Genomic DNA, 99,203 nt, shown 5'->3' with positions numbered 1-99,203 from the left:
CAACGGCCGCCAGACGCAGCAAATGCTGGTGCATCACTCGGACAGGGGCATCCAGTACTGCTCGAATGACTATCAGGAGATTCATCGGCGCCACGGCATTGCCTGTTCGATGACTGACGGCTACGACTGCTATCAGAACGCGCTGGCCGAGCGCGTCAACGGGATCTTGAAGATGGAGTTCCTGCTGCATCGGCCTGCCGATCTGGCCCAGGCCAGCCGGATGGTCCAGCAGGCCGTGCAGATCTACAACCAGGAAAGACCGCACCTGTCCCTAAAATTGAAAACGCCCGATGAGGTTCATCGGGCGTCTCTGGCCGGCTGGATTACGCCGGATCGGTGTCCTTCATAGGTGTCAACCTATGGCAGGACGGGTCAGTGTGCTATTGCGCCTTGGTACGGGTCAACGCAAGGCTGGCACGGCATTGCCCACCTTGAACACTGCCACCATGCCCGACAGGCGCTGCGCCTGGTCGCTGAGGGCGGCCGCAGCCGCTGCGGATTCCTCCACCAGTGCTGCGTTTTGCTGAGTCATCTGGTCCAGCTGGCTGACTGCCTGGTTGACCTGGCCAATGCCGTCGCGCTGCTCAGTGGAAGATGCCGTGATCTCGCCGATCATGTCCGAGACCTTGCGCACGCTGCCCACGATATCGTCCATGACCTGACCGGCCTGGGCCACCTGGGCCGAGCCTTCCTGCGCGGCGTCCACGGAGGTGCTGATCAGCACCTTGATCTCCTTGGCGGCCTCGGCACTGCGATGGGCCAGGGCCCGCACTTCACCGGCCACCACGGCAAAGCCGCGGCCCTGCTCACCTGCGCGGGCCGCTTCCACGGCAGCATTCAGCGCAAGGATATTGGTCTGGAAGGCAATGGAGTCGATGACACCGATGATGTCGGAGATGCGGCGTGCGCTGTCGCCGATGCGATCCATGCTGGCCACCACATGGCCCACCACGGCGCCGCCGCGCTCGGCGGCCTGGGCGGCGCTGCCGGCCAGATGATTGGCCTGGCGCGCGGTGTCGGCCGCCTGGCCCACGGTGGCGGTCAGTTGCTCCATGCTGGCGGCCGTTTCCTCCAGATTGGATGCCGTCTGCTCGGTGCGCGAAGACAGGTTGTGGTTGCCCGCGGCAATCTCGGTGGATGCGGTGGAGATGGAATGCACGCTGTCACGCACCTCCGTCACCAGCCCGCGCAGCCGCGCCGCCATGCCCGAGACCGAGCGCAGCAGGTGGCCGAACTCGTCCTTGCGACTGTCATCGGCCGACACCGTGAGGTCGCCCTGGGCGATGGCGTCCGTCAGCTGCACGGCACGTTCCAGGGGGCGGGTGATGGCCCGTGTCAGCACCAAGGCCAGCGCCAGGCCCGCCAGAAGGACCACGCCCTGGACGATCCAGGCCAGCACGCTGGCCTGCTGCCGGGCGGCCTGGGCCTGCTCGCGGGCTGCATCGCGCTGGCTGCGCTGCAGTTGCACGAAGACTTCCAGCGAGTCCACGTAGCGGCCAATGGCGCCCAGGTACTGCTGCTGGACGAACTCGCGGAATGCCGCTGCATCGCCGGTCAGCTTGATCTCGCGCGCCCGCTTGTTCAGTGCCAGCACCTCGGTGCGGATGGCGGCAATGCGCTCCAGCGCCGCCTTGTCGGCATCGCTGGCGCCCTTGACGATCTCGGCCTGCAGCTTGGTGATCAGTGCCGAGCCTTCCTTGACCCGGCCGTCGAGCAGGCGGGTCAGTTCCTCATCGGTGGAGGCATTGCTGGCCAGCACCCGCTCGCCCGTAGTCTCCGTTGCGCCCTTCCATTGAATGGCCAGGCTGATGCGGCTCTCGTACTCGGACAGCGTCTGCATGCCGTGGTCCATGGCGCGGGCCGCCGCAAACTGTGCCCACAGCGATACCGCAAGCATCATCGCCAGCAAGCCGCCCAGCGTGCCCCAAAGCTTGGCGGACACGCTCCATTGATCAAATTTCATTCGTAGCACTCTCGTCGGAAAAACCGAATACAGGAAAGGTGAAACAACAGGCCGCGCACATCAGCGGCGACCGTTTCCCGGCGCAACGCCTTGCCATATCGGCATAGGCCACCAATCCGGAAAAGATGACCTGCTCTTTCGTCACAAATGCCCGGGACTTGAGGCCACGGCATGGGCAGGCCCGATATCGCCAGCCGTGCACAACGCGGCACATGCGCACATGCAGCCGCCGGCACCGTGGCAACGGATGCAAAATGGACCGGCGCTCCGGAATGCAGCACCATTCAATGCCGCAATCGCGAAGCTGTCGCCACCCGCACCTGCAAGTGCATAACACGCTGTGGATGTGTCACTCGATACCGATCGCCTCTATGTATTGATTGCGCCGCTGAGCATCCTGCTGCTCGGTTGCACGCTGGCCGTGTGCTGGCTGGTGCAGCGGCGCCAGCGCTACCTGCTGTGGATGGCGGGCGGATACGCCCTGGTTTCCCTGGCACTGGCCTGGCAAAGCCTTGCACCCCGGGAAGAACTGCACCACTGGGCCGTATTCACGGGCGCCATGTACCTGTTCGGCACCTGGTGCTTCGCGCGCTGCATGGCGGGGCGCTATGGCGTCTCGGCCCATCCCGTGCTGGGGCTGCTCATAGGCGCCGTCGTATTGGCTGCGCTGTACTACTACAGCCGGGTCCAGGTCGATCTGTGGGTGCGCGTGCACTGGCTCAACACCGGCCTGGGCCTGCTGCAGATGCTGCCGGCGCCCGCGATGCTGCGGCGCCGGCCGCCGCAGGACTGGCTGGAGAGAATGCTCTATTGGTCCTACGTGGTGTTTGCCGGCTACACCGCTGCCCGGCCGCTGCTGGTGCTGGCCCTGGGCAGCACCGACCTCAACGAGATTGCACGCTCCACCTACTGGCTGGTGACCCTGGTCAGCACGCTGTCGTTTGCGCTGCTGTTCACCCTCATGCTGCTGGCCTGCACGGTGCGCGATGTCTTCACCGCGCTGCGCGAGGAGCGCAACCACGACTCGCTGACCAACCTGCTCAACCGCCGTGCCTTCCAGGAGGCTGCCGAGCTGCGCCTGGCCGATCCGCACATGGCCCCGATCTCCGTGCTGATAGGCGACATAGACCACTTCAAGCGCATCAATGACAGTTGGGGACATGACTGCGGAGACCGTGTATTGCAGGCCGTGGCCCAGACCCTGCAGCAACACGTGCGCAACGACGATCTGGTGTCACGCTTTGGCGGCGAGGAATTCGTGCTGCTGCTGATGCGCACCACGCCCCAGGAGGCAGAGCGCGTTGCCCAGCGCATACGCGCCCAGCTCAGCGCGGACGGCTATGTGCTGGCGGCCGGCCAGCGCGTCACCATCAGCTTCGGCATCGCGCCCGTGGCCGCCAACACCGCCTTGACCGACGCACTGACGCGCGCCGACGGCCTGCTCTACGCCGCAAAGCTGGCAGGCCGCGACCGCGTGCATGTGGCCACGGACCCCGGCCGCAGGATGCCGCAGACCGCCTGAAACAGACAGCGCGGTGCGCCTTCTTCGCGCGCCTATTCATCGAAATTCGTGGAAAAGAACAAGCCCGCCAGGGTATGGCGGGCTTGTTCTTGAAGGCACGGCGAATGCCTTATTTTTTCGCGTCCTTCAAGACTTCCTTCACATCGCCCAGCTTCTTCTGGGCCGTGCCTTCGACCTGCTTGGCAATGCCTTTGGCCTGTTGCTCCGGGCTGTCGATCAACTCGCCAGCCTTTTGCTGCACCTTGCCTGCGGCATCCTTGAGCGTGCCCTTGATCTGATCCGTGTTCATAGTTGCGTCCTTTGCTGCAAGAGCCTTCAAAAAGGGATAGGTTGTTCAAGACCCAACGCAACGATACGCGCGGCAAACCGGAGCGCGCGCCAGCGTGCTGCAACGATGAGCGTGGTCTGGGGCCTACAGCCTCGGGTCTTCCTGCTGGTGCGACGGGCCTGCGCGCCGCCCGTGGCCTGGGCGGAGCTGCAGCCTCACCCGCTTCGGTGCACAGGCGATCGAGCGCTTCGGTCTCAGGTCCGGGCCGGCCTGGGCCGTGTCGCCGGCTTCATCCAATTCGAAACTGCGCGATGCTCGTGCGTACGAGCACTGCACCCCAGACCTGTTGCGCAGGCACACAACCATGCCGGACACAGACATGCACGACTGCGCGCGCCTTGCGCAGGGCTGAGCGTGCTGCCACAGATGTAGGCCGACCTTCAGGCCTGCTGCAAATCATTGACCGCGTGAACGACGACGAGATGAATGGCCCATCCCCTATGCCGCGAGCTACCTGCTCAGGGCGGCCAAGAGATTCTCGGGTGCGGCGCCGCAGGCATAGCGGCCTGCGCATCGCCGCCTGACCTCACTCCTCGTGGGTCCACTCCACCCGCGCGCCCAGGCTGCGCAGGTTCTCGACAAAGTGCGGATGCGCACGGCGAATCGGCGTGGCGTTGCGGATCTCCGAGCGGCCTTCGATGCTGCTGGCGACCATGAACAGCGCAATCGCCACGCGGATGATGTAGGGGCTCTCCACCACGGCCGGCGTCAGCGGATTGCCGCCAAAGGTGACCACGCGGTGGGGGTCAGAAGAAAACACATGGGCACCGAACTTGGACAGCTCGCCCGTCCAGCCCAGCGCGCCATCGTAGATCTTGTTCCAGAACAGCGCATTGCCCTGCGCATGCACGCCCAGCGCAATGAAGATGGGCAGCAAATCTACCGGAAAGTATGGCCAGGGAGCAGCTTCCACCTTGGTGAGCACATTGCTGGTGAACGGCGTCTGCACCTTCAGCGGCCCCGAGCGCAGTGCGCGCGACCAGCCGTTCTTGTGCTCCACCTGCACGCCAAACTTGGCGAAGGTGCGGTCGATCAGCGGAAAGTTGTCCGGCGTGCTGTTGCGCACCTCCACATCGCCGCCCGTGATCGCGCCCAGCGCGAGAAAGGTGGTGATCTCGTGGAAGTCTTCCTCGAAGGTGAATTCGCCGCCGCCCAGCGGCGCACCGCCACGCACCGTCAGCCGCGAGGTACCGATGCCGTCGATGTGGGCGCCCATCATCACCATGAAGCGACAGAACTCCTGCACGTGCGGCTCGCATGCCGCATTGGTCAGCATGGACTCGCCCTGCGCAGCCACGGCGCACAGCACGAAGTTCTCCGTGGCCGTAACCGATGCGTAGTCCAGCCAGTGGCGCACGGCCTTGAGCGGCGCAGCACTGTGGATCAGCAGGGAGCCGCTGGCGCGCTCCACCTCACCGCCGAAGGAGCGGAAGATGTCCACGTGCGGATCGATCTCGCGCACGCCCAGCGTGCAGCCCTTGACGTTGTCCTCCAGCCGCGCCACGCCAAAGCGCGCCAGCAGCGGCGGCACCAGCATGATGGAAGAGCGCATTTCCTCGGGCAGGCGGTGCGAGGACGCGTCGAAGCGCGTGTCGCGGTGGTGCAGCTGCAGGGTGCGCGTGGCCTCGTCCAGTTGCACCTCGCTGCCCAGCGTGCGAAAGATGTCGAGGATCTTGCGCACATCCGTGATGTCCGGCACGCCATGCAGCCGCAGGGGCTGATCGGTCAGCAGCGTGGCGCACAGAATCGGCAGCACGGCATTCTTGTTGGCAGAGGGAACGACGCGGCCGCGCAAAGGCGTGCCGCCGTGGACGATGAGATTGGACATGGGGTGCAGCGCAAGCGGCGAAAGGACAACGCGTGATTCTAGGGTTGCCAGCCCGCTTGGCGGCTGCGCAGCGGCTGTGCGCACCCGCTGTTTCAACAGGTTTCGTCTTTGGGCCGCCAAGCCGACAACAAAGCGTCAGGCTCGGCCCTGGAGTTCGTGTCCGTAGACGATGAAACCACGGTGCTCGGCCACTTGGTCATACAGCGCACGGCCTGCCTCGTTGGAAGATTGCGTCTGCCAGTAGACTCGGCGCGCTCCCGCCTGGGAAGCCTGTTCGTAGACCGCGTGGATGAGCGACTTGCCTATGCCCTGCTTGCGCCGGCGTGCATCGGCAAACAGATCCTGCAAATAGCACACGGACTCCAGCCGCGTGGTACTGCGGTGGAACAGGTAGTGCGCCAGGCCCACCAGCTCACCCTCGCTCTCGGCCACCAGCGCAAACACCGGCTCCAGCGGGTTGAGAAAGCGCTCCCAGGTCGCCTGCGTGATGCCCTCTGGCAGCGCCGTCTCGCCAGCGCGCCCGTAGAAGGCGTTGTAGCCCAGCCAAAGAGGAAGCCATTGCTGATGGTCTGCCTGTGTAACGGGCCGGATCTGAAGCGTGGGAACGGACGACATGGAACTCCTGGCAAATGGGGTGAGGACCCCGGATTCTAGGGACTGCCAGCCGCCACCAAGCAGTTGCCGGCGCACTCCTCACACCTTCTGAAGATCTGCGGCCAGGCCGCACGGCACGTCCGCAAAACACATACGCGGTGTACAGACCCGGCCTACATGCGACCACAAACTTGACCCGCACCGAAACGCCGCGAAACCAATTGAAATAAACCCCGTCAGAGGCTGCGCTCCGGCAAGGCTTCAGAAACCACATGACGGAGATACAAGATGCATCGAGTCGTTCCCACAGAAAGCTTCAACCCGGATCCGGATGCCCGCTACCACCGCAGCCTGCTGGAAGCCTTTCCCGTGCGCGGCGGCCAGCAGCTATTGCTGCTGCGCATGGAGCCACGCCCCCTGCTGGAACGCCTTTCCATGCTCGGGCTGCGCATTCTGGACCGCCTCCGCAATTGAGCGGGCAAGAACCATAGCAACTGCCGAGAACTGCACGATGCGCCATCTCTTCCTCGTTTTCCTGTGGTCTGCGATCTGCGCCATCTCCTTTGCGGTGGCGATGCTGGCCAGCCCCATGTTCAGCCACGCCATCTGACAGCTGCGCCGCCCTGCGCTCGCCTGCGCCCCAGGTCCTTGCGCCGCAACCACAAGACCGCCAGATTTCCGAGCCGCCTTTTTCTCAAGATCCCAAGGCGGATTTTTCTGCCCTCCTTCTTCTGACTTTGAATGCAAATGGAGCACTACACTGGTGCACCAGTCCATTTGCCCGCAAAGGAGTTGCCGTGAAGAAACGCAGATTGCAGATTCATCCCGTAATGGGTGCATTGCTGATGGGATTTTCCGGCCTTACGGCCCTTTCCAGCACCTGGGCATGTACCCGCCTTGTCTTTCTCGGTGCGAGCGGCCAAGTCGTCACCGCGCGCTCCATGGATTGGAAAAGCGACATCGTCAGCAATCTCTGGGTGCTGCCGCGTGGAATGGAGCGTACAGGCAAGGCAGGCCCGAACTCCTTGCGCTGGACCTCCAGATACGGAAGCGTCATCACCTCGGGCTATGACGTATCCACCACCGACGGAGTCAATGAAGCCGGCCTGAACGCCAATCTGCTCTGGCTGGTGGAGTCCCAATACCCGGCCTTCGGGGCCGGCAGCAAGCCTGGCCTGACCATCGCAGCCTGGGCGCAATACGTGCTCGACAACTTCGCCACCGTCCAGGAAGCCGTTGCGGCGCTGGAGAAAGAACCTTTCACCATCGTCTCCGACAACGTTCCCGGAGAAAACCGGCTGACGACGCTGCATCTCTCGATGTCCGACGCCAGCGGCGACAGCGCCATCGTCGAGTACATCGACGGCCGGCAGGTGATACACCACGGCCGGCAATACCAGGTCATGACCAATTCGCCGACCTTTGATCAGCAACTGGCGCTGAACACCTATTGGCAGCAAGTGGGCGGCACCACCATGCTGCCCGGCACCAATCGCGCCGCTGACCGGTTTGCCCGCGCGTCGTTCTACGTCAACGCCATCCCCAAAAATCAGGACCCCAACAAGGCCCTTGCCAGCGTCTTCAGCGTGATCCGCAACGCTTCGGTGCCCTACGGCCTGAATACGCCCGAGGAACCCAACATCTCCTCGACCCGCTGGCGAACCGTGTTCGATCACCAGCGCAAGCTCTACTTCTTCGAATCAGCGTTGACACCAAACACCTTCTGGATAGACCTCAAGGCACTCGACTTCAGCCAGAAAACCGGCAAGGTGCTCAAGCTAGATCTGGGAACGGACCAGAACCACACCTTCTCGGGCGATGCCACGCGGCAGTTCCAGGAATCAGTGCCGTTTCAATTTCTGGGTCTCTGAGACGACGGCTCCATGCGGCGCTGTCGCAACAATCAATCGGCATGATTTTCCCATGGACCGGCATATCGCAATTGCTTCAGGTATTTTTTCATCCATGACGTCTTCAGCGAATATCATGAAAAATCCGTGCATGGAGAAAGAATATTCGAGACAGCTTTTCGTGCAAGCGAAACCACCCGATGGACAGGTATTCCCCGCGCAGCCTGCGGTCAAATCTTCCGTCGGTCCCGGTCTGCCACGGCTAGCCGGTCTCGTTGAGCATCGTGGCGGTCAACCTCCTCGATCGTCTGGTAGCCTGCATGCAAGCGAGGCGATCGGTGCCTCCTAGAAAGGACCAGCATGCTTTTCAGAATTTGCGCGGCCGCGTTTTTCGCTTCCATCACGCTTGTGCAAGTGCCAGCGATCGCCCAGGCGGATGTTCTCTCCACTGCGGTGAACTTCAAGAAAGGCACGTCGGACGCCACTGTTCAAGGCAAGCTCCAAGGCAACAAGGTACAGGCGCGCGACTACATAGTGCGTGCGGGTGCCGGGCAGAAGATGACCGTGCACATGGAGACGAAATCCACCTCCACCTACTTCAACGTGCTGCCACCCGGCAGCGAGGAAGCGCTGTACCGGGGCGAGGTGGCAGACGGACCCACATGGACCGGTGCATTGCCCGCCAGCGGGGACTACCGTGTGCGTGTCTTCCTCAACCGCGCAGCCGCCCGCCAGGGCAAGTCATCGGCGTACGTGCTCAAGATTTCGGTAGTGAATTGACGGAGCGTGGCGTCCAGCCAGCCCAGGATCTGTTCGTCCTGCAGAAACGCGCAAGGCATGCCCGTTCGCGCCCGGCATCTTGGCCACCTGGCGCAAGCCCTTTGCATCGAATAACCGGCGCACTCCGGGAACTTTGGGTCAGGAGCCATGGCCTGCAGCAGTAGTTCATCACTCCCTACAACCCGGAGCAAAACGGCATGCTCGAGCGCGTGATCAGAACGCTCAAAGACCAATGCGTGCATCGCCACCGGCTCGAAACCCTGCAGCACGCCCGCCGCGTGATCGCAGACTGGATCGGCTTGTACAACCACCGGCGCCCTCACCAGGCTGGCGACGAAGACCCCCGCCGAGGCATATGCTTTAGCCGCCTGACCTGTGCAGAAACCGCTGGGTCAATACACCCGAAGGTGGCCGGTAAGTACATGCATCGGCAACTGGTCAGCGTCTGGTGTACGCATCGGATATATTCAACTCGAAACGATTGACATACTTTTCAAGGCCACATGAAGCTTCAATACCTTGCTCTTCTTATCGCGACAACCTTGCTTGCCGGCTGCGCAACCACAGACCAAAGTCGCAACAGCACCAATCAGGCACAGCAACCCAAAAGAGAAAGAGATGCTTCCGATGCAATACCTATTTTCACTGGAAACTACACAGTGACGGATAGCCGCCGCAATCGCTTAAAAATCACATCGGCGAATCTTTCTGTAGAAGACAATATTCCTGTCATGCGTTTCAAAAATGCAGAAGGAAAGGCTGTCTTGGTGATGGATGCCAATGAATGTGCCGGCGATATCAAGAATAAATTTTCAGGCATGGCTTACTTGTACTGCGCTGGCAAAAAGCCATCCTATGGTGGCATGCCAAACATCTTCTCAGTCTCAGAGAGGAAAGCTGGCCACGCCCAAAAGACAGGTACCTCACTGTTCCCCGACGAGATGATCCTAAAAGATGGACTGTTGATCACTATCTTTCTTGAAGGAGAGAGTGCACTTCCTGGCTATCTGTCTGTCCGACGCGAGCCATAGCCTTTCTGGCACGCCAACACCTGGATTGACCAGAGCAAAAACACAAAAGCCCGCTGGCGAACCTGGCGGGCTTTTTTCCTTGGGCGCTAAATCCGCCAACTGACAAATGTCTTGAACCAATCAAAGCGAGTTAGGAACGAGGCAAACACCAAAGCGGCAAGTAGCCACCTCAGCCTGGGATAGCGCCACACGCTGGAAACCAGTATGAGCGCGGCTAGAAAGCAGAGCGCTACCAAGATGATGTCTGACATGAAGCAATTATCTCAGAGGATCGCTCCTCAAAAACCCTATGGTCGGCAGCCAGCCCGCCATGCGACGGGCATGAATGCTAATGGCTCCAAGAGACAAAGCCCGCAGTGACTCTCCGGTGATCAGTAGTCTCCACAACCTTGGGCTCGCTAATTGAACATTGGCACGTCTAAAGGGGGTAGGTCACCACCCGAGCTCACGCCAGCTCGGCCACCACGGCGCGGGTCTACGACCGCTCGAAGGTCTCGAAACGGCAGTCCCTGGGCTGACCTCTGTTCCCAAATTGGGAATAAAACAAAAGCCGCGCTACCTTTACGATAGCGCGGCTTCCGCGTGTTTGTTGGTGGGTCCTGCGAGATTCGAACTCGCGACCAACGGATTAAAAGCGGCGTGCTCGCTTCGCGCGATGTATTGTTTCCCTCTGTGCGCTGCGGCGCGCAGCCCGCGTAGAACCCATGGCTCGCAGCCATGATGGCAAAAATCCCCGCACACTTCGCCTGCTGAAACGACAAAAGCCCCCTCGGCGCTACCACGGCAGCCGAGGGGGCTTTTTTTGCGTTTGCGCTCGCTACACTGCGGCATGCTCGCAGCCACCCTCCTCTGCCTTGTCGGTGGCGTCTCAGACGGCGACACCATCACTGCCCGCTGCGGCCCGCCATAAGCGGCGGCGCTTGGAGCTTGTATCGATAAGGACACGCGGCGCGACATTGAGCGTGCCCACGGTGATGGGTTCGTGATCACGGAACTCTGTTCGAGGGCGAGCAGGCAGCCACAGACCCAAACCTTGTTCGCGTACGAAGCAGCGGTCTACGATGTATCAGACAACCGAAATTGGGTCTTTGCAGCGCAATGCTGCCGCCCAGCGCGGCATGGCCAGCAGTGTCAGCCTCACAAGCGTAAATGGCCAATTTTATTGATACACATAGTTTCACATTTGCATCAAAATACCGAGGTTGCTGCCGCATTTCCCATTTCCGGGACATCCGCGACTCTAGTGCATGCATCACAAGCACGGCCAACTCTCTTTTTTGATGAAACACACCACTATGCCATCCAGCACTCACTGTCGCTATGCTCGTTGGAGCCAGCCCTTGCTTTTACTCCTGGGCCTGGGGCGGGCCACGTTTATGGCGTTGTTGCTGGCTCTGGCTGCACCAGCATGGGCAGTGTCCGACAATGCCGATCTGTCAGACTTGACCCTGTCAAGCGGCGCGTTGCTCCCGAGTTTCAACTCGGGCCAGCTCAACTACACGGCGCAGGTCAGCAACCCGACCAGCACCATCACCATCACCCCTACGATGGCCGATGGCACTGCCACAGTGCTGGTGAACGGTTCACCCGTTGCCAATGGCGCGTCATCCGGACCACTTCCTCTTAACGTGGGCCCGAACACCATTTCGGTAGTGGTGACCGCGCAAGATGGCGTCACAGTCAAGACCTACACCGTAACAGTGACGCGCGCATCTCAGCTAGTGACCTCCACGGCCACGACCAACATTGCCTGCAATGGATCGCATACTGGCATAGCAGCGATCAGCCCTGGCGGCGGAACGTCCCCCTACACCTACGCGTGGTCCAACCTCGCCACCACGTCCATGCTCACAGGACTGGCCGCTGGCGTTTACAGCGTGAGAGTAACTGACAGCTTGGGAGACTACATCGACAGATCTATTACTGTTAGCCAGCCTACAGCCATCACCGCCTCCGCGGTGCATACCGACCCCAGCAGCGTCGGCGGCGCCAACGGTACGGCCACCGTCACTCCCTCCGGCGGCACACCGGGCTACACGTTCTCCTGGTCTCCTTCGGGTGCAACTGCGGCCACTGCCACCGGTCTGCGCGCGGGCACCCATACAGTCACCATCACAGACGCCAACAACTGCACGTACGATAAGATCGTGACCCTGGTGGACCCAGCACCCACCGTGCAGTCCGTCAACGTGCCTGCCAACGGCGCCTATAGCACGGGCAGTGTGTTGAGCTTCACGGTGAACTACTCAGCAGCCGTCACAGTGGTCGGCGTCCCCTCCATCCCCCTGACCATCGGCAGCACCATCCGCCAAGCTACTTATGCCAGCGGCTCTGGCAGCACGGCGCTGGTCTTTTCTTACACCGTGCAGGCGGGTGACATGGACGCAGACGGTATCACCGTTGGCAGCAACATCGCCTTGAACGGCGGCACTCTGACCGGCCCCGCAGCCACCAACCCGAGCCTCGTGTTGAACGGTGTGCCCAGCACCGCCTTGGTGCTGGTACCTCAACAAAGCGCCTCGGGCCAAGGCGTGGCGCTGACCATTTCCAACCCTGCCCCCGGCTGCACGCTTACAGGTCCGACGACTTTCGCCAACACAAGCAGTCTGCCCCTGGCGCAGCGACTGGCATTGCCCCAAGCCTACAGCTACCCATTCGCGGCCGTTGACTTTGCCGCCGATCAATGCCAGCCGGGCAGCAACCTGACGGTGACACTGACCTACCCTAGCCAGGTGCCACAAGGGGCGACGATGATGAAATGGGACGGTGCAGCTTGGCAGACGTTCGTGCCAGATTCGATCAACAACAACCAGGTGACCTATACAGTTGCTGACAACGGTCCGCTGGACACCAACAAGACTTCGGGCCTGTTTGCCGATCCAGCCATACTGGCCGCGCCCTTGGTTGCTCCGTCAGCCGCTTCGAAAGCCATCCCAACCCTGTCCGAATGGGGCCTGATCTTTATGTCCGCCATCCTGGCCATGCTCGGCCTCGCCAGAATACGGCGCCGCCAGCTTTGAAGCTGAAGCCACCCTCGGGTGGCTTTTTCATTCCCTCTGAATTCTCGGCCACGCATCCCTCATCAGCCATCGAGCAGCTGGATGCCACAACCGCCGAGCCATGGCGCGCTGCACTTCAGCGCGATACTTCTCAGGGTCAGGAGCAGAGTGAGATCTGTACGCATGCCGCTTAGAGTTGCACCAGTGGCATGCTGCAACGATATTTTTCTCACTGTCTGGACCACCCTCTTGCTTTGCAATAAGGTGCTCGGCCGTACAGCGCACATGGGGTAGCAAGCTTTCGGGCAGCTTGTAATCACTGAGGAATCGGCCATGAAACGTCGAATCCCACATTGGCAAGCCGCAGTAGAAGCAGCAGCAGTGCTGCGACCAGAAAGCACGAGTACGAAGTTTGCGAAGACTTTTCATAGGCAACCTGAATAGACATGAGCTATTCCTGTTGCCTCTTGGAGGCTAAATCAGGAGCCGGCACTTAGTGCGAGGCTGGCAGTCGCTTGACGACTGCGGCCGGGATGCGCTTTGGTCCCGACGCAGCGATACTATCAACCCACATTCAGACCGTCAACACTCGGCTTGCTCGGTTCAGTGCCCATAGGCCATGAGTCCACCAAGCCGATGATCTTGCTCATCGCCTCCTCGGGCGTACCGCCATTGGATGGCAGATAGGTCTGCACGACTTGCAGCACTTCGCCCAGAACCTACTCAGCCTTGCTGGAGTTGTCGATACCCGCCCCCGCCAACTTGTCGCGCAGCCGGAAGCCCAGCAGCGGCCAGATCTTCTGCACTGCGTTCTCACGCGCGATGCGGCGGCCGATCTCAGCGTCGAAGTTCTCGGGGCTGGCGCACGCGCTTTCGCCGGTCACCGTGAAGCCGTTGCGCAGGCGCAGCACGCAGAAGGTCAGCAGGCCCAGGTTCCCGGGGATGTCGCCGAAGTCCAGCGGGTTCTTCGCATCGGGATGGCGCGCGCCCTGCTCGGCTGTGAAGTAATGCTCGCCGACGATCTCCCGCTGAATGTCATCGGGGGTGACCCGCGCCGCTGTCTTGCCCTTGGCCTGGATCTCGGCTTCAACGGAGCAGTCGCAGGGGCCGGCCGGCATGGCGGGCTCGTTGTGCACTGCGCAGGACGATGCATGGCCGCAGCCGTTGCTGCCGCAGGTGTGTTGTGTCATGGGTGGCTCTCTGTGGTGGTGCCTGCGGCCGGCAGGCTCGGGATCACGGGCCAGGCGGCGCCGAGGGTTTGGACATCAGCTGCGTGCCCTGCAGCTTTTGCTGCCATGTCCCCATACGCTGCGCGGCAGTCTTCAAATACGACTCCAAGGGCAGTGGCGTACTCAAGGACGGCAGCAGGGGGAGCGCTGGCAAGTCGGCGGGCGGCATCTGCGGATTGCTCGCGCAGGCCGTCAGCAACAGCGAGCAGCTGGTCACGATCACGGCGCAGCAGCGCCTCACGGTCACGAGCGGCATTGAGGGCTCCTTGATATTTCGTGTTCATGGCCTGCTCGGCGCTGCGCACGCGGGCGTCGGCCGCGCGCTGCGCCGTGCTGGTGGCCAGCTGCTGGGTGATGGTCTCCAGCCGGGCCTCGGCCAGCTCGGCTCCCAGGCGCGCGCCCTGGAACTGCCATGCCAGCGCGGCGGCCACGGCGGCAGCGGCCACATGGGTGTAGAGCGCGGGGATCACCGCCCGCCCCTCCACCAGTACCACCACATGGCAATCCAGATCGGGCTCATGGCTGGGCCTCCATACACGCGGCGTGCCGCGCCTGTTGACGGGTCCAGACGCCGCGGCAGATGCGATTGCCGGGCGTGCTGCAGTCGTAGCGCCAGCGCTTCGGGCGGCCAGCTGCATCCCACTGGTATGCGCTGTAGCCCTGCAGTGGCTGGGAGCTGGTCATGTAGCGATAGGCCAGGTAGGCATTGCAGGCCTCGGCATAGTCCCCAGCCCGTGTGCGCGCCAGCATCGAGGAGCCGCGCCAGGCCCCGCAGCCGTACTGGCCCGCAAAGTCCACGGCCTGGGCGAACTCGGTCGCATGCACCGGCGTGTCGCCCAGCGAATCGCGCACGCAGGCCCCGTACTGCTGCTCCAGCAGGTTGATGGCCAGCTCGCGCGCCCGTTCGCGTGTGATGGGCGGGTCGGTCATGGTCACGCGCGTGCCGTCCTCGTAGCGCGTGGCGCCATGGCCGATGGTGGGCACATCGCCGCGCACAGGGACGATGGGGGCAGCGCTGAATCCCTCGGCTGCGATCCAGGATGCCAAGATGGCGGCGCCGATGCCCAGGCCTGCGGCAGAAACGCGGCCGGCGTTCATTCGTCCACCTCGAGCACGCCCAAATCTGTGTCGTAGTGCTGTGCCGGCGCGCCGGTAGCTCTCATCAGGTCCATGCGCAATTGCCGCTCGGCATCCCTGCGCAGAAACTCCCGTTCCCTGCGGGCGTCATCAGCGCGCCGGAGCTTGGCGGCCTCACGCTTGTAGAACCAGGTGATCAACAGGCCGATGATCGCAACCAGAGCCCCGACGTATGCCGCGAGGTCTGCCGCAGACATCTTGCCGGCCACGGCGACAGAGCCACCAAGGATGGTCGCCTTGTTTCCTGCTGCGCCAATGGCTTCGAGGGTTTCAGTTTTCATGGCCCCGATGATTCCGGGGCCGGGCCGCGCTGGCGAACCCTACACGGGGGCTACAGATGCGGCGCGAGGAATGCGTACAGTCCATCGGCCAGCGCTTGAGCCCCGGCTGGGCTGGGATGGTAGTTGTCGAATGCGTAGCCTTTGGCTGAAGCCACGGTGTAGGAGCGTCCAAGCACGGCCCGCGCATCGAAGTACGACCAGTTTGCATCGGCTGCAATGCTGCGCAGCGCCTGGGCGTAGGCGTCGTACCGACCGGATGTCACGGCGGCGGTGCTCGCTGGGAATCCAACGCACAGGCAGCCATCAGCCGTAGCGGCCAAGCTGCGCACCAGCGCTTCCGTATCAGCGTAATAGGCGGCAACATCGGTCGATGCGATGGCGTCGTTGATGGTGCAGTACAGCAGAGCGTAGTCTGGCGCGAGCGCTGTGGCGCCAGGGCGGCTGTTCCAGGGGTTGCTCGCAACGTTGAGATCTACCGCGCGCGCTGTGCAAAACCCGCCCTGCAGGAGCACGGGTGCTGCGGAGCCGTCCCAGCATTCGATGCCCGAGACAAAAGCACTGCCGCTTGCGCCGGCCCCTATGCTTATTGTGTGCATGCCAGGCGAGACGGTGTAGTCCCGGTGGGCAATGCTCGGGGAGCTGGACTGATTGATCGTATCGATGGTGGTGCCATCGACGGCCACGGACAGCGCAGTATTGAGCCCCGACAGCGTCGGATACCAGAGCCGGATTCCCGCAACGGATGAGACCGGGGAAAATGTCAGTTTGCCCGAGGAGCCTCCTGCAGCCACAAGGAAGCGCCCGCCCACGATTGAGGAAACCGATGCATCAGGCGCCCAACCCGATCCCAGCGACAGGCGTGGGTCGTAGGTGGACAGGGCAACTGCCGGGCTCACGGTGATGTTCTGATCGCCGAAGAAGCTTGCGTGCTGGAATCCCAGGAGCCCAGCAAGCCGGCGCGCGAACGATGCGGCCGCACCGCCGGTGAGCCCCCGGGGGCCGGAGCCAGCGCCCTCGCCGGCCACATTGCTGTCGCCGATCACGGCGAAGCGCGCCGGGCTGGATGCGCCACGGGCCTTGGCCGCCGCCCAGCGGGAGAACCCTCCGGGGAATCGGCTACCCGATGCGGCATCGAGCTGCAGCGTATCGCCCGGGGGCAACTGCTGAGTACGCCCGTCGATTCTTACAAGAGGCCAGCGTGCAGTCATTTCAGAGAATCACGTAGCCCAGGTCATCCGTGACCAATTCAGTCGCGCTTTTGGCTGTGCCCAGCTCCTGGCAGACCTTGTTTACGTTGGCCGTGTCAGTGGGGTCGAGCGCCGCCGTGATGACGCCGCCCGCCGTGCCCAGCCAGTACCGGCTGCCAGGCGTCAGGCCCGTGAGCGCGGAGTTCGTGGTGTCCAAGGGATAGACGGTGGCACTGCCGGCCGAAGCCACGGCATCCTTCACAAAGCCATCGGCTTGACGGCCGTTGCTGTTGTCGGCCAGTCGCACATTCAGCGCGCCAGCATTAGCATGGAAATTCACGAACTTGCCGGCGCCGATGGCCTCGCTCGCCGGAGTAATGATCGTGTTGGCGCCGATGCCGGCGGGTAGCAGCGTGGGGTCCAGCCGCCCGTCCGATCCAGTGGCCACGAGCTTGCCGGCATCCGCTGCTCCGGCTGAAACGACAAGGCCGAACATTTGGCGGGTCTTGCCCGCGACGCGGGCCAAAAAGCCCTGGGAGGGTTGAGTTGCCATAGTGCTTACTCCAGTGAAATAGGGTCTTGAAGATTCAGCGCAATGCGCGTGGGGGATGCGGCAGAGCCAATGAGCACGTCGAAGCCACTGGTGGGCGGTGTCTGGGTGAGCGCTCCATTGGCGCCGAGGTACACACGGCCCGGCACCCAGTTCCAGCCGGAGTCCTCAATGGCACCCAGCCGCTGCACGTTGACCGGATCGCCGGCTTGGGCCGCCGTCAGCGTGATGCCCAGCAGCAGGTCGATGTGCATGGCATCGTCAGCGCTCAGCGCGTGCACGGCTCCGTTCAGCTCGTACACAGCGACCAGGGCCGAGAGGTTGGCGCCAGCAGTTCGCTGCACCGAGGCGCCGCCAGCAGGACCAGGCTCGCCAGGGCGGCCCTGCGGCCCGGGAATGCCGCGCGCCACTACGATCTGGCGCGGCGCCGGCTGCTGCACCACCACGGTTGGCCCGCCCTCGCGCGTCACCACGACAGAGGCCTGCCGCTCAATGACAACGGAAGAGAGGTCGGACGAAACGACGGTGGTCACCGGGTGCCCTCCGGCAGAAGCACGAAGCTCAGCTCGTACTGGCGTTCGACATCGCCGCCCGGGCGCGTGACTTCGACCTGGCCGATGCATGAAGTCCAGGCCGGCGGCAGATCGCCAAACTCCAGGGCCGCCGTCTGGGTGGCCGTCATCACCAGGCGCAGCCAGGCGCCATCCAGTTCGATACCACCGTTCTCTGTGGTCAATTCGAGCAGCACTTGTGCGTCATCGATGTCGCGCCGCAGCTGCATGCGCGCAGTGCAGCCGGTGTAGTCCTCGCGGGTGATGTCCGCATCGGGCACGCGCAAGCCGGAGCAGGCGTCCACCAGTTGGCCGCAGTCCCAGCGCACCGGGTACGGCACGGTCAGCCGCTCCAGCGCCTCGCGGAACGTGGCGCCCTGGTAGATCTTCAGCTGGAGCCGGGCAGGAGTTGTCATGCCCCGCAGTGTCCCGGCAGGGCCACCCGGAGGCGAACCCTAGCCGGGGGCTGCTATGTGATGTCGGGCGCGGAGCCGCTGTAGTTCCAGCTGTAGGCGCCGGACGAACTCATGCTGGCGGACGTGTTGACAACGTTGAAGCTCGAGGAGATCAGCTGAGCATAGGTCTGCGCGCCCACCTTGGACTGGTCCGAGCGCAGCTGGTTGTTCGCTGCGATGGCATCATTGTTCGCTCGCGCGGTCTGCAGGGCCAGCGTCTGGGCGGCTTCGTACTGCCGCATGCTGCCCTGCCATTGTGTGTTGGCCATCTCGGCTTGCGCGATGACGCCGCGCAGCCGGGTGGAATAGGCGTCGTTTTGCAGGCTGAACTGCCGCGCCGTCATCTCGGCCACGGCGCTCGCGCCCTGCACCTGGGCCCTGTACCCATCCCATTCGCCGGTCTTGGCCTGAGCCAGCGCGGTCAGGCGCGCGGCCCGCGCTCGGGCGATTTCCGCCTGCGCTGTGATCTTGGTCGAGACCGCCTGCATCGTGGCCTTGAAGGCCTCGACACGGTTCGTGTCCGCGCTGACCTGTGCCTTGTAGCCTTCGACCTTGGCGATTTCGGCATTCATCGTTGCGGTGAATGCGCGTACGCGCTCGCTCGCCGCTCCGATCTTGGCCTGCTCCAGCTGCATGAGGGTCTGAGCGCCACCGAGCTGGGCGCGGTACAGCTCGACATGCGCCATCGAGGCCTCCACCTGCGTCTTGAACTGCTGCACCAGAGCGGTATTGATCTGGGCCTTGTTCTGCTCGGCCTGCAACTGGGCCTTGTAAATCTCCACCTTGGCCATCTCGGCTTCGATGATCGTCTTGTAGGCCTGCTGCAGGTTGGCGTATTGCGCGGACAGGGCCCGGAAGTTCTCCAGGTGGGCGTTGTGCAGCGCGATGGCGTTGTCCGCCGCTGCCTTGGCCGCTTCAAAGACCAGCTGCTCCGAACGGACCCAATGCTGCATGAGCTGGTCCTCCAGCTGCATGCCGGCGGTGATTGTGGCGCGCAGGTTGTCCACCTCCATCTCGGCCTGCTTGATGGCGATATCGCGCGAGAGGCCGGCCTGCTTGGCCAGGCGGTCCAGGCGGATGACGCGGATCTGGTCGGCCAGCACGCCAGGCGGCAGCGCAAATCCCAGCGCCTCGGATTTGCGCGTCACATCCTCTTCCTCGGCAAGGCTGGCGAGCAGCTCGCGTTCGCGGGCTCGACCCCAGATGGCCTGCTCAATCTGCACCGGCAGCCCCGTGCCGCCGGCCAGGCGTTGGACGATCAGCGCCTTCAGGCCATCCAGCACCCGCGATTCGTATTGTGCGGGCCGGGTATAGGTGAGCGGCTGCGGCTGGATGATGACCAGTTCGGGGGTGTCGTTCAGGCGCTCCACCAGGTCCTCGCGCAGGTTCACGCCCGCGAACGTGGGGGTGTGGAGCGTGAGGAATTGGGGCGCGTCCGGCAGGCTCACCATCGGGGCGTCCGGGATGGCGATGTCCTGCACCTGCGGAATCGCGGGCACCACCCCGAAGTTGAGCACCGGCGGCGCGCCCGTGGTGAGGCTGGGCGGCTGCAGCTGCGCGATGTCATCGAACACGACTTCGGGCAATTGCTCGTTGAGCGGAGCCGGCGTGGCCGGAACGCTCAGGCTGAGCTGGGGCGAGTTGGGTGCATCGGGCACCTGCGGCAGGGACGGCGCCGCGGGCGTGATCCACTCGTAGTTGATGGTCGGCGGCGCCGCCAGCGTGCTGGACAGCGCGCTGGTGAAGCTGGCCAGGTGCGTCTCGACGGAATTGCTCAGGGCCACGGAGCGCTCGTAGGCGTCCGTGACCAATTGATTGACGGTTTGCGGATCACTCATGCGACTCTCCGGCTCTTGGAATTGTTGACGACCACTTCAAGGCGATCGAGCGTGAAGGCCTGGCCCGCGGGCAGGCGCAGGCCGAACCCCAGGTAGACCTCGCGGATACCGCGCCCCGGGTCCGCTCGGACCATGCCCCTGTCGCCCCAGCGCAGCGGGTAGGCCCAGACCCTGCCGCGCGTGTGCACCTCGGCCAGCCCGCCGGCCAGGTTCTCGCCGCTGCCGTAGATGGCGCCCAGGTTCTTTTGCAAGGTGCTGGCGTGGTTGATGACGGGTGTGTGCAGTTCGCCGACGATGGGCTGGTCATGGTCGGTGTCGCCCTGCAGGACGAAGACGCCTTCGCGGTTTCCGCCGTGCCCGGCGGTGATGCTGTGCAACGGCCTGCGGTATTCGGTCACCGCGCCGCTGAGGGTGTTCACGACGATGGATTTCATGGTTTTCCTTTTCCTGCGGCGCGCAGGGCCAGCGTGACCAAGTGCTCGACTTGCTCCACCTGCGAGGATGGCTGGGGCAGCAGCGATCGCACGCGCGCCATGGTGCGGGCCCAGCCCGATGCATAGGAGGGATAGGTGAACTGGCCCATGCCGCCTTCCACGGGCCGCATGGTGCGCGCGTGGCCGGACAGCAGCACCACGGTGCTGGGCCAGGGGATGGCTGCGGCATTGGAGGCCAGCGCGTAGGCCTGAGGCACGGTATGGACCCTGCCGGGCTGCGCTGCACTCCAGGAGCCGTCACGCAGCCGGCGCTGCGTCGTGATGCCGCGCACGCGCACCGCCCGGGGCGGCTGGGCCGGGTTCAGAGCAGGCCCGATCCATGAGCCCAGGCTCTGCACCCAGAGCGGGTCCAACGCCTCCATGCCCAGCACCGGCAGCCACATCCAGGCATTGCAGAAGCGATCGAACACCTCATACTCGAAATGCACCATGGTCAGCACGGCGCCAGCCGGTAGAAAGCGATCGGTGCGCACCGGACTACCCGCAGGAGTGGGGTCCAGCGGCGCATCCAGCACTGCCTGATAAGCCGGGTGCACCAGCCACTGCAGCGGCTCCTTGATATAGACCCCGGCGAGCTCGCCGCCGTGGTAGTTCTGGTGGCGTTGCAACCGTGCCCAGCGGCCCGTCATGCGGCTGCCGAAGATGCATTGCGCGCTGCGCCAGTCCACCCCGAGCAGCCGGCTTTGCACGCCGTGAGGTGCATGGGAAGGATTGGGAGACCCCGGCACCTGCACGTCCGGCGTCGCCGCGCCGGCCTGGTAGTTCAGCGCCTCGGCCGGATAGCCCAGATAGACTTCGTGGACCACGCCCCCATGCGTCACAGACCCACCCTGCGGCAAGCTGGCGCGCGGCGCGCGGTCCACGAGCACCGGCAGGCTCAGGAACCGGGCGGCCAGATGCGGGTCGGCCACGCCGGCATCGAGGTGCTGGTGCAGCGCCGCCACCTGCGCATCGCGCGCCAGCTTGCGCGTGATGGTCAGGCCGTGGTTTTCGACGGCCGGGCCTTGCTGCCAGCCCGCCAGGATGCGATCCCGCAATAGGCTCCACGCTTGCCACGTCGTGCTGCGCCACTCCTGGTATGCCGCCTGTCTCGCCTCGGACCAGAGTTCCCAGGGCGTGGGAGGGAATTGGGCCTGGAGTGCGGCAGTTATCTGGTCGTAGACCTCCTCCATTTGCGCCATCGAGGCTATATATTCAGGTGTGTTTTTGCCAACTGCTGGCAAGCTGGAGTAATTCTTATCAGAGAAACTCTGCAATGATGGGCTTATATCAAAATCACCCTCTTCTGATAACTTCCCACCATACACTCGCCAGGTGACATTAGGAGAGAACTGCTGATAATTGGAAAAATAGAATTCGTAGTAGGGCCTCCCTGCAGTTCTGGCCTCGGGCCGTGTAAAAGGAGAGGAAATTGTTAAATGCTGATCATTGGAGCCTGCTACCTGGATGTTATGTAGGTACTTGTCGGCTGTATAGCGCATGGTCACGAAATTTGGGTCGGGATTGATATTCACCCCTACCAGGGTTCCTGTCACGGTTACCCCTCGCCAGGTAAAGCTCTGGCTATTGTCGAGGCTGGTTTCTGTGGAATTAATTGACCGCGTATAGGTTGCGGCATCCACCGTCATGTACTCAGGCTCAGGCACGTCGTAGCTGAAAACCGGCTCTGGCGGAATTTTGGGCGTGCTGCCGGGGGCAGACATATCGATGACCTCGCGGTCAAACAGGGGCAGATAGGCAGGATCCAGGTTGGCCGCATAGGCCACGAAGGCATCCTGCTGCCCCTGCCCCCCTGTGGTCGCAACGTGCACGCTGTAGTCCTCGCCGTAGCACCCCAGTTGCACCACAGTGCCATCGTTGAGCACATGGCGCTGCCGCACATGCCGCACGATAGATAAGCGCACCTGCTCGCGGAAGGCCAAGTACAAGGCCTGCACTTGCCGCGCCTGGGCCGGCGACAAAGGGGCGTCAGCCACGAAACGCGCAGGCCTTGACCCCTGCAGGGGCTGGCCACCCTGGCCGAAGAAATAGGGATCAAACGGCCGCGTGCTCATAGGCCAGCGCCTCATATTGCGGCACGCCATCCACCGTGCGGAATGCGGCCACCACCTCTGCGCCAATGTCCGCCCGGTAGATGCCCTCGCTCAGGGGCTCGAGCATGCCGTCGTCGTGGCCAGCCACCACCCAGCCGCCCGCAATGCACACCATGGCCCGGCCAAAGCCCGCGCCGTCGCCGCGGCGCACGCGCCGGCCGGGTGCCGCGGCGCCCGAGCCCAGAAGCACTGGCTCCTTCATCAGACTGGTGTAGACCAGCGTATCGAACTCCACGCCGGCCAGGAAGGCCAGCTCCTTTTGCGTACCCACGAAAATGCCCCCGCCCACGGGCTGCACCAGCGTGATGTCGGCACTGAACTGCTTGAAGTCGCGCCCCAGATCGAAGTGGCTCCAACCGTGCGGCCTGGAAGCCCACAGCACGCGGCCCTGGGCCACCAGCATGCGCGCGCCCCACAATGCATGCAGGCATCCCACCGGAGGCATGCTCAGGTGCAGCGTGCGGCAGGGCCGCGCAAGGTCCTGGCCGTCGCGCAGATAGCTGAAGGCCGGGCCCTGGGCCTGGCCCGCATGGAAGAACGCCTCTCCGCCCGCCGTGGTCAGATAGACCTGCAGGCTGTGGCCCGCACGCTGCGGCAGGTCCGTCAGCAGCAGCCCGCCCGCCTGCTGGACCTCGACCAGGCCGCCCACCGCCGCCTGGCTCTCCAGGCCATCGGCTTCGCGCCGGAACGTGATGGCCCACGCATAGCGGCCTGCCGGCATGGCCCCCGCCACCGCCGTGGCAGACCCGGCCTCGTCCGGCGGCGCCACGCCCCAATCCGAGCAGCCCGTGCCATCGGTCATGCCGTGCACCTGCCCGTTGGAGAAAATCACGCGCCCGTCTGGCAACTCGCAGCACCACAGCCGCGCCGTGCCCATGGCGGGGTGGATGGTCACATCCTCGCCATCCGGCACCACGCGCACCAACGCGCACCCGTTCAAGATGCCCAGCAGCATGGAGGCTCCCTCCCACAACTGGCGATAGCAGCCGGCCTTCAGCAGGGTCATGCCGCGCCGGCGGCGCAGTTCGGCATCCAGCCCCACATCCACATCGAGCGCGGCCGACAGGTAGGTTTCGCCCTTCTTCTTCTCATTGGAGATGTTGTTGATACCCCGGAATTTCTGGAACGTCAGCATGCATGCCCTCGGCGAAGTGATGGTTGCCCTGCCCGCGCCAGCCGCGAGCCGGGATAGACGCGTTGCACGAAGCACAGCCGCGGCATGCCCACCTGCGCGCCTGCGTACCAATCTGCGATGTCTCCCGACGAACGCAGATGCAGCGCCGGCTGGCCAATGCGCGTGCGCGCCAGCGGTGCGGGCCGGAAGATCTGTGCCAGCGACGCCACTCCCCAGCGGCCCAGCACCAGCGCCGCAGGATGGAAGCACAGCACCAGCGTAGGCTGCCCCGAGCGCGGCGCCAGCGCCGTGCCGGGCGCCCGCAGCACCTGCACCATGCCGGGCATGCCGATGCGCGTGCTGGCTACCGAGGCCACGTCCAGCGCGATGCGCAGCTGCAACTGCGCCGCGCCCAGGCGCGTGGCGCGCAGCCCGCCGGCCGTGAACACCTGCGGGCCGGCCGGCACGCCGCCGGCGTACACCAACCGCAGCGACGGCATCCCCGCCCTGGCCAGCGGCCCCAGGCCCTTGGCATCGAAGCGGCGGGTAGCGCCCAGCACCAGGGTGGGCACGCCGATGCGGGTGCTGGCGACCGAGGGCACCGCGAATGCCATGTGCACGAGCCACTGCGGCGCGCCGAACACCACGGCAGAAGCCAGGGCACGCGGCCGGAACAAGCCTTCCTCGGCCGCCTGCTCCCCGGCCGCGGCGCCCAGCAGGCCGGCATTCAGGGGCACGGCATTGAGCAGCACCGCTTACTCCTGCGTGTTGATGAACAGGCCCTTGGCGTAGAAGCGCCCGAGGAACTGCCCATTGGCTGCCGTGGCGAGCGTGAACCGCAACTGACCCTCCACGCCCTTGCCCGTGGTGACGGGCAGCCGATGGATGGCCTTGCCCGTCAGCGGTCCAGGCAGGGCAGTCGCAGGCAACAGAGCGGTATCCGACCCCATGTCACCCACAGAGACCGCAGGCGCGGTTGAGGCCGTGCCCTTGAACAGGATGAATCCCACTTCCGTCGGGAAGAACAGCACATGCAGCGGCAGGCTCAGGATGACCCGCAGCCCGGCCCCGCCCTCGTGCGCAACCCACATGGCCTCATTGCTGTTGGCGGCATCCATCGGCTGGTTCATCAGCCCCGACGAAGGCAAGGCCATGGCCGGCGCGTAGAAACTGTTGGTCGTGGCTCGCGGATCGTAGGGAATGAACGCTCGGTACCGCACGGCCCCGGTCGCCGGGCGGTAGACATCGCCATCCATGACGCTGCCGCCGGAGAACTCTGGCGAAACGCCCAGGTCATAGAAGCGCGATGCGACGATGCCCTCACTACCGGCATGCTCCCAGGCGTTCTCGCTGTTGCCGTCCAGGGCGCGCCACACGCGAGGCACCGTGGGCAACGCACCAAAGGCAATGCTTCGCTCTGCCGCCTGGTAGGCGCCATCGCCCAGGGCCACACTTCCATCGCCCAGGGCCAGGGCCCCGGCGCCGGCCGCAAGCGATCGTTCGCCCAACGCGGCGCAGTCGCGGCCCAGCGCCATGGCCTGACGCACGGCGGTGACGCCGTTGCCCAGGGCAAGCGATCCCTCGCCCGCCGCGGCCCGCAGGCCAGCAGCCACGCCACCTTCAGCGGCAGTCACCAGCGTGCCCAGCGCCATCCCCGTGCTGCTGTAGCTCGCGGCCACCTGCACCGCACGCGCATTGCCCCACAGGCCATTCACGTCGCCGCTCGACTCCCCGCTGGCCTTGCCCGACAGGAGGATCACCCCGAGCGCATGGCTGCCGCCCGAAGGCAGGCCCACCAGCTGGCCCGCGGCCCCCGTGACGAACTCGCTCATGCCGTCGGGCTTGTAGATGCCGGCCACATCCATGAACTGCGTGGAGCCCACGGCAAAGCCGCCCTGCATGCTCTCGTACTCGTTGCTGGGGCCCAGCACGAAGCGGTTCGCCGCCTCCGCTGTCAGATAGTTGGACACCTTGGCGCCGGCGGGCCAGGCGCGTACGGCCGTGGCCTCCAGACCACGGTAGACGGACAACACATCGCCCGTGCGCCCCCTTGCCTCGATGATCTCCCGCTCGTCCGGCGTATCCGGGTGGGTCAGCGTCAGCCGCAGCCGGCGCTCCTCGGTGGGACTGCCGAACAGGGCACCCGTCCCGGCCGCCAGCGTCAGCGAGACCGCGCTGAACGCACTGCCGGAGTCGTCAAGAGGCGCACCCAGCACCGATTCCGCATTGTTGAAATAGACCAGGGCTGGCACGGCACTCTCCCTGCGTTACAGCGCAAAAATGCGATTGGCGCCGTTGTCCCAGCGGATCTCCGCGTCGGAGCCATTGCCCGTGAACGGAAAGCCCGGGATCTCGTCCAGATACAGGACCAGCGGCGAAGTGCCGGCTACGCCCGTATCGACGTAGAGCACGATGGCCTTGTGGGTGTCGGCCCCCACCGCGGCGAAGGTCACGTCGTTGGCATCGAACACGCCACCCGTCACGGTGACGCCGGCCAGCGCCTGGGCCGTGTTCGCAATGTGGGCCTGAATGTCAGTCAGGAACTCATGACTTGCGATGACCGGGGCGTAGGTGTTCTTAACCAGCACCGCCTTGACGGGCTGGGTGGACAGGTCGATCTGCGCCTTGAGCAGGCGTTCCTTGAACTTGGTGTAGAGGGCATTGGACATGGCGGGACTCCTTTGGAAAGAGTGTTCCCGCCATCTCCATGGGGGTCGAACCCTAGCCGGGGACTACCGTGCATCGGCGGCCATCTCCCGCATCTGCTGTCGAAGGGCCTTGGGCGAGTTGTCCGCGATACGGTCGATGCGGTCCTTACCCATCTCGCGCACTTTTTTCCACACGTCGGGCATCTTGACGACGATGGGCTGCTCTGGATTGTTCTGGTTCCAATCGGCCAGCCGTTCGCGCACGCGTGCCAGGGCGCCCTCATCCTTTCGGAACAGCGCATCGGCCCACTGCGCCTTGATCTCGCTGCTGGTCTGGCTGTAGAAGCTCTTGGACCGCTGCATGAAGCTGTTAGCCTCCTGGATCTCGGCAACGCTCTTGGGCTGGAAGCCGACAGCCTTGGCCACCGCCTCGGCCAGCGTGGTATCGATCACCTTGTAGCCCTTGGTGTCCTTGTACATGCCGCTGGCGGCCATGTCCGCGCCCTTGAACGCATTGCGCACGGCCGTGGGCGACACCTCCAGCGCAGCGCGGCCCGCTGCGGACGGATCCAAATTCATCACCCCGCCCACCAGTTCGCGCCCTGCAGCGAAGCCACGGGAAACCAGATCGCCCGCGGGCCCCACCACCTCCAGCAGATCCCGCTCGCGGCTCTGCTTGGTCAGCAGCAGGCCGGTGCCGGGCAGCAGGTTGCCCATGCCCAGGCGCCCGGACACGTCGATAGGAGCACCTGGCAGACCCGAGACGCCCTGCTCCATGAACTCGGCCAGTTCCTTGCCCACGATGCCGGCCAGCGCTTCCTTGCGCCACTGCTTGGAACTGATGTTGTAGCCCAGCATCTGGCCCACGCCGTCGATCAGGTCCTCGGCGTCCTCCATGAAGGGCACGCCGCCGGCGCCGCCCATCAGCAGCAGCATGGCCAGGGCCCAGCCCACAGCGCGTTTGCCTTCAGGACCGCCCTGCGTCCACATGCGCTGCATCAGTTCCAGGTAGGAGACGCTATACGTTTTAAACGTAAAAAGAGTGCCGGCTACCGCGCCACGCGCCCACTGGGGCTTGTTGGCCTTGGAATAAACGAACTGGGTCTCCAGCACTGCTTTGCGCGCGAAGGCGCCGGGATCGGGCATGCCCTGGGCCTTGGCGATCCTGAAGGCGGCAATGAAGGTGGAGCGGCGGTTGAACTGCTCGGCCAGAGCGAAGGGCTGGCCCCAGGCCACCTTGGCGCGCTCCCAGGCATTGCCCGCCGCGGCGCGCGCATCCCCGGCCCGCGTGCCGTCGCCCGAGCGCAGGCCGCCCGCGCCGCGCGCCTGGGCCATGAGCTGGTGCACTTCCTGTGGCGAGACCACGCCGTCGTCCTCGGCGGACTTCAGCGCGTGGGCCAGGTCAGTCTCGTACTTCATGCCGCGCGTGCCCATGTCCTTCAGGGCCCGGGCCATCTGGCTGCCGGCCGCACGGATGCCGCCGAACTGGCTCAGCCACGGCAGCGTTACCGCAAAGGGCTGGGTCATGTTGACCACGGCCGAGGCCAGCGAGCCGCCCAGGTATTGTGCAAACAGCATGCCGCGCACGGCCTGGCCTTCTTCCTGAGGGTCGCGGATGTAGCTGCGCAGGCCCATGGCCAAGTCCTTCAGCTCGCCCTGCTCCTTCGGGATGTCGTTGATCGCGCGATCCATGGTGCCGGCATTCAGGCCCGCCGCGCCCTGCCGCGCATTGCTGTAGATGAAGTTGGCCACCACGCGGCCCACGTCCTGGCTGTAGCCTTCGATGCCCTTGCGCTGGATCAGCCGCTTGAGCGCGCTGTGGTTGTTCTTTGTCAGCTTCAGGTATTCATCGAAGACCTTGCGCGTGGCCGCATCGGCCTCTTTGCCCACAACCATGTCCTTGAAGATCTCGAGCGTCTCGGGCGTGATGCCCGCGAACAGCTTGAAGGACTGCTGGCTCATGGTGCCCTGCGTGATCACCGCGCCGGGGAAGGCCTGGGCCATCTGGATCTTGGCCAGGTTGGCATCCTTCATGGTCTCGTACATGCCGAAGTACTGGCGGTTGCCCTCCTGGTCAACCACGTCCAGCGTGTACCGGCCGAAGCGAGACAGCGGCGCATACCCGCCGTCCTGCAGATCCTTGGCCGTGGCCGCCCGGTCCACCACCATGTTGTTCAACTGCAGCAGCCGGTCGGCCAGGTCCGGCTTGGCCTTCGCATCCTGCTGCAACGTGGTGGTCAGCAGCTCCAGAGCATCGGCCAGCGTCGGCGCGTCCAGCACCAGGTCGCGCATCCCGGCGTACTCGTCGCCCAGCGCGCGCATCATGTCCGCCCGAGCGGTCATGTCGATGGAGCGGTCGATGGCCGCGCGGGCTTCGCGGTACAGGGCAATCTGGTTGGGCGTGGCGCCGAACATCGTCTGCAGCTCAGCATCCGTCCAGACCGCGCCTGCCTTGAGCATCTTGCTCTCGAAGCGCGAATTCACCAGCGCTTCGTACTGGGCCAGCGGCAGGCCGCGCCAGTCGCGCAGCACGCGGTCGTCCAGGCGACCGGCGCGCAGCAGCAGCTGGGCCTTGTCGTCGGCAGGCAGGTTGCCGTACTTCTTGGCCAGCTCGTCCACCAGCACGGCCTTGCCATCAACGTCGCGGCCCCACAGCAGCGTGGCCTCGAAGAGAGGCTTCGCCACGGCCTTGTTGTCGGCCGCCGAGACGGGGGTCTTGCGGTTCTTGCCCACCAGGTCGCTGATGGTGTCCACGCGTGGCAGCAGGCGCGGCGCCCGGTCGGCGGCATCGTTGGCCAGCATGGACACGTCATCGATGTTGCGCTGGGCGGTCTCGTAGACCGGCTTGAAAACTGGCGCACGCTCGGCCAGGTGCCTCATGGTGCCGATGGTCTTGTCCCAGACAGAGACCTTACCCGGGTGGGACATCGTCTTCTGGAGTTGGTCCAGAGCGCTGTCTTTGATCTCCGAAAGCCGCGAGCGGCTGAACATGAGGTCTTCCCCCCCATCCTCCCCGGCGGACTCCTGCGTATTGATCCGCAACAGCCCTCGCAGTACAGTTGCGACTTCCTCTGGGGAGACCTTGCCGGTGCGCCCGGATGCCGCGACAGCCGCATCGGTCCCGGAATCCCTGGCCCCCGGAGGATTCCCTTTTTTGGACTCTTGCGATACCATTGATTCGTCTCCTGACTCGTTTGAGCCAGATCGCTCGGATGCATCTGCATCGGCCCTGGAAACTCGACGGCTCAGGAGACTTTCTTTTGTGGCAACGCTGTGCAGGTACATGCGCTGCGTGTTGGTATCTCGGTGAACCAGCGCTGTGAGGATGTGATCCACCCCAGAGAGCCGGACTGGTGCACTCACGTAGAAGCTGTCGGTTTCGCCATGGTGGGCTGAAACAACTAGCACCCCCTTCTCCAGCGCACCCTTAACCGCCGCGAAGGCGGCTACCTTGTATGCGTTCGGGCGACCATGCGCAATGGAACTGCGCACGGCGCGTTCGTCCAGAAGCACATCACCCAGTTCCGGATTGGTCGCCTTGCCTCCCTGCTTCGCAAACAGGTCAGAGGCCCAAGCGCGGATGGCCGGTGCCCCCATGGGCGCGATGCTGGTGTCCACGGTCGCCACCGGCTCGCCCTGCAGCACGCGGGCCTTCTCCACGAGCGACATCTCGGCCGCACCGCGGCTGAACACTGGCTCGATGCGGTCGGTAGCGGCGCGCTGCCCGCGCTCCACGAACCCGCGCGCCGGCAGGATAAACGCCTGGATGATGTCGGCATCGGACAGTTTCAGGCCCGCGAACCCGGGCACGTTGGCCCGCAGCCAGTTGCGGATGGCGGCCACGGCGCGCCGCACGAAATGCAGCTGCGGCGTCTTCTCAGCCATCTCGGCCAGCACTTCCTCGGCCGCGTGGCGCCGGCTCAGGTCGGTGACGCCGCGCAGACCGTATTCCTTGATCTTGGCCGCCACCTCTGCCTGGCGCATGGTGGCCACCTGGTTGAGGATCTTGTTCAGCTCCGGGCCGAACATGCCGCGCAGGCCGTGATGGCCCAGCACCTCATGGTGCAGCACGCGGGCCGCGTCGGCGGGCGTGTTCAGCTTGCTGGCCAGCAGGTAGGCCTTGCCGCGCCAGTAGAAGCCCTCGGGCGCCCCACTGGCGCCGCCGCTGCGCTGGCGCAAGTCCGCGCGTCGCGCCGCCTCGGGCACGGCTGGGTCGGACATATCGAAGGCCACCACTACCTCGGGCCCGTTGGTCCAGCCCTTGCGGATGGCGTCCACCGTCTCACGCACCTGGCCCACGGCCTGGGCCCGCGCCGCATCGGAGAAGGCCGCCGGCTCCGGCCGCATGATGCGCAGCAGATTCGCCATCTGATCATCGGTCAGGCCCTGGCCATCGGCTTCGCCGCGCCGGAATGGCAGATCCTCGGTGCGCTCCACAGGTCCGGCCTTCAGCTCGCGCGCGCTGGGCGGCGTGGCATGGGTGCGCTCGCGCACGCCCGGCACATCTTCCCAACCTGAACCCTGCTTCTCCACCTGGCGCACCGTCACGCTCCACACGCCATCGGCATTGGCCGGCGTGTACGAGACCACGCGGACATGGGTATCCCCGTAGCCCTTCACGATGTTGCCCGGGGTGAAGTAGTCGGCGCGGGCGGCCTCCTCGGCTTTGGCCTTCTTGGCCAGGACGCCGCGCGGCTTGGGCTTGGTTGCTGGAGCAGAGGCCGGAGCCGCAGCCTCGGCAGCCCCCTCGCTCGTCGTGGAGTTGGGGAACTCTCGCGCGGCGTCCAGCAGTTCGCGGATGGGCGCATCCAGTCGGATCACCTTCACGTCCTCGCCCGCTTCGCGCGCAGCCAGCCACTGGTGGTGGCCGTCGAGCACATGCCCATCGCGCGAGACGAGGATAGAGCGGTTGCCGCCCTCGAAGCCTCTGGCTCGCGTCACACGCTCGCGGCTGAATTCCGCCTGCGTGGGCTTGAGGCTGGAGGCCGGCACCCTCTCCTCCTGGTGAGCAATGCCGCGGGCATTCATGAAGTTGACCATGGCGCCGCGGTGCTCGGCTCGGATCTGCGGCATCTCCGCGCGCGGCACGCCGATGGAGCCCGAGTCGCGGGAGAACTCGGCCCAGCCGTCGCCCAGGTCACGACCTTCCACGGAACGTGCTGGCGCGCGGGCTGCAGGTGCTGCAGGTGCTGCAGGTGCTGCAGGTGCTGCAGCAGCATCGGGCATGGCGGCGGCCAGCTTCTCGCGCACCTTGGGCGCCAAGTCGGCCCAGGCCCTTGTGTGAGAGCTGGCCTTGGCCAGCGCATTCAGGCCCTTGGCCTTGCCTGCCACCGCCTGGCGCTCGGCCGCCGGCATGCTGGCCCAGCGCTCGCTGGCGGCCTGCAGCTGGGCGCGCCGTGCGTCGTTCCCTTCCTTGGCGATCGCCACGGCCTGCTGCTGGCCCACCGTGGGCGCTGGTGCAGCAGCAGGAGCTACACCGGCAGCCTGTTCGCTGGCGCCACTTCGGCCAGGTACAGCAGATTGCACGCCGGCAGCAGGCTGTCCGGCACTGCTACCTCCCGGCCCAGCAGGCTGCGCATCTGGCGCGCGTCCTGCCGGCTGACTGCCCCCAGCCTCCGCAGCAGCCGCAGGGCCTGGTGGGCGTTCATCTGCCAGCCGTACTGCAGGTGCGGTTGAATCATTGGTTGCTCCTTGCACTTGGATGGCGTCAGCAAGACGGAGCTGCAGCTCCGCATTCAGGTTCTCCCAGCGCGCGCCGTGAAGATTGTTCTTCAGGGCGGCATTTACGCCGCCCACACGCTTGGCCAGGGCCTTGCGCTCTGCGGTGGGCATGCTGGCCCAGGCCGCGCGCCCGGCGTCGATGCGCTGGGCAGGGGTTTGGACTGGCGCTTGAGTTTGCGGGCTTGGCGCTGCACCTGCTTGCGCGCCATCGTGCTGAGACGAGGTGGTGCCATAGGTCAGCTCCTGCGCAGCTGCAGGACCTGCAACCGGCGCTCCTTGCGCTCCTGCTGCCGGCGAAGATTCCGTGCGCGGCGGCTGGGCTTGATCGGCTTGTGTGCCATCGATGCTTCCTTGCTGGGTGGTGGTGGGTGTGGGAGCAGGTGCGGCGTCACGGGCTTGCTGCTCGCGCTCGGCACGGCGCCGCTGCAGCTCGTTGGCCAGCGGTATGCGGACTTCCTTGGCCTGGGCCGAGCGGAAGGCGTTCGACAGGTCCTCATCCGTCCAGGTGGCCAGGGCGCCGCCAGCGATCTCGCCTGTGGCAGGGTCTGCCGTGACCTGGCGCTCGGAAGCCTTCTTCTTGGCTGGCGCGCGTGCCGCCTGCTCTGCGGCCTGGGCCATGGCACTGGCCTGCTGCGTCTGGGCAGCCGCGCCGGAATCCACTGCCAGGGCAGCAGCTGCGGACAGGGAGCCAGCAGCAGGATCCAGGCCCATGACCTCAGAGGGGCGCGGCGCGCCGATGGCAGCATCAATGCGCGTGGTATCCAGTTGCGGGGCGGGCGTGATGCCCTGCTCGCGCAGCCGGGCCTCATCGATGACCGGCTCTTGCTGCGCGGCCAGCTGCCGCATGAATTCATCGCGCACCTTGGATAGGCCCGACGGCGCTTGGCCATCGGCCTGGTTCTCGCCGGCCTGCTGGAACAGATCCGGGTTGAACGCCTGGTGCAGCGAATCCGCCGCGGCCTTCCGGTCTTCGGGGGCCAGGGACTCGTCCTGGGCCCGCGCCAGAGCATCCCGGTACTGCTGCTGGCTCTCTGGCCGCACCATCTGGTCAATGGCGGCGCCGTAGGTTGCGACATCCGGCAGGCCCGCAGGCTCTGCGCCAGCGCCCGGGGGCTGGGCAGCAGCATCGCCCGGCTGTCCAGCAGGCACGCGCGGCTCGCGCGCCGCCCGATACCCCGCCGCGCCGCCGCCCATGGCCGCGCCCGACAGCGTGCCCAGCACCACCGCCGTGTCCACGTCCTGGGACCAGTCCTTGCCCAACGCCAGGTTCTGGAAGATCTGCTCGGCAACCGATTGGGGCAGTTCCTCGAGGAAACCTTCGGAGATGGCGCCTTCGATCACCTGGCGCGGAATGCTCTTGACCGCGCGCTGCTGCACCAGCGGATTCGCGGCCGCCGTGGCTGCGTCGTCGGCGAACTGCTTGGCAATGCCCTTGTTGCCCTGGGCCAGCATGGTCTCGGCATCACCGATGCCCAGGCGCTGCGCCATGCGCCCGCCGGCATACCCGAAGCCGGCCGTGGCCGCGCCCGTGGCTGCTGCCGCCGCGGCCTGGCCCGGAGAGAGCAGCCCGTCATCTGTTTCCTGGCGGATCTGCTCGGCAGCAGAGCCCGTGCCCACGATGCCCTCACCCATCGCACCAGCAGCTGCAGCGCTCTTGGCACCAGCCTGGCCCAGCCGCGTCGCCGCGCCCAGCCCGCGCGCCACCACGCCGCCCGCACCCATGGCCGGCAGCGATTCAACAACCGCGCCGACGATGTTGGAAGGATTCTCGATGGCGGCCTGGAACTTGCCGCCCAGGCCCTCGGCCTCCTGGAACTTGCGCTGCGCTTCCTTGGTGGCATCCGAGTGCCATTCATTGATGGCCTCGCGCGCCTGCTTGGGCCGGAAGCCGACAGCCCCACCCTCGTTCTCCAGGAGCTTGCCCGCGCGCCCGCCGGTGGCGATGTCGGCCAGGCCGACAACAGCTTCGGGCACGGCCACGGCGCCCTTGGCTGCCCAGGCTGCCGCGTCGCGGACGTAGTCGGTGGCGCTGCGGCCGGCTGGCTCGGCAGGCTTAAGACCGAAGGCATCCTCGTAACTTATCGGCGCCGCTGCCGCGCCCTTGGGCGACTGGGGCGCCGGTCCTTTGAACGCGTCTTCATAGGAGATGGTGTCGTTTGCCATCCCCCCACTCTCTCGGAGCAGGTGGGCAGGCGTCGAACCCTACAGGGGGTAGTAAAAAAGCCCGCTGCTGCGGGCCGGTGCTACCAAGGCTACCCGTCAGATCCCTTGCGCCGTGCGGCGGCCTCTGCCTCCAAGCGCGCCACACGCTCAGACAACTCTTTGTAGATGTCGTCCGGCGGACCTTCGGGTGCGGCACCGATTTTCGTCATTTCCGTCATCACCCAGTTAAGCAGGTCGTCCGGGGTTTTACCAATCCGCTCAGCAATCTCCCTGAACAGCCGCCCCGTCTCCTCGTCTGGCCGGAATGTCACTTCAACCATCCCCTTCCCATCCGGCCGCATCGTCATCTCGGGCTCGTGAGGGTGCGCAGACCCGTCAGCAAGCCATTGCGTGTTGACCTGAAGTGCAACGGCCAAACGCTCGATCACCTTACGCCTGGGGGTCGCGCGCCCTCCTTCGTACCGGGCCAGTTGCGTGGGCTTCATATCCACCCTGCGCGCCAACTCCGATTGAGAAAGCCCCAACCCTTCGCGCGCGGCGATCAGCCGATCTTTGAACTCTTTTTCGTTCATATTAGTTCATGTGGTACAAATACAACTTGCAAACAGTTCAATCAGTACACTACATTCGATCCGTACACAACAGTACAAAGGAGTGAATTCTATGTGCATAGACGATACACGTTTCGCTGGTAGGCCCGTCCAGCCGGCCCGCGTTCCAAAGGAGTTCTCACATGAACGGTAACGAGGCCCTCGCAAAGCGCCTGATCATGGCGCGCGCCTGGGCGGGCATGTCTCAAAACGATCTTGCGCGACGCGCTGGCATCGCGCAGACGCAACTCAGCAGGTACGAAACCGCAAGGAGTCAGCCGCGACGCGCCGCCTTGGACCGCCTTGCTGCAGAGCTGGGGGTCTCCTCCGCCTGGCTTGCGCTTGGCGGCTGCGATGCGCATCGCGGCGGGACCGCTCGCCCCACCCAGCAATCGCCCATCGATCTGGCCATCGTTTCAACGCAAGCCCTTCTTGTCGAAGTCGCGCGCCGCTGTTCGTAATTCTTTCCCGCAGGAGCATCACCATGAGCAACATCGTCACCATCGCTGGCGTGCAGTCGGCCCGCATCACGTACAAGGGCCGCCCGGTCTGCACCACGCAGCAGCTCGCGCAGTTCTACGGCTGCGCCGAGAAGAACATAGGCGACAACCACGCGAACAATCGGGATCGATTCGAGGAGGGAAAGCACTTCGTGAAACTGGAAGGTGCGGCACTTCAGGCGTTCAAGAACTGCCCCGAAAATTTCGGGTCAGTCGCACCCAGAGCCCCTGCGCTCATCCTGTGGACCGAGTTGGGTGCTGGCCGGCACGCCAAGATGCTGACTACCGACAAGGCCTGGGATGTGTTTGAGGAGATGGAGGAGGCCTATTTCTCGCGAGCGCTGGCCGGCGATGCGGCCGCTCTGTCGGCGCCGGTGGAAACGAAGCCTGCCCGTGTCCGTGGCCGCACGCCCCTGGATCAGGTGAAGGTCATCAACTTCGTCGGTGACGCACTAAAGGACGTGCCCGGCATCCGCCTCGATGTGGTTGCTGCCGCCAAGCTCCAGGCCTTCGAGCAGCACACCGGCATTGACTTCAGCGAGTTCCGCCGCGCACTGCCGCCCGTGACACTGGAGCGGATGGTCCGCCTCAACCCCACGCAAATCGGAGCCCGCATCGCGGAGCAGACGGGCCGCGCCAAGTGCAGCAGTCAGCTCGTCAACAAGGTGCTTCTGGAGCTCGGCCTGCAGCGCAAGGTCGAGGACGGCTACGTGCTGACTGAAGCCGGAACCAAGTACGGCGAGGTGCTGCCCTTCAAGGCCAAGAACGCACACCACGGAAATCAGATCGATTGGTGGGAATCTGTCGTTGATGTGGTGCGCGAGAACATCCCTGCAGCGGATGGCAAGCGCGGCAGCGGCGGCAGTGTGATCCCGCTGAAACCAAGGCAGGCCCCCGATGAACCGCAGGCAGCCCTGCTGTGAGCCCTGGGGCAAATGCCCCCAAAGACGAAAGCCCCGACGCTTGGACCCGTCGAGGCTTTCAAGGTGAACCCGAACCAACACAGAACGGAATTCAGCATGAATGCTACAGCAAAGCCTCGCGCGCGCAAAGCTCCTGCAGCCGCGCGCCCCACCTTCGAACAAATCTCGGCCCTGGCACTGGACAAGGCCGAGGAAGACATCAAGCGACTTGTCAGCATCCGGTGCGCCGATGAGCACTGGCTTGATGCTGACCACGATGTGGACTATGCCGTGGAGCTTGCACTGTCCCACATCCGCGCCATGCGAACGACAGCCTTCAAGGACGGTGCCGAGTTCAGCCTGTCGTGGCTTAAGGCGGGCGCGGCCATCAACCTTGCCAGCCGGGCATTCAGCAGGACAGGCTGCGCCTACGAACGCTGCCTCAAGGATGCCGGCCGTATGTTCGCGCAGCTCGCTGAACTGGTGGAGTTCGTAGGCTGAGCACGCCAACCCTTTTTTTTCGATCCCTCGGGCGCTGCGAAAAAGGGTTCCAGCCGACTGAACCCAGATTTAGTCTTGCGCATCATGGACTTGTGCGTGATACGCTCTAGTTCACTGCCGTGTAGGCAGCTCAGAAAAGCCCAATAGCTGGCATCCGTGTACACCACACGTTCACTGCCGTGTAGGCAGCTCAGAAACTGTACCGCCGCCCGTGCCACCACCCGTACCGCGTTCACTGCCGTGTAGGCAGCTCAGAAAGAGCGCGGCTAGGTCCTGCAGCGTGACCTCGGGTTCACTGCCGTGTAGGCAGCTCAGAAATTCCTGCATTTCCTGGGTGATAGCTACGCCATGTTCACTGCCGTGTAGGCAGCTCAGAAAAGACTGCGGGGGACAGTTGCCAATCTTCCTGCGTTCACTGCCGTGTAGGCAGCTCAGAAAAGATGCCGGCGGTCATGGCGCGCCCCCTGGCAGTTCACTGCCGTGTAGGCAGCTCAGAAAAGCATGTCTTCCGTGTAGCCGGCCGCCTTCCAGTTCACTGCCGTGTAGGCAGCTCAGAAAAGGAACGTGCCGACAGCCCGCAGGAAATTGAGGTTCACTGCCGTGTAGGCCGCTCAGAAAGTTGAGGGCCGTGGGCGTCGCCCCCGCAAAGCGTTCACTGCCGTGTAGGCAGCTCAGAAAATCATCTGCTCGAACGCGGGGCGCGCAGCTGCGTTCGCTGCCGCGCAGGTAATTCCGGGGATCACCGGAATTGGCCCGCCTCGCCGCGACCTGCGCGAACCGGCTCAGCCACATGGCTGGGCACCTCCCTGCCCCACGCCCCGCCTGAGAACTCTCTCCCCGCCCTCCCGGGACAGAGGGCGGGGTGAGTCAGTGAAGATTGCCTGGATTGGCGCCGGCATCGCCGTTATAGCTGTCGTGGTCACCGCCTTGATAGCCATCCTCTCCTGAACTACAGCCCTTGGCGAGGATCTGAATCCCTCGGGATACATGGTCTTGCAACCATTCGAGGGTTTCGCCGCGTGCGACCTGTTGCCGCTCCGACTCTTTGGCTGAAGCTTCAGCAAGCTCTACAGCGCGCCGTGCGGCAGCCGCAGCCCGAAGCGCCGCGAAAGCGGCGGCGAAGACCAAGCCCAGCGCCACGACCAACGCGCCAGCAAGAATGAGGGTATGAGGATGTGCCATCCCCCCACTCTCAAGGAGAGGTGCGGGGGCGGTCGAACCCTAGCCGGGGGCGTGTAAAAAAGCCCCGACATGCGGGGCTGATGGGTGAGGGATGGGCACTTCTGCTACTCGGCCGACAGCTCTGCCAGCGTGTCCTGGAGAGTCTTGATCAGCCGCTCCACATCCTCAGGACGCATATCAACCCAGGTGGTTGCAATATCAAGCCCTGAGGCAGTCTTGGCCGTGTGCTTGAGGCCGATGAGCGTCTTCCCGTTGAAGACGCGAGTGCGAACGTCGGTGAACTGAAGGAGGGGTGCAGGAATCATGGCGTGATAGTGGCACGGAAAGCCCGCGCTGGGACCATAGCCTCACACGGGCCGCGTCCGCACCTCAGCCGTCCAGGCAGACTGCCCTCGGGGCTGCAACGAGCCCTGATCCGTTGCAGCGATGTGGAGATATTCGCCCTCTCCCAACGCGCGAGCCTGCTGCGACAGCTGCTCGCGCACTTCATTGGATTCAGCGCGGAGCTTGCTGATCACCATCTTGTTCACCTTCAGCTCACGACAACAGCGGCAGGAAAAGTGCATCCACTTTCCATAGTCTTCGAGGTAGGCAGTGCACTGGAGATTGCATAAGGGGCACGGGGCGTGGATGGAATCTGGCATGGCTGCACCCTGAAGAAATACTGAGCGAAAGAAACTCTGAACCTGTTGTACCGCACCTGTGCGGTCCAAAACGTAATAACGAGGTAGGGGTTGGCCTAGGCGTGGCGGGCATGCTGATTGCCGCCTGTACAGCCTCACAGCCTGGGAGAAGCTACATATTGGTACAAGAACCAAAAAACATTAGCATGCGTTCACATTCAAACAATCGAAAGCTTAGTGACATGCGATTATCAATAACTCCTGCCGTTGCCAATTCGGCAGTGGAGCCACATGGATGAGTGCAAGCCGAGCCAAGACAGCGACCAACAACCCCAGTGGTCGCCTACGGGAGCACTGGCCCTGGTAATTCTGGGGGCGCTCGCGATCACTGCGGCGATTTGGCTCATGGCGAAGCAGCACCACACCCCGCCTTGGCAACTGCGAGCACCCACCATTGGCGCACCGGCGACAGAAGCTTCGCCGCCAGCCGCAGCCGCCCAAATGCAATGCCCAAATCAGAACTGGGCTGCAGGCGAACGCACATGATGAGCTTCTGGCGCAGGGCTGGGTTCAGAGACGACGAAGCCCGCCGAAGCGGGCCGTACAGAACTTGGCCAGACCTACTTGCGCCCACCCACGTAGCGCCCACCCTTCCCGCTCTTGCCAGAGCCACCAACACGCGTACTGCCCTTGCGACCCGCTGCCTCGAAGGACAGCGACGATGCAGCAGACTTGCCCGAAGCGAATGTGGAGCTGGAGCCCTTGCTGGGCACCAGATCACCGGCCTGAGCCGAAGTGGCAGCAGCCAGGGCAATTGCGATGAATGCGATTCTCATGGAGAGGTCTCCTTGTTGTGGTGAGACCATGCTATGCCTGACACGGCGCGGGGTATGGGAATCGCTTTCCCTAGTTGCATGAAAGGGTGCCGAGCTGCGATTGGGGCCTACCCCAAAAATGACAACGCCCCAACACAGGCTCATCCAGCGTCAAGCTTTGCCTCGTCCTCAAGCGTGTGCACGTAGAACATGAGGTGCTTCAGAGCTACAGCGTGCGGGTCACGGCCTCTCAACGGCGACTCCCTGGCAGAGTCGTCCGGCAGGAAGACCAGAAGCACGTCGCCACAGGCCTCGTAGTCTGCCTTGAACTCGACGCCGTTGCGGGTGAGGACGCATTCATGCATGCGGGACATTGTCACAGGTGCAGGGCGCGCGCCAGCATGGCCCAGAAACGACGAAGCCCGCCGAAGCGGGCTTGTGAGCTTTTTATATAACGCTATCGGTCACATAAAATTCTTCAACTCAAAATTTCTTAAAAAGAATACAAAGTTCAGCGCCTACCTGCCACTCTGCCTGGAGCTCGCAAAAACTCCAAGAATCTCTTCTCGAATATTTTGTATCGTCCTACATAGCTGTGCAAATCATTTGTAGTCCTACTTAGAGTGTAGTACGTTGTAAGCTCTTGAATCCCTTGTCTCTGTTCATCTCGCTGACCGCGCATATTATCCATGACCAACTCAGAAAATTCCAGAACAAAATCTCTCAGCTCATTTGTCTTATCCGGGAATTGCCTAGCGGCCCAATAATATATAGGAATCTCCCCTTGCTTAGACAAAAGTGGATCTTTATCAACGAACTCCTTGTTCAGTTTCTCCAAAACGTCATAGATCCTATTAGACGTTTCTCGATAAGGCCCCATGGGGTTTTCGTCAGTAGCGTGCTCAATACTCCAATCGTGAGCATCTTTAGCGAATTTATCCAGGTTCTTTGCCTTGGTATCAGAAAATCCCTTCAAATGCTCAAACATGAATATCTTTATAATAAGATTAAATTCCTGCATTCTACCTGTAGAAAATTTAATCTTCCGCATAAAGAAAGGATGGGCAGATAATTCTCTTACCAGTGTCGGGACCGGCCCTTGCATTGCATTTCTGCGCTCTGCACTATTAGCTGCCTCCCCCATATTTAGGCGAATAAACAACTCGGTAATTTTCTCCGTATCGTCCGTAACGACATCCATAACAGTTGGAGAAAAATTGTCTATCCTTCTCGAAACCTTAGGGTATCTAAGCCTTAAATCGCTGTAGAACAACCCCCCTAGATCCAAGGCAGGTTCATCATCGAACTTGAACGATGGGTTCAGAGGGAATTTATCTTCAAAAAAATCAAATATTGCGCCTAATCTTTGTTTCCCATCGATTATGGCGTACCCCTTCTTTTTTTCATTGAGCGAGGAATTTGTTCTCAGAAAATTTGAAATATAGAACTTAGGTATATCAAAATCATTCAGAATAGAGTCAATCAAATGCGCTCTTTTCCATTTACTCCATATTTCCCCTCTACGTTGGTAAGAGGGAGACATGTCAATACGTGAATCCAAGTGTTGTTCGTACCACCATTGGAGTGTCGTAGGCTGAAGCGGCTGTATTTTTAGCATAATCACACCCGAAAACCATGATAACGCTTAATCTCCATAGCCAACCCAGAAAGATCAGGGTAGGTTACAGAATCGGTGTACCCAAGCTTGAGCAACATCGCCAACATCTCGGCAATCTTCCCCGCTGGAATTATTATCTTTGTCAGAGAATCTTTTAAAAAATTACCGGCAACAAACTGCTGCTCCATAGATTCTACTCTTTGCCCAAAGATAGTAAAGACCCCGCGCTGAGCAAACATCCGAGCATTATTTGTAATACCGTATAGACATGCAGGATACTGCTGCAAACTTTTAATAGCGGCAGACCCGAACCCTCCACTTCTAAATGCCCTTGGCGCATATCCATCCAATGCATCCAAGTGCACAAGAGGCCCTGAGTTCCCATGACTCTGAGACTCCAAAGAAGTGCGATTCCATTTCACGGGGTCCAAAACCCACACTGCAGCATCTGCTTGATATACTCCATTGGTATCGATACTTGCTGAAGTCAAGGCAAAATACAGTGATATGAACGGATTTGGCGTCCAATCAAGCAACCTAGTTGGTATTCCATAGTGCTGCATGATGAAAAGTGTACGCATTCTTCCGTCTTCACTATCAGATGAGACTTTCTCTGAGTGGAGAATGCTACTTCTCTCAAAATCCTGAAGCATGGTTGCCTCAAGCTGCATTAGCCTTTCAATATTATTATTCTGTGGATGGCGAAATAATGATGGCGTCAGCGTATATTTAGCAGATCCAATACCTCGATACCAATTCCCTACTGCCGGGTGAGTATTTGCTTTTAATAGAATTTCAACAGATTTAGTGAATTCAGAAATGCTACTGCATACCTTTTCATTGGGCGCCTTTCTCCTTGTTGCCATCAGTCTCCTCCGATTTCAAAGACTCTTTAAGTATGAAGCCAGTTGCTGCGCAATAGCATGCCCCAAAACAGGAGGAACTGCATTGCCAATCTGCATGATGTTCGATGTAGCATCATGAGGAAATACAAAATCATCTGGGAACGTTTGCAACCTAGCTGACTCACGTATTGTTAGCCTTCTGTTAAGGCTGTAATGAAACTGCACACGGGACTTAGCATTTGCCCTGACCGTATAACCAGGCAAGTCTCTAGGACTTATCTCATCACCTTGCCCATTCCCATTTTTTGCCTTTGCCGCTTTAAAAAATTGATCCTGATTTGGGACTTCTTCAGATATATTAAGCAAATCCTCAATAGCCCATGACACAGATCTGTGATTATTTTCATGGCTTCTAGGCGGAATCATTGGATCTTTTTTTATATCTTTGCGCACAAATATTAGAATTACCCTAGATCTTGCCTGTGGAACGCCATAATCAGGAGCGTAAACTGGCCACATTAGCATTCTGTACCCAGCTAAAGCAAAAGATCTTTTTATAGTAGCAAGATCCCGACCTGAATTGATCTTTGGCAAGTGTGGCACGTTTTCAGCGACGACAATCTTAGGTTGCCAATACTTCGCATATCTAGACATTGCGCGAAAAAGACCGCCTCGCTCACCCTCAACACCAGCGCGAGGACCACATATTGAAAAATCTTGACAAGGAAATCCGCCTATCAAAACTTCTGCGCTTGGAAATTCTTCTGGTCTAGTTTTTGCAAGATCAACACTATGTAATATAGAATCCAAATTACTTTCGTATGTGATTTTGCATTTTTTATCTATCTCATAAGCGGCAAGAATATCAAATTCCGTGCGCTCATAATGAACCCCACGAAATTCGAAATCTCCTTTAAACCCCAAATCCAATCCACCGCAACCCGAAAAAAAAGAGACCACCTTTATAAGGCCAGCACCCTTTTCATGATGCCTTGTCTCAAAATCTTCGGAACCCGATTTATCGTTATACATAAATAATCCAATTAATCCCATGTACTTGAATAGCAGCCCTAGTCACTCCAAACAAGATTGCTGACTGGTAGGACATGAGAGTTAGCGTGATGGTACATGAGCTCACCAACATCAAAAAACTGTACAAATGCACAGTACTCCAATGTCTAAGGCTATCGTGGAGCACCAGCTTGTTTCGATGCCGAGCACAGTCTCGTAGCAACTACTGCCCGTTCGCGCGGAAGAGATTGTGTTTGTGCCCCATACCTCAGCTCGAGGAGAAGCTGGGCAGTGAGCCCTGCAGGCCCTGACGCTGGTCCTGCTACATTCCGCCTCCTGCGCCACACCCTCTTTCTCCCTGCCCTCCTCTTCTGTGGGCTCGCCCTAGCCGCGGCCCCGGCCACCTGAGCACGACTCAAACCTGAGCCGTGCTCAGGGCGCGAAAACTCAATGAAATCAAGGGGCTCAAGATTGAGCCGCGCTCAGTGGAACAGCGGAAGCGAAGGCTGGATCTCAGCCTCCAGGCGCTGGTGCTCCGACTCGAAGTGCGGGATATCGCGCTTGCGGTCGAGCATGAGCCGGGAGCCGAAGGATGCTCGGACCTTGGACTCCACCTCCTGTGCGATGAGGGCCTGCATCTGTTGCCATAGGCCAAGGGCCTGCTGGCTCAGGGCCGTGCGCATGCGGTAGAACTCCTCGACCACGCGTACCTTGCAATCCACCACGATGCCCGTGTTCTTCATCAAGGAGATCAGCAGGGTCGCTTGCTGCTCGTTGAGGAGCGCTATTTCCACCGGCCGGCCTCCCCGCTTTCCCACTCGGATTTCAAATCTGATTGGGCCGAAGCGCTCCAGGCTGGCCCTGTGCTTGCGCACCAGCTTGATGACGTCGGCACCAGGCTCTATCGAACGCCGCGATGGTGCGAGGAAGGGTCGGATTTCAGATCCCACCCTTTTGCAAGTTCCCGGGTTCAGTGGATCCACGGCAGTCGAGGCTGCGCCAGAGCCTCTAACACCGCGCGCTCCTCGGCGAACACCGGCTTTTCTTTGCGGCGCTCGTTCATGAGCTTGGAGCCAACCTGGCCCTTGATCTGGGACGGTAGTTCCCGGCGCTCCAAGTCGAAGAGGCGCTCTGCAATCGAACGCTCGGCGCGCGCGAGGCGCTCCGCCACCTGCTCAAAGGCGTTGATGAACCGGATGCGGATGATGCGTGACTCGTCTCCTGCGAAGCTCATGCCCAACTCGGATAAGCCCTTGGCGGTCATCTTGTACATGGGCTGCTCCTTGCCCTGCGCATTGAGGTACGAGGACGGCTGAAAATTCAGCCGTCCGTGCTCCGCGATCTCCGGATGCGTACTGCTGCGCATCTTGTCGATGGACTGGAGCACGTTCTTGTGCCGCTTGTTAAACGCCAGCGCCACAGCGCGCGAGTCGGTAATCAGGCCGCCGTGTTCGCGGGAGATGAAGGCGGTGAGGTCTTGAATTGCATCCATCGCTCAGCCCTCCACGCCCATGAGGCGCTTGATCTCGGGCACAGGCCAGGCCAGCCGGCCATTCACGCGCAGGGGCTTGATGGGGCCCTTGCCAGTGCAGGACCACCAGTTCAAGGTGCCAGGGCTGCGGTTCAGGTGGCGCGCGGCCTCGGCTGTTGGGAGTGCGCTGCGCATCTCCTGATTCAGCGGGGTTAGAGAAAGCTTGGCGGTCATGTTGACCTCGCAGGTTCGTTGAACATGACAAGGCATTCTTTGCATACGCCGCGCTTTGCCAAACCCTAGACGGGGGACGCCTGCTACAGTCCCGCCAACAGGAGGAGTTATGGGAGCTGTGAAGAGGTTGATGGTTGCCGCCGCGCTGGCCGCGCTCGGGACGCCTGCCCTGGCGGCGGACTACGCCACATGCTTGCTGGACAACCTGCCCGGGGTGAAGAACGGTCCTGCACACGCTGCGGCGCTAAACCTTTGCGGCTCGAAATACCCTGATCGCCTCTTTGATGTGCGCCGCGGCTCGGGCCGTGGTTTGCTGGGCCCGAAGTCTCCCGAGCAATGCACGCTGGACAAGGCGCGCGACACGTCCTGGCAGCCGGCGGCGGGGATGATCATGCGCGCGTGCGGCTGCCTGTACACGCCGAGCGCAGGCCCGACGGACATGTGCGAGCGGTATCCGCTGTCTGCCGAGATCCGCGCGCAGCACCCAGCCATCAAGACTGATGCTGATCTGCTGAAGCTGGAGACGCACTACAGGAAGATCTACGCCGCGCACCCGGATGCCGATGCGCTGTTTGCCCGGAAGGACTTCTGGGCCTGGGTGACGCAGGACAAGGGCCGGGAGAACGCGATCATCAAGGGCTCAACCGACACGGTGATCCGCACGATGAGCGAGTTCAAGAGCCTCCCATCACCAAGAACTATGACTTACGAGGAGGCCTACGGCCTCCCTCCGTCAGGCCCTGCCAAGTAAAGGCTATCCCATCCTCTCGAAGGCTTTTCCATTCCATCGGAGCTGCCCCGATGGCGTTGTGTAAACCTGCCCGGCCACCAAGCTTTCCTTGGCCGGAGGCTGTGCGCGCGCCCCTCCACCATCCACCTGCTGCACCTCGCCCGTTACGGCGTTGTGCCGGATGATGCTGCCCTGGGTTGTGGACCCGTCTGCATTCTTGATCGCGGGGGTGACCGTGACCTTCCAGGGCGACGGATCGGCATCGCCCCGGATTGCGCGCATCGACTGCTGAGCCTGCTGCTTCTGCTGAGGCGTTGCATTGGGATCGAGGAGCGCATCGCGCAGCTGTTCTTCCTGGAGCTGGGCCCGGGACTTGAAGCCGCGCGCTTCTGCCTCGCCCTGCAGGCGCTGCTGCTCGATGCCCACGCGCATGCCGGTGCGCCCGGTTTCCCCGGACTGCTGCATGGCTTCGCGCTGGAGCCCGCCAGCCTGCTGGATCTCCTCGCGCGCGAGGCCCGCGTTCTGGCGCATGGTTTCGGCGTCCAGACCTGGCTGGGCCTGGCGCAGCGCCGAGTCGGTCTGAAGGGCGGCCTGGTAGGCGGCCACGGCCGGCGGCGGGCCGGACTGAGCGCCACCGCCACGGAAGCGGGCCATGCCCGCCGAACTCCACTCGGGCCGGTTCATGATGCTGCTCGCGCCGGTCTCCAGGTTCTGGAGGTCTTTGCGGGCCTGCCAGTCGTTGCCGGAGTGGGCGAGGGTGGGCGTGCGGTAGCCAGGGAAGCCCAGGCGGGGCTGTTCTGGCTCGGTACGCTGGCCCGGGGTGAAGCCGCGCGCTGTCGATTGCGCGGCCAGGTTCTGAGCGGCCAGGTCGTTTTGCCGGGAGGGCAAGCCGCGCGGCTGGGTGCCGAGCGCCGCGCTCTGTGCGCTGTCGGCGAAGCTGTTGCCCTGGCGGAAGACGCCGGGCTGCACTTCCTGGGGGGCGGCCGAGCTGGGCGGGCCCATGGTGCTTCCAGCGGAAGGCGTGGCCTGCGGCGCTGGCGCACTGCCTGCAGGAGCTGTGGAAGGCGTGGAGATTGCACCTGCGGAAGCTGCGGAGGGCGTTGAAGCTGCAGCTGCGCCACCCCCGATGCCCGCGCCAACGGCAAGGCCGCGCGCTGCGGTCGAACCCGAGTTGATGGCACCGCTGATCGCCCCGCCCGTGCGCGTGATGGCACGGGCGCTACCACCCAGCGCGCCGGGCACGGCATTGGCCAGGTTCGACACATTGCGGCCCAGCTCTGTGTTCATGGGATTGGACTGGGAGCCGTCAGGAGCCGGAGCCTTGGGGTAGCCGTCCGTCGGGATCTGGTCTTCAGGCCGCCCGCCGTTCGCGAAGAACACCTTGGGCTTGAAGCCGCGCGGCACGAATGCCTCTTCAGGTGCCGGTGTGTGGGTGGCATCGACGGCGGCCTGCAGCGCGCCAGCCCCGCCCATGGCGTGCACGGTATCGGGTGGTAGAACGAACTCGCCCGGCTTGAACATGCCGGGGATGGAGTCGGGGGCTTGGTTCTGGGCCTGGGCCAACGCAGCCCGCTGACCGGGCGCAAAGCCGCGGGGCCCTGTGTATTCGGACGGTTGCTCCGTTGCGGAGGCTTTCCTGGGAGTGAATCCGCGCATTGCGAACCTTTCAGCACCTGCTAAGGCAGATGGATGACGTTGGTGTGTGGCTGGTCCTGCCGCGTGTCCCGGCGCAGGTCCGAGTCCGGGCGCCTGCCGAAGTAGCTTTCAAATACCGAGTACGACCGCTGCGACTTGCCTGGATCGAAGCCATCCGCATCGGGCTGCCCAAACGCGCGGTACAGAGCCCAATGCACGAGATAGGCGTGGTGGGCCTCATGGATCTCGGGCTTGTCGTAGCAATGGGTCAGCTGCTTGAGGGGCAGCCGATAGGCCTCGAGCCGCAGCATCCCGGCCTCGCGCGGCGTGGGCACCAGGCGAAGCCGCGTCTCGGTCTGGATGGCGAAGCGAGGCTCATCACAGCAGCGGTCACGCCAATAGGGATCCTTGCGATCCAGGTATTCCCGGGACACCACTGCCAACTCGCGACCTTCACTGGTCGATGCGCCGACAAATCGCAGATGGGCGATCTCGTAGACCTTGGGGTGCAACTGGTAGCTGGCCATGTCGGCCGCGACGGCAATCTCGCAGACAGCGGGCGTGGAGTCGTCCAGCAGCAGACGGCCGCGCACTGCAGCTTCCGACTGGGCTTCATTGAACCAGCCCACGACCTGGGTCTCGCCCCAAAGATACGGCTCTTCCACATCCTTGGCGTCGGATCGAAACAGGGCGATCAGGTCCTCAAGAGTCATGGCGCGCTGCCGTACTGATCAACCATGCCGCGAACCCGCTCCCGCATCTTGTCCAAGCCAAGGTTGCCCGGCAGATCCAGCTTGTAGGTCTGCTTGGTCCAGTCGCGCAGGGCCTGCTTGTCCATCTTCTCGATCTGCTGCAGCACGTTGAACCGGGCTTCCTCCTGCAGGCGCCGCTCCTCTTCAGCCTTCTGTGCCGCCTCCAGCAGCGCGGCGGTGTCGTCGGGCAGTTGAGCCGGCGCCTGCCCTGCTTCGGGAGCTTCGGGGACTGCGGCGGCTGTGGTCACGCCTTCAGCATCCGCCGCCCGGAAAATGTCCGAATGGCGCAGGAAGCGGGCCGCCAGCGCAAGGGGGACGGCGCGCGTCTGGCCTGGGTCGAAGGTCAGGCGCGAGCGGTAGATGCGGTCAATGAACGGCGTGTCATTGCCCGTATATGTGACGGCCTGTGTCTGTGCAACGGTCATGGTGATGTCCTCGGGTGCTGGATGAAAAGCGGCAGGGCCGCGGCCCCGCCCTTCACATCACGGGTGCTTACTGGTTGCCCATGCGCTCGCCGTGGACGATCACATCCAGGCGCGCGGCCTTGGCGTTGGCCGCGCCGGCGGTCGTGAGCACCAGATAGGCTTCCTTGGGGAGCTTCACGGGCGCTTTGGAACTGGTGGTGCGCAGGCGGCCGGTCGCGTTCAGCACCAGGCCAGCGCCGAAGTACTCTGGATCCTGGGGCACGGCGGTGTGGTCCACGCCGTCGATGTAGGTGAAGCCCAGCGAGCCCGTGACGGCCGCCGTCATGGCAGTGGACACGATGACCTGGGCATCCTCCAGCAGCATGCCGGCGGGGAGCTTCTCCAGCACCACCACATCGCCAGCAGCGATGGGGGCATTGGAATCAGCGCCGATGGCCGCGCCTGCAGCATTGGTCTGCAGCGTGGCACGCAAGGTGGTGAGGTTGCCGTAGGGAGTGAAGCCGCCGAACTGCAGCATGCCCAGGCCGGCCTTCTTGATGGTTGCCATGATGGCCTCCTTGAAGTTGGGGAAGTGACGAGGGGCTGGCCGCAGCCAGCCCCGGGGCATCAGCCGCGAGGCTTGATGATGGGCACGGCGGTATCGAGCACCGTCACACCGTGGTCGGTGAACTGCTTGGTGTCACCGTGGCTGACCGCAAAGCGGATCTTGGACATGCCCAGGATGGCGCCGATGGCGATTTCCATCTTGTCGTCGAAGTCGCCCGGGGCTTCCTTCCAGAAGAAGGGCACGCCGCTGTGGTCGGAGCGGCCGAAGGCCTGCCCCAGCGCCTGGCCGCCCAGCAGGATGGCGCGGTCCACTGCGTACTTGTCGGTGAACGATGCAGGCACCACCACCGACGACTCCTGCTCGCTGGTGTAGCTTGCGCAATAGCGCAGCTCGTCGCCAGCGTAGAAGCGGATCGCCTTGGGCATCTTGATGATCAGAATGCCGTTCCACAGACCTGCTTCACCCAGGAACAGAGGATGGTCCTTGGCCAGCCGTGCGCGCGCCATGGCGTTGCCCTGGAACGCGCGGAAGTTCGGGTCCGTGGCAAAGCCGCTGTACTGAGCCGGCGATGCCAGGAGCACGCGGATGGGGCTGTCGGTGGCGGCCAGGTCCTCATCGAACTCGACGGGCGGGGGCGGCAGCGGGATCTGGTCCATCCACGAGCGCACGGCATCCACCACATCCATGCTCAGCGTGTCCGAGCTGGCGATCACCAGCTCGCCCGCGTTGGCCTTGACTTCGCCCACGGCACCCGCACCGGCCACCAGGTGGCGATTGCGCGTCGGCGCCTTCACCCGGTTCACCATGATCTCGGAGAACTTGGGGTGCGATGCCAGAGGCACACGCCACTCGATCAGGTGGTCATTGAAGCCGCGCGCGCCGGCCAGGTGCACCAGCGTGGAGTGCTCGATGTAATCGTCCATCAGGCGCTGGGCCTTGGGACGGCCAAACTTGCGCAGGTCGTAGGGCGTACGGATGCGCGACATCTGGTCGCCCATGTCGATGGGAAATCGCGCCTGGTTCACGCGGAACCGCGCGTTCTCGTAGCTCATGCCCACGCCCTTGCCCTCGGCAAACTCGCTGCCCATGATGGGGTAGCTGCCAATGGGCTGGTCGAGTTGGAACTCGACCTCATCGCCCTTGCCCTTGCCCAGGTCCTCGGCACGCACGATGGGCATCGTGGGCTTGGTCTGGCGCTTGGTGCCGGCCACGGCATCCGCCTCGGTGGGCATCTTGCCGGTCAGGCGGTTGAGCGTGGTGCGGCGCTGCATGCAGGTGTGGAACACGCCCACGGCCTGCTGAATCATGGTCCCAGGGTGACCATAGGGAGTGCTGGTCTTGGTGTCGGACACGGTGGACCTCCTTTACATCTGTTTGTTCAGCCAGGCGGTGATCTGCTCGGGCGTCTTGCCCTCCATCGCGTAATGCAGATCCACGCCACTCAGTTCAGCCATCCGCTCATCCGGCGACAGACCATCCACGCGTCCGCCAGGAATACTGGAGAGACTCGAGGGCGGATCGGCCCGCACGGCTTCAGTGGCGGCCTTTGCTGCGGCTTTGGGGTCCGCAGCGGGTTGAGACGAGGGTTTCTCGGTCGCCGCCTTGTAGGCGTCGAACACCTCCACGATTTCAGCGGCCGTGCCGCCGGTCTTCGCGTCGAACAGGCCCCAATAGGCATTGCGGACCACGCTGGGCTGCGAGTCCACCCACGCCTTGAACTCAGCGCTCTCGACGATGGAATCCGCGTTGGGGTGCGCCGTATAGATGGCGTCCAAATGGGCGTCCGCTGCGGACTTGGACTGCTGCTCGCGCAGCGGCTGCAATTCCTTCTTCAGCTCCTCCTGCATTTCCGCGCGCAGCTCATTTCGAAGCTGCTCACGGGACTGCTGGTGAAGCTTGAGCAGCCCATCCCTCAGGCCGGCTTCGGAAAAGTCGCCGAACAGGTCCGCGTCCGCGCCCGCATCGATGGCCGCTTGCGCTTGGGCGGCCAGGTTGTCGGTCTTGGTCGGTGCCTGGCCGGCGTCCGCCCGCGCCTGGGCTTCAGCCTGCAGGACGGCCAGCTGCTGCTGGGCGCTATCTGCGGTGGCCACTGCCTCGTCGCGCTGCTTGCGGATCTTCAGCACCTCATCAAAGGGAATGGTGTGCTTGCCGTCCCGCGTCAGGACCACGGTGTTATCCGCGGTCTGCTGGCCCTCGGGAACAGCATTCGCACCATGGGTGCCATCCGCAGCAGGTGCAGCCTGCTGTTCGCTTGTGGTGCCGGCACCGGCGCCGCCCTTGTTGTCCGTCACAGGGGTGGTCGCGGGCGCGCCACCAGGTTCCGGCTTGGCGCCGGTATCGCCCGATTCCGCCATGGCCAATGCCTGGGCGGCCTGCTCCGGCGTCAGTGCGCCGTCGATGCTGCTGTAGAAACTCTCGTTTGATGTCGTCATGACTGGTCCGCCACATGTCGCCGTGGCCGCAAGGGGCCAGCAATCCGGTGCGGCACCTGGGCGCCGCGCCATCTGCTCTCAAATCCGCAGCGCCGAAGCGCCACGGTCATCGCCGCGACGGCATGCGCCACGGCTTGGATGCAGTGTCGAAAAGAGCGAGAAGAAAAACCAACCCTAGAGGGGGTAGAAAAGAAAAGCCGCCCGAAGGCGGCCTGGGCGCAGTGGAGGATCTCAGGTGGCGGATGGCAGGTTGTCGCCATCCGTGGCTGTCTCGATCCCCTGCATACCGCTCGCCGGCTCCTGGGGCACCGGCGGGAATCCCGGGCTGGTGTTCTCGCGCACCTGGTCAATGCCGCCGGCCACGCCCGGCCCGCCAGACTGCGGTGCTGGCCCCGCAGGCGCCGCGCCCGGCGCCGGGAAGTCAGGATCGTCGCCACCGGGATTGGGCTTTCGGTAGCCCGCGCCCTGCATGATGGCGTCGGCAATGGGCGCGATCAACGGGTTCATTGCCACCTGCGCCCCGCCCTGCATCGCGCTGAAGGCTGTCTGCACGCCGACCTGCACGGCCTCGCGCATCATCTTTTCGATCTGCGCATCGGTGAGGCGCTCCTTCATGCCCAGCTCGCGCGCTTTGAGGTCGTGGCCAGCCTTGACCAAAGCGGCCTGCACCTCCTGCTGGATGCGCTGCTCGACCTGCTCAGGAGACTCTTGGGCGGCGGCGGCCTTCAGAGCCTCCACCAGCTGCCGCTTGAACGGCACATCCATGAGGCTGGCCAGCATCGGCATGGTGACAGCCTGGAACTGCGGCGGCATGGACTTGACCACCTCGCTCATGGTGCTCAGTTGCTGCGCCCGGAATGTGCTGCTGCTGGGCACGTCCTCCAGGCCCACCAGAAGGCGAGTGCGCTGCAGGTCGTTGGACAGATAGGGGATGCCGGTCACCGGATCTTCCTCAGGCTTGTTGATGGTCACAGCCCGGTCTGCCGTGATGGCATCGCCCTCGATGATGATGGTCTGCTCATCCTGGCCCAGGTCCTGAACGATCATGCTCATCAGCAGCTCACCCACCATGGTGCGGCTGGTCTTGAAGTTGCCGATCATGTATGCCAGCGACTGGTTGGCCTGCTCCACCTGGGTCTGCTCCTGGACCCCACTGGTGGCCGTGCCGCGCCGCCCAGAGAATGCGCCAGCGGCAGCGGGGTTCACCCGCTCGATCGCGCGCCGGGCGTTCTCCAACTGCTCCAACTGCTGCGCCGTGGCCTGAAAGTCCCGCTCGACCTTGAACCGCGCGCCGTTTTGCTGCATGTGCGCGGCGTTCAGCACGATGTCGGCATCCGGGCGGCCAATGGTGCGCCGGAACTGGTCATCGGTCATGTCCACGGCGCCCTTGGTGCGCTCAGTCCGGAACGCACCCATGCCCCAGCGAAGCCGCGAGTTCCCGTTGTTCAACGTGTCCTGCATGTCCAGCAGGTTGCGGATGTAGCCATAGGGCACGTTGGTGCTGTCTTCCCTGAATCCCCAGAAAGGCACGTATGGGAAGTGGCGGTGGGCATAAGGCGTGGGCCCGTCGAACAGGACGTGTGGGCCCAGCCAGTAGCTGCGGCGGATCTTGGCCACTGTGGCGCGCATGGACTTCGCGGCCTTGTTGACCAGCGCATAGACATGGGCCGGGTTGTTCTCGTCGAACTCGACCACGCGCCCGTCCGGGCTCTTGAGCACCACCACGTCAGACCAGCGGCGATACCAAAGCTCGGTCATGCACACCTCCTTGCTGACCGGGTTGTACCAACGGTCCTCCATGGTGGTCCATTCACGCGCCACGTCCCAAGCCCGCGACAGGCCGGTGCTCGCGCCCGCGTCCATGGTGTCGTAGCCGTTCCACCAGTTGACGCCCGCGCGCCCGAACTGGCGAACCAGCTCCTTGTGCTCCGGGAAGACGCGCGCTATGCGTGACGGATGCATCCAGCGCTGGCGCCGCAGCCAACGCGCATCGCTGAGGTCGGGCTTGATGGAAGACCAGTCCCAATGGATCTCATTGCGGTGAATGGCCAGGCACTGGTATGGATAGCCAAAGGGATCATCGGATCGGCTGACCTCAGCCCACCCGATGCCCACGCCAATCTGCGGATAGAAGGCATCGCTGCAGGCGTCGTCCGCCTTGGCGTTGCGCTCGGCCTCATTCAGCTTGAAGTTGATGGCATCGGCCACATCCTGGCCGCCAGGCTGACCATTCGGGGTTACGCGCCAGTCCGTGCGCGTGGACTTCTCGTAGCCACGGATGCCTTCCAGGCTGCCCGCGATCAGGTTCTCGCGTACAACCGGGATGCCCTGGGACTTCATGTGCCGGATCAGTTCTGTCTCCAGCTGGTTGCCGTCGGCATAGTCCATCTCACGGTCGGCCGTGCGGCGCCAGGCCCTGGGCTGGGCATCGATCTCTTCGTGAATGGACCGGTACTCGGCCAGGGTGAGGGGCACATCGCCGTCGGGCGTGTCCACCGGGTCAATTTCTGCGTAGTTCTGGGCGGTGCTCATGGTGTCGTCCTCAGTAATAGACCGGGGCTGGCGCCTCTTGGTATTCGCCGATGGCGGCATTCGTCATCAGGTCCACTGCCTGGCCGATGTAGCGGAACATGTCCGCGCCGTGGCTGAACTCGTCATGCATGGGACCCATGGGCTCGTCCGTCTTCTGGTGGATGTCCCGCCGATACCGCCGCAGGCACTCGATCAGCCGCGCGGTCTTGATCTCATCGAAGTAGCAGCGGGGGAAGATCATTCGCGCGCCTTTGATGCCCTCCTCCACATTCATCGCGCTCAACACCACCACGCTTTGCCTGCCCATGGCCGTAAGCTGCTGCTGGGTGCTCTTGCCCGTCTGAAAGTTCTTGGTGCGGCCGTCATGCGGCAGGAAGTCGGTGCCCCAGCGGAACGGGCGCTTCTCGATCTGGGCCACATACCAATCCAGGGTCCGATGGCTGTCCTCGATGTAGTCGATGACACGCAGGTCCTGCGGCCCGCGCTGCACAAAGCCAATGGTCATGGCGTCATTCCAGCCCAGGTCCCAAATCGTGTGCACCGGCAAAGTCGGGTCGTACGGCACGGCGCAGATCCGCTTTTGCTCGTACAGGGCCTCGATCTCATGGCGGTAGATAGACCCCGCCGAGACGCGCCGTGGCTTCCCCTCCCAGATGTTGGGGTAGTCTTCGGGATTCGTGACCTTGAACTTGCGGCGCTCCTCATCGAGCACCGCCGGAAACCAGGGGTTGTCGCGCCAGTTGATCTGGCAGACCCAGGTGTCCGGGCTGGGCCTGTCGATGAACCGGACATAGGTCTCGTCCGTGTCCATGTCCGGGTTGAGGGTCATCCAGATCTCCGAGCCCTCCTTGCGGATGGTCGGGATCAGCACATCCCAGGACTTCTTGCTGACGCCGTGGGCTTCCTCCACCCACACCAGGTCCACCCCTTCAAAGGATTTGATCGAGGCCACGGTATGGCTCTGGAGACCCGTGAACAGGAACAGCGAGCCATTGGCGCCGCGGATCTCGGTGTCGAGCACCTCGAAGAAGGTCTCAAGGCCCATGCGGCCAATGGCGTCCTTCAGCAGACGATGCACCGAGTCCCGCATGGACTTCTGGATCTCGCGCGCGCACAGCACACGCAGCGGCCGATCAGCGGCCATAGCCAGCAACACCGACGCCACAGACCAGGACTTGGCGCCGCCCCGGCCGCCGTGCATCACCTTGTAGCGGCGAGGCAGCCAGATGTCCCGAAGCTTCTCGGGCAACTGCAGGAGCGCCTCATTCATCGCCATCCTCCTGGCGAACCGGCGGCTTCACGAACTCCACAGTGACACGAGGAGGAGCGCCATCGCCGCAGGGCCCTTGGCCAGGCCCCGTCTTGGGATCCATGCCGAATGCCTGCCGCTCCATGTCCACCAGGATGCGCAGGGACTCGGCCAAGGTCTTCATGGACTTGCCCCGCTCGGGCAGGCTGATGACCTTCATGTACAGGTCATTGAGCTTGTCCTGGCCGTTGTCATCGGGCTGGCGCATCAGATCGCCCAGCGCCTCCAGCAGCGCGACGTTCTCGGCACCGACCATCAGCTCCAATTCGTCCATCAGGGAGTTGGTGACCCGCCGTGCCCGATGAATGTCGCGGCGATGGGCCAGGCGGATGTCGGCGACGGCCTGGGCATTGGCATCAATGACGGCACGTTCGCGAAGCTTGGTATCCATGGATACCTGGCTGGATACCGCCTCCCTGGATACCAGGGCATCAGCCTTGGCCTGGATCTTCACACCCAGGTCACGCTCCCATCCATCACGCTTGGCGCGCTTGTTGATCGCACCATGGGTGATGCCGTTCTCGTCTCCGATCTGGCGGAGGGTCTTAATGCCGGCTCGGTAGTCCAGCTCGATGCGCTCCCAGTCGGCCGGGACGCTGGTCGCCACGCGGTTGGCAGGCAAGGCGCCGCCTGCGACCGATTTGGCCGCTGCAGACTTCTTGGGAGCAGGTTTCTTTTGAGGCTCGGACTTGCCGGCAGGACGTTGGACCATGGCCGGGAGTGTTTCGGCCATCCCTTTGCGTGTCGAACCCTAGACGGGGCAACCGAACCTCAACGAAGGCTCCACTCAAGAGTTAACTTTTCAAAAGGGGTTGCAACACCAAGCAATTTTTTGTTACAATGATGTTGGATCTATAGTCTAATTTGGCAAGACGTCGCCCCCAAAGGCGAAAATCCCGGTTCGATTCCGGGTAGATAAAGGGCATTTCTTTAGTGCCTTTTATCTACCGAGGAACACATGGAAGAGCAGCAGCGCATTGAAGTTTTTCGCGCACAAACGAAGAACGTCCAAGAATTGGAGCGGACTTGGAAGCAGGTCAATCGTCAATTAAACGCGCTGTTGTTAGGCAACAATAGAGTTGCTGTTGAAATAAACACAAAAATCCTTTCTCTTGTCTATTGCGCTTTCGCTGAGGCAATTTTCTCTAAAATCTTGCACACCCCAAAAGGTTTATCCCTCAGCGAGATTGATCAAGTCAAAGAGGTCGCGAGGTCTAGCGGTGTTAAGCAAGGATGGGTTAAATGCGTCGAGCTTGCTGTTAAAAGTGTTCAAGGGGCTAGAGGAAATCACGGGTCCAACGTTCGGCAGAGGCTTGCGCGTCTAATTGATCAGTTCATACTTGATCCTAGTCAATTGAGGAATAAACTCGCGCACGGGCAATGGTGTATTGCTTTAAATCGCAACAATGATGCAGTAAATGAACAACTGACATCAGAATTGAATTCCTTGAACGTAGTTGAGCTTTACCGAAAAATTTCGGCGCTTCAGTGCCTCGCGGCCATACTAGAAGACATCATAGAATCACCCAACAAAGCTCATCATCGTGACTACTGGGTTCATCTAGACAAAATAGAATCCGAGCAGCGGAAAATGGCAACGTGGACAATAGCTGGGAAAATTGCGCAACTCCAAGCAAAAGCGGCCCGCGCACCAGCAAAGCTGTGCATCTGCAGCGCCAAGTAAGAGAGAACGCGCGCGGAAGTGCGTCCGCGCAGTTCTTTTGAGCATCAGCTACGTAATTAAACGCATTACAAAGTAAACTGGCCACTGTATCCAGGATAAGGCTCCATGAGCAAGTCTGCCTGACGATGATCCTGGCTCTTTATGGCCTTCAGCGCCTTTACATATTTTTCCAAGGCACGGCGCTTCGCGGCCTCTTCCAGCAATTGGTCCTGCAGCTCCGTGACGCGTGTTAGCGCGGTGTGTTCCAATGCCACGCCCGCCAAGCCCTGACCAAGTCGCGCCGCCTCAGCCCGGACCAGGTGCAGTACATGGTCCCCAATTTCCACCATGGTCCTCCCATCGTTCAGATGAACGATGACCACATCCCGCGCTGGCCCGTGCTGGTGCACCGGGCGGTAGCACTGCTTCACGGCCGCAATCATCCCCTCGCCGCGCAGCACCTTGATGCGGTCGTCCACTGTGGTGAGGTTCAGCCCGGTCATCTTTTGGATGCGGTCGCGCGTCGGCTCTTCGCCGGCCTCATGCAACTGGCGGATCGCCTCGTAGACCTGCGTCAGTGTGGGCACGGCCTCGACCGCGCCAGTGTCCGGATTGCCGCCGGGCGTCTTGTGGATGGTGCTGGTGGTGGATTGGTTCATGCGGTTTCACTCCAGAGGGGCAGGCGTTGTGGCCATTGGCCTGATTCGAGGATGGTGTGGCGGGTGATGCGGCCCCATTCGAGGCCATAGGCGCGGTGCTGTTCGCGGCCGCCTTCCATGAGGCGGTACTGGTCGTATGCGACGTGGCAGCCCTCGATGTCGGGGCGCGTGCAGCACAGGGGGAAGCCTGTGCGGTCGTCGGTCTTCAGACCCATGCCCTTGCCGAGGTTCAGATGGGCGTGCTGGCTGTAGCCGCAGATGCCGCACCAGATGCACGGCAGCGCGGCGACGGCTCGGCGGTAGGCTTCGCATTCGAGGATCTCGGCCTTTGGCAGGACCAAGCCTGTACTGGCGGCGCCCATCACCACGATGCTGGTGCACGCCATGCCGGCCGTGGCGCGGGCACTGTCCATGGCCCGGGCCGCGCGCTGCGCCAGGCGCTCCTCTCGGTCTTGCGCTGGCGCGACGGCCGGCCGTCGGCCGAAGCCGCGGCTGGGCCAGATGCTCCGGTTCTGGATCATCGGATGTCGCCCTCCACATCCACCTGCACCAGGAAGCCGTGATCGCCCATCACGCACACGCGGATCGGACCGTACTGCTGCAGCATGCAGCAGCGGTTGTAGGCCCAGACGGAGAGGCGGTAGCGGCCGCGCGCGTCGGGCCCGTCAATGTGCTGCTCAACCGTGGCATCGCGCCACAGCGGTGGGTACTTCTGCTTTGGGCGCTCCTGGCCACGCATGCCGCGCCGGGGCAGATCTGGGCGGAAATCAAGCATGTGCACCACCCTCCCCTGCGCCGGCATCGAAGTCCTGCACCTCCATGCCCAGATCCAGGGCCAGGCCGTGCTCCACACGCGCGCCCTTGGAGCCGCGCCAGCCGGGCAGCATGTAGACCGCATCGCACTTGCACAGCTGTGGCAGCGCCAGGCGCATGTAGCCAGCCCAGCTCCCGCATGCTGGCGCGGGGTTCTCGGCCGGGTTTTCTACGTGGTGGCCCTGGGCGCGCAGGTATGCCGCCGCACGGTGGAAGGCCGGGTAGTTGAACTCGGGCAGCCCAGACATCGGGCCGGCGATGTAGATGCGCTTCATGGCCGAGCCCTCCGGAACGACCAAGCGATCATTGCGGCGTCGCGCTGGTGCTGATTGCTGCGGCCGGCCCAGCCGGTCAGACGGCTGAAGGTGGCCGCATCGATCTTTGCGCCGTGGGCGCCGCCGGCCTTCGCGCTGGGCGGCATGCCGTGGCAGGGGATGCCCAGCGCCGCACACAGGCCAACGATCAGCTTGCACCAAGCGTCGATCTCGCCGACGTTGCGTGCAATCTTCTTGCGGGCGCCGTCGCTGCCCTTGGCCGTCCAGGTGCGGCGCGCGGCACGGCTGTCCTCGAAGATCACCAGTGTGGGCCGGCGCTCCTGCAGCACCAGGGCGATCTGCGCTGGCTCGATCTCCTCCAGCGTCTGCAGCTGGCCATCCACGATCCAGGCCAGGCCCGTGTGCTTGCCCGGGTCCATGCCCAGCACCGTGATCGGGCCCTGGTGGCCAGCCGGCACCATCACGCGCGGGCCGGCGGGCGCCACGCGAGCGCCTGCAGCTGCTGTACCACCTGCTGCTCGATGTCCACAAACAGCCGGGACTCGTCCCTGTCCAGCTCCCTGGCCCTGGCCTTGACGAGGTGCGCCACGGCTGCCGCGCTGAGATTGTTTGGTTGTTGCTGCCATTGGTGTTCAGACGACGATGAATTCATGGGTGTCGCTGCCGCGGCTGTTGACCAGCAGCTCGCGCAGACGGCGTTCGGTCGCGCGGTGCGCGCGGATGAAGGTGCGGGCCGGGATCACCTCCAGCACCTGGCCGTAGGCCTCGCCGAACTCGACCAGGTGGCCCAGTTACACGGCGTTCAGGCGCATCTCCAGGCCGTTGCCGTGCTTGCGGCCCAGGTCCACGACAGCCGCAACAGCATCAGCAAACAGGCTCTGAGCCTCGGGCTCGGTGAAGACGCCCATGACCAGCAGCGTTTCGGAAAGGTTCGCGGCGTCGGCAAGGTCGCGCCAGTGCTGCACCGTCGGAGCGGCGTAGCCGACGGCATGCACGGCGGCAAGCACTGCAGAGGAAAGGGGCTCGCGCTTGCGCAGGTGCAGCGGCTGCCGCTCGCTGGCCGAAAGCTCCTGTGCCAGCGTGTAGGTGTAGGGCAGCGTCAGGTACTCCCGGGCCACGGAGGTGTGTATGTCGCTCATGCCTGGCTCCCCTGCTGGTGCTGTGCCACAGCGGCGGCAGTGCGGCGCTTGGCCTGGCCGAGGCGCATCCGGTCTGCACGGGCCTGGACTTGCGCGGGCGTGAAGCGCGAGGCCTTGAGCGCGAAGGCTTCACGCAGGGTGGCCAGCTGGGCCAGAACTTCGCGCTTCGGGCCGCTGGGCATGGACTCGGGCGCCGGCAGCGCCAGGGCGGCGCGCGGGGCCGGCAGCTGCAGCTGCTCGCGCAGGTCGTCCGTCAGGCCCTCCAGACCGCCCGGCAGCCGGCCTGCCGTGATAGCTTCCTGCACGGCGCGGCTGCGCGCTTCGGGGTCGTGGCCCAGGCTGACCTGCACCACAGGGCGGCGGCGCAGCGCGCGGGCCTCGCCCGTGATCCGGCCATAGGCCTCGATGAAGGCCTGCCGTGCCCCGAACTTGTCGCCAGCATCCAGCAGCGGCGCGGCCACTGCCCAGGCCTGGGCGATCTCGTCGGTCCACACCACTGTGGCCTGTTGGTCAGCACTGGTCAGCGCCAGGCCATAGGCTTCGGCTGGCAGCATGCGGCCCATGGCGTGGTCCACGTACTGCAGCACGGTGCCGGTCAGGATCGGGCCGCGATGCTCGGCGCGGATGCGGGCCAGGGCCAGGCGCAGCACAGGTTTGTCGATGTGGGTCAGGTCTTCCGCCAGCAGCAGTAGCGCAGTAGGCCGGACCTGCTGTCCGCTCAGCTCCATCGTGGCGCCCAGCTCCTCCAGCAGCCAGTCGGTGTCCAGGTCGTCACGCATTGCCGCCCTCCCCGTTGCCCCGACCGCCGCGCTGGCGCAGCAGCCGCTTGGCCTCCTCGATGGCGTCGAAGTTGGCGCTCGTCTTGTCCGCTGCCTGCGCAGCCGTGCCGGTCACCGCCTGTCCACGGGCCCACTGTGTGCGGAAGCTCTCGGCCTGGTTCACCAGCACGCCGACGCCGTGGGAGTTCTTCACCACGAATGCCTCGTTCACGCTGGCCACGTACCAAGCCGCCACCAGCGGTGCCTCCTCGAAGCCCAGGCGCTTGACCAGCGTCTTCACGTTGGCGTTCACCACCTGGTTGCGCACCGGCTTGACGCCATACCGCTGCTCGTACGCCAGGCTGTACGCTGCCCAGGTGAGCTTGCAGGCAGCCTGCAGGGCTGTCTCGCCGTCGTCTGGTTGGCCGCCAACCCCATCGCGGCCCGGCGGCGCAGCCGGCGGGGATGGTTCGTTGGCGGTTCCTTTACGGTTCCTATTACGGTTCAATGATGATTTGGGTGCGCCATTTGCACCCCCGGGGTGCGCCATCTGCGGGGGTTGAGGTGCGCCATTTGCACCCCCTGGTGCGCCTGCTGCGGGGGGTGGTGCGCCGTCTGCACCCGGTGCGCCATTTGCGGGGGGTGCGCCATTTGCACCCGGTGCGGCATCTGCACCCGTGCCTCGCTTACGCTTCGCGGGCGCTGCAGCCGGGTTGAAGTTGGCCGGCGTGATGGTGTAGCTGGTGCTCGAGTTGATGCGGTACTCACGGAACACCACGCCCACCGTCTGCAGCCAGGCGATGGCATCCTGCACCGCACGTTCGGACAGGCAGGTGCGCTTCGCAATCGTCGCAACGCCGGGCCAGCACACGCCGTCATCATTGGCCTGGTCAGCCAGGGAAATCAGCACAGCCTTCTGCGCCGGGGACATCGCCAGCGGCCAGCAGGCCGCCATGATCATCGTGCTCATTGCTGTGCGCCCCCCTGTGCCAGGCGGGCCTGGTGCTGGCCCCACAGGCCGGCAATCCACGTCACCCCCTTGCTGGTGAACTTGGCCTGGGTGAAAGCGTGGTCGCTGTGCTGGGCATGGCCAGCCTTCACCACGAAGCGGCCCGCGTCCATGTGCTGCGCCCGCGGCGTGAGCCGGCCACCCAGGTGGTACATCACCTCGTTGTCCAGCAGGAAGGCACGGAAGCGCTCCTCGTTCGCGCGCAGCAGTTTGCAGACCTGGCGGAAGCCCATGGCGCCGGTCTCGGCTGCGACGAAGCGATCCACGAACTCAGCCTTGGGCGCAGCCAGGGCCAGCGCCTCGGCCGTGCGCAGCTCGGATTCCTTGGCATCAGCCCAGGCGCGCGCGGCGGCCACAGGGTTGGAGAAGTCCGGCAGCGCCGGGGCAGCCTGGGCCTCCAGCTCCTGCCAGCGATCCACCAGCCGCGCGGTGAACTCGGGCGACAGCTGCGCCACCACGACATAGCTGTCGCGCTTGCACAGTTGGTAGACGCTCACGATCTGGCCGAGATGGTTCCGAACTTCCTGCAACGCAGGGAGTTGGATCACGCCGCGCGCGCCCAGGCGCTCGATGGAGGTCTTCACGTTGTCGTGGCGGGACTCCACCAGCGCGGCGATTTCTTCGCTGCTCATGGTCAGCACGGCGGCGGAAATTGCAGTGATCGCGTTCATCAGGCACGACCTCCGAATTCGAGGGCCGCGAATGGGCCTGTCAAGTTCGCACGGATGTCCATAGCATCAGCGTCATGCAAAGCCTTTTCAGCAACCATCACCGTGTAGGTCTTGCCGTGCACGATGAGATAGATGCCGTCGCGGTTGCATGCCGAGGCGTCCTGCTTGCGGGCTGCAGCGATGCGACGGAACAGTTCGGCTGTGCCCTCATCCAGCCATGTTTTCAGGCAGACGTTGAGCTTTCCGTTTGGACCAGCGATGCCACGGGCAAACATGGCCGTGCCCTCGGCAGCGTCCAGCTCTTCCTGGACGTGGGCCAGCACGCGCTCGGCCTGCTCGGGCTCCAGGCCGACCAGCGCCGCCTGGATAGCCTTCACGGCAGCCGCTTCAGCCCGGCTCAGCTTTTCGTGGGTGTCACGCATGCGGGACTACTCCTTGAGATAAATGGCGGCCGTGGGCACGTTCCTAGAATGGGTGTTCCACCAACCATCCATCCGAAAGGCCCAGGCCATGAACGAAAAAATCAACGATTCCGATGTGTTAGCTGCCGTGAACCTCATCGCCGCCCGCGTTCATCACGATGTGCGAGCGGGGAACTTGATGCAGTTGCCGGAGGAGGTTGCGAAGGCATATGCGGCGATCCAGCGCGCTCGCGTGCTGATTGCAGAGCAGCAGGCTCTCCAAGGCCCAGACGAGCACCGGTAAGACGGAAGTACTCGGCTGCGTACAAGCGCTCCAGCCGGCGGTTCTTGAGCCTCTGTGCTGCTGGCGGGACATCGGCGCCCCAGCGGTATGGCCTATGCATGGTCTTGATCCTTGGGAGGGGTGCCCGCCACCTCCCGGGGCAGAATGGAAGTTCCTACACAACCATTCCCGATAGGGGCGGACATGAAACAAGAACTGATCGGGCCCACAGCAACTCTTGCTGGAGCAATGCTCTCGAAGATCGAGTTGGAGTACAGCGACTTCACGCGGGGCATCGTTGCCAAGACGTTCGAAGACGCTTACTACGCACTGCTGGAAGGCATTCACCGCGTGGACACTGCAGAAGAAGCCCGGCGTGCGGGGCAGGTACAACACCCCGTCCAAGACGGAAGCTGACGGGCGCCGGCAACCTTCCCAGACGTGCGTCCTGCTGCGCTGCAGGGTTACAAAGAACGCCGCCCCTCGGCACCAACGCTTCCCCGAAAACCTATTGCTCGTCGGCTGGGCCTCGCCCAAGCGGCACGGCTCAGGCATGGCCCTGCTCCTGGGCGGCAGGCTGCGCAAGCTCGGGCCAGATGTCTTGCCAGTCGTTGGGACGAAGGTCTCGGCGTGAGACCGTCCCGCTGGACAGCGCTTCGATCCTGGGGCTAAGCGCCTTCGGAACCGGGCGCCGCCTCTTGATCCACTGGTTCACAGTGGGTGCAGATACCTGCAAGGCGCGAGCCAGGGCCGCTTGGCTGCCAACAAGATCGACAACCGCCTGCACCGCAAGTCCGGGGTGTGAGTACGTCATACCCCATGATAAGGCTCTGCCTAATTTTGATCAATAGGCATTGCCTACGCACCCTCACACATGGAACATTAGGCAATGCTTACTGGTGAAAAATTAGGCCAAGCCATCGCTGAAGCCATCGAACTGAAGGGCGTCTCCAAGAAGGAGGTGGCCGAGCACTTTGAGGTGAGGCCTCCATCCATCCAAGACTGGGTGAACCGTGGGACGATCAGCAAGGACAAGCTTCCAAAGCTCTGGAGCTACTTCGCAGACGTGGTCCAGCCATCGCACTGGGGGCTGCCCGATTACCCGCCAGGGACCACCGCCGAAACGTCCAAACACGGGGAGAACGTGATCCAGGTCATCGATGACACCCCGCCGCCTGGCTACGTTCGCCTCCAGCATCTCTCGGTCCGCCCGTCGATGGGCCCGGGCTCGCACATGGATGAGGCAGTGCAGATCGTCCGCCATCTCGATGTCTTGGAAAGCTGGGTACGCAAGAAGATCGGGACTGTCAACCCCGAGCGCATCAAGATCATGACGGGCAACGGCCACAGCATGAAACCAACAATTCAAGATGAAGACTTGGTGTTTGTGGATATGGGGCAGCGGACCATTGATGCACAGGGTATTTACGTCATCGATGTTTACAACCGTCTCTTGTTGAAGAAAGCCCTAATACTTTCTGACGGCACACTGGTCCTTCGCAGCGACAACATCGTGGACTATCCCGACGAAGAGCGAATTGATCTTCGTAAAGCATCTGAGTGCATCAACATCGCCGGCAAGGTGTTGGCCTGGTGGACTATGAAGCATTGAATCTAGATAACTAGCTTAAGACACATGAACACCACATGCCCTCTTTGCGACTCATCTGCTACATTTTGCAGGAACGGAAAATTTAAACTATACGCATGCCCAAAATGCACCACCTTCTACATTGACGAGTCTGCTGAGGATTGCCTCAGCGAACTTGTCGAGGTATTCAAGACGGAATTCCGAAGAAAGCTCTCTGATTTATCCAGTAGAAAGGTCGAAGGCACTCGTTTTGTCATCAGAGAAGCGCCCGCAGTTGACAAATCTCTCCCGCATATCGAAAACGTCACGCCTAGAATTAGTGCTTTGATTGAAGATGACTCAACCGACCTTGCCTGATAGCTCGTAAAGAGTTATGCATTTACTGGTTCCATCCCCCTCAGTAACAGCCATATTCAGCCCGGACGTATTCTGCTCGAATTGCTTGGTGCCAGATTTTGTTGCAGCGGCTATAGTCAGTACACCATCACCAAACCCTGTTGCGATCCCATTTGCGTAAACTCGGTACACACGTTGCGTTACAGCGTCTACCGCTACCCATATAGGTCGGCCATCGGCCCCATCTCCAACACTCAGAGTCCGCGGATCGATGGAGTTGATAAGAATCTCTGACCCCTCAGGGGCAGACTGCTCACTCTTGGTCATAGTCTTCCTTTGCCCGCCTTGAGCGGGCTTTTTCATGGCCGCCTGCTGGCGCGTAGCGAACCATGTAACAAATTACTGTGCACGCATACAGTCTTCATGCATACTGGAACTGTGTTTTTAACCAGCACCAAGGATGCACATGACCACTTCCGCCCTCACCTCGTTCCGAGTCACCCTTCAAGACTGCATCGGCATCGAGCACGACATCAAGGCCAAGGCCGAAGCCCGCTTCGCCAAGGTGATTGAACGAAGCTTCCCTAACCACGAGGCCATGACACGGGCCTACAAGCTCTTCAACGATGCGGCCGAGGGCGGCGTAATCGGGAAGGCCAACGAGCCAGTGGCGCTCTCCTGGCAGAAGGCCTATGAGGCAGCCCAGCAAGCCGGACTCCAAGGGATTGCCGTGGAGGAGGCCTACTTTGAAGTCCGTCTTCACTGAACGCATTGGCAGTGTATCGAAAAAATAAGGCAACGCCTATTGCAATAAATTAGGCATCGCCTTATCATCGCCTTCAACGTACCCAGCCACCGCACATGCGGGCCGGCCGGGAAGTTGGGCACCACGGCATCGACCGGGCAAGCCCCGGTCTTTCACAAGTTGCACGCCGATGTTGCTTGCCCCACCCGAGGGGCATTCGTCCGGCGCAATGGCGCTCCTGGGCATGGGCCAGGTCAGCGCGCCGCGTCTCCGCGCGGTTGCCAGTCCGTCAAAGCACGGTTCACGGCATAGGGAAGGAACTGCGGGCGGGATGCCCTGTAGAGAGTAGGCGGGAGGCTGTGAAGGGTGCGCGCCAGCGCATCTGGAGCCGACGGTGGAACACCGCCCTGGCATTCCGGTGACGAACGCAGTGAGATGACACCACGGAGCAAATAAACGGTGCGGCATGTTGATGCCGCGCAGCTGCTACCAGAGGCAGCACGCCCTCCCCGAGCGATCGGGGCGAAACAAAAGAGGCTTCTCGATGCGGGAGGCCTCTTTTGTTTCCACCACCAGGAGAGACGTATGAATCAACCTATCCCTGTCGCCAGCCTTGATGAGGCAGCCAATCTCTCGGTCGCCAGCGATGGCATAAACAAGATCGCCAGTGCAGTGGCCAGCGCTGGACTGGCCGAAAGCCAAGTGACACCAGCTTCGCCGGCCAGCTTCGAAGAACTCAACTTGCAGGAAGCAGCGGGCAATTTTGGAGACACCTACGAAGGCTCGGTATCGGGGCCTGGCCGGGTTTGGGTGCGCACAGAGCAAATCACATCGATCGCGCTGAGCGTGCTTCGCAAGCGGCCCGCAGACGAAATCGCCCTGCTCGGCGAGGACAAGCTTGTGGTCTACGAGCGGCGAACGCCGAAGCACTGCGTGTCGTCCGGGAGCGGCCTGCGCTTGGAGCTTGGCGATGGCGCCAGCGTTCTGATGACAAAGAATGCAGCCTACGAGCTGGCGCGCGTGTTGATCGCCTATGCGGCACCAGACAACCCTCGCAGCGATTGGCTGGTGCGCAAAGAGTCAGTCTAGGTCCAGGTTCATTTGCTCCGCCAGATCCTTGAGCATTCGTTGCCGCTTCTCTGTGGCGTGCTGAACCTTCGCTGCCGCAGTCGCCAGCTTCCCCTCAAGGGTCGAAACGTTCTGGTAATCGAAGTCCTCATCACTGTCCTGAGGAAGGCTGACCCTCAGGACTCTGCCTTCACCCGAAAGCGTCAGGGCGCCATAGCTCATGAAGGACATCAGATCTGGAGTGAGATCCTCGTCTACGTTGAATGCCAAATTCCTGGCGTCGATTGTCAGCTCACGATTCAGAGAAATGATTTTCACAGACGAATCCTCTCAGTTGAAGAGCTTCCATCGTAGCCTTTGAGTATTGCCTCAGGGCTCGCAGCTTCACCGCTCGCGGGCCTTTTCTGTTTTCGCCGCCACCACAGGAGAGACCACCGTGAACCACCAGCCCATTGGCCGCGTGCCAGCCCTGGCAGGATTGCCTGGCGCCGCATTGCTTGAACCCGCTCGACTTGGGCAACTCGCACAAGCGTTGAACCCACAGGCCACCAGCCCGACAGCAGCAGCCCTTTCCAAAGCCTCCGCACAAGCAGAGCAGCTGCGCGCCACGACGCAGCGGCTCATCAAGCGCATGGCCCCCATCATGCTTCCAGCCACGGCTCAGTCAGGATCTGCGGCTGGCCAAGGCATTGGCAACCAAGCACACAGCAGCGCGCCCCTGGTTTCGCAAATCGAAACGCTTGCACACAGCATCGAGCTGGTTCACGCAGAGCTGTTGCTGCTTGAACAACGCTTGGCACTGTGATACTGTTCAAATCCTCAGTTACTGTATATATTTACAGCATACGAAGGAGAGAAACATGCACTGCAAACCCGGTGATCTGGCCATCGTGGTCAACGACCACGAGTACCCCACGAACAACGGTGCGCTCATGCGCATCTGGAAGCCGGCCACTCCCGGTGAGTTCGAGATTCCAGCGGACTGGATCGGTTTACCGCTGTCAACGTTCCGGTTCGGCGACCGCACCATCGAGCCTGGCGCCCGAGCCATCGTTGTCTACCGCGACGCGGAACTGAGGCCGCTACGCGACACCGATGAAGATGACGAGACCATCGCCTGGGCGGGCCCAAGGCCTGCTATTCCGCAGGAGCAGCTGCTAGCAGAGCGCGGAACTGCAGCGCAAATCTCTCGACTACGGGCGAAGGTTGAGCAGGTCGACCGGTTCATAAGCGGAGACTGGAGCTTGGCCCTGGTCAGCGGCGAGCTCGGCTTCGAGGTTCGAGTCAAAGACGCCGTGATGCCGGTTGGTGGTGTCAAGTCAGGCGACAGCATCCTCCTGGAATACAGGAAAGGTGGACATCCTTTCCTCGGCCCCTTCACCAAGGTCTGCGTTGAACACGCATGAAACTGGGCCTCGGCATAGCGCCGGGGCCATCAAGAAAGAGCGCGGCACTGAAAAACTGCAACCGGGCGTGGATGAAGGCAATCCGAGATGCCGCCACCGACAGACTGTCCGCCGGGTGATCCGCTCTTTTTCTTGATGGCCAATCGTGACAGGCATTTGCCCGCCTGCAAGCAGTGAGAGTCTTGCCAAACCGTTTGAGGGAAAGCCGGGGCGAATACGGCGGCCATCTTCACTTCTGGCTGCGATACGATGCCCGCCATATCGATCACAACAAGAGAGGGCATCCAATGCTGAGACTCATCGTTTACGTGCTGCTCGCGGCGGCGGCGTGGAAGGCGTACACGTCGCATCAAGCCAAGACTGGTGGGCCGACCCCGGATCTGCTTCTCAATGAGCCGCGCCCTCGCGACATTGATGTCGGCAGCAGCACTTCAAGTGCTCCCAAATATTCCTGCGACGGTCGCATGCACTGCTCGCAGATGACCTCCTGTGAGGAGGCGAAGTTTTTCCTGCGCAACTGCCCCAACACAAAGATGGACGGTGATGGCGATGGCATTCCTTGCGAGCATCAACTCTGCAACTGATGCCAACGTTCTTTTACCTCCCGTACATGTTTTCGTGATCATGTCCGGGCCATACTGACTTCAACAGTTTCACGCCGAGCCTGGGTTCCTCCTCCCTCCCTCTCTAATTCCCAGGCACGCCTTTCAAGGCATCGGCACTTTCCACCAAGGCCCTGCAGCTTCACCAGTTGCAGGGCCTTTTTGTTTCGTGGGGTCGCCTTGTGCGGCATTTGGCCCGCCCTGCAGCAATGTGGGGCGGGCGCTTTTTTGGAATCCACCATGAGATCCAGATTCAACCGCCTGCGCGGCGAACGCGGCCGCGTCGCATATGAGCCGCAGACCTATGCGGACTGGCGCGAAGAAGAGCGCCTCATTGCCGAGCAGGAGGTCCAGCGCCTGCAGCGGCAAGCAGCAACCCCACCGAATCCGCCACCTGGCGGATTTGTCGTTTCAGGAGAGCCCAAATGCAACGAGTGATCCCCTCCGAACCCTTCAATCCCGACCCCGATGCGCGCTTCCTCCGCGAGGCCTCGCGCCCTGGCCCGGTGACCGAGCCGGGCCCGGCGCCCACGCCCGGCGGCTGGCTGCTGCTGCTGATCGTGGCCCTGCTCACGGTCCTGGTGCTCAGCGCCTGCGCGGATGCCGGCGCGGCTCAGGAACCCGTCGCCAGCGCAGCGGACGTGCAGCGAGCGCACAGCGCCGCCCAGGCCTGCCCGCCCGGCCATGCAGTCGTATGGACCGGCCCGCAATCAATGGAATGCCTGCGCGAACTGCTATGACCAAGCTTCTCGGATTTTTCCTCTGGTCGGCCATCTCGGCCGCCGGTCTCGCTGCTGCGGTCGCCATCTCCGGAGCACCCCTTTTCTGAACCTGGAGCACCAGCTCATGAGCCAATCCACAGACCCCATCGAAGGCGTGCGTGTCACCCACGAGATCACGTCCAACCACCACGCCCATGCCATGGCGCATGTGGCTGAGCCGATCATCGAAATCCTGAGCGCCTACGGCCAGCGCAACGGCAACACGTTTGCCCTGTACGGCGGCCTGTATGCCATGGGCTGCGCCCTGGCCAGCGTCGGCGCGAACCTGGAGCCTGGGGTGAATCTGCGTCAGCAGCTCGAACCGATGCTCGCCGGCTACCAGGCGATGCGCGAGTCCCAGCTCAAGGCACAGGCCCACTGATCGCAATGCCGAATCCCGAGAAGCTCAACCTCACGCAGATCTGCGCCAAGTTCTCGCCCTGGCTGCAGCTCAACGCGGCGAATCTGGCGGCCCTGGGCGTGCCTATCGAGAAGGTCCAAAGCGCGGTGCTGATGAATGCCCGCGACCTGCCACGCCTGGCGGACGCCCTGATCGACCAGCTCTACCAGAAGCGCGAGGAATTCCTGGCTGGGCCCGCGCCGCGCGCGCCAGCCATCCCTGTGCCCGCCATCCAGCACCTGCCGGCCGACGACACCGAAGGCGGCGCCCTGTAACCCACCGGCCCACGTTGGCCAACCGTTTGGAGAAGCCCCATGTCGCAAACACCGGCAGATCTCTACGCGCAAGAAATGATCATGCGTGCCAAGGCCAAGGCCAAGGCCACCGAGGCCGCCGCGCTGCGCCTCGAAGCAAAGGGCGAGAAGCGCGCCGTCGAAGCCTACAACCTGAGGGCACGCGCGAAAGCGCTTTCGGGCGAGGCGGCGCAGCTGCGCAACGAGGCCAAGCTCGTTCACAGGGAAGCCGTGAAGGGCATCGGGGTCCAGGCCGAGGAAATGGTGAAGCGCATGCCGCCCGAGTTCGGCGGCTGGGGGATTCTCAAGACCCGCGCCTATACCAAGCTGCTGGACCTGCTCGTGTCCCAGGCAAAGCGCGTGCAGCCCAACCTGGCCCTGGCCACCCAGGCCCACACCCTGCTGCTGGGCCACGCGGCCTGGACCGATGCAGAAGCCAACCGCCTGGGCTGCTTGCCCAAGCATCCCAAATCCCTGGCCTGAAACACCATGCTCACAAATCTGATCATTTACCGAATCGCCGAGTCCTGGGCTCCTGACCTGCAGGCTGTCGAGGCCGCGCTGGCCAAGTCACCGTTTGCCGAGTGCGGCCCCACGCAGGAGCGCAGTGCTGGCTGGGTGCCGCCGCGCGGCGAGCCCCATGGCCCGCTGGCCGAGTCCGTGGCCAACCAGTGGGTGATGCGCTTCATGACCGAGGCCAAGATGCTCCCGGCCAGCGTGCTTGCGCGCAAGGTGGAGGAGAAATGCGAAGCCATCGAGATTTCCGAACTCCGCAAGCCTGGCCGCAAGGAAAAGAAGGAGCTCAAAGACGAGGCCAAGCTGGACCTGCTGCCCATGGCCTTCACCAAGCAGGGCGCCATGTGGGTCTGGCTGGACCCGCAGGCCCGCACCTTGGTGCTGGACACGGGCAGCCAGGCGCGCGCCGACGAGGTGGTCAGCTCGCTGGTGGAGGGCCTCACAGGCTTTGCGCTGGCCCTGGTCGATACGCAGACCAGCGCCCAGGCCGCCATGGCGCACTGGCTGACCACGCAGGAAAGCCCGGCCGGCTTTTCGATTGACCGCGAATGCGAGCTCAAGGCCGCCGACGAATCCAAGGCCGTGGTGCGCTACGGCCGCCACCCACTAGACATCGCAGAAGTGCAGCAGCACATCGAGCATGGGAAGCTACCCACCCGCGTTGCCATGACCTGGGACGGCCGCGTGAGCTTCGTGCTGACCCAAGGCCTGCAGCTGCGCAAGGTTGCGATGCTCGATGTCGTGACCGAGTCCAAGGATGGCGATGGCGGTTTCGATGCCGATGTGGCGATCACCACGGGCGAGCTGTCCAAACTCATCCCCGACCTGATTGAGGCCCTGGGTGGTGAGGGTCGCACTGGCCTCGGGCATGGACTGCCGGCCTCGCTGACCACAACAGGCCCGGCCTGTGCCCCTCCAGATCTGAAGCCAGGCGATGTGCCGTTCTGACATGGCCACCGCCTCCGAAAAGGTCTGCACGACCTGCGGCGAGCCCTGGCCCGCCGACGTGGGCTTCTTTCGCGCCCTGGTCAAAAGCCCCGACGGGCTGGCAGACCAGTGCAACGCCTGCGTTTGTGACAAGTACCGCCGCTATCGCATCCGCAATCCCTCCCGCCCGCGCGCCACCGACATGCTCGCCAGCATCTGGATGCGGCCGGCGGCCCCAGCCTCAACTGCATGAACCAAGACACCGAACACCAGCCCACGCGCGCCGAGCGCGATCTTCCGGCCGCGCGCCGCGCCGCAGAACGTGCCCGCGCCCTGTGGTGGGATGAGCAAAAGCCTACCCATTGCTTCGGCTGCGGCGCCGAGCTGCCCGAAGACCACCACCGCGGCGATGCCCTGCCCTGCGGCCACTGATCACCCATCCCAGAAAGGAAAAATCCGAAATGTCCGAATACAAGACCCTGCTGGCCCAGCGGGCCGAACTCGACGCCCAGATCGCCCAGGCCCAGGCCGAAGCCAAGGCACAAGCCGTCGCCCAGGCCCGCGCGCTGATCGCAGAGCACGGCCTGACCGCTGCCGATGTCTTCCCCCAGGGCAAGTCCAAGGGCAGCGTGGGCGCCCCGAAGTACCGCGACCCCGCCACTGGCGTGACCTGGACCGGCCGGGGCAAGCCTCCGAACTGGATCAACGGGAAGGACCGGGAAAGTTTCCTGATCATTTCCTGAGGGTATGAGCACAAGGCGCGAGAAGTACTCCCTCCCGAGGCTTTTCGCTGCCCTGATGCGCTTCTACATATAGGTAATTGTTGTTACCCAAACGGTTTTACTCAGCAAATCAGAGTAGTGTGAAAAAGTTGGTCATTTTCGGTCAACGCGCACAGGACCGGAGGTCCACATGAAATTCAAAGACACAAAGGATTCATTAAACCGTCGCCATAAATCCTCTCTTCCAGATGTTGATAGTCATGCTGTATCTAACGATGACTATTTCCGCATGCCTGACCCGCCACGCAAAAAAATGCGCAGCGACTGGGACACGGAATCGCTGATAGATCTGGATGCTGGTGTACAGCAGGAAACACCTCCGCCCTACCTTAATGGGCGATGATTGGAGTTCAATATGCTTTCGCAACCTCGCACCCCTTGGGAAGTCTTCTGGGATTCTGTCAAGAGTATCTTTTCTCCAGGCGTCCAGATAGAAGCGATTGATAGCAAAAAGAAGAGTGATTCTTTATCTAGAGAGGATCGGAGGATTTATGAAGAAGAAAAGCAAATAAATCGAGATGCCTAATTAAGCAAATAGAAAAAATTCGTTAGCCAAATCAAAGCCACTAAATAGTGGCTTTTTTTCGAGGAATGAGTACAGCGCATGGGCGCTGTACTGATACCTCCCCTCCCCCGAAGCCGCCCGGCCCTGCCGCGAGCGGCTTTTTTTTGGCCCAAAGGAACCCCATGCAAGCTGTTGACCTCTTCGCCGGAGCTGGCGGATTCAGCACTGGCGCTGCGCTGGCCGGTGTGCCCGTCATCTGGGCTGCCAACCACTGGCCACTGGCCGTCCAGTACCACGCCGCGAACCACCCCGACGCACAGCACCTGTGCCAGGACCTGCACCAGGCTGATTGGAGCCGCGTCCCCGCGCACGACCTGCTGCTCGCCTCTCCCTGCTGCCAGGGACACAGCAAAGCCCGGGGAAAAGCCAGCGGCAATCCTCAACACGACGCCAGCCGCAGCACCGCCTGGGCCGTGGTCAGCGCAGCTGAGTTCCACCGACCGCGCGCCGTCGTGGTGGAGAACGTGCCCGAGTTCTTGGACTGGTCCCTGTATCCCGCCTGGCGCACGGCCATGGAGGCACTGGGCTACACGCTGTCGCCACACATCGTGGACGCCGCCGACCACGGCGTGCCCCAGCACCGCGTGCGCATGTTCATCGTGGCCACGCGCAGCCGCGCGCCACTGGTACTGGCCCTGCCGAAGCGCGAGCACATGCCGGCCAGCAGCTTCCTGGACTTCGAGGCAGGGAGATGGAGCCCGATCCACAAGCCAGGCCGCTCCTGCGCGACCCTGGCGCGCGTGGCCGCTGGCCGTGCCGCACACGGCGACCGCTTCCTGGCGCCCTACTACGGCAGCGGCTCGGGCACCACTGGCCGCAGCCTGCATCGCCCGCTCGGCACCGTGACGACAAAGGCCCGCTGGGCGCTGATCAACGGTGACCGTATGCGCATGCTGACCGTCCCAGAAAACTGCGCGGCCATGGGCTTCCCCAAGGACTACCAGCTGCCAGCGCAGACCCACCAAGCCATCCACCTGCTCGGCAACGCCGTGTGCCCGCCCGTCGCCCGCGACGTGATCAGCGCACTGGCCGCCCAGCTCTGACCGCCCCATGACCCCAACCCCACCCCCGACCTGTCCGCTGCTGCAGCGCGCAGGCCACGTCATCAACACCACTGCAGCGCATTGGCAGCTGCTCAACAAGGAAGCCTCATGACAGCAATCACGACAGCCGCGCGCCTGTTGCGCGTAGCGGCGGACGAACTCAAGAACGCCCACACCCTCGGCGGCGACTGGGGCAATGAGCACGAAGCCCTGGACGCCTACAACGAGCACATGGCCACGGCCACAACGCTGGAGCACATGGCACGCCAGTGCCTGCAGCAGATCGAGGAGCCGTCCGGGGCAGCTCCTGCCGCAGTGGCGCCCCTACCCGCAGTGTTCGAACAAATCGCCCAGAGCTGGGACGGCTGCATGTACGACGCTCCTGGCGAGACGCTGGACATCGGCGCCGACATTCGCGCCGCCGCCAAGCGCCTGCTGGCCGAGCATCCTGCCGCTGTGGCGCCCCAGGGCGAGTACCCGCAGTTGCCCGAAGGGGTGATGTTCATCGAGCAGATCGGTGGGGAGGTCATCGGCCGGCCAACAGACTATGGATTCAAGCACGGTCGTGGGATTGTGCATGGCGCCGAACTCTTCACATCTGAGCAGTTGCAGGCCTACTTCGACCTGGGTCGCCAGCATCCCGCAGCGCCCGCCCTGGAAGCGCCTGCAGCCCCGGCGCAGGACATGGAGAGCGAGCAATGCCGCTGCGAGCCGTCCGATTGGTCGCCCCCTGCCGGGTATGACGGCGATGGTTCCGTGGCAGCCATGGCTCGCGCCGCGCTTGCTGCGGCGCCCCAGACCCCAGCGCTGGAAGCGCCGGAGAGCCACACGCAAGCACTCCGCGCCATTGCAGACTGGCCGGTGACGGACATGCTCATGAACATGGATGCGGCGAACATGCGAGGCATAGCGCAGCGCGCGCTGGCAGCAGCGCCCCAGGCACCTGCTGCGCCCTGGAAGGACCACCAGACCGCGCGCCTGGTCAACGACCTGCGCGACTGCGCGATCAAGTACCACGGCGCCGGGCAACTGCGCGAGCGTATCGCACACATCGTTGTGCCACTGTGCGATCAGCTCAAGGGCGCTCTGGCAGCACCTGCTGCGCCTGCAGTGGATGCCACCAGCGACACTGCCCTGCTGGATGCCATGCAGCGGCACCGCATCGCGCTCGTGCCCGAGTTCGAGGGTCCATGGGACGCTGAGATCTTCAACGATGAAGCGGAGGCGCCCCTCATCGCCAGCGGCAACACCCCGCGTGAAGCACTGCACGCGGCTCTCGCAGCCCAGGCCAAGGAAGGCGGCGAAGCATGAGCACGCTCGAAATCAAGGTGGGCCGCACCTATCGCGGCAAGCGCCCTGGCAACTCTCACGGCCTGGTGAATGACCGCACGGTCAAATGGATTTGCCGGCTTGATCAGGTGGTGCAGTACGACGGGCCCACAGTGAGGATCGGAGCGCACTTCCCAAAGGTCAAGATCGCAGACTTCCTGAAATGGGCGGAGCGCGACGTGACCGACGAACTGCCCGCAGGTGAGTACGCGGCATGGCCTGTGCCTCCCATCGCAGCCCAGGCAGCAGCCAAGGGGGAGCACGATGCAGCCGATTGACCACCGCATATCTCCGAAGCTGCAGCACGTCCCGCTGCATCCGGCGCGCGCCAGCACGCCGAAGGAAGGCCTGTTCCTGGCGCTGTGGCAGCAGTTCGCAGAGCAGCGCCCCGAGGAGCTGCGCTACATCCTCGGCGGCCGGACGAACGGACCAATCCGGCAGCGCGCGGCCAGCGTGGCGGCATCGTTCATGGTGTTCATGGGCTGCAACGGTGGCGGCGGCTTCACCTATGCGGCCGAGCGGATGGCGGCATCGGGCGCCTTCTCCTGCGCCGAGGACGCATACCTTGCAGCCTGGGCCATCGAGAACAAGCGCGTGCGCGGCGTCAACAACGGCCTGCGGACTGCCGAGTTCATGCTGGCCCGCGAGTACCCCATCCGCAGGGAACAGCCATGCCGCACGGACTGGCCCAAGGTGCCGGACGTGACCCAGGAAGACATGGATGTGTTGGAAGCCATGGTGGCCTGGTGGTCCAGCCCTGCTGCGCAGTGCATGCGCGAGGCCGTCGAGGCCCAGGCCAAGGCCCGCCACGCCGAGGACAACCTGCTGCGCCCCCCCTGGGCACAAGGAGCAGTCCGATGCGTAAGCGCGTCCTGGCACTGAGCATCGCCGCCATGTTTGGCGGCATCTACATCCCCCGGCCGCTGGTCATCAGCGTGCCGGTGTCGCGCCCCACTGGGCACAAGGAGAGCTGACACATGAACACAAACACTGGGATCCTCGTGCACCCCGAGGATGTCTACCAAACCGACCCGGATGACACGTCCGCACGCGCAACTGTCTTTGACTGCGATGGTGAGAGCGTTGGCTGGCTGATGCGCGGCTACAGCGAGGAGCAGTTGCGCGACATCGTGCGGTTCGCGAATGGCTTTTTTGCCGTAGGCCTACGCATCGGGCGCGCTGAAGCTCAAGAACGCATGCGTGCTGCCTTGGGCCTGGACGCCCAGGCGCAGCAGAAAGGACAGACCCCGTGACCACAGCACCAACACCCGACCTACGCGCTCTGTCCAACGCTGTCAAGGCATGGGCCTGCTGCAACGAGGCATGGCCGCACGCCGAGCACTTCGACGTGGCCGTAGTCGGCGGCATCACCGATGGCGAGCAATATCCCGTCGCGCAGATCGACGCCGACACCTACGGCACAGACGGCGAATCGCTCAAGCTGGCCCAGTTCTACGCTGCGGCGAACCCAGGCGCCGTGCTGGCACTGCTGGACCGCATCGATGCGCTGCAGGCCGAGAACGAGCGCCTGCTCGCCCAGGTCCACAAGCTGGAGATGGACGCCCTGGACCTGGCCAGCGAGAACAGCATCCTCAAGCGTGCTGAAGAGGCAGGGCTGGAGGCGCGCAAGCCGCTGCCGCTGAGCGATGAGCAGATCGACGACCTGCATGGCAAGCAAGAAGCACAAGGAATGGCGCGACAAGCGCGCGCCACACCGCGACGAACCAATCACCTGGCCAGCACCCGCTGGCCTTTTTTATTGAGGACGCCAGATGATCGACGCGAAAACCGCTGCGGGCATGCTGGGAATCAGCGACCGCACCGTATATGAACTCGCAAAATCCGGCCGCCTGCATTGCTATCGATTTGGCACTGCAGTGCGATTCGAAGAATCTGATATTGAGGAATATAAAAAATCATGCCGATCCGTTTCGACTCCCGCAACCAGCGTTGGCGCTTTGAGTTCGACCAGGTTATTGCGGGCCAGCGGCAGCGGGCTAGCCGCCTACTTCCAAAAGGCTACACGAAAGCCGAAGCCCAACGATTCGACCTCGAAGAAACGAAGCGACTCCACTCCGTTGCGACTGGTGTCAGCAAGCCCGAGCCACTGATCGAGGATGCGGTGCTGCTCTACCTGAAGCACCACGCGCCGGCACTTAAAAGTCATGCCAATATCGTCCGTGAATTGAAGGCGTGTTTCAGTGCATATGCAGGCAAGCCATTTTCCGCACTGCCTGCAATTGCGCTGACATACAAGCCGGTGGACGAAAATAAACAGCCAATGGCGGCGGCGACCATTCGAAATCGGCTTTCGTATTTGCGAGCTGCATGCCGGTACGCGTGGAAACACCACGGCCTGGGCGACACAAATCCCGCCGAGCGCATCAGCATGCCGAAGGTGCGCAACGAGCGGCATGTCTACCTGGGGCGCAAGGAGTTCCTGGAGATTTGCCGCCGCATTCCGCCTGGCGGAGCGCGTGCTGCGATCCGCATCGCCTTCTACAGCGGCATGCGGGCGGCTGAGGTGGGTTTGGCCAGCGTGCCAGCGGGAGCCGATGTGTTCGAGCTGGCGGCCGAGGACACCAAGAACGGCATGCCCCGGGCCGTACCGATCCATCCACGCATCGCCCACATCGTGCGCAACCCGGCGTTGTGGCCCGTGCGCCCCACGAAGTGGACGGTGAGCAAGGCGTTCAAGGCTGGCGCGCGAGCTGCAGGCTACAGCCACGCCCGGCTGCATGACCTGCGGCACAGCACCGCCAGCGAGATGATCAACGCGGGCGTGGACCTGTACACCGTGGGCGGAGTGCTGGGGCACAAGTCGGCAGTGAGCACGAAGCGGTACAGCCATCTGGCAACGAAGACGCTGAAAAGTGCTGTTGCGTTGGTTGGCAAAAAAACCCGCACAACGGCCAAGAAAAAAGCGGCCTGAACGCCGCTATTGCTACATCTTCGATAGCAAAGAAAAAAGGCCCCGTATTGCTACGGGGCCTTGTGTTCTTTGGTGGGTCCTGCGAGATTCGAACTCGCGACCAACGGATTAAAAGTCCGCTGCTCTACCGACTGAGCTAAAGACCCGAACCACGCTTTGCATGCATCAGATGCTGCTCAGCGAAGACATAGATTCTAGCACCAAATTTTACGCCTCAATTCTTGATGCGGCTCAGTTGATCGATGACCCAACCTGCGGCGCACTGGCCGAAGGTGGCGGTGACGGCCACTACCGAGCCGTAGCCGTGGCAGTTGAGCGTGCCGTCGCCTTCGATGGCGCAGGAGGCGTCAGGCGGTGCCACGGCTTCGCGGCTGAAGACGCAGGCGATGCCGATGCGCTTGCCCTCCTTGGGCGCGCCGTGCTCGCGGCGCAGGCGGTAGCGCAGTTGGGCCAGCAGTGGGTCGTGCGTGGTGGCGCAGAGGTCGTCGATATCGACCTTGTGAGCCAGGCGCTTGCCGCCGGCGGCACCCACGCAGATGAAGCATTGCCGCGTGGCGCGCGCATGGGCGGCCATGGCGGTCTTGGCCTTGACCTGGTCGCAGGCGTCGACGACGGCATCGGCGTCGGGGGGCAACAGGCGCAGCCAGTTGTCCGGATCAACGAAGTCGTCGATGCAGTGCACGCGGCAGGCCGGATTGATCTGGGCGATGCGCTCGCGCATGGCTTCGATCTTGGCCTGGCCCACGGTGGTGGAAAGCGCGTGAATCTGGCGGTTGACGTTGGACTCGGCAACATGGTCCATATCGATCAGAGTGAGTTCGCCCACGCCGCTGCGCGCCAGCGCCTCGGCGGTCCAGGAGCCCACGCCGCCGATGCCCACCACGACGACGTGCGCGGCGCGGATGCGCGCGGCGCCCGGCACGCCATACAGGCGCTCCAGGCCGCCGAAGCGGCGCTGCAGGTCGGCATCAGAAAAAACAGCGCCTGCTTCAGGCGCTGTCTTGTCTTCTTCCGGGAGGGATGAAGAGACCGTGTCGTTCATCACTTGAGGCTGGCGAGACGGTTCTTGGCCGCAGCCGTGGCTTCGGCGTTGGGATAGGCCTTGATGAGGTCTTCCAGCGTCTTGCGCGCGGCCTTGGTGTCCTTCATCTCGATCTGGCAGTTGGCGATGGACAGGGCCGCCTCCGGCGCCCGGCCGTGCATGGGGGCTGCCGCCAGCAGGGCACGGAAGTTGGTGATCGCATCCTTGTAGTTGCGATTGGCGTACTGCGCATTGCCCAGCCAAAAGCGTGCCGAGGGCACATAGCCGCTCTTGGGCCACTGGTTCAGAAAGGACGAGAAGGCGGTGCCGGCTTCGGCGAAGCTGCCCGCGCGGAACTGCGCCAGCGCCGCTTCGTAGTCGCGCTTTTCTGCGGGGTCGGCCGCGAATTCCTGGCCGTCCACCGTCACCGTGACGGGCTCGAACTGGCGCAGGCGCTCGTCCACGCCCTTGGCGATGTCGCGCTGGCCGCGCTGCAGTTCGGCCACATCGCGCAGCAGCTGCTCGTTCTGGCCGCGCAGCTTGGCTTGCTCGGACTTGAGCTGCTCGATCTGCGACTGCAGTTCGAGCAGGCCACGGCGCGTTTGCGAGCTTTCCTCGGTCATGCGCTGCTGCGACTGCTGCATGCTGTCGACGCGCTGGCGCATTTCCAGGATGGCGCGGCGCGCCTCGTCATCGCCGAACAGTGCGGCATGGCCGCTGGCGGCGTAGCCGGCCATCAGGCCGGCCGCCAGCAGCGTGCGCAGCGCGGTGCGATGCAGGATCGGGGAGCGCTGCATGTTCATCAACGGTAGGACAGTTCAGCGCGGCGGTTTTGCGCGTAGGCGTCTTCGGAATGGCCTTCGGAGGCAGGCTTTTCCTTGCCGTAGCTCACGGCTTCCATTTGCGCATCGCTGACGCCCAGCAGGCCCAGCGAGCGGCGCACGGCTTCGGCGCGCTTTTGGCCCAGGGCCAGGTTGTATTCGCGGCCGCCGCGCTCGTCGGTGTGGCCTTCGATCTGCACCTTGCGTGCAGACGATGCCTTCAGGAAGCGTGCATGGGCTTCGATCTGGGGCTGGGCGTCGGCCTTGACGACGTAGCTGTCGAAGTCGAAGTAGACGATGCGGCTGACGCCCTGGGGACCTGCCTTGTCGGCGGCCGAGCCGGTCAGGTCCACGCCCGAGATGCCGCTTTGCGAGGTGCTGCCGGTGCCGGCACCGCTGCCCTGGCCCGTGCTGGTGGCGCCCGCGTCGGTGACCGGGGTTTCGTCAAGCTTGACGCCCGAGCTGCAACCTGCCATGAGTGCGGTGACTGCAAGTGCCAGGGAAAGTCGTTTGATGGTGATCATGAAAAATCTCCGTATGTCCGGGTGGACTTCGTGCTGAGTTGACTGGTTGACTGAAGAGAAATCGGGGAAGCCGGCTGTCACTGGCGCTGGAACGGACCCCAGTCGGGCTCGCGGATGTCTCCGCCCTGCCCTGCCAGCCGCGCCTTGATCTTTCCGTCCAGCGTGGTGGTCATCAGGGATTCGCGGCCCTGCTGCAGGGTGGCGTAGACGATCAGTCGGCTGTTGGGGGCGAAGCTGGGGCTTTCGTCGGCCGTGGTGTCGGTAATGGCATTCACTGTGCCGGTGCCCAGGTCCATGACGTGGAGCTTGAAGCCGCCGCCCACGCGCGAGACGTAGGCGAGCCACTTTCCATCGGGGCTGACGCTGGGCGAGATGTTGTAGTTGCCGGTGAAGGTGACGCGCTCCGCGCTGCCGCCCGAGGCCGGCACCTTGTAGATCTGCGGGGCGCCGCCACGGTCGCTGACGAAGTAGATGGAGCGGCCATCGCTGGAGAAGTTCGGCTCGGTGTCGATGCCGCTGCTTTGCATCAGGCGGCGCGGCTCGCCGCCCTGGGCACTGATCAGGTACAGCTGCGAGCCGCCGTCGCGGCTGAGCGTGACGGCCAGGGAGTTGCCATCGGGCGACCAGGCCGGTGCGCTGTTGGAGCCCCGGAAGTTGGCAACCAGGCGACGGCGGCCACTGGCCACATCGTGCACATAGACCACGGGCTTGCGCGACTCGAAGGACACGTAGGCCAGTTGGGTTCCAGTGGGCGACCAGGCAGGCGAGATGATGGGTTCGGGGCTGGACAGGGCCGACTGGGCGTTCTCGCCATCGGCATCGGCCACCCACAGGCGGTAGTTGCTGCCCGCCTTGGTCACGTAGGCGATGCGCGTGGAGAACACGCCCTTCTCGCCCGTGAGTTTCTCGTAGATGTAGTCGGAGATGCGGTGGGCCACCAGGCGCAGGTCGCCCGTGGTGACGGCAAAGCCCTGGCCGCCCAGGTCCTGGCCCTTGACCACGTCCCAGAGGCGAAAGCGCACGTCGTAGCGGCCATCGGCCAGGCGCGTGATGCTGCCCACGGCCAGGGAATCGGCGCTTTTCTGGCGCCACATGGCGACGTCGGGGCGCGAGGTTTCATCGAGCTGCACGCCGGCCGTGTCCACGGCGCGGAACTGACCGCTGCGCTCCAGGTCGGCCTGGATGATGGCCGAGATCTTCTGGGGCGCCTGCCCTTCTCCCTTGAATGCTGCAATGGCGATGGGCAACTGGGTCAGGCCTACGCCCGTCACTTCGACGCGGAACTGGGCCAGCGCGGGAATTGCGGGGGTTGAGGCGAGAGCGGCCAGCAGGGTTCGGCGCGAAGTGCGCGGCACGGCCGCCAGGGAGGAGGGAGAAAGGAGTCGGTCAATAGTCATTGGCATTCATCAATATCTACGGGAAGACCCCGGTACTTGCACAGGTGCGAATGTTACACACACTGGATGCGTCACGATGTAAGAACGTGCACTGTAGGGTCTGTCGGCCCAGGCTTTCTCGATCACCGGCAGCCGCATCAGTTCCCCATGAGGCTGCCCCAGGCAAGCCCGCCGTAAAATCCGCGCTTCATGCAAGCACCATCCTCACCGCCGCCGGCCCCTGCGCCGTCCGCCGCACCGGCGGCCCATGATCTCGCCAGCACCCTGACCCTGTCGCAGCGCCTCAAGCGCCTGTCACCCTACTTTGGTGGCCAGCGCCTGGCCTGGACGCTGGCCGTGGCTGCCACGCTGGTGGGCGCGGTCACCGAGCCATTGATACCCGCCTTGCTGCAGCCGCTGCTGGACAGCGGCTTCACCGACGGCACGCTGCCGCTGTGGTCGGTGCCGCTGGCCATCATCGGCGTGTTCCTGGTGCGGGGCCTGTCGCAGTTCGTGGGCCAGTACGCGCTGGCGCGCATTGCCAACGAGGGCATGCTGGCGCTGCGCAGGCGCCTGTTCGAGCGGCTGCTGGCGGCCGATATGGCGCTGTTCTCGCGCCAGTCTGCCTCATCGCTGTCCAATACCGTGGTCTATGAGGTGCAGACAGGCTCCACGCTGCTGGTGCAGGCCATGCTGGGTATCTCGCGCGACGGTTTCACGCTGGTGGCGCTGCTGGGCTACCTGCTGTATCTGAACTGGCAGCTGACGCTGGTGGTGGCGGCCGTGGTGCCTGGCGTGGCCTGGATCATGAAGACGCTGTCGCGCCGCCTGTACCGCATCACCAAGATCAGCCAGGAGGCCACCGATTCCCTGGCCTATGTGGTGGAAGAGAACGTTCTGGCCCATCGCATGGTGCGCCTGCATGGAGCGCAACAAGGCCAGCAAAAGCGCTTTGGCGGCCTGAGCGGGCAACTGCGCAAGCTGGCGATCAAGGCCACCATCGCCTCGGCGGCCATGACGCCGCTGACCCAATTGCTGGCCGCCGCGGCCCTGTCGGCCGTGATCTGCATCGCGCTGTGGCAAAGCCGGGGCACGGGCGCCGCCGCGGCCAATGTGCAGGATGTGACGGTGGGCAGCTTTGCGGCCTTCATCACTGCCATGCTGATGCTGATTGCCCCCATCCGCCGCCTGGCCGATGTGGCCAACCCCATCACGCGTGGCGTGGCGGCACTGGAGCGTGGCCTGCATCTGCTGGAGGGCTCGGGCGATGAGACCGGCGGCACGCAAGTGCCCGGCAAGGCGCGCGGCGAGATCGAGTTGCGCGACGTGTCCGTGCAGTTTGGCGAGGACAAGGCACCCGCCCTGAGCCATGTGGACCTGCGCGTGCGCCCGGGCGAGGTGGTGGCCCTGGTCGGCCCCTCCGGCGCGGGCAAGACCACGCTGGTGAACCTGCTGCCACGCTTTTTGCAGCCCACGGGCGGCCAGCTGCTGCTGGACGGCACGCCCCTGCCCGAATGGGATCTGGCCGCGCTGCGCCAGCAGTTCGCCATGGTCAGCCAGGATGTGGTGATGTTCAACGACACCATTGCCGCCAACGTGGCGCTGGGCGGGGTGGAAGACGAGGCCCAGCTGTGGGCCGCGCTGGATGCCGCCAATCTGGGCACCCATGTGCGCGGCCTGTCCAACGGCCTGCAGACGGTGGTGGGCCACAACGCCAGCCAGCTGTCGGGGGGCCAGCGCCAGCGGCTGGCGATTGCACGGGCGCTGTACAAGGATGCGCCCATCCTGATCCTGGACGAGGCCACCTCGGCCCTGGACAACGAATCCGAGCGCCTGGTGCAGGAGGCGCTGACGCGGCTGATGCAGGGCCGCACGACCCTGGTCATCGCCCACCGGCTCTCGACCATCGAGCATGCCGACCGCGTGGTGGTGATGGAGCGCGGCCGCATTGCTGAGCAGGGCACGCATGCCGAGCTGCTGGCGCGGGACGGCCTGTACGCCCGATTGAGCAGGAACCACACGCCCTGAGGGGGACAGCAGCGACACCGGCGGTGCCACCCGCCTGGCTTGCTGCTACCAGCTTCCGCGCGAAGGCTGGGTCTTGCGTTCGGCCTTGATGGCCTTGGTGAGTTTGTCGACCATGTACTGGCGGTCCACCTGCCTGGCGAAGTCGGCGGCCGTGAAGCCCCGCTGGTTGCGCAGGACGACGTCGGCACCCTCCGTGATGAGCAGGTCCACCACGGCTTCGCTGCTGTATTGGGCGGCAAGCATCAGCGGGGTGGTGCCGTTGGGCGATTCGGCATCGATGTAGGCGCTTTTGTCCAGCAGCAGCTTGACGATGTCCAGCGTCTTGGGCAGGTCGGCGGAGGTGGCATAGTGCAGCGGCGTCCAGCCGGGGCGGTTGACATCGGCGCCCCGGCGTATGAGTTCCTTGGCCAGGTCCAGGTGGCCTTTGATGCAGGCCATCATCAGCGGCGTTTCGCCCTGCTGGGAGGCCTCGTTGACCTTGATGCCCGGGGATTTGAGCAGCACGTCGAACACGCCCAGTGAGCCCTGGTGCAAGGCGGCCACCAGGCCCGGGCGGCCGCGCGTGTCGCGGGTGTTGGGGTCGAAGCCGCGAAAGATCAGGTTGACCATGGCGCGCTCGTTGTCGCTGATGATGGCGCGCACGTAGTCGTCGTACTGGCTGGCATGCGCCAGCCCGCCGCTGGCTGCGGCCAGGGCCACCACGGCCTGGCCGGCCTGGGCCAGCCAGTGGCGACGGTCCACGCCCACGCGGCCACTGGCCGCAGCATTCAGTCGCATGCGACAACCCCCTTGAACAGCTGGTCGAAGTTGGCACTGGTCAGGGCCGCCACGTCCTCCACGGACATGCCGCGCACCTGCGCAATCTGCTGTGCCACGTAAGGCACGTAGGACGGATTGTTGGTCTTGCCGCGATAGGGAACGGGCGCCAGGTAGGGGCTGTCGGTCTCGATCAGCAGGCGGTCGGCCGGCACGAAGGCGGCCACGTCGCGCAGGTGCTGGGCGTTCTTGAAGGTGACGATGCCCGACATGGAGATGTAGTAGCCCAGGTCCAGCGCCGCACGCGCGACCTCCATGGTCTCGGTGAAGCAGTGGAACACGCCGCCGGCCTGGCCTGCCGAGCCGTCCTCGCCTTCTTCGCGCAGGATGGCCAGCGTGTCATCAGAGGCGCTGCGCGTGTGGATGACCAGGGGCTTTTGCGTCTGGCGCGCCGCGCGGATGTGCACGCGAAAGCGCTCGCGCTGCCATTCCAGGTCGGCAATGGTGCGCCCGCCCTTGCGGTCTTCCATGCCGTAGTAGTCCAGTCCCGTTTCACCGATAGCCACCACGCGCGCCAGGGCGGCGCGCTCGACCAGGTCGGCCACGCTGGGCTCGGTCATGTGTTCCGTATCGGGGTGCACGCCCACCGTGGCCCAGAAATTGTCGTGGTCCAGCGCCAGCTGGTGCACATCGCCGAATTCCTCCATCGTGGTGCAGATGCACAGCGCACGCGTGACGCGCGCGGCCGCCATGGCCTCGCGGATCTCGGGCAGGCGGCTTTGCAGCTCGGGGAAATTCAGATGGCAGTGGGAATCGGTAAACATGGAATCTCGTGGTTCAGAAACAGGCATGCCGACCGGAGAGCATTTCCTCCGTGTCGGCATGCGGGCAGAGGCAGGCGCAGGACTCAGACCGTCTGCGTGGCCTTGTCCGAGGCCAGAGCCGAGCCCAGGATGTTCTCGATCTTGGCCTTGAGCTCGGCGGACTTCTCGTCCTTGGGGAACTGTATGCCTATGCCCTGCGTGCGGTTGCCCGAGGCGCGCGCGGGCGTGATCCACGCCACGCGGCCGGCCACGGGATAGCGCTGGGGCTCGTCGGGCAGGGTCAGCAGCACGTAGACATCATCGCCAAGACGGTACTCACGCTGCGTGGGCACGAAAACGCCCCCTTCGGCGAACATGGGAATGTAGGCGGCGTACAGCGCGGCCTTTTCCTTGATCGCCAGTTGCATCACGCTGGGACGGGGTGTGGTGGGTGCGGTGCTCATGGGTGGTTTGCAGACATTGGTTCGGTGAGCGGCCGGCGCGATAGGCACCGGGCCCAGGGCAGTAGGTTAACAGGCCGGGCTTTCATGTGGCGAAAAGCACCCAGCCGCGCTACTGCACTGTCGCCACGCCCCGCTCCCCGCGCCTCATCCCCGGCGCTGGCGGGCGGGCTGGCCGGACATGAGCACGCGCCGGGCCTCGGCGGCCAGGGCCTCGGTCATGAGCCCGGCGTTGAAGGGGTGGTCCGCCGTGCGCGCGGCCTGGGCCAGGGCGCGTGACCATTCGGCCAGCAGGCCCATGTCCAGCGGCCGCGACGGCAGGTCGGCCGGCGTGAAGTAGCGTGGCGCGGCGCCTGCGGCCAGGGCCATCAGGTCGTGGCAGATCTTCTGCAAGGCCTCCACGGCATGGGGCGGAGCATGGGCGGCCAGGGCCGCCACATCGCCCTTGGCCAGCGCGCGCGGCAGCTGGGACCATGCGGCCATGTCCTTGCCGCCGCCGCTGTGCGCCAATGCCAGCGCGTCGCCGGGGCGCCCGCCTGAGGCGCGCAGCGCAACGGCGGCCGCTTCCGGGGCCACGCCCTGCTCCTGCAGCCAGGCCAGGGCCTCTTGCTGATCGGGCCAGGCCATGGTGTGGGTCAGGCAACGGCTGCGGATGGTGGGCAGCAGCTGGTGGGCCGCCTCGCTGGCCAGCACGAAGCGGGCATCGCCCGGCGGCTCCTCCAGCGTCTTGAGCAGCGCATTGGCCGTGATGGCGTTCATCTGCTCGGCCGGATAGACCAGCACGGCCTTGCCGCGCCCGCGCGCGCTGGTGCGCTGGCAGAACTCCACGGCGTCGCGCATGGCCTCGACACGGATTTCCTTGCTGGGCTTGCGCTTCTTGTCGTCGATATCGGCCTGGGCCTTCTCGGGCAGCGGCCAGCCCAGCGCCATCATCTGCACCTCGGGCATGAGCACGCACAGGTCGGCATGGGCGCGCACGTCGATGGCGTGGCAGCTGCCGCAGTGGCCGCAGGCCCCCTGGGGCGACGGCGATTCGCACAGCCAGGCGCGCACCAGCGACAGCGACAATGCGTACTGGCCCAGGCCGGAAGGCCCCTGCAGCAGCCAGGCGTGGCCGCGCTGGGCCAGCAGGCGCGTGCGTTGCCCGGCGATCCAGGCGGTGTCGGTCTCGGCCGGTTGTGGCAGAGCCTCGCTCATGCGGCACCTGCCTGTCCGCCGACCATGATGGCCAGCCAGCCCCGGCGCACCATGACCTGGGTGATCTGCTGCCAGACCGCATGCCGGCTGGCGTTGGAGTCGATGCGCGCAAAGCGCTGGGGCGCGGCGGCAGCGCGCGCCGCATAGCCCTGGGCCACGCGTGCGAAAAAGCTGCCGGGCTCGGACTCGAATCGATCCGGCACGCGGGCCGAGGCCAGGCGCTCGGCGGCCACCTCGGCGGGCAGGTCGAACCAGAGCGTCAGGTGGGGCTCGCGCAGCAGATCGGGCTGGGGGGCGGTGCCCGTCTGCACCATGCGCTCCAGCGTCGCCAGCGGCTGCAGGTCGAAGCCACGGCCCGCGCCCTGGTAGGCAAAGGTGGCATCGGTGAAGCGGTCGCAGAGCACGACTTCGCCGCGCGCAAGCGCGGGCTCGATCACCTGCACAAGGTGGTCGCGTCGCGCGGCAAAGGCGATCAGGGCCTCGGTCAGCGGGTCCATGGGGTCGTGCAGCATCAGCGCGCGCAGCTTTTCGGCCAGCGGCGTGCCGCCGGGCTCGCGGGTGAGCGTCACCGTGCGGCCCTGGTCACGGAAAGCCTGGGCCAGCGACGCGATGTGCGAGGACTTGCCGGCGCCATCGATGCCTTCGAAGCTGATGAACAGGCCGGCGGGAATTGCAGTGGTCATATGGAAAGAGAGGATACGCAAGCGCTGCGCAGAGCGCAGCAGCCCTGGGGAATATCTCAGGGCTTTTGCTCAGGGCTTTTGCTGGCCACGCTGGTAGCGGTTCACGGCGCGGTTGTGCTCGTCCAGCGAGGCACTGAAATGGCTGGAGCCGTCGCCACGCGCCACAAAGTACAGCGCCTTGGTCTGTCCGGGCTGCACGGCGGCCATGAGGGCGGCCTTGCCGGGCATGGCAATAGGCGTGGGCGGCAGGCCCGCGCGGGTGTAGGTGTTCCAGGGCGTGTCGGTCTGCAGGTCGCGGCGGCGCAGGTTGCCGTCGAATTTCTCGCCCAGGCCGTAGATCACGGTGGGATCGGTCTGCAGCAGCATGCCGATGCGCAGGCGGTTGCTGAAGACACCGGCGATCTGTGCGCGGTCGGCCGCGCGGCCGGTTTCCTTCTCGACGATGCTGGCCAGGATCAGCGCTTCGTCGGGCGTCTTGAGCGGCGTGTCGGCCGAGCGCAGCGCCCAGACATCGGCCAGGCGCCGGTCCATGGCATGCAGGGCGCGGCGCAGCACGGCCAGGTCGGAGCTGCCCTTGGCATAGGTATAGGTATCGGGGAAGAAGCGGCCCTCGGGCGCCACTCCCGCGCGGCCCAGGGCCTGCATGAGGGCAGCGTCGTCCATGCCTGCGCTTTCCTGGCGCAGGAATTCCTCGCGGGCCAGGGCCGCGCGCACCTGGCGCCAGTTCCAGCCTTCCACCAGGGTCAGTGCCTTGAGCGATTCCTCGCCGCGCGCGAGTTTTTGCAGCAGCACATAGGGTGTCAGGCCCGTGGTCAGCTCGTAGTTGCCGGCCTTGATCTGCCGGTCCTGCCCCGAGACGCGGAACCAGGCGTACAGCAGCCGCGCATCGGTCTGCACGCCGGCCTTGACCACTTCGCGGGCCACGCCACGCGGCGTGGTGCCGGGTTCGACCTCCAGCTCCAGCGTAGGCTGGGCCAGCGGCAGCGGCTGGTTCAGCCACCACCAGCCGGCACCGGCCAGCACGGCGGCCAGCACCAGCAGCATCATCAAAGCGCGAAAGATAAAGCGCACAACCTCGGTCCAAGCAAGCAATAGAGCGGCTGATCATAATTCAGCCATGACCCAGCCTTTACTGAACGGCATTGCTTCCGTTTCCCATCTCGGCGTGATACGCGCCCTCGGCGAAGACGCCGCCCAGTTCCTGCATGGACAGCTGACCAACGACTTCGCGCTGCTGGATCTGCAGCATGCGCGTCTGGCGGCGTTCTGCACGGCCAAGGGCCGCATGCTGGCCAGCTTCATCGGCTTCAAGCGCAGCAAGGACGAGATCCTGCTGCTGTGCGACCGCAGCCTGCTGGCGCCCACGCTCAAGCGCCTGTCCATGTTCGTGCTGCGCGCCAAGTGCAAGCTCAGCGACGCCACGGCCGAATTCACGCTGCACGGGCTGGCTGGCGATGCCGCCGCGCAGGCCCAGGGCCCGGCAGCCGTGCCCTGGACCAAGACCGATGACGGCGACGCCAGCCTGATCGCCCTGTACCCGGCCGCCGGCCAGCCGCGCGCCCTGCGCGTGGCGCCCGTGGGCGCGCCCCTGCCCGAAGGCCCTGCACTCAGCGAGGCAGACTGGCTCTGGAGCGAAGTCGCCAGCGGCATTGCCACGCTGTCGGCGCCTGTGGTGGATGCCTTCGTGCCGCAGATGCTCAACTACGAATCGGTGGAAGGCGTGAACTTCAAGAAGGGCTGCTACCCGGGCCAGGAGGTGGTGGCCCGCAGCCAGTTCCGGGGCACGCTCAAGCGCCGTGCCTACATCGCCCATGCCCAGCAGCCGCTGGCAGTTGGCATGGAAGTCTTCACGCCCGAGGATCTGGAGCAGGCCACCGGGACCGTGGTCCAGGCCGCCCCGGCACCCGATGGCAGCTGGGATGCCATCATCTCCATGCAGACCAGCTCGGCCGACAAGCCCCTGCTGGCCCACGCCGCACTGGGCGAAGGCCAGCGCGCCGATGCCGCACAGGCCGTGGCGCTGCAGCTCAAGCCCCTGCCCTACGCGCTACGCGAGGACATTTGAGATTTGAGCCTTGCACCGCCTGAGCTGCCTGCAGCTCAGGCGGTGAGCACTTTCCTCATGGTGATGTGGGGAATGCCGGCCTCTTCATAGGGCTCGCCCTCCGGCGTGAAGCCCGCGCGCCGGTAGAACGACTCGGCATGGCGCTGCGCGTGCAGCACGACTTCGCGGTCGCCGCGCTGGCGCGAGGATTCGACCAGGCTGTCCAGCACGATGCGGCCCCAGCGGCCGCCGCGCACGCTGCGGTCCACGGCCATGCGGCCGATCCTGCCCGCGCCGGGGCTGTCGCTGACCAGCCGGCCGGTGGCGATCGGCTGGCCCAGGCCGTTGTAGACCACGGCGTGGCGGGCCACGGGGTCGAACTCGTCGATCTCGATCTCGCGCGGCACGCCCTGCTCGTGCACGAAAACGGCCAGGCGCAGGCGCTCGGCGTCGCGGCCCAGGTCGTTCCAGCTGCCCGACTCCACGCGCACCACGCTCTGGCCAGCCTCGTAGGCCGTGAGCACGTCACGCAGCGGCTGCGGCACGGGCAGCGGCTGGCGCGTGGCGGCGTCGGCGAACACATAGACCAGTTCCACCGTATTGAGCAGCTCCATGCCGCGGAAGATGCCGGCCTCGAACAGCAGCGAGGTATTGCCCTGCCTGGCGCAGCGTATGCCCACGTGCAGCACGTCGCCCAGAGTGGCCGATGCGTGGTAGGTGGTGGTGGCCTTCTTGACGAACAACTCGCCGCCCAGGGCCGCGAAGGACGATTCATAGGGCAGGCCCAGCTGGCGCCAGTAGTCGGTGACGGCCACGTCGGCATACATCAGGTAGTGGGCGTTGAAGACGATCTTCTGGGCGTCCACTTCGGACCAGCGCACTTCGATGCGTTGCAGCGTGCGGAAATCTTGGCGTTGCATGGGTGTGTTTCTCTCCTGTTGTCTTGGTGTGTCTTTGTGTGTTTTGGTGCGTCTTGGCCTTCAGGCCGCGAAGGCGTCGCTCAAGGCGCGCGCCATATCGGCATGTGCATGGCGCGCTTCGGCAATGGCGCGGCCCATCTTGACGAATTCATGGGTCACGCCCCGGTAGATCTCCAGGTCCACGGGCACGCCGGACATGCGCAGCTTGTCGGCGTATTCCACGCCCTCGTCCACCAGCGGGTCGCATTCGGCCAGGCCTATCCAGGCCGGGGCCACGCCGTCCACATCGGGGGCCAGCAGCGGGGCAAAGCGCCAGTCCTCGCGGTCGGCGGGGCTGTTCAGGTACTGGGCGAAGAACCAGGTGATGGCCGGCTCGTCGATCACCAGCCCGTGGGCGAAGCGGCGGTGCGAGTCGGTGTCCTGGTTCGCCGTCGTGCCCGGGTAGATCAGCAGTTGCAGGGCCAGCTTGAGGCCCGCGTCGCGCGCATGGATGGCGCAGGCTGCGGCCAGCGTGCCGCCCGCGCTGTCGCCACCCACGGCCAGGCGCCCAGGGTCGGCGCCCAGCGAGGCCGCCTGCGCGGCCAGCCACTGCAGCGCGTCCCAGGCATCGTTGTGGGCGGTGGGAAACTTGTGCTCTGGCGCGCGCCGGTAGTCCAGCGAGACCACCATGGCGCCCGACAGACGGGCCAGCTGGCGGCACAGCACGTCGTGCGTGGCCACGCTGCCCACGGTGAAGCCGCCGCCGTGCAGATACAGCAGCGCGGGCAGGCCCGTGGCCGGCGCCTGGCAGCGCTCCACGGGCGCATACAGCCGCGCGGGCAGTACGGCGCCATCGCGCGCGGGAATCGGCAGATCCTCGACACGCGGCAGGACAGGCTTGGGAATCTCGAGCACGCCGGCCCCCGCCTCGTAGGCGGCACGTGCGCCCTCGGCGCCCAGTTGGTGCAGGGGCGTGCGCGCGGCGCGCTCCATGCGGCGCAGCACATCGCGCATCTGGTGGGTCAGGGACGCCGGCAGCGGCGTGGCATGGGAGGAGGATTCAGTCTGGGGCACGTTCAGGAGCACGTTCAGGGACAGGTTCGGTAGCGACTATCTGGCAAGGCAATTCGGTGGGGCCGGCGAGGTGCGGCCCACCAGGCACGGCCAGCACGGCGCAGCAGGCATTGTGCCGCGAGCGCAAGGCCCTGGCAGCCCTGCGATGGCAGCGCATGCCCGCGCTGTCGCCCCCGTGACCGCCGCAGCGCCCTCTCAGGGTTTGCTTTGTTTGCAGTGCAGCACGCGCGGTCTAGATTCGGCGCACTCCCCCTGATCCCCACCATGGGCCGCAACGGCCCGCAACGAGTCACCGACCATGGCCTTCATCAACTACGTCACCCAGATCCAGTTTGACTTCGGCGCCGTGCGCCTGTTGCGCCAGGAGTGCGAGCGCGTGGGCATCACGCGGCCGCTGATCGTCACCGACCAGGGCGTCAAGGCCGCTGGCGTGCTGCAAAAGGCGCTGGATGCGCTGGGCGGCATGCCGCATGCGGTGTTCGACCAGACGCCCTCCAACCCCACCGAGGCCGCCGTGCGCGCGGCCGCTGCCATCTACCAGGAGCAGCGCTGCGACGGCCTGATCGCCGTGGGCGGCGGCAGCGCCATCGACTGCGCCAAGGGCGTGGCGATTGCGGCCACGCACGAAGGGCCGCTGTCGCACTACGCCACCATCGAGGGAGGCTCGCCGCGCATCAGCGAGCGCGTGGCCCCGCTGATTGCCGTGCCCACCACCAGCGGCACGGGCAGCGAGGTGGCACGCGGCGCCATCATCATCGTTGACGACCACCGCAAGCTGGGCTTTCACAGCTGGCACCTGGTGCCCCGAGCCGCCATCTGCGACCCGGAACTGACCTACGGCCTGCCCGCCATGCTGACGGCCGCCACGGGCATGGACGCCATCGCCCATTGCATGGAGACCTTCATGGCTGCGGCGTTCAACCCGCCTGCCGACGGCATTGCGCTCGATGGCCTCACGCGCGGCTGGGCCCACATCGAGCGCGCCACGCGCAATGGCCAGGACGCCGAGGCACGCCGCCAGTTGATGAGCGCCAGCATGCAGGGCGCCATGGCGTTCCAGAAGGGCCTGGGCTGCGTGCACAGCCTCAGCCACAGCCTGGGCGGCGTGAACCCGCGCCTGCACCATGGCACGCTGAACGCCATGTTCCTGCCCGCCGTGGTGCGCTTCAATGCCGAGGCAGAGAGCGTGCGCGCCGAACAGCGCCTGCAGCGCATGGCCCACGCCATGGGCCTGGACTCGGGCAGCGACATTCCCGAAGCCATACGCGACATGAACGCCCGCCTGGGCCTGCCCACGGGCCTGGCGGCCATGGGCGTGGAGCGCGCCCAGTTCGCGGCCGTGATCGGCGGCGCGCTCAAGGACCATTGCCACGGCACGAACCCGCGCCCGGCCAGCGCCGACGACTACGAGCAGATGCTGGCCACCTCGCTGTAAGCGGGACTCAGCCGCCAGCACTCGGCTGGGGTGTTGTCGATGGTGACGACGATGGTGGCTGGGATGCCACTTGCGCCGGAGTTTGTGCCGAAGTCTGCACCGGAGCCGGCGCGGCGCCAGCTTCCATCATCCGGCGCACCTCCACGTTCTGCATCAACTGCTCGGCCATGACGCCCAGCAGCTCCAGATCGGCCGCCGAGACCTCGCGCGGCGCGTCGTCCATGATGCAAAAGCTGCCCAGCACCGTGCCGTGGCGGTTCTTGAGCGGCACGCCCGCGTAAAAGCGCAGCCGCATCGCCTGCAACGCGGGGTTGCCGGCAAATCGGGGGTCGCGTGCGGCGTCATGCACCACCAGGGCGTCACCGCCATGGACCACGTAGGAGCAGATGGACTGCGCACGCGGCATGCCGGCGGAAGCCGGGTCGCCCTGGTCCGCCACCAGCAGGCTGCCCGGCGTGTGCACGCGGTCGGCATCGACCCAGGAGACCTGGGCCCATTTCACATCGAAGGCATTGGCGGCCTGCTGGGCTGCCTCGTGGTACAGCGGCGGCAGGCCGGGCCCGAGCACGCCGCTGTCGTGCAGCTGGCGCACGCGCTGCTCATCGTCCTCGGGGATGGGCGCGGCCAGGCCCTGGCCTGCCGCGTCGGGCAGGCGCAAGGCGTCCACCCACAACTGCAGCTCGCGCAGGCTGGACACGCAGGCGGCGGCGCCGCAGCGGCGCGCGAACTCGGGGTCGGACACCACGGCCGGCGCATTCCACAGCGCCAGCACCACGCGCAGGTGCGGCCAATGGCGGCGCACGCGGCGCATCAGTTGGCGCACCACGGTCTGGGGCTGGGTGCTGAAGACGGACAGCACCAGCAATTGCGCCTCGGCCAGGGCCAGGGCGCCTGCGTGGCCCTGCGGCAGGCCGCTGCCCTGGCCCGGCCCCAGCTGGCGCCATTGCGGGTCGGCTGCCAGCGCCCAGTCCGAGCAGCTGACCACATGGCCGCGCAGCGCCTCGCTGTGCGCCACCATGGCGGCGGCCAGGGCATCGACCTCCCAGCGCGCGCCCACGCAATGGATGCGCAGGGCGCGCGTGGCCAGGGCCGCAGCGGGCGCCGGATGGCTTTCGCGCAGCTCCTCGATCAGGGCATCCATGCCGCTGGACAGGCGCAGCCGGTGTTCGGCCGTGGCCGATTCCAGGTGCTGCTGCGTGGCCAGGCGCAGAGCGGGAATCGCCACGTCGTCATAGAAGCCGGCCAGCGCCGCCGAACGCTCGGCTGCCGAAGGCCGGGCAGGCAGCCGCGCGTCCACCAGTTCATGGGCCAGCGTGACGGCGTCTTCCACATCGTCGGCCAGCAGGCGCTGGTACAGGCGCTGGGCCGGGCCCAGCACGGGGGAGCTGCCCAGCAGCACCTCCATGAACTGCAGCGCCGGTATGTAGCGGCCCAGCACCAGCAGGCAGACCGTGAGCGGAGTGGACAGGATCAGCCCGATCGGCCCCCACAGCGCCGTCCAGAAGGTGGCAGAGACGATGATGGACAGCGTGGACAGGCCCGTGCTGCTGCCGTAGAGCCAGGGCTCGAGCAGGTTGTTGCTGACCAGCTCCAGCACCATGATCAGCCCCAGCGTCATCAGCAGCATCTGCCAGCCCGGGTCCACGGCAAAGGCCAGCGCCAGCGGGAAGGCGGCCGAGATCATGGCACCCACATAGGGAACGAAACGCATGATGGCCGCCAGCACGCCCCAGAGAATGGCGCCCGGCACGCCGATGAACCACAGCCCCGCCGCCATGGGCAATCCGTAGGTGATGTTGACGACGAACTGCATGCGCAGGTACTTGCCTATGCGCTGCGAGGCCTCGTCCAGCGCGTCGGTGGCCACGTGCAGATTGCCGCCCATCAGGCGCAGCAGCCGGTCGCGCAGGTCATCGCGGTCCAGCAGGATGAGGATCACGAACAGCAGCACGATGCCGGCCGTGGTCACGGGCTCGGCCACGCGGCCCAGCCACTGCAGCATGCGCGCCGTGGGCTTTTGCTCGGGCGACTGTATCTCCACCTTCTGTACGCGGGGCGTGCCCGCCGCGCCGCGCGATATCTCGCGCTCCACGGTGTCATAGGTGCGCAGCGCGCCGTCCCAGGCGCTGGGCATGTTGGCATTCCTGCGCAGGCTGCGCAGCTTGTCGCGGATGGTGTTCTGGTAGGTGGGCAGATCGGCGCTGAGCTGCTGCACCTGGCTGCCCAGATAGGTACCCATTCCCGCCAGGGTCGCCAGCGCCATGACCACCACCAGCAGCGTGGCCGCCATGCGCGGCATGCCCCAGCGCTTGAGCCGGGAGACGGCCGGATCCAGCAAAAAACCGAACAACAGCGCCAGCGCCAGCGGAATCAGCAGGCCCTGGCCGAAATACAGGCCGGCGATGACGATGCTGGCCACCAGCAGCCCGGTGAGCAGGCGCAGCGCGGGCACCATGTCGGCCAGCTGGGCCAGGCCCGGCAGGGCCGAACGCACGCTGCGCGCGAAATCGGCATGGGTGGCGGCATGGGTGGCGGAATTAGCGGCTGCATTGGCAGCATTGGCGCCTTCGGTGGCGGCAGGAGCCGCCTGCCGTGAAGGCGCCGGCGCAGGGTCGGAATGTGGGTTCATGGAAACGGGGTGTCAGGGCTTGGATGCAGGCATGGATAGTGCATCGCATCCGCATATCGGGGGATTGCACAGCGCGCCGCAGGCCTGCACTGTCAGCGGGCACCGCGATTGCCGGAACGCCGTTGCCGCTGGCGCATCGGCCCGGTCACCAGCGCACACGCACCACGACGCCGCCACCGGCACGCGGCAGGATATCCAGCACAGCCCCGATGGCATGGGCGCGGCGATGCATGCCCGCCAGGCCCATGCCCCGCAGGCCAGGCGGGATGGCATCCTGCGCAGGGCCAGGGCCAGGGCCAGGATCGGAAGGCAGGCCGCAGCCGTCATCTTCCACGCGCAGTTCCCATTGCAATGCACGCCGGGCATCGCGGCCAGGGCTTGCCGCATCTGCACGATCCACCGGCTCCAGCACCAGCCACAGCGTGGTGGCGCGCGCATGCTGCAGCGCATTGCTCACGGCCTCCTGGGCGATGGCCAGCAACTGCTGGGACGGCTGGCCTCGCGGCAAGTCTGGCAGGTCTGGCAGATCGGGCAACCCGCGCAGCCCCGCGTCGGCATGCGGATCTGCCACGCTCCAGCAGATGCGCATGCCGCGGCGGTCCAGCACGGGCTGCAGCCGGTGGCGCAGGCGTGCCAGCCGCACGGGCAAGGCGTCTTCCATGGCGTCCATGGCGTCCACCATGAGCCGCAGGTCCAGCAAGGCCTGCTCCAGCAGCTCCTGCGCCTGGCGCTGGCGGGTCTCGCGCGGGTCCAGCAAGGCCATGGCATGCACCAGCAGGCCACCCACGCCGTCGTGCAGGTCGGCGGCAATGCGCCGACGCTCTGCCTGCACTTCGCGCGAGGGCCGGGGACTGCGCCGGCGCCGCCACAGCAGCAGCCTGTGCAGTCGCCAGGCGCCAATGGCACACAGCAGCGCCGTGGATATCAGCAGGGCCAGGCTGGCCAGGCATAGCCACGGCGGGGCCTGGGCGCCCGCCTGCCAGAGCCAGGCGCACAGGCCCAGCATCTGCAGCAGGCCCAGGGCCAGGCAGATGGCCAGCGTGCGAAGGGGATCTTTCATGGCCAGGCCGTGCCAGGCGCGGTCGCCATGGCCCGGGCGGCGGCAGGCCGCTGCGGGCAGGACGCCGCCCCAGGATCAGAACAGGCCGCGCAGCGATGCAAAGCGCACCGCCTGGGCGCGCGTGCGCACCTGCAGCTTGCGATAGATGTTCTTGATGTGCGTGTTGACCGTCATGGCGCTGATCATCAGGCGCGAGCCGATCTCGGCGCTGGTGTAGCCGCTGGCGACCATGCGCAGCACCTCGCGCTCGCGGGTGGACAGGCGGTCTGCCTCGTCGGGCGTGCGGCGCTTGGGCTCGGCGCCCTGGGTCTTGTCGAAGCGCTGCAGCAATCTGCGCGCCAGGCTGGGGGTGACGGATGCGCCGCCATTGGCCACCTGCAGAACGGCCTGCGGATAGTTGCCGAACCAGGAGTTCTTGACGAGGTAGCCCGTGGCGCCCAACTCGAAGGCGCGCAGCACCTGTTCGTCGTTTTCCATCACGGAGATGATGACGGCCTCGGCCGTGGGCCGCACGGTCTTCATCATGTCCAGCAGCTCGAAGCCCTCGCCGTCACCCAGGTTCAGGTCCACCAGCATCACGTCGAATTCATGCTGGCGGATGGCCTTTCGCCCGTCGCGCACACTGCCGGCCTGGGCCACGACCAGGGTGCGCGGGTCGTTCATGATTTCCTGCGCGATGACCATGCGGATATGGGCATCGTCGTCCACCAGGAGCACCCGCACGGGCTTGTCGGGCTGGCCCGCCAGGTAGTCGGGCCACATGGCAGAACTCAGACCCGTGCCCAGCATGCCCTGGGCGCGAGGGGACTCGGCGATCAGGGGACGGGCATCGGCGGGAACGTCGGATGGATTCATGCTGCTCTCCTCAAATGTCACGCCATGTATATGGCGCAACCGATCACAGACTTGCCTTTCCACATTAAGAGAAATCGCAACCGATATCCACAATCTTTGACGAAGTTTGTGAAAGATTGCTTAGATTACAAATTAACACATTTGTGTGAGGAATCGACTTCGAAGTTTCCCGGGCGCCAGTCCGGCAGATCTTGCTGATCCAGACACCATGCACCCACGCCTTCGATCCCGCCCTGCGACCGGGGCCGATCCTGCCTTTGTCGCCGCCGCCGGCATCAGGTGCGTGCACTTCGATACACCAGGTTGCCCCAAAGCCCCCGAGCGCGCCGAAACAGCGACCCCGGACGAAGCTGCAACCGTAAATTTTCTGTCGTTACACACTGAAACTACCCAGATCCATTCATAGCGCACGGCTGCCGCTTTAACGCGATGCAGCCTGTCTGCAAACGGCCTGTGCGGGTAAGTACCCGCCACGTGGATCAGCGCTCATGGCTACCCCGGACAAGAGATGGAACGGACGGATCTCCCCGAGCACATTGGAGTCCAGACAACGAGCAGGGGTCCAGGGAGACAAAGCCGGAAACCTCCGCAAAGTGTCTGCAAAACGGGTGCTCACACACCTCTTCCTGATAGTCCGATTCTTCATCAAGGAGCCATCATGAAATCGCTTGCAATTCTTTCCCTGAGCTTGATCGCAACAGCTGCCATGGCAGGCCCCATGGGCGGTGGCGGCGGTGGCGGCAGCGGCGGCGGCAGCAGCAGCTCCCAGATCGAAATCAATGGCCCCAGCGTTCAGGTCACCCTGCTGAACAGGAGCGGCGTGCTGAACGTGGCAACGGGCGGTGGCAAGGCCTCCCAGAACCTGGCCAGCAATGCAGGCAACGTGACCATCGACAAAAATGGCAGCTCGCTGCAGGTCGTCGCAGCCACCGGCAGCGGCATCCTGAACAAGGCCGATGGCTATAGCGCAGTGGCCGTCAACAACCTGGCCTCCAACTATGGCGAAGTGGACGTGAAGAGCACTTCGATCCAGGTGGTGGCTGCCAAGAACTCCGGCATCATCAACTATGCCGGCAACGGTTCCATGGCAGTGCAGAACATCTCCAGCAACAACGGCTGCGTGACCTGCTACAACAACCACTGAGCCTGGCTGCCGGACGAAGGAAACTGCCGGGTGGCCCCAGGCCACCCGGCGGCACCTTCCCGGCGAAGACCCAGCTCACCGCACCAGGAGAGCCCACCATGCACACCGCCGCCCATCTCTGTTCGGCTGCCCTATTGGCCTGGCTCGCCCTCGGAGCGAACCCCCTTCATGCAGCGGCCCCCGGCGAAGACCCGGTGGTGCTGAACAAGCCCGTCGACTACCTCAGGCTGCCCACGGCCAAGCAGCCGACATCGTCGGGGCTGGACACCGTCACCGACATCCCCATCAATGTCAAGGCCAAGATCGCGCGCTACGAAGCCATGTCCATGACCAATGCGCCCGGCATCTCCACCGAGGCGAACGTGGTGACCACGACCACGACGAGCAGCACGGGCATGCAGCGCACCTGCACCCAG

The 99,203-nt window shown here is 64.1% G+C and carries 113 protein-coding genes, 1 tRNA gene, 1 pseudogene, 1 CRISPR repeat array and 1 other annotated feature (1 of these 117 cut by a window edge); of the genes and pseudogenes, 44 read left to right on the top strand and 71 right to left on the bottom strand.

Annotated features, from left to right (window positions below):
- Positions 1-349: integrase core domain-containing protein (locus A9976_RS20720; RefSeq protein ID WP_183020571.1), on the top strand; the 349-nt coding region annotated here is incomplete at its 5' end.
- Between the two features lie 51 nt (positions 350-400).
- Here A9976_RS20720 and A9976_RS20715 read toward each other — a convergent pair.
- A complete protein-coding gene (locus tag A9976_RS20715; RefSeq protein WP_183020570.1) occupies positions 401-1,963 on the bottom strand; it encodes a methyl-accepting chemotaxis protein in 1,563 nt (520 codons plus the stop codon).
- Positions 1,964-2,309: 346 nt separating this feature from the next.
- Between A9976_RS20715 and A9976_RS20710 the strand changes: the two genes are divergently transcribed.
- Positions 2,310-3,485 (top strand): GGDEF domain-containing protein, encoded by a 1,176-nt coding sequence (locus A9976_RS20710; protein WP_310889406.1) that lies wholly within the window; start codon positions 2,310-2,312, stop codon positions 3,483-3,485.
- Positions 3,486-3,594: 109 nt separating this feature from the next.
- Here the strand turns inward: A9976_RS20710 and A9976_RS20705 are convergent, their stop codons facing one another.
- From A9976_RS20705 to A9976_RS20695, 3 genes are all read right to left on the bottom strand, one after another.
- On the bottom strand, positions 3,595-3,774 hold the full coding sequence (locus tag A9976_RS20705) for a CsbD family protein (protein WP_012205309.1): 180 nt from the start codon (positions 3,772-3,774) through the stop codon (positions 3,595-3,597).
- A gap of 565 nt (positions 3,775-4,339) precedes the next feature.
- On the bottom strand, positions 4,340-5,641 hold the full coding sequence (locus tag A9976_RS20700; RefSeq protein ID WP_183020568.1) for a UDP-N-acetylglucosamine 1-carboxyvinyltransferase: 1,302 nt from the start codon (positions 5,639-5,641) through the stop codon (positions 4,340-4,342).
- Positions 5,642-5,776: 135 nt separating this feature from the next.
- Positions 5,777-6,256: a GNAT family N-acetyltransferase gene (locus tag A9976_RS20695; RefSeq protein WP_183020567.1), complete on the bottom strand. Its 480-nt coding sequence runs from the start codon at positions 6,254-6,256 to the stop codon at positions 5,777-5,779.
- A gap of 267 nt (positions 6,257-6,523) precedes the next feature.
- Between A9976_RS20695 and A9976_RS20690 the strand changes: the two genes are divergently transcribed.
- From A9976_RS20690 to A9976_RS20665, 6 genes are all read left to right on the top strand, one after another.
- A complete protein-coding gene (locus A9976_RS20690) occupies positions 6,524-6,709 on the top strand; it encodes a hypothetical protein (RefSeq protein ID WP_183020566.1) in 186 nt (61 codons plus the stop codon).
- Positions 6,710-7,032: 323 nt separating this feature from the next.
- On the top strand, positions 7,033-8,106 hold the full coding sequence (locus A9976_RS20685; protein ID WP_183020565.1) for a linear amide C-N hydrolase: 1,074 nt from the start codon (positions 7,033-7,035) through the stop codon (positions 8,104-8,106).
- 339 nt (positions 8,107-8,445) lie between these two features.
- On the top strand, positions 8,446-8,865 hold the full coding sequence (locus A9976_RS20680) for a hypothetical protein (protein WP_183020564.1): 420 nt from the start codon (positions 8,446-8,448) through the stop codon (positions 8,863-8,865).
- A 197-nt stretch (positions 8,866-9,062) separates the two neighbouring features.
- Positions 9,063-9,350, top strand: a complete 288-nt coding sequence (locus tag A9976_RS31455; protein WP_259649260.1) for an integrase core domain-containing protein — start codon at positions 9,063-9,065, stop codon at positions 9,348-9,350.
- Positions 9,351-9,368: 18 nt separating this feature from the next.
- A complete protein-coding gene (locus A9976_RS20670; protein ID WP_183020563.1) occupies positions 9,369-9,896 on the top strand; it encodes a hypothetical protein in 528 nt (175 codons plus the stop codon).
- 1,247 nt (positions 9,897-11,143) lie between these two features.
- Complete coding sequence (locus tag A9976_RS20665) at positions 11,144-12,916, top strand: IPTL-CTERM sorting domain-containing protein (RefSeq protein ID WP_183020562.1); 1,773 nt, start codon at positions 11,144-11,146, stop codon at positions 12,914-12,916.
- Between the two features lie 27 nt (positions 12,917-12,943).
- Here the strand turns inward: A9976_RS20665 and A9976_RS31910 are convergent, their stop codons facing one another.
- The 18 genes from A9976_RS31910 to A9976_RS20575 all read right to left on the bottom strand — a co-directional run bounded on the left by A9976_RS31910 (position 12,944) and on the right by A9976_RS20575 (position 34,928).
- Positions 12,944-13,249 carry an HNH endonuclease gene (locus tag A9976_RS31910; RefSeq protein WP_409049552.1) on the bottom strand — a complete coding sequence of 102 codons (306 nt, stop codon included), beginning with the start codon at positions 13,247-13,249 and terminating at the stop codon, positions 12,944-12,946.
- Positions 13,250-13,614: 365 nt separating this feature from the next.
- Entirely contained in the window at positions 13,615-14,085 is a 471-nt protein-coding gene (locus A9976_RS20655; protein ID WP_310889405.1) for a Gp49 family protein, read from the bottom strand.
- Positions 14,082-14,621 (bottom strand): hypothetical protein, encoded by a 540-nt coding sequence (locus tag A9976_RS20650; protein ID WP_409049550.1) that lies wholly within the window; start codon positions 14,619-14,621, stop codon positions 14,082-14,084. The genes A9976_RS20655 and A9976_RS20650 overlap by 4 nt, the downstream gene beginning before the upstream one ends.
- 19 nt (positions 14,622-14,640) lie before the next feature.
- The gene (locus A9976_RS20645) at positions 14,641-15,222 is read right to left on the bottom strand and encodes a glycoside hydrolase family protein (RefSeq protein ID WP_183020560.1); all 582 of its coding nucleotides are present in this window, start codon (positions 15,220-15,222) and stop codon (positions 14,641-14,643) included.
- The gene (locus A9976_RS20640; protein WP_013802133.1) at positions 15,219-15,542 is read right to left on the bottom strand and encodes a holin; all 324 of its coding nucleotides are present in this window, start codon (positions 15,540-15,542) and stop codon (positions 15,219-15,221) included. The genes A9976_RS20645 and A9976_RS20640 overlap by 4 nt, the downstream gene beginning before the upstream one ends.
- A 50-nt stretch (positions 15,543-15,592) precedes the next feature.
- Positions 15,593-16,750, bottom strand: a complete 1,158-nt coding sequence (locus A9976_RS20635) for a GDSL-type esterase/lipase family protein (protein WP_183020559.1) — start codon at positions 16,748-16,750, stop codon at positions 15,593-15,595.
- Between the two features lies 1 nt (position 16,751).
- Positions 16,752-17,282, bottom strand: a complete 531-nt coding sequence (locus A9976_RS20630) for a hypothetical protein (RefSeq protein ID WP_183020558.1) — start codon at positions 17,280-17,282, stop codon at positions 16,752-16,754.
- A gap of 5 nt (positions 17,283-17,287) precedes the next feature.
- Positions 17,288-17,812, bottom strand: a complete 525-nt coding sequence (locus A9976_RS20625) for a capsid cement protein (RefSeq protein WP_259649259.1) — start codon at positions 17,810-17,812, stop codon at positions 17,288-17,290.
- Entirely contained in the window at positions 17,809-18,246 is a 438-nt protein-coding gene (locus A9976_RS20620) for a hypothetical protein (RefSeq protein WP_183020557.1), read from the bottom strand. The genes A9976_RS20625 and A9976_RS20620 overlap by 4 nt, the downstream gene beginning before the upstream one ends.
- 53 nt (positions 18,247-18,299) lie before the next feature.
- Entirely contained in the window at positions 18,300-20,123 is a 1,824-nt protein-coding gene (locus tag A9976_RS20615; RefSeq protein ID WP_183020556.1) for a hypothetical protein, read from the bottom strand.
- Complete coding sequence (locus tag A9976_RS20610) at positions 20,120-20,557, bottom strand: hypothetical protein (protein WP_183020555.1); 438 nt, start codon at positions 20,555-20,557, stop codon at positions 20,120-20,122. The genes A9976_RS20615 and A9976_RS20610 overlap by 4 nt, the downstream gene beginning before the upstream one ends.
- Positions 20,554-22,671 carry a hypothetical protein gene (locus A9976_RS20605; protein ID WP_183020554.1) on the bottom strand — a complete coding sequence of 706 codons (2,118 nt, stop codon included), beginning with the start codon at positions 22,669-22,671 and terminating at the stop codon, positions 20,554-20,556. Before A9976_RS20605 ends, A9976_RS20610 begins: the two co-directional genes overlap by 4 nt.
- Complete coding sequence (locus A9976_RS20600; protein ID WP_183020553.1) at positions 22,652-23,845, bottom strand: hypothetical protein; 1,194 nt, start codon at positions 23,843-23,845, stop codon at positions 22,652-22,654. Before A9976_RS20600 ends, A9976_RS20605 begins: the two co-directional genes overlap by 20 nt.
- Positions 23,839-24,576, bottom strand: a complete 738-nt coding sequence (locus A9976_RS20595; RefSeq protein ID WP_183020552.1) for a hypothetical protein — start codon at positions 24,574-24,576, stop codon at positions 23,839-23,841. The genes A9976_RS20600 and A9976_RS20595 overlap by 7 nt, the downstream gene beginning before the upstream one ends.
- Positions 24,577-24,579: 3 nt before the next feature.
- On the bottom strand, positions 24,580-26,076 hold the full coding sequence (locus tag A9976_RS20590) for a hypothetical protein (protein WP_183020551.1): 1,497 nt from the start codon (positions 26,074-26,076) through the stop codon (positions 24,580-24,582).
- A gap of 15 nt (positions 26,077-26,091) precedes the next feature.
- Positions 26,092-26,493, bottom strand: a complete 402-nt coding sequence (locus A9976_RS20585; RefSeq protein ID WP_183020550.1) for a hypothetical protein — start codon at positions 26,491-26,493, stop codon at positions 26,092-26,094.
- Between the two features lie 63 nt (positions 26,494-26,556).
- A complete protein-coding gene (locus tag A9976_RS20580; protein ID WP_183020549.1) occupies positions 26,557-34,356 on the bottom strand; it encodes a PLxRFG domain-containing protein in 7,800 nt (2,599 codons plus the stop codon).
- Between the two features lie 89 nt (positions 34,357-34,445).
- Positions 34,446-34,928, bottom strand: coding sequence for a helix-turn-helix transcriptional regulator (locus tag A9976_RS20575; protein WP_183020548.1), 483 nt, complete (start codon positions 34,926-34,928; stop codon positions 34,446-34,448).
- Between the two features lie 161 nt (positions 34,929-35,089).
- Between A9976_RS20575 and A9976_RS20570 the strand changes: the two genes are divergently transcribed.
- From A9976_RS20570 to A9976_RS20560, 3 genes are all read left to right on the top strand, one after another.
- On the top strand, positions 35,090-35,407 hold the full coding sequence (locus tag A9976_RS20570; protein WP_183020547.1) for a helix-turn-helix transcriptional regulator: 318 nt from the start codon (positions 35,090-35,092) through the stop codon (positions 35,405-35,407).
- A gap of 23 nt (positions 35,408-35,430) precedes the next feature.
- Positions 35,431-36,369: an ORF6N domain-containing protein gene (locus A9976_RS20565; protein WP_183020546.1), complete on the top strand. Its 939-nt coding sequence runs from the start codon at positions 35,431-35,433 to the stop codon at positions 36,367-36,369.
- Positions 36,370-36,432: 63 nt separating this feature from the next.
- Complete coding sequence (locus A9976_RS20560; protein ID WP_183020545.1) at positions 36,433-36,849, top strand: hypothetical protein; 417 nt, start codon at positions 36,433-36,435, stop codon at positions 36,847-36,849.
- Between the two features lie 109 nt (positions 36,850-36,958).
- A CRISPR array of direct repeats spans positions 36,959-37,527; the repeat unit is 28 nt; unit sequence GTTCACTGCCGTGTAGGCAGCTCAGAAA.
- A 189-nt stretch (positions 37,528-37,716) separates the two neighbouring features.
- Here A9976_RS20560 and A9976_RS20555 read toward each other — a convergent pair.
- From A9976_RS20555 to A9976_RS20505, 11 genes are all read right to left on the bottom strand, one after another.
- A complete protein-coding gene (locus A9976_RS20555; RefSeq protein WP_183020544.1) occupies positions 37,717-38,031 on the bottom strand; it encodes a hypothetical protein in 315 nt (104 codons plus the stop codon).
- A gap of 104 nt (positions 38,032-38,135) precedes the next feature.
- Entirely contained in the window at positions 38,136-38,336 is a 201-nt protein-coding gene (locus tag A9976_RS20550) for a hypothetical protein (RefSeq protein WP_183020543.1), read from the bottom strand.
- A gap of 42 nt (positions 38,337-38,378) precedes the next feature.
- Positions 38,379-38,675 carry a hypothetical protein gene (locus tag A9976_RS20545; RefSeq protein ID WP_183020542.1) on the bottom strand — a complete coding sequence of 99 codons (297 nt, stop codon included), beginning with the start codon at positions 38,673-38,675 and terminating at the stop codon, positions 38,379-38,381.
- Between the two features lie 599 nt (positions 38,676-39,274).
- Entirely contained in the window at positions 39,275-39,490 is a 216-nt protein-coding gene (locus A9976_RS20540; protein WP_183020584.1) for a hypothetical protein, read from the bottom strand.
- A 140-nt stretch (positions 39,491-39,630) separates the two neighbouring features.
- On the bottom strand, positions 39,631-39,834 hold the full coding sequence (locus A9976_RS20535; RefSeq protein ID WP_259649258.1) for a hypothetical protein: 204 nt from the start codon (positions 39,832-39,834) through the stop codon (positions 39,631-39,633).
- A 146-nt stretch (positions 39,835-39,980) separates the two neighbouring features.
- A complete protein-coding gene (locus A9976_RS20530; RefSeq protein WP_183020540.1) occupies positions 39,981-41,012 on the bottom strand; it encodes a DUF262 domain-containing protein in 1,032 nt (343 codons plus the stop codon).
- 77 nt (positions 41,013-41,089) lie between these two features.
- On the bottom strand, positions 41,090-41,953 hold the full coding sequence (locus tag A9976_RS20525) for an FRG domain-containing protein (protein ID WP_183020539.1): 864 nt from the start codon (positions 41,951-41,953) through the stop codon (positions 41,090-41,092).
- Positions 41,954-41,968: 15 nt separating this feature from the next.
- Positions 41,969-42,964, bottom strand: a complete 996-nt coding sequence (locus tag A9976_RS20520; RefSeq protein ID WP_259649257.1) for a DNA cytosine methyltransferase — start codon at positions 42,962-42,964, stop codon at positions 41,969-41,971.
- A gap of 461 nt (positions 42,965-43,425) precedes the next feature.
- Positions 43,426-43,893, bottom strand: a complete 468-nt coding sequence (locus A9976_RS20515; RefSeq protein ID WP_409049551.1) for a Rha family transcriptional regulator — start codon at positions 43,891-43,893, stop codon at positions 43,426-43,428.
- Positions 43,894-43,913: 20 nt separating this feature from the next.
- Positions 43,914-44,435: a Rha family transcriptional regulator gene (locus A9976_RS20510; RefSeq protein ID WP_183020536.1), complete on the bottom strand. Its 522-nt coding sequence runs from the start codon at positions 44,433-44,435 to the stop codon at positions 43,914-43,916.
- Between the two features lie 3 nt (positions 44,436-44,438).
- Positions 44,439-44,648, bottom strand: a complete 210-nt coding sequence (locus tag A9976_RS20505) for a DNA-binding protein (RefSeq protein ID WP_183020535.1) — start codon at positions 44,646-44,648, stop codon at positions 44,439-44,441.
- Between the two features lie 130 nt (positions 44,649-44,778).
- Here A9976_RS20505 and A9976_RS20500 point away from each other — a divergent pair, with 130 nt between their 5' ends.
- Entirely contained in the window at positions 44,779-45,399 is a 621-nt protein-coding gene (locus A9976_RS20500; RefSeq protein WP_220808772.1) for a hypothetical protein, read from the top strand.
- A gap of 3 nt (positions 45,400-45,402) precedes the next feature.
- Here A9976_RS20500 and A9976_RS20495 read toward each other — a convergent pair whose 3' ends face one another.
- The 9 genes from A9976_RS20495 to A9976_RS20455 all read right to left on the bottom strand — a co-directional run bounded on the left by A9976_RS20495 (position 45,403) and on the right by A9976_RS20455 (position 55,722).
- The gene (locus tag A9976_RS20495) at positions 45,403-46,899 is read right to left on the bottom strand and encodes a hypothetical protein (RefSeq protein WP_183020534.1); all 1,497 of its coding nucleotides are present in this window, start codon (positions 46,897-46,899) and stop codon (positions 45,403-45,405) included.
- Positions 46,900-47,054: 155 nt separating this feature from the next.
- Complete coding sequence (locus tag A9976_RS20490; RefSeq protein ID WP_183020533.1) at positions 47,055-47,726, bottom strand: hypothetical protein; 672 nt, start codon at positions 47,724-47,726, stop codon at positions 47,055-47,057.
- Positions 47,723-48,190 carry a hypothetical protein gene (locus A9976_RS20485; protein WP_183020532.1) on the bottom strand — a complete coding sequence of 156 codons (468 nt, stop codon included), beginning with the start codon at positions 48,188-48,190 and terminating at the stop codon, positions 47,723-47,725. The genes A9976_RS20490 and A9976_RS20485 overlap by 4 nt, the downstream gene beginning before the upstream one ends.
- A 67-nt stretch (positions 48,191-48,257) precedes the next feature.
- Positions 48,258-48,737 (bottom strand): hypothetical protein, encoded by a 480-nt coding sequence (locus tag A9976_RS20480; protein ID WP_183020531.1) that lies wholly within the window; start codon positions 48,735-48,737, stop codon positions 48,258-48,260.
- 59 nt (positions 48,738-48,796) lie between these two features.
- On the bottom strand, positions 48,797-50,089 hold the full coding sequence (locus tag A9976_RS20475) for a DUF4043 family protein (RefSeq protein WP_310889404.1): 1,293 nt from the start codon (positions 50,087-50,089) through the stop codon (positions 48,797-48,799).
- Positions 50,090-50,101: 12 nt separating this feature from the next.
- Complete coding sequence (locus A9976_RS20470; RefSeq protein ID WP_183020530.1) at positions 50,102-51,169, bottom strand: hypothetical protein; 1,068 nt, start codon at positions 51,167-51,169, stop codon at positions 50,102-50,104.
- 231 nt (positions 51,170-51,400) lie between these two features.
- Positions 51,401-53,701 (bottom strand): hypothetical protein, encoded by a 2,301-nt coding sequence (locus A9976_RS20465; protein WP_183020529.1) that lies wholly within the window; start codon positions 53,699-53,701, stop codon positions 51,401-51,403.
- Between the two features lie 10 nt (positions 53,702-53,711).
- Positions 53,712-54,971, bottom strand: coding sequence for a PBSX family phage terminase large subunit (locus A9976_RS20460; RefSeq protein ID WP_259649256.1), 1,260 nt, complete (start codon positions 54,969-54,971; stop codon positions 53,712-53,714).
- Positions 54,964-55,722 (bottom strand): hypothetical protein, encoded by a 759-nt coding sequence (locus A9976_RS20455; protein WP_409049549.1) that lies wholly within the window; start codon positions 55,720-55,722, stop codon positions 54,964-54,966. The genes A9976_RS20460 and A9976_RS20455 overlap by 8 nt, the downstream gene beginning before the upstream one ends.
- A 246-nt stretch (positions 55,723-55,968) precedes the next feature.
- On the opposite strand from A9976_RS20455, the gene A9976_RS20450 reads away from it, so the two are divergent.
- Positions 55,969-56,694 carry a hypothetical protein gene (locus A9976_RS20450; RefSeq protein ID WP_183020527.1) on the top strand — a complete coding sequence of 242 codons (726 nt, stop codon included), beginning with the start codon at positions 55,969-55,971 and terminating at the stop codon, positions 56,692-56,694.
- Positions 56,695-56,759: 65 nt separating this feature from the next.
- Here A9976_RS20450 and A9976_RS20445 read toward each other — a convergent pair whose 3' ends face one another.
- The 11 genes from A9976_RS20445 to A9976_RS20395 form a co-directional block, all read right to left on the bottom strand.
- On the bottom strand, positions 56,760-57,332 hold the full coding sequence (locus A9976_RS20445) for a hypothetical protein (RefSeq protein ID WP_183020526.1): 573 nt from the start codon (positions 57,330-57,332) through the stop codon (positions 56,760-56,762).
- A complete protein-coding gene (locus tag A9976_RS20440) occupies positions 57,329-57,853 on the bottom strand; it encodes a hypothetical protein (protein ID WP_183020525.1) in 525 nt (174 codons plus the stop codon). Before A9976_RS20440 ends, A9976_RS20445 begins: the two co-directional genes overlap by 4 nt.
- Positions 57,850-58,107, bottom strand: coding sequence for a hypothetical protein (locus A9976_RS20435; protein WP_183020524.1), 258 nt, complete (start codon positions 58,105-58,107; stop codon positions 57,850-57,852). The genes A9976_RS20440 and A9976_RS20435 overlap by 4 nt, the downstream gene beginning before the upstream one ends.
- Entirely contained in the window at positions 58,100-58,420 is a 321-nt protein-coding gene (locus tag A9976_RS20430; protein WP_183020523.1) for a DUF4406 domain-containing protein, read from the bottom strand. The genes A9976_RS20435 and A9976_RS20430 overlap by 8 nt, the downstream gene beginning before the upstream one ends.
- On the bottom strand, positions 58,417-58,905 hold the full coding sequence (locus A9976_RS20425) for a hypothetical protein (RefSeq protein ID WP_183020522.1): 489 nt from the start codon (positions 58,903-58,905) through the stop codon (positions 58,417-58,419). The genes A9976_RS20430 and A9976_RS20425 overlap by 4 nt, the downstream gene beginning before the upstream one ends.
- Complete coding sequence (locus A9976_RS20420) at positions 58,881-59,072, bottom strand: hypothetical protein (RefSeq protein WP_183020521.1); 192 nt, start codon at positions 59,070-59,072, stop codon at positions 58,881-58,883. Before A9976_RS20420 ends, A9976_RS20425 begins: the two co-directional genes overlap by 25 nt.
- 139 nt (positions 59,073-59,211) lie before the next feature.
- A complete protein-coding gene (locus tag A9976_RS20415) occupies positions 59,212-59,559 on the bottom strand; it encodes a hypothetical protein (RefSeq protein ID WP_183020520.1) in 348 nt (115 codons plus the stop codon).
- The gene (locus A9976_RS20410) at positions 59,556-60,338 is read right to left on the bottom strand and encodes a hypothetical protein (protein ID WP_183020519.1); all 783 of its coding nucleotides are present in this window, start codon (positions 60,336-60,338) and stop codon (positions 59,556-59,558) included. Before A9976_RS20410 ends, A9976_RS20415 begins: the two co-directional genes overlap by 4 nt.
- Positions 60,331-61,287: a helix-turn-helix domain-containing protein gene (locus A9976_RS20405; RefSeq protein ID WP_183020518.1), complete on the bottom strand. Its 957-nt coding sequence runs from the start codon at positions 61,285-61,287 to the stop codon at positions 60,331-60,333. The genes A9976_RS20410 and A9976_RS20405 overlap by 8 nt, the downstream gene beginning before the upstream one ends.
- Positions 61,284-61,997, bottom strand: a complete 714-nt coding sequence (locus A9976_RS20400) for a phage antirepressor KilAC domain-containing protein (protein WP_197956451.1) — start codon at positions 61,995-61,997, stop codon at positions 61,284-61,286. The genes A9976_RS20405 and A9976_RS20400 overlap by 4 nt, the downstream gene beginning before the upstream one ends.
- Positions 61,997-62,419 (bottom strand): hypothetical protein, encoded by a 423-nt coding sequence (locus A9976_RS20395; protein WP_183020517.1) that lies wholly within the window; start codon positions 62,417-62,419, stop codon positions 61,997-61,999. The genes A9976_RS20400 and A9976_RS20395 overlap by 1 nt, the downstream gene beginning before the upstream one ends.
- An 88-nt stretch (positions 62,420-62,507) precedes the next feature.
- Between A9976_RS20395 and A9976_RS20390 the strand changes: the two genes are divergently transcribed.
- The gene (locus tag A9976_RS20390; protein WP_183020516.1) at positions 62,508-62,702 is read left to right on the top strand and encodes a hypothetical protein; all 195 of its coding nucleotides are present in this window, start codon (positions 62,508-62,510) and stop codon (positions 62,700-62,702) included.
- Positions 62,703-62,885: 183 nt separating this feature from the next.
- A complete protein-coding gene (locus A9976_RS20385) occupies positions 62,886-63,098 on the top strand; it encodes a hypothetical protein (protein ID WP_183020515.1) in 213 nt (70 codons plus the stop codon).
- A 130-nt stretch (positions 63,099-63,228) separates the two neighbouring features.
- Here the strand turns inward: A9976_RS20385 and A9976_RS20380 are convergent, their stop codons facing one another.
- On the bottom strand, positions 63,229-63,495 hold the full coding sequence (locus tag A9976_RS20380; RefSeq protein ID WP_047475207.1) for a YdaS family helix-turn-helix protein: 267 nt from the start codon (positions 63,493-63,495) through the stop codon (positions 63,229-63,231).
- 75 nt (positions 63,496-63,570) lie between these two features.
- On the opposite strand from A9976_RS20380, the gene A9976_RS31775 reads away from it, so the two are divergent.
- From A9976_RS31775 to A9976_RS20365, 3 genes are all read left to right on the top strand, one after another.
- Positions 63,571-64,293 carry a helix-turn-helix transcriptional regulator gene (locus A9976_RS31775; RefSeq protein WP_183020514.1) on the top strand — a complete coding sequence of 241 codons (723 nt, stop codon included), beginning with the start codon at positions 63,571-63,573 and terminating at the stop codon, positions 64,291-64,293.
- A gap of 781 nt (positions 64,294-65,074) precedes the next feature.
- A complete protein-coding gene (locus tag A9976_RS20370) occupies positions 65,075-65,374 on the top strand; it encodes a hypothetical protein (protein WP_183020513.1) in 300 nt (99 codons plus the stop codon).
- Between the two features lie 306 nt (positions 65,375-65,680).
- Positions 65,681-65,771: a sequence feature (23S ribosomal RNA rRNA prediction is too short), on the top strand.
- Positions 65,772-65,938: 167 nt separating this feature from the next.
- Positions 65,939-66,442 carry a hypothetical protein gene (locus A9976_RS20365; protein ID WP_183020512.1) on the top strand — a complete coding sequence of 168 codons (504 nt, stop codon included), beginning with the start codon at positions 65,939-65,941 and terminating at the stop codon, positions 66,440-66,442.
- On the opposite strand, the gene A9976_RS20360 is transcribed toward A9976_RS20365, so the two are convergent.
- Entirely contained in the window at positions 66,434-66,739 is a 306-nt protein-coding gene (locus tag A9976_RS20360; RefSeq protein ID WP_183020511.1) for a hypothetical protein, read from the bottom strand. The two genes, A9976_RS20365 and A9976_RS20360, sit on opposite strands and share 9 nt — an antisense overlap.
- Positions 66,740-66,857: 118 nt before the next feature.
- Between A9976_RS20360 and A9976_RS20355 the strand changes: the two genes are divergently transcribed.
- The 21 genes and pseudogenes from A9976_RS20355 to A9976_RS20255 all read left to right on the top strand — a co-directional run bounded on the left by A9976_RS20355 (position 66,858) and on the right by A9976_RS20255 (position 77,977).
- Positions 66,858-67,226 (top strand): hypothetical protein, encoded by a 369-nt coding sequence (locus A9976_RS20355; RefSeq protein ID WP_183020510.1) that lies wholly within the window; start codon positions 66,858-66,860, stop codon positions 67,224-67,226.
- 55 nt (positions 67,227-67,281) lie between these two features.
- Positions 67,282-67,827, top strand: coding sequence for a hypothetical protein (locus tag A9976_RS20350; protein ID WP_183020509.1), 546 nt, complete (start codon positions 67,282-67,284; stop codon positions 67,825-67,827).
- A gap of 287 nt (positions 67,828-68,114) precedes the next feature.
- Complete coding sequence (locus tag A9976_RS20345) at positions 68,115-68,411, top strand: excalibur calcium-binding domain-containing protein (RefSeq protein ID WP_183020508.1); 297 nt, start codon at positions 68,115-68,117, stop codon at positions 68,409-68,411.
- 258 nt (positions 68,412-68,669) lie between these two features.
- Positions 68,670-68,867, top strand: a complete 198-nt coding sequence (locus A9976_RS20340; RefSeq protein ID WP_183020507.1) for a hypothetical protein — start codon at positions 68,670-68,672, stop codon at positions 68,865-68,867.
- The gene (locus A9976_RS20335) at positions 68,855-69,169 is read left to right on the top strand and encodes a hypothetical protein (protein WP_183020506.1); all 315 of its coding nucleotides are present in this window, start codon (positions 68,855-68,857) and stop codon (positions 69,167-69,169) included. Before A9976_RS20340 ends, A9976_RS20335 begins: the two co-directional genes overlap by 13 nt.
- 106 nt (positions 69,170-69,275) lie before the next feature.
- Entirely contained in the window at positions 69,276-69,572 is a 297-nt protein-coding gene (locus A9976_RS20330) for a hypothetical protein (RefSeq protein ID WP_183020505.1), read from the top strand.
- A gap of 5 nt (positions 69,573-69,577) precedes the next feature.
- Positions 69,578-69,865: a hypothetical protein gene (locus tag A9976_RS20325; RefSeq protein ID WP_183020504.1), complete on the top strand. Its 288-nt coding sequence runs from the start codon at positions 69,578-69,580 to the stop codon at positions 69,863-69,865.
- A gap of 39 nt (positions 69,866-69,904) precedes the next feature.
- Entirely contained in the window at positions 69,905-70,366 is a 462-nt protein-coding gene (locus A9976_RS20320; protein WP_183020503.1) for a hypothetical protein, read from the top strand.
- A 6-nt stretch (positions 70,367-70,372) separates the two neighbouring features.
- Positions 70,373-71,347, top strand: coding sequence for a recombination-associated protein RdgC (locus A9976_RS20315; protein WP_183020502.1), 975 nt, complete (start codon positions 70,373-70,375; stop codon positions 71,345-71,347).
- A 1-nt stretch (position 71,348) separates the two neighbouring features.
- Complete coding sequence (locus tag A9976_RS20310; protein WP_151021198.1) at positions 71,349-71,579, top strand: hypothetical protein; 231 nt, start codon at positions 71,349-71,351, stop codon at positions 71,577-71,579.
- Positions 71,576-71,758, top strand: coding sequence for a hypothetical protein (locus tag A9976_RS20305; protein ID WP_097203143.1), 183 nt, complete (start codon positions 71,576-71,578; stop codon positions 71,756-71,758). Before A9976_RS20310 ends, A9976_RS20305 begins: the two co-directional genes overlap by 4 nt.
- Before the next feature lie 29 nt (positions 71,759-71,787).
- Positions 71,788-72,069, top strand: coding sequence for an H-NS family nucleoid-associated regulatory protein (locus tag A9976_RS20300; RefSeq protein WP_183020501.1), 282 nt, complete (start codon positions 71,788-71,790; stop codon positions 72,067-72,069).
- Positions 72,070-72,238: 169 nt separating this feature from the next.
- Positions 72,239-72,451: a hypothetical protein gene (locus tag A9976_RS20295; RefSeq protein ID WP_183020500.1), complete on the top strand. Its 213-nt coding sequence runs from the start codon at positions 72,239-72,241 to the stop codon at positions 72,449-72,451.
- A gap of 344 nt (positions 72,452-72,795) precedes the next feature.
- The gene (locus A9976_RS20290; protein WP_183020499.1) at positions 72,796-73,716 is read left to right on the top strand and encodes a DNA cytosine methyltransferase; all 921 of its coding nucleotides are present in this window, start codon (positions 72,796-72,798) and stop codon (positions 73,714-73,716) included.
- A 108-nt stretch (positions 73,717-73,824) separates the two neighbouring features.
- Positions 73,825-75,027, top strand: a complete 1,203-nt coding sequence (locus tag A9976_RS20285; protein WP_183020583.1) for a hypothetical protein — start codon at positions 73,825-73,827, stop codon at positions 75,025-75,027.
- Positions 75,024-75,323 carry a hypothetical protein gene (locus A9976_RS20280; RefSeq protein WP_183020498.1) on the top strand — a complete coding sequence of 100 codons (300 nt, stop codon included), beginning with the start codon at positions 75,024-75,026 and terminating at the stop codon, positions 75,321-75,323. The genes A9976_RS20285 and A9976_RS20280 overlap by 4 nt, the downstream gene beginning before the upstream one ends.
- On the top strand, positions 75,310-75,927 hold the full coding sequence (locus A9976_RS20275; protein ID WP_183020497.1) for a hypothetical protein: 618 nt from the start codon (positions 75,310-75,312) through the stop codon (positions 75,925-75,927). The genes A9976_RS20280 and A9976_RS20275 overlap by 14 nt, the downstream gene beginning before the upstream one ends.
- Before the next feature lie 95 nt (positions 75,928-76,022).
- On the top strand, positions 76,023-76,298 hold the full coding sequence (locus A9976_RS20270) for a hypothetical protein (protein ID WP_183020496.1): 276 nt from the start codon (positions 76,023-76,025) through the stop codon (positions 76,296-76,298).
- Entirely contained in the window at positions 76,295-76,876 is a 582-nt protein-coding gene (locus tag A9976_RS20265; RefSeq protein ID WP_183020582.1) for a hypothetical protein, read from the top strand. Before A9976_RS20270 ends, A9976_RS20265 begins: the two co-directional genes overlap by 4 nt.
- A pseudogene (locus tag A9976_RS31905) lies at positions 76,848-76,907 on the top strand (hypothetical protein); the annotation flags it as partial. The gene A9976_RS20265 and the pseudogene A9976_RS31905, both read left to right, overlap by 29 nt.
- A gap of 56 nt (positions 76,908-76,963) precedes the next feature.
- On the top strand, positions 76,964-77,977 hold the full coding sequence (locus tag A9976_RS20255; RefSeq protein WP_232245838.1) for a site-specific integrase: 1,014 nt from the start codon (positions 76,964-76,966) through the stop codon (positions 77,975-77,977).
- A gap of 70 nt (positions 77,978-78,047) precedes the next feature.
- Here A9976_RS20255 and A9976_RS20250 read toward each other — a convergent pair.
- The 5 genes from A9976_RS20250 to tolB all read right to left on the bottom strand — a co-directional run bounded on the left by A9976_RS20250 (position 78,048) and on the right by tolB (position 81,740).
- Positions 78,048-78,123, bottom strand: a tRNA-Lys gene (locus A9976_RS20250).
- A gap of 68 nt (positions 78,124-78,191) precedes the next feature.
- Positions 78,192-79,019, bottom strand: a complete 828-nt coding sequence (locus tag A9976_RS20245; RefSeq protein WP_183020493.1) for a ThiF family adenylyltransferase — start codon at positions 79,017-79,019, stop codon at positions 78,192-78,194.
- A complete protein-coding gene (gene ybgF, locus A9976_RS20240; protein ID WP_183020492.1) occupies positions 79,019-79,801 on the bottom strand; it encodes a tol-pal system protein YbgF in 783 nt (260 codons plus the stop codon). Before ybgF ends, A9976_RS20245 begins: the two co-directional genes overlap by 1 nt.
- Complete coding sequence (gene pal / locus A9976_RS20235) at positions 79,801-80,343, bottom strand: peptidoglycan-associated lipoprotein Pal (RefSeq protein WP_183020491.1); 543 nt, start codon at positions 80,341-80,343, stop codon at positions 79,801-79,803. The genes ybgF and pal overlap by 1 nt, the downstream gene beginning before the upstream one ends.
- Before the next feature lie 77 nt (positions 80,344-80,420).
- Positions 80,421-81,740: a Tol-Pal system beta propeller repeat protein TolB gene (tolB, locus tag A9976_RS20230; protein WP_013802697.1), complete on the bottom strand. Its 1,320-nt coding sequence runs from the start codon at positions 81,738-81,740 to the stop codon at positions 80,421-80,423.
- A 189-nt stretch (positions 81,741-81,929) separates the two neighbouring features.
- Here tolB and msbA point away from each other — a divergent pair, with 189 nt between their 5' ends.
- Positions 81,930-83,747 carry a lipid A export permease/ATP-binding protein MsbA gene (gene msbA / locus A9976_RS20225; RefSeq protein ID WP_183020490.1) on the top strand — a complete coding sequence of 606 codons (1,818 nt, stop codon included), beginning with the start codon at positions 81,930-81,932 and terminating at the stop codon, positions 83,745-83,747.
- A 45-nt stretch (positions 83,748-83,792) separates the two neighbouring features.
- Here msbA and A9976_RS20220 read toward each other — a convergent pair whose 3' ends face one another.
- The 6 genes from A9976_RS20220 to mltG form a co-directional block, all read right to left on the bottom strand.
- Complete coding sequence (locus tag A9976_RS20220) at positions 83,793-84,524, bottom strand: ankyrin repeat domain-containing protein (RefSeq protein ID WP_183020489.1); 732 nt, start codon at positions 84,522-84,524, stop codon at positions 83,793-83,795.
- Positions 84,515-85,327, bottom strand: a complete 813-nt coding sequence (locus A9976_RS20215; RefSeq protein ID WP_063326318.1) for a TatD family hydrolase — start codon at positions 85,325-85,327, stop codon at positions 84,515-84,517. The genes A9976_RS20220 and A9976_RS20215 overlap by 10 nt, the downstream gene beginning before the upstream one ends.
- Positions 85,328-85,410: 83 nt before the next feature.
- Positions 85,411-85,770: a PilZ domain-containing protein gene (locus A9976_RS20210; RefSeq protein WP_012205228.1), complete on the bottom strand. Its 360-nt coding sequence runs from the start codon at positions 85,768-85,770 to the stop codon at positions 85,411-85,413.
- Between the two features lie 144 nt (positions 85,771-85,914).
- Positions 85,915-86,964, bottom strand: a complete 1,050-nt coding sequence (locus A9976_RS20205; protein WP_183020488.1) for a DNA polymerase III subunit delta' — start codon at positions 86,962-86,964, stop codon at positions 85,915-85,917.
- On the bottom strand, positions 86,961-87,635 hold the full coding sequence (gene tmk, locus A9976_RS20200) for a dTMP kinase (protein ID WP_183020575.1): 675 nt from the start codon (positions 87,633-87,635) through the stop codon (positions 86,961-86,963). Before tmk ends, A9976_RS20205 begins: the two co-directional genes overlap by 4 nt.
- A gap of 81 nt (positions 87,636-87,716) precedes the next feature.
- Positions 87,717-88,718, bottom strand: a complete 1,002-nt coding sequence (gene mltG, locus A9976_RS20195; protein WP_310889403.1) for an endolytic transglycosylase MltG — start codon at positions 88,716-88,718, stop codon at positions 87,717-87,719.
- A gap of 46 nt (positions 88,719-88,764) precedes the next feature.
- Between mltG and A9976_RS20190 the strand changes: the two genes are divergently transcribed.
- Positions 88,765-89,712, top strand: coding sequence for a folate-binding protein YgfZ (locus A9976_RS20190; RefSeq protein ID WP_183020487.1), 948 nt, complete (start codon positions 88,765-88,767; stop codon positions 89,710-89,712).
- A 35-nt stretch (positions 89,713-89,747) separates the two neighbouring features.
- Here the strand turns inward: A9976_RS20190 and A9976_RS20185 are convergent, their stop codons facing one another.
- Positions 89,748-90,611, bottom strand: a complete 864-nt coding sequence (locus A9976_RS20185) for a YbgC/FadM family acyl-CoA thioesterase (RefSeq protein WP_183020486.1) — start codon at positions 90,609-90,611, stop codon at positions 89,748-89,750.
- A gap of 60 nt (positions 90,612-90,671) precedes the next feature.
- Positions 90,672-91,676, bottom strand: a complete 1,005-nt coding sequence (locus A9976_RS20180) for an alpha/beta hydrolase (protein ID WP_310889402.1) — start codon at positions 91,674-91,676, stop codon at positions 90,672-90,674.
- A 286-nt stretch (positions 91,677-91,962) separates the two neighbouring features.
- Between A9976_RS20180 and A9976_RS20175 the strand changes: the two genes are divergently transcribed.
- Positions 91,963-93,099 (top strand): iron-containing alcohol dehydrogenase, encoded by a 1,137-nt coding sequence (locus A9976_RS20175; RefSeq protein WP_183020484.1) that lies wholly within the window; start codon positions 91,963-91,965, stop codon positions 93,097-93,099.
- Positions 93,100-93,106: 7 nt separating this feature from the next.
- Here the strand turns inward: A9976_RS20175 and A9976_RS20170 are convergent, their stop codons facing one another.
- From A9976_RS20170 to A9976_RS20160, 3 genes are all read right to left on the bottom strand, one after another.
- Positions 93,107-95,728 (bottom strand): AI-2E family transporter, encoded by a 2,622-nt coding sequence (locus A9976_RS20170; protein WP_183020483.1) that lies wholly within the window; start codon positions 95,726-95,728, stop codon positions 93,107-93,109.
- A gap of 145 nt (positions 95,729-95,873) precedes the next feature.
- Entirely contained in the window at positions 95,874-96,788 is a 915-nt protein-coding gene (locus A9976_RS20165; protein ID WP_259649255.1) for a sensor histidine kinase, read from the bottom strand.
- Positions 96,789-96,863: 75 nt separating this feature from the next.
- Positions 96,864-97,643: a response regulator transcription factor gene (locus A9976_RS20160; protein ID WP_012205218.1), complete on the bottom strand. Its 780-nt coding sequence runs from the start codon at positions 97,641-97,643 to the stop codon at positions 96,864-96,866.
- Positions 97,644-98,301: 658 nt separating this feature from the next.
- Here A9976_RS20160 and A9976_RS20155 point away from each other — a divergent pair.
- Both A9976_RS20155 and A9976_RS20150 read left to right on the top strand, forming a co-directional pair.
- Positions 98,302-98,787 (top strand): hypothetical protein, encoded by a 486-nt coding sequence (locus tag A9976_RS20155; RefSeq protein ID WP_183020482.1) that lies wholly within the window; start codon positions 98,302-98,304, stop codon positions 98,785-98,787.
- A 98-nt stretch (positions 98,788-98,885) separates the two neighbouring features.
- Positions 98,886-99,203: the 5' portion of a hypothetical protein gene (locus A9976_RS20150; protein WP_012205216.1), read on the top strand. Its footprint extends 105 nt past the window's final position; only the first 318 of its 423 coding nucleotides appear in the window; its start codon is at positions 98,886-98,888; its stop codon lies beyond the right edge, outside the window.

Origin of the sequence: Delftia sp. UME58, from assembly GCF_014170385.1 — a bacterium.
Taxonomy (GTDB): domain Bacteria; phylum Pseudomonadota; class Gammaproteobacteria; order Burkholderiales; family Burkholderiaceae_C; genus Comamonas; species Comamonas acidovorans.
The sequence above is the reverse complement of the archived record's forward strand: the minus strand, read 5'-3'. Positions and strand labels throughout refer to the sequence as shown.

What these genes read in the sequence shown, in the direction of transcription:
- A9976_RS20715 (WP_183020570.1), bottom strand. Translation starts at nt 1,963, where the DNA reads ATGAAATTTGATCAATGGAGCGTGTCCGCCAAGCTTTGGGGCACGCTG.
- A9976_RS20705 (WP_012205309.1), bottom strand. Translation starts at nt 3,774, where the DNA reads ATGAACACGGATCAGATCAAGGGCACGCTCAAGGATGCCGCAGGCAAG.
- A9976_RS20700 (WP_183020568.1), bottom strand. Translation starts at nt 5,641, where the DNA reads ATGTCCAATCTCATCGTCCACGGCGGCACGCCTTTGCGCGGCCGCGTC.
- A9976_RS20695 (WP_183020567.1), bottom strand. Translation starts at nt 6,256, where the DNA reads ATGTCGTCCGTTCCCACGCTTCAGATCCGGCCCGTTACACAGGCAGAC.
- A9976_RS20690 (WP_183020566.1), top strand. Translation starts at nt 6,524, where the DNA reads ATGCATCGAGTCGTTCCCACAGAAAGCTTCAACCCGGATCCGGATGCC.
- A9976_RS20680 (WP_183020564.1), top strand. Translation starts at nt 8,446, where the DNA reads ATGCTTTTCAGAATTTGCGCGGCCGCGTTTTTCGCTTCCATCACGCTT.
- A9976_RS31455 (WP_259649260.1), top strand. Translation starts at nt 9,063, where the DNA reads ATGCTCGAGCGCGTGATCAGAACGCTCAAAGACCAATGCGTGCATCGC.
- A9976_RS20670 (WP_183020563.1), top strand. Translation starts at nt 9,369, where the DNA reads ATGAAGCTTCAATACCTTGCTCTTCTTATCGCGACAACCTTGCTTGCC.
- A9976_RS20665 (WP_183020562.1), top strand. Translation starts at nt 11,144, where the DNA reads ATGCATCACAAGCACGGCCAACTCTCTTTTTTGATGAAACACACCACT.
- A9976_RS31910 (WP_409049552.1), bottom strand. Translation starts at nt 13,249, where the DNA reads ATGTGGGATTCGACGTTTCATGGCCGATTCCTCAGTGATTACAAGCTG.
- A9976_RS20655 (WP_310889405.1), bottom strand. Translation starts at nt 14,085, where the DNA reads ATGACACAACACACCTGCGGCAGCAACGGCTGCGGCCATGCATCGTCC.
- A9976_RS20645 (WP_183020560.1), bottom strand. Translation starts at nt 15,222, where the DNA reads ATGAACGCCGGCCGCGTTTCTGCCGCAGGCCTGGGCATCGGCGCCGCC.
- A9976_RS20640 (WP_013802133.1), bottom strand. Translation starts at nt 15,542, where the DNA reads ATGAAAACTGAAACCCTCGAAGCCATTGGCGCAGCAGGAAACAAGGCG.
- A9976_RS20635 (WP_183020559.1), bottom strand. Translation starts at nt 16,750, where the DNA reads ATGACTGCACGCTGGCCTCTTGTAAGAATCGACGGGCGTACTCAGCAG.
- A9976_RS20630 (WP_183020558.1), bottom strand. Translation starts at nt 17,282, where the DNA reads ATGGCAACTCAACCCTCCCAGGGCTTTTTGGCCCGCGTCGCGGGCAAG.
- A9976_RS20620 (WP_183020557.1), bottom strand. Translation starts at nt 18,246, where the DNA reads ATGACAACTCCTGCCCGGCTCCAGCTGAAGATCTACCAGGGCGCCACG.
- A9976_RS20615 (WP_183020556.1), bottom strand. Translation starts at nt 20,123, where the DNA reads ATGAGTGATCCGCAAACCGTCAATCAATTGGTCACGGACGCCTACGAG.
- A9976_RS20610 (WP_183020555.1), bottom strand. Translation starts at nt 20,557, where the DNA reads ATGAAATCCATCGTCGTGAACACCCTCAGCGGCGCGGTGACCGAATAC.
- A9976_RS20605 (WP_183020554.1), bottom strand. Translation starts at nt 22,671, where the DNA reads ATGAGCACGCGGCCGTTTGATCCCTATTTCTTCGGCCAGGGTGGCCAG.
- A9976_RS20600 (WP_183020553.1), bottom strand. Translation starts at nt 23,845, where the DNA reads ATGCTGACGTTCCAGAAATTCCGGGGTATCAACAACATCTCCAATGAG.
- A9976_RS20585 (WP_183020550.1), bottom strand. Translation starts at nt 26,493, where the DNA reads ATGTCCAATGCCCTCTACACCAAGTTCAAGGAACGCCTGCTCAAGGCG.
- A9976_RS20580 (WP_183020549.1), bottom strand. Translation starts at nt 34,356, where the DNA reads ATGGCAAACGACACCATCTCCTATGAAGACGCGTTCAAAGGACCGGCG.
- A9976_RS20575 (WP_183020548.1), bottom strand. Translation starts at nt 34,928, where the DNA reads ATGAACGAAAAAGAGTTCAAAGATCGGCTGATCGCCGCGCGCGAAGGG.
- A9976_RS20570 (WP_183020547.1), top strand. Translation starts at nt 35,090, where the DNA reads ATGAACGGTAACGAGGCCCTCGCAAAGCGCCTGATCATGGCGCGCGCC.
- A9976_RS20565 (WP_183020546.1), top strand. Translation starts at nt 35,431, where the DNA reads ATGAGCAACATCGTCACCATCGCTGGCGTGCAGTCGGCCCGCATCACG.
- A9976_RS20555 (WP_183020544.1), bottom strand. Translation starts at nt 38,031, where the DNA reads ATGGCACATCCTCATACCCTCATTCTTGCTGGCGCGTTGGTCGTGGCG.
- A9976_RS20550 (WP_183020543.1), bottom strand. Translation starts at nt 38,336, where the DNA reads ATGATTCCTGCACCCCTCCTTCAGTTCACCGACGTTCGCACTCGCGTC.
- A9976_RS20545 (WP_183020542.1), bottom strand. Translation starts at nt 38,675, where the DNA reads ATGCCAGATTCCATCCACGCCCCGTGCCCCTTATGCAATCTCCAGTGC.
- A9976_RS20540 (WP_183020584.1), bottom strand. Translation starts at nt 39,490, where the DNA reads ATGAGAATCGCATTCATCGCAATTGCCCTGGCTGCTGCCACTTCGGCT.
- A9976_RS20535 (WP_259649258.1), bottom strand. Translation starts at nt 39,834, where the DNA reads ATGCATGAATGCGTCCTCACCCGCAACGGCGTCGAGTTCAAGGCAGAC.
- A9976_RS20530 (WP_183020540.1), bottom strand. Translation starts at nt 41,012, where the DNA reads ATGTCTCCCTCTTACCAACGTAGAGGGGAAATATGGAGTAAATGGAAA.
- A9976_RS20525 (WP_183020539.1), bottom strand. Translation starts at nt 41,953, where the DNA reads ATGGCAACAAGGAGAAAGGCGCCCAATGAAAAGGTATGCAGTAGCATT.
- A9976_RS20520 (WP_259649257.1), bottom strand. Translation starts at nt 42,964, where the DNA reads ATGTATAACGATAAATCGGGTTCCGAAGATTTTGAGACAAGGCATCAT.
- A9976_RS20510 (WP_183020536.1), bottom strand. Translation starts at nt 44,435, where the DNA reads ATGGATGCAATTCAAGACCTCACCGCCTTCATCTCCCGCGAACACGGC.
- A9976_RS20505 (WP_183020535.1), bottom strand. Translation starts at nt 44,648, where the DNA reads ATGACCGCCAAGCTTTCTCTAACCCCGCTGAATCAGGAGATGCGCAGC.
- A9976_RS20500 (WP_220808772.1), top strand. Translation starts at nt 44,779, where the DNA reads ATGGTTGCCGCCGCGCTGGCCGCGCTCGGGACGCCTGCCCTGGCGGCG.
- A9976_RS20495 (WP_183020534.1), bottom strand. Translation starts at nt 46,899, where the DNA reads ATGTTCAAGCCGGGCGAGTTCGTTCTACCACCCGATACCGTGCACGCC.
- A9976_RS20490 (WP_183020533.1), bottom strand. Translation starts at nt 47,726, where the DNA reads ATGACTCTTGAGGACCTGATCGCCCTGTTTCGATCCGACGCCAAGGAT.
- A9976_RS20485 (WP_183020532.1), bottom strand. Translation starts at nt 48,190, where the DNA reads ATGACCGTTGCACAGACACAGGCCGTCACATATACGGGCAATGACACG.
- A9976_RS20480 (WP_183020531.1), bottom strand. Translation starts at nt 48,737, where the DNA reads ATGGCAACCATCAAGAAGGCCGGCCTGGGCATGCTGCAGTTCGGCGGC.
- A9976_RS20470 (WP_183020530.1), bottom strand. Translation starts at nt 51,169, where the DNA reads ATGACGACATCAAACGAGAGTTTCTACAGCAGCATCGACGGCGCACTG.
- A9976_RS20465 (WP_183020529.1), bottom strand. Translation starts at nt 53,701, where the DNA reads ATGAGCACCGCCCAGAACTACGCAGAAATTGACCCGGTGGACACGCCC.
- A9976_RS20460 (WP_259649256.1), bottom strand. Translation starts at nt 54,971, where the DNA reads ATGAATGAGGCGCTCCTGCAGTTGCCCGAGAAGCTTCGGGACATCTGG.
- A9976_RS20455 (WP_409049549.1), bottom strand. Translation starts at nt 55,722, where the DNA reads ATGGTCCAACGTCCTGCCGGCAAGTCCGAGCCTCAAAAGAAACCTGCT.
- A9976_RS20450 (WP_183020527.1), top strand. Translation starts at nt 55,969, where the DNA reads ATGGAAGAGCAGCAGCGCATTGAAGTTTTTCGCGCACAAACGAAGAAC.
- A9976_RS20445 (WP_183020526.1), bottom strand. Translation starts at nt 57,332, where the DNA reads ATGAACCAATCCACCACCAGCACCATCCACAAGACGCCCGGCGGCAAT.
- A9976_RS20440 (WP_183020525.1), bottom strand. Translation starts at nt 57,853, where the DNA reads ATGATCCAGAACCGGAGCATCTGGCCCAGCCGCGGCTTCGGCCGACGG.
- A9976_RS20435 (WP_183020524.1), bottom strand. Translation starts at nt 58,107, where the DNA reads ATGCTTGATTTCCGCCCAGATCTGCCCCGGCGCGGCATGCGTGGCCAG.
- A9976_RS20430 (WP_183020523.1), bottom strand. Translation starts at nt 58,420, where the DNA reads ATGAAGCGCATCTACATCGCCGGCCCGATGTCTGGGCTGCCCGAGTTC.
- A9976_RS20420 (WP_183020521.1), bottom strand. Translation starts at nt 59,072, where the DNA reads ATGAATTCATCGTCGTCTGAACACCAATGGCAGCAACAACCAAACAAT.
- A9976_RS20415 (WP_183020520.1), bottom strand. Translation starts at nt 59,559, where the DNA reads ATGAGCGACATACACACCTCCGTGGCCCGGGAGTACCTGACGCTGCCC.
- A9976_RS20410 (WP_183020519.1), bottom strand. Translation starts at nt 60,338, where the DNA reads ATGCGTGACGACCTGGACACCGACTGGCTGCTGGAGGAGCTGGGCGCC.
- A9976_RS20405 (WP_183020518.1), bottom strand. Translation starts at nt 61,287, where the DNA reads ATGAGCACGATGATCATGGCGGCCTGCTGGCCGCTGGCGATGTCCCCG.
- A9976_RS20400 (WP_197956451.1), bottom strand. Translation starts at nt 61,997, where the DNA reads ATGAACGCGATCACTGCAATTTCCGCCGCCGTGCTGACCATGAGCAGC.
- A9976_RS20395 (WP_183020517.1), bottom strand. Translation starts at nt 62,419, where the DNA reads ATGCGTGACACCCACGAAAAGCTGAGCCGGGCTGAAGCGGCTGCCGTG.
- A9976_RS20390 (WP_183020516.1), top strand. Translation starts at nt 62,508, where the DNA reads ATGAACGAAAAAATCAACGATTCCGATGTGTTAGCTGCCGTGAACCTC.
- A9976_RS20385 (WP_183020515.1), top strand. Translation starts at nt 62,886, where the DNA reads ATGAAACAAGAACTGATCGGGCCCACAGCAACTCTTGCTGGAGCAATG.
- A9976_RS20380 (WP_047475207.1), bottom strand. Translation starts at nt 63,495, where the DNA reads ATGACGTACTCACACCCCGGACTTGCGGTGCAGGCGGTTGTCGATCTT.
- A9976_RS31775 (WP_183020514.1), top strand. Translation starts at nt 63,571, where the DNA reads ATGCTTACTGGTGAAAAATTAGGCCAAGCCATCGCTGAAGCCATCGAA.
- A9976_RS20370 (WP_183020513.1), top strand. Translation starts at nt 65,075, where the DNA reads ATGACCACTTCCGCCCTCACCTCGTTCCGAGTCACCCTTCAAGACTGC.
- A9976_RS20365 (WP_183020512.1), top strand. Translation starts at nt 65,939, where the DNA reads ATGAATCAACCTATCCCTGTCGCCAGCCTTGATGAGGCAGCCAATCTC.
- A9976_RS20350 (WP_183020509.1), top strand. Translation starts at nt 67,282, where the DNA reads ATGCACTGCAAACCCGGTGATCTGGCCATCGTGGTCAACGACCACGAG.
- A9976_RS20345 (WP_183020508.1), top strand. Translation starts at nt 68,115, where the DNA reads ATGCTGAGACTCATCGTTTACGTGCTGCTCGCGGCGGCGGCGTGGAAG.
- A9976_RS20340 (WP_183020507.1), top strand. Translation starts at nt 68,670, where the DNA reads ATGAGATCCAGATTCAACCGCCTGCGCGGCGAACGCGGCCGCGTCGCA.
- A9976_RS20335 (WP_183020506.1), top strand. Translation starts at nt 68,855, where the DNA reads ATGCAACGAGTGATCCCCTCCGAACCCTTCAATCCCGACCCCGATGCG.
- A9976_RS20330 (WP_183020505.1), top strand. Translation starts at nt 69,276, where the DNA reads ATGAGCCAATCCACAGACCCCATCGAAGGCGTGCGTGTCACCCACGAG.
- A9976_RS20325 (WP_183020504.1), top strand. Translation starts at nt 69,578, where the DNA reads ATGCCGAATCCCGAGAAGCTCAACCTCACGCAGATCTGCGCCAAGTTC.
- A9976_RS20320 (WP_183020503.1), top strand. Translation starts at nt 69,905, where the DNA reads ATGTCGCAAACACCGGCAGATCTCTACGCGCAAGAAATGATCATGCGT.
- A9976_RS20315 (WP_183020502.1), top strand. Translation starts at nt 70,373, where the DNA reads ATGCTCACAAATCTGATCATTTACCGAATCGCCGAGTCCTGGGCTCCT.
- A9976_RS20310 (WP_151021198.1), top strand. Translation starts at nt 71,349, where the DNA reads ATGGCCACCGCCTCCGAAAAGGTCTGCACGACCTGCGGCGAGCCCTGG.
- A9976_RS20305 (WP_097203143.1), top strand. Translation starts at nt 71,576, where the DNA reads ATGAACCAAGACACCGAACACCAGCCCACGCGCGCCGAGCGCGATCTT.
- A9976_RS20300 (WP_183020501.1), top strand. Translation starts at nt 71,788, where the DNA reads ATGTCCGAATACAAGACCCTGCTGGCCCAGCGGGCCGAACTCGACGCC.
- A9976_RS20295 (WP_183020500.1), top strand. Translation starts at nt 72,239, where the DNA reads ATGAAATTCAAAGACACAAAGGATTCATTAAACCGTCGCCATAAATCC.
- A9976_RS20290 (WP_183020499.1), top strand. Translation starts at nt 72,796, where the DNA reads ATGCAAGCTGTTGACCTCTTCGCCGGAGCTGGCGGATTCAGCACTGGC.
- A9976_RS20285 (WP_183020583.1), top strand. Translation starts at nt 73,825, where the DNA reads ATGACAGCAATCACGACAGCCGCGCGCCTGTTGCGCGTAGCGGCGGAC.
- A9976_RS20280 (WP_183020498.1), top strand. Translation starts at nt 75,024, where the DNA reads ATGAGCACGCTCGAAATCAAGGTGGGCCGCACCTATCGCGGCAAGCGC.
- A9976_RS20275 (WP_183020497.1), top strand. Translation starts at nt 75,310, where the DNA reads ATGCAGCCGATTGACCACCGCATATCTCCGAAGCTGCAGCACGTCCCG.
- A9976_RS20270 (WP_183020496.1), top strand. Translation starts at nt 76,023, where the DNA reads ATGAACACAAACACTGGGATCCTCGTGCACCCCGAGGATGTCTACCAA.
- A9976_RS20255 (WP_232245838.1), top strand. Translation starts at nt 76,964, where the DNA reads ATGCCGATCCGTTTCGACTCCCGCAACCAGCGTTGGCGCTTTGAGTTC.
- A9976_RS20245 (WP_183020493.1), bottom strand. Translation starts at nt 79,019, where the DNA reads ATGAACGACACGGTCTCTTCATCCCTCCCGGAAGAAGACAAGACAGCG.
- ybgF (WP_183020492.1), bottom strand. Translation starts at nt 79,801, where the DNA reads ATGAACATGCAGCGCTCCCCGATCCTGCATCGCACCGCGCTGCGCACG.
- pal (WP_183020491.1), bottom strand. Translation starts at nt 80,343, where the DNA reads ATGATCACCATCAAACGACTTTCCCTGGCACTTGCAGTCACCGCACTC.
- tolB (WP_013802697.1), bottom strand. Translation starts at nt 81,740, where the DNA reads ATGACTATTGACCGACTCCTTTCTCCCTCCTCCCTGGCGGCCGTGCCG.
- msbA (WP_183020490.1), top strand. Translation starts at nt 81,930, where the DNA reads ATGCAAGCACCATCCTCACCGCCGCCGGCCCCTGCGCCGTCCGCCGCA.
- A9976_RS20220 (WP_183020489.1), bottom strand. Translation starts at nt 84,524, where the DNA reads ATGCGACTGAATGCTGCGGCCAGTGGCCGCGTGGGCGTGGACCGTCGC.
- A9976_RS20215 (WP_063326318.1), bottom strand. Translation starts at nt 85,327, where the DNA reads ATGTTTACCGATTCCCACTGCCATCTGAATTTCCCCGAGCTGCAAAGC.
- A9976_RS20210 (WP_012205228.1), bottom strand. Translation starts at nt 85,770, where the DNA reads ATGAGCACCGCACCCACCACACCCCGTCCCAGCGTGATGCAACTGGCG.
- A9976_RS20205 (WP_183020488.1), bottom strand. Translation starts at nt 86,964, where the DNA reads ATGAGCGAGGCTCTGCCACAACCGGCCGAGACCGACACCGCCTGGATC.
- A9976_RS20190 (WP_183020487.1), top strand. Translation starts at nt 88,765, where the DNA reads ATGACCCAGCCTTTACTGAACGGCATTGCTTCCGTTTCCCATCTCGGC.
- A9976_RS20185 (WP_183020486.1), bottom strand. Translation starts at nt 90,611, where the DNA reads ATGCAACGCCAAGATTTCCGCACGCTGCAACGCATCGAAGTGCGCTGG.
- A9976_RS20175 (WP_183020484.1), top strand. Translation starts at nt 91,963, where the DNA reads ATGGCCTTCATCAACTACGTCACCCAGATCCAGTTTGACTTCGGCGCC.
- A9976_RS20170 (WP_183020483.1), bottom strand. Translation starts at nt 95,728, where the DNA reads ATGAACCCACATTCCGACCCTGCGCCGGCGCCTTCACGGCAGGCGGCT.
- A9976_RS20165 (WP_259649255.1), bottom strand. Translation starts at nt 96,788, where the DNA reads ATGAAAGATCCCCTTCGCACGCTGGCCATCTGCCTGGCCCTGGGCCTG.
- A9976_RS20160 (WP_012205218.1), bottom strand. Translation starts at nt 97,643, where the DNA reads ATGAATCCATCCGACGTTCCCGCCGATGCCCGTCCCCTGATCGCCGAG.
- A9976_RS20155 (WP_183020482.1), top strand. Translation starts at nt 98,302, where the DNA reads ATGAAATCGCTTGCAATTCTTTCCCTGAGCTTGATCGCAACAGCTGCC.